Raw genomic sequence first — 91,280 nt, 5'->3', positions numbered from 1 at the left:
CAATGTCCGAATACGAAGACGCAGCTGAGTAAACAGACGACAACCAGATCAGCCCCCGCACTGGCCAGGGGCTGATCCATCCCGGGCCATATGCCTTTGCCTGTGGCCCAGGCTTTTCAGCGGGGGAGACATGAAGCATTGCATCTTCGAAAATGACCAAGCCTATCTGGCTGAGCCAACCTCTGCTGCGTTCGTGCGAACCCACAACATCGATGTGATCGTGCGCGATAGTAGTGCATTTGCCTCGGCCGAGATGATCAGGGAATTTTATCATGCCCTGAGCGACCTGACCGGCGACCACTCCTACGTTGTTAATCTGCGTTTGGCTGGTGCGGGGTCCGTAGGAGGACCGCAGTACTGGACCGGAAGAGCCGCTGTTTTCTGGGGCGATTTTTCGGATTGTTGGACGTTGTCCGACGCCGAAAAAACATGGGTCTCACAAGTTCTGAACCTTTCGCCACGGACCGTTCTTGTCGGTGGTGCCGTGCTTGTGCTGGCCCAGATTAGATTGTCGGAAAAAACAGTCGCGGCCATTCACCCCAACTTCGATGCGGCAGCGCGTGAAGCAGGTTTGACCAACTGTGGTACAGGCACATATCTGGCGGCGCGCGGGCGCACGCATAGCGCGACGACACGTCTGAGTACGCTGCGTTTGTTGGCGGATTTTGTTTCGTTGGACCATGGTGAGAACATGGCTGATAACCTACGCGGGTTTATCGGCCTGTCCGAACCCAAGCGGGACTGCGAAAGCCAGCTTGCCAATCGCTTGATCCATCGTGCGGGCGGGGATCACCTGGTTATGTCAGCCGTTGAGGCAATGCTGAACCATGTCGAAGAGCCACTCAGGATCACGGATCTTTCGAACATGGTCGGCACTTCAACCCGGCAGCTTCAGAGACGGTTTCTGAACAAGACGGGGGCAAAGCTTTTGGCCACATACCGAGAATTGCGTTTGGAACGTGCGCATAGCCTGCTGCGGTTTACGGATTTGCCACAAATCGAGATTGCCACCGCCACAGGGTTTTCGTCTACAACGTCACTGAAACGTGCTTTTCGAGACCAGTACAAGACGATGCCGGAAGATATCCGCAGCCTCCGCTTTTCCGGTGGGATGGCGGATCGGGGGCTGGTGAACTGACAGCTCGTGCAGTGTGCCGATTAGGGCGCACGCATTTGAAATCTAAATCCGCTGTGGTTGGCGAATCGAAAAAAGCCTGATCAGACCGAATGCAGGGCAGACCGACATTCGGGCTCAGTATGATCCTTTAAGTCTTTGAAACGCGGATTTCTGCATCCGGATTCTGATTCTGTTCTGCAACATTCTCGTGATTGCTGCAATTCCGTCCCTTTTCTGCCGGAATCGTCACTGATAAACCCTTGGCCATCGGGCAGTGATTTGTTGAGGGGTACGGGCGGTAAAATGAATACCGGGGTAAACGGTCGTGTTGCCATTTCATGGTCGCAGACAGAGATTGATGGGCTAGAGGCGGCGCCTCTGGCATTTTTAAATGTAGGGTCGGCCTGGTCCTGGCGCGGTCAGGCATCGATGCTGGCAGGCAGCGCTGAAGTTGTCGGGCGTAAAAACGCATTTGCATCAGGTACAATCGGGCGCGTTATTCCTGCCACGACTTTTTCGGATAATGTCGTCGGAACGCTCGAGCTTATGAACGGGGCGCAACGGTTTTCAGCGTTACTGGTCGTTTCCGATGATGATGAAAGCCCGTCGCTGGTGTTTGAAAGCGGCTGTCCTTCACGCGATCAGGAATTCTGGATCAGCGCATATACTCAGATCAAGCATCAGAGTGGTGAAGTTGCAGAGCAGGACGGAACTGTCGTCGCGTTTCATCGCAAGGCCACTCAGTTCCAGTACACTGGTGTCGCGAACCTACGCGCAACTGTAAACGGTGCCACTTTAGCGGACTAAATCCCGTTAGTGGTGCCGTCTTTGAATCGAATTTCAGAAAGTTTCGGTTCCTTCCGTTCGGCATGTTGACTCTGCCAGCGCTGCGGATATAAGCGCGGCTTCATTGGTGTTGGTGGCCCCCGCAAGGGGAGGCCTGTCATGAGGGAAACCTCAAGAGGACAACGCCCTTCATAGTGGCCTATCAGGGCCTCGACCTTAAGAAGGAGATCAGCCGTGACCAAACGCACGTCTGCCAAGTACAAAATCGACCGCCGGATGGGCGAAAACATCTGGGGTCGTCCGAAATCCCCGGTCAACCGTCGTGAATACGGCCCTGGTCAGCACGGTCAGCGCCGGAAAGGCAAACTGTCTGACTTCGGTCTGCAGCTGCGCGCCAAGCAGAAGCTGAAGGGCTACTATGGCGACCTGACCGAAAAGCAGTTCCGCCGCATCTATGCCGAAGCTGTTCGTGTCAACGGCGATACCGGTGAAAACCTGATTGGTCTGCTGGAACGCCGTCTGGACGCCGTTGTCTATCGGGCCAAATTCGTCGCGACCGTGTTCGCCGCGCGTCAGTTCGTGAACCACGGCCACGTCACAGTGAACGGCAAGCGGGTCAACATCCCCAGCTACCGTGTCAAAGAAGGCGACGTCATCGAAGTACGTGACAAGTCCAAGCAACTGGCCGTTGTTCTTGAAGCTGCTGCTCTGGCCGAGCGTGATGTTCCTGATTACATCGACGCCGACCACTCGAAAATGACCGCGACTTTCGTGCGCGCACCGGGTCTGGGCGATGTGCCTTACCCTGTCATGATGGAACCGAACCTGGTTGTCGAATTCTACGCGAAGAACTAATCTTCGCCGAAATCGAAATTCGAAAGGCCGCGCGGTTGCGCGGCCTTTTTCGTTTTAGGGGACTCTGCCCCCAATCACGACCAGCCGCGATGCCCCCCGAGCAATTTTTTTGGCCAAATAAAGAGCGGATCAGATTGGCAAGGGTCGTCCTTCTGCAATTGCCTCCATCGCGAAATATGAGGTTACGCTGTCCAGCTCGACTTTTTCGATGAGGCGTTGATAGACCTTGTCGTACGAAGCCATATCCTGCGTAACAACCTTGAGCTGATAGTCGTAATCGCCGCCAATGCGGTGGAAGTCCACGACCTCTGGTATCGTCAGAACATGCCTGCGAAAGGCCTGTAACCACTCGGCCGAGTGGTGCCGCGTACGCAGCATGACGAAGACCACAAGGCTCAGCCCTAGTTTTTCACGCGCGATTTGCGCCGTCGATCCGATGATGACGCCCTGATCATTCAGGGCCTTCAGCCGACGCCAGCAGGCGTTTTGCGATAGCCCGATGCGGTCGGCCAATTCTCGTTGGGACAGCGTAGCGTCGGTTTGCAATTCACGCAGCAGGCGGTGGTCAATATGATCTAGATTTTTTGACATTCCAAATCATATGACACATGATTTATGAAAACCATCTAAAAATATGCATTATATACACAACACATATCAATCATATTTGTTGGGAAACTTCGGAGTCCATATAATGACACTTTCCCAATTTCGTTCTGACATTGAAGCTGCTGTTCGTAGCGACACGTTGCGCGATGGCTTAATCGGCGAGAATGTTATGATCCCGGGGCTGCGCGGGGACATACCTTTGGTTTACGCGGATTATGTTGCGTCGGGCCGCGCATTGAAGCAGGTCGAGGATTTTGTGGCCGCTCATGTGTTGCCGTTTTATGCCAACAGCCACACCGAGGCGTCTTATTGCGGGGCCTACATGACCCGACTGCGGCGCGAGGCCCGTGTGGAAATCTCCCGGATTGTTGGCGCCGGGGAAAATGATGCGGTGATCTTTACGGGATCGGGCGCTACAGCGGGTCTCAACCGGCTGGTCAACCTGTTGGGGATCGAGGCTGCTGCGCGACCAGTGGTTTTGATCGGCCCATATGAGCACCATTCGAACATCCTGCCGTGGCGGGAAAGCAAAGCGATGGTGATTGAAATCCCCGAAGCACCCGAAGGGGGTGTCGATCTGTCGGCTTTAGAGCGTGCCTTGGTTGAAAACGCGGACTCGGATCTGATTATCGGGTCATTTTCGGCCGCTTCGAATGTGACGGGCATAATCACTGATCCCGACCCGGTTACGCGGCTGCTCAAGGCTAATGGCGCTGTAGCGGTTTGGGATTATGCGGGCGGTGGGCCTTATCTGCCAATGAGAATGGGCCCTGCGGATGCGCGCAAGGATGCGATCGTGGTCTCTCCTCATAAATTTGCCGGTGGACCCGGCGCGTCTGGTGTATTGATCGTCAATCAAAACGTTGTGCAGCGCACATGCCCCAGCTGGCCCGGTGGTGGCACTGTGAGTTTCGTGTCCCCTTGGGGGCATGACTACAGCGCCGATCTTGCAACGCGCGAAGAGGCGGGAACGCCGAATGTCATAGGCGATATCCGTGCCGCGTTGGCTTTCATGGTCAAAGATGCGGTTGGCGCAGACGAAATCGCAAGGCGCGAGGCGCTTTATAACCAGATGGCATTGGAAGGGTGGGGAGATAACCCAGGTCTGACCTTGTTGGGCGCGCACAATCCACATCGGTTGCCGATTTTTTCCTTTCTTGTTCATGACAGTAAAGGTCAGCCGGTGCACCAGCAGTTATTCACCCGGATGCTGAGTGATGTTTATGGCATTCAAGCGCGGGGCGGGTGTGCTTGTGCCGGGCCCTATGCGCATCGGTTGCTGGGTATTGATCGTGCAGCCTCGGAGCAGTTGCATGCGGCGCTTGGTGCTGGTGAAGAGTTGAAAAAACCCGGTTGGGTGCGTCTGAACTTTTCATATCTGATGTCCCAAGAGACTGTCCGCTTCATCATCGACAGCGTCAATGACCTGTCCCGGCGGACCGAAGAATTTACCCCCTTTTACGACGCCGACCCGGCGACAGCCCGCTTCAAGGCGGCTTAAGGGAATTGCCGCTTTTCTCAACGCTTTGAGACGGGTATGAGGGGCTTCTAAATACGGAGCCTCTTATGACCCAGATCACCCCTCAACCCGGCATTATGGACATCGCGCTTTATCAGGGCGGCCAGTCGAAGGTGGCGGGGGTCGACCATGTGATCAAGTTGAGCTCGAACGAAAACCCCTTTGGCCCTAGCCCCAAAGCGATCGAAGCAGTGCGTGACAGTGCGGCCACCCTGAACCGGTATCCCAGTACAGATCACGCCAGTCTGCGTATGGCTATTGGCGAACGCCACGGGCTGGACCCGGCGCGAATTATCTGCGGCGTGGGCAGTGACGAGGTGCTGCAATTCGTGGCACAGGCCTATGCCGGTCCGGGGGATGAGGTTATCTATACCGAACACGGGTTTTCGATGTATCCGATCATTGCGCGGATGGCGGGTGCCACGCCGGTGATGGTGTTCGAAACCGATCGTCGCGTCGATGTGGACAAGATACGTGCCGCTGTAACCGACCAGACCCGGATCGTGTTCGTGACCAACCCGGGCAATCCGACATCGACCATGATCCCCGAGGCTGATCTGATCCGACTGGCCGAGAGCTTGCCACAGACCTGTCTGATGGTGATTGATGGCGCCTATGCCGAGTTTGTCGAAGGGTTCGACGGAGGCCGCGCTCTGGTGGATCGGTTCGAGAATGTGATCATGACGCGGACCTTTTCCAAGATCTATGGGCTGGGCGGGATGCGGGTCGGTTGGGGCTTTGCGGCGCAAGAGATCATTGATGTGCTGAACCGGGTGCGCCAGCCCTTCAACCTGTCGCTGACTGCGTTGGCCGCTGCCGAAGCCGCCATAAAGGACGAAGAGTACCTGACCTTTTGCCACAGCGAAAATGCACGCCTGCGAGTTTGGCTTTCGGCCCAGTTGTCCAAAATCGGCGTATCTTCGGATGCGTCCAACACCAATTTCATCCTCGCCCGCTTTAGGGATCAGGCCGAGGCCGAAGCGTGCGACGATTACCTCAAGACACAGGGTTTGATCGTGCGCCGCGTCGCGGGATATAACCTGCCAAATGCTCTTCGGATCACGGTTGGGGACGAGGAGGCTTGTCGCCGTGTCGTAGCGGCCATAACCGCTTTCAAAGGGGGCGCCGCATGAGCCAGGTATATGACCGCGTTGCGCTGATCGGGTTGGGCCTGATCGCATCGTCGATGTTCTGGGCGATTAAACGTGCTGGATTGGCCGCCGAAGTAACCGGCTATGCCCGGTCCGAAGCCACGCGCGACACCGCGCGCAAGATTGGCCTATGCGACCGGATCTGTGACACCGCGCAAGAGGCCGTTGAGGGTGCAGACCTTGTGGTTCTGTGCGTGCCTGTTGGCGCGATGGGCGCGGTAGCGCAGGAGATTGCGCCTGCCCTGAAGCCGGGCGCGACCGTTTCGGACGTGGGTTCGGTAAAGCGACACGTCATTCAAGATGTCTCACCTCACATCCCGCAGGATGTTCATTTCATTCCCGCGCATCCGCTGGCCGGGACCGAGCATTCCGGCCCTGAATCCGGATTTGCCGAGCTGTTCGACAATCGTTGGTGCCTTTTGGTGCCGGTTGAGGGTTCGAACCCGGAGGCCGTTGCGCGACTACGCTCATTGTGGACGGGTTTGGGTTCGAATGTTGATGAGATGGATGCCGATCACCATGATCTGGTTCTTGCAGTGACATCCCATGCGCCACACCTTATCGCCTATACGATGGTCGGCGTAGCGGATGATCTGCGCCGTGTGACCGATAGCGAGGTCATCAAATACTCGGCCGCGGGCTTTCGGGATTTCACCCGGATCGCGGCCTCGGACCCGACTATGTGGCGCGATGTGTTTCTGACCAACAAGGATGCGACGCTAGAGATATTGGGGCGTTTCACTGAAGAACTGTTTGCGCTGCAGCGGGCCATTCGTATAGGTGACGGCGATCAGCTGTTCGATTATTTCACGCGCACACGTGCGATCCGGCGCGGGATCATTGATGCCGGGCAGGATACGGACGCCCCGGATTTCGGTCGCGGGAAAACCAACCCATGAGGCGCGGCTGGAGCGTTCTGTCGATTGGGTGGTTGGTACTTGGTGCCACAATGGGGAATTCAACGCCATCTGAACACCTGTTGACCCCCGATGACCAACCGGTTCTGGCCTTTGCCGCTCCGGTCGGGATGCAGCCAGAGTTGCAGCCGAATACGCTGGTACAGCAGGTGCTGTTCAAAAAGCGTAAGCTGCGCAAAACATCGGTCTGCGGGAATATCGAAATTCAGGGCAAGCCGGTGGGTAATGTTCCCGGCAAGATCAAAGCCTGCGGGATCAAGGAAGCGGTACAGATCACCTCAGTTTCTGGTGTGGCGCTTAGCCGTCCGTCCACCATGGATTGCGGCACAGCAATTGCGCTGAACCAATGGGTCGAGAAAAGCGTGAAGCCCACCTTCAAAAGGCGCGGTCCCGTTGTCGAACTGCAGGTCGCGGCCCACTACGCATGCCGGACGCGCAACAACCGCAAGGGTGCGCGGATATCGGAACACGGTAAAGGCCGGGCCATAGACATATCAGGTTTCAAGATGGCGAATGGCGAGGTTGTGACCGTTCTGAACGGTTGGCGCAAGAACCCGTCAAAGAAGCAACTGACCAAGATCTGGCGCGCCGCCTGCGGGCCGTTCGGAACGGTACTTGGCCCGAATGCGGACCGGTATCACCGGGATCATTTTCACTTGGACACAGCCCGGTATCGCCGTGGCCCGTACTGCCGTTAACGCAGGATCAACCGCGGGGCCGGACCAAGGGGTAGCGGGCCAAGCGCCACATAGCCCTCACGGAAGTTCAACTGCAGATCCAGCGCGTCGGGATTGCCCCCCAAGCCAGCCATGAATTTCAGGGCACGTGTAACAGGGTCTACCGCCTGATCGGGTAGGGCCCCTGCGGCGTTGGCCATGGCAACCATCTCACGCCAATTTTCAGCCTTGATCGAAATCTCGCCTGTTGGGATGCCCTGATCGTCCACATCCAGCTCTCCGGCTGCAAACAAGCGTAGTGCACCCCATTTCATCTCGGCCAGACGCAGGGCGATCCGGGTGGGCTGAGGCCGGCTTTGCTCCAACGCGGATCGGTCCCAGGGTTTGTCAAAGGTGGCGACCATGTCCAATTCCAGCGCATCGAATGTCTGGGGCAGTGTGGTGGCGGAATGCATCATGGCGCGCAGATCATCGCCGGGGGAAAAGCCGTCGATCCGTGCGCTGATCGCATAGGCTTGAGGATTTTCGGTTTGCTCCATCACCAGACCAAGCGTGGTTCCCGCTGCTAGCAAATCAGCATCATTGGCAACGGACCATGGTCCGGCAGTCAGAGACATTTTCTCTAGCATCAGCGCGACACCAGGTTGCAACTGCAGCTCGGCCTGCAGGTCAGCTGCAACGATGGTCGACGTTTGATCGAAATAGGACAGCAGCTGCGGCGTTTCCGCGAAACGCAGAACTTGCCGACCCGGCCAGATCGCGGGGCTTTGGAATTCGATCCAGTCGGCGCTCCAGGCGGTGCCGTTGACCGGGTCGGCCAGTGCGGGGCTGTTCAGTCGGGTGACGTGGTTGAACGGATAGCCTGCTGTGGCTACGTCCGAAAAATCGGCCAGCCAGCCTCTTTCTTTTTGGTTGTCGAACCATGTTGTGATCGCGTTGCGCAATCCATATCCGGCGACGAACCAATAGGCGCTCCAGATCGCAGTGATGAAAATGACTACTCGTATTAGCCCGCGCATTGCTAATGGCCCTTTTTCCCGCCTTGAAATTGATGTTTATAGGCGCAAACGGGCAAGGACCAGTGCTATGACGATGTGGGTTTTCGGATATGGGTCGCTGCTGTGGAATCCCGGCTTTCCCGTGTCCCGCAGCGAACGCGCAACCCTGAATGGATATGCGCGGTCTTTCTGCATGAGTTCGATTCATCACCGCGGAACCGAAGAGAAACCCGGCCTTGTTCTGGCGTTGGATGAACAGCAAGACACCCTGTGCAAAGGTCTGGCCCTCGCCGTCGAAGCAGGCCACGAAGAGCGTACCTTGCATGAACTGCGCGAGCGCGAGCTGATCTCGTCGGCCTATGTCGAAAAGATGCTGGATGTGCATTTGGAAACGGACGAGGTCGTAACGGCAGTCACCTATGTTATCGACGCAGATCACGTGCAGTATTGCGGGGGCATGCCGTTGGAAGACCAGGCGCAGATCATAGCCCATGCTGTCGGCGGGCGCGGTCCAAATTCCGAATACCTTTATAACACAGCTGAACATCTGACCGAGATTGGTCTGCGTGATCCCGATCTTGAGTGGTTAGCGCAACGGGTGCGAAGCATTACCTCATAAACCCTTGGCGTCACCGGCAGATTTTCGGTAGATTCGCGTCAGAGCAGAAAAGAACCGGGAAAAACGCGCATGGCGCAGGCACAACAGGGCGCGAGACCGCATTTCTCGCAACCCATTCGTCAGATCGTAACGATGCTTGTGGCGATCGGCCTGGCTGGTATGGGCATCTTCATGGCGCTGCCTTACGTTTTGCCGGTTTTCTATGCAAACCCGTATCTGAACGGTTTTATCCTTCTGGTATTTTTCGTCGGCGTAATTGCCTGTTTTTATCAGGTGACACAGTTGATCGGTTCGGTGCGCTGGATCGAGTCCTTCGTTGGTGGCGTTGTTCATGAGGACGCGCGCACGCCTCAGCTTTTGGCACCGCTGGCGTCGCTGCTGCGGGACCGGGGTGCGCGGTCGCAGATCAGTTCCAGTTCGACCCGGTCTATTTTGGATTCGGTGGCCGAACGGGTCGAGGAAGAGCGTGAGATCACGCGTTATATCACCAATGTTCTGATCTATCTTGGGCTTTTGGGAACGTTTTTTGGCTTGGCGACGACGGTCCCCGCTATTGTCGACACGATCCGCAGTCTCAATCCGCAGGATGGCGAAGAAGGGCTGGCGGTGTTCAACCGCCTGATGGTTGGCCTTGAAACGCAACTGCAAGGAATGGGCGTGGCCTTTGGGTCTTCGTTGCTGGGTCTTGCCGGATCGCTGATTGTGGGGTTGCTGGAACTGTTCGCGGGCCACGGGCAGAACCGGTTTTATCGAGAGCTCGAAGAATGGTTGTCCTCGATCACCCGTGTCGGCTTTGCAGCAGGCGATGACGGCAGCAGCACCGAACTGGCGGTTCTGACACCGGTTCTGGATGCAATGTCCGAACAGATGAACGCCCTGCAGGACCTGTTTTCTGCGCAGGAAACCGACCGGGCAGAGTTGTCGGTCAAGTTGGGGAACCTAGTCGGCGCAATCGGAGATATGAACCAGCGTCAGTCTGAGACCGAGAATGTCACCGCTGCGCTGGAACGTGTCGCACTGGGGCAGGACGCTCTGCTGGATCATCTGCGGGAACAGGGGACCAGCGAAGGAATAGACGCAGAAAGCCGCATGCGCCTGCGCTCGATGGATGTTCAGTTGCTGCGTATACTCGAAGAAATTTCTGCAGGCCGCCAAGAAAGCATGAGCGAGCTGCGCAAGGACATCGAACTGTTGGTCAAAGCTCTTACATTGCCCCGAGGCGCCGTTCGAACCGCTCCGGAAGGAGAGTAATCCATGGCTCTGTCCCGTCGCACAGGTCAGCGGTTTCAGGGGTCGGTCTGGCCGGGTTTCGTGGATGCGATGACCGGGCTGTTGATGGTGCTGACCTTTGTGTTGACCATCTTCATGGTGGTGCAATTCGTGCTGCGCGAGACGATTTCGGGGCAAGAGGATGAACTGACCGCCCTGTCCGGCGAAGTGGCGGCCCTTGCCGGTGCTCTTGGGTTGGAAGAAAGGGAAAACAGCCGCCTTCAGGCCCGATTAGGGGCGCTGAATGCGACCCTGACGCAGGCCGAGGAAGATCTGGCGCAGGCGCAAACCAGGATCACGTCATTCGAAGCACAGGTCGCATCTCTGTTGGCCGATCAGGAGCGGTCGCTGGGGGTTATCGCCTCACTGGAATCTGAGCGTTCGGAATTGCTGAATGAACAAGAGGCCCTGAACCTGGCCCTTGCCCAAAGCCGTGCCGAGGTCGATGCCCAGGCCGAGGCCGCCCGGCTTGATGCTGCCCGCCGCGAAGCGCTTGAAGCGTTGGTGGCGGATTTGGAACAAAATGAGGTCGCGCAGGCCGCATTGGTCACCGAGCTTGAAGGCCAGCTTGACGCCGAAGAGGCCGCGCGCCTGGCCGAAGCTGCGGCTGCCGAAAACCTGCGCAATCGTCTGCAGGATGCGGATGCGGAACTGACCGCAATGACGCTGGCGCTGGAAGCGCAACGCAAGCAAGCCGAAGAAACCCTGACTCTGCTGGCCGCTGCGCAAGCCGCCAAGGCCGAGCTTGAGCGCCAATTTGGTGAGCTTGATAGCCAAGAGTTGCAGGCCCAGTTGCAAGCCGCATTGGCCGCCCAGACCGAGGCCCTCTCAGCGGAACAGATACAGCGCACATTGGCCGAAGAACGCGCAGCCTTGCTGGCCGTTGCGCGTGAGGCAATCTCTGCCGAGAAAGCCGTTTCAGCCAAGGCGCAGCGTCAGACTGCCTTGCTGAACCAGCAGATGGCAGCCCTGCGCGAGCAGCTGGGTGGATTGCAGGCCCTGCTGGACGATTACGAAGACCGCAACGCCGCCGCAGATATTCGTATTCAAACATTGGGTCAGGATCTGAACGCCGCACTCGCCCGCGCCGCCTCGGAAGAGCGTCGTCGTCGTCTGTTGGAAGAGGCCGAGCGCGCCCGGCTTGAGGCCGAGGCCGAGGCTCTTTCGGGTCAGAACCAAGAACTTACGGCGCAGGCCGAGGATCTTCAGCGATATCGCTCGGAATTCTTCGGTCGGTTGCGCGATGTGCTGGGTAATCAGGAAGGCGTTCGGATCGAGGGCGATCGGTTTGTGTTCTCGTCCGAAGTACTGTTCGATACAGGATCAGCAGTGCTGTCGTCCAAGGGTCAGCTTGAGATCGCCAAGGTGGCCAATATACTGCGCAGTGTCGCGGCTGAAATTCCCGAAGGCCTGAACTGGGTTATTCGCGTGGACGGCCATACCGACAATGTCCCGCTGGCCGGAACTGGCCGCTATCGGGACAACTGGGAGCTTAGCCAGGGACGCGCCTTGTCGGTTGTCCGTTATATGGTCGATGCGCTGGGTATTCCACCGCAGCGTCTGGCGGCCAATGGCTTTGGTGAATTCCAACCCTTCAACCCCGCAAACACCCCAGAAGCGCGCGCTCAGAATCGCCGGATCGAATTGAAGCTGACCGAGCGCTGATTGCAGCAAGGAAGGCCCATTGTCAGAGTTGGGTGGTTTTCCGGGCGCCCCTGAGATTTTCTTTTGAGACAGGAGACTCAGCTCGGGCAAGAAAAAAGCCCGGCGTAGAAGCCGGGCTTTGATTTGATGCGCTGCTTTTAATCTGCAGTCAGAAGCGGGGGTTTGTCGCCAGGGATGCGCGGTTGATCGGGGCCAAAAATGTCCAGATCCAGCTCTCCCTTCTTGACCGAGACGCGAACGACACCGCCCTTGGCCAGCTTGCCAAACAGCAGCTCCTCGGCCAGAGGTTTCTTGATGTGTTCCTGAATGACGCGTCCCAATGGGCGTGCGCCCATCTTGTCGTCATAGCCTTTGTCGGCCAGCCATTCGGCGGCTTTTGGCGTCAGATCGATGGTCACATTGCGGTCCAGTAGCTGTGCTTCAAGCTGCAGCACGAACTTCTCGACCACCTGCAGGATGACCTCTTTCGGCAGCGGCGCGAAGGAAATGACAGCATCCAGACGGTTGCGGAATTCCGGCGTGAACATACGTTCGATCGCGGCGGTATCCTCACCTTCGCGGCGGTCACGGGCAAAGCCGATGGCCGCCTTTGCCTGTTCTTGCGCCCCTGCATTCGAGGTCATGATCAGCACCACGTTGCGGAAGTTCACCGTGCGACCATTGTGGTCGGTCAACTCTCCGTGGTCCATCACTTGCAGCAGGATGTTGAACACGTCCGGGTGGGCTTTTTCGATCTCATCCAGCAGCAGAACGCAATGCGGATGCTGGTCGACACCATCAGTCAGCAAACCGCCTTGGTCGAACCCGACATAGCCCGGAGGCGCACCGATCAGGCGGCTGACCGCGTGTTTCTCCATGTATTCCGACATATCAAAACGCAGCAGTTCCACTCCCAGCGTATCCGCCAGCTGTTTCGCGACTTCGGTCTTTCCCACACCGGTTGGGCCAGCAAACAGATAGTTGCCGATGGGCTTTTCCGGCTCGCGCAGACCGGCGCGCGCCAGTTTGATGGCGCTGGACAGCGCCTCAATCGCCACGTCTTGTCCGAAGACCACCCGTTTGAGCGACTTTTCAAGGTCTTTCAGAACCTCGGCATCGTCCTTGGTGACGTTCTTGGGTGGAATCCGGGCGATCTTGGCAACAACGGCCTCGATCTCTTTGACACCGATGGTCTTGCGGCGCTTGCTTTCAGCAACCAGATGCTGGGCCGCACCGGCTTCGTCAATCACGTCGATCGCCTTGTCGGGCAGCTTGCGGTCATTGATGTAGCGTGCTGACAACTCGACCGCGGTTTTAATCGCGTCGGCTGTATATTTGATCTCGTGATGCTTTTCGAAATAGGGCTTCAGACCGCGCAGGATTTTTACGCTGTCCTCGACCGAAGGTTCGTTCACGTCAATCTTCTGGAACCGGCGGCTGAGCGCGCGATCCTTTTCGAAATGCTGGCGAAACTCTTTGTAGGTGGTCGAACCCATAGTGCGCAGTTTTCCACCCTGAAGGGCCGGTTTCAGCAGGTTCGAGGCATCCATTGCCCCGCCCGAGGTGGCACCGGCACCGATGACGGTGTGGATTTCATCAATGAACAGAACCGCGTCTGGGTGATCCTCAAGCTCGGTCACGACCGCTTTCAGGCGTTCTTCGAAATCACCGCGATAGCGGGTGCCCGCCAGCAATGCACCCATATCCAGCGAATAGATGGTGGTTTCTGACAGCACATCGGGGGCCTCGCCAGAGATGATCTTAAATGCCAGTCCCTCTGCGATTGCGGTTTTGCCAACGCCCGGATCACCGACCAGAAGCGGGTTGTTCTTGCGCCGGCGGCATAGCACCTGAATGCAGCGCTCAACCTCATCAGCGCGTCCGATCAGCGGGTCGATATCGCCTGCTCGCGATTTCGCGTTCAGGTCGATGCAGTATTTCCCCAGCGCGCTTTCTTTTTGCTCGCCATCGGCAGTGCTGGCCGGAGATTCCTCTTCCGCCTGATCCGCGCCTGATACCGAACGGCTTTCGCCGTAAGCCGGGTCCTTGGCCACACCATGGGCGATGAAATTCACCGCATCATACCGGGTCATATCCTGTTCCTGCAGGAAATAGGCTGCGTTGCTTTCGCGTTCGGCAAAGATTGCGACCAGAACATTCGCCCCGGTCACTTCGGTCCGGCCCGAACTTTGAACATGGATCGCAGCGCGCTGGATCACACGTTGGAAAGCGGCTGTCGGTACAGCCTCGGACCCGTCAATATCGGTGACAAGGTTCGATAGGTCTTCGTCGATGAATTCAACCAAAGTGCCGCGCAATTCGTCAAGATCGACGCTGCAGGCTTTCATCACGCGGATCGCATCGGGCTCTTCCAACAATGCCAGAAGCAGATGCTCCAGCGTTGCGAATTCATGTCGCCGTTCATTCGCAGCCGCCAGGGCCGCGTGGATGGCTTGTTCTAGTGTGCTCGAGAATGAAGGCACGCGGGTGCTCCTCTGTCTTGGGTCAGAAGGGGGCGGGCTGAAGGCCGGATCCCCATCCCAACCATGTCCTCATACTATTAGAGTTTGGTTGATCAGAGCCCGGCTTCAAGGGTTTTCTTGCTCTTGACAGTCACATTTGTTGTGACCGTGGCTGTGAAGTAGGTGAAATAGGTATCAAAACCGATCTTTTCTAGCCCTGATTTCAGCAAAAATTTTGGCTGGTTCGGCGCCTGCCATACCCAGATGCGCCTGAATCGCTGGGTCAGCAGCGCGCAGGAAGGGGTTAGTGGCCTTTTCCAACGCCAGAGTGGAGGGAACCGTAGGCTGTTGGGCGGCTCGGGTGCAGTCAATTTCTGCGACGCGTTTCTGCAGCGCAGAATTTCCTGGATCGACGGTGAGAGCGAATTTGGCGTTGGACTGCGTGTATTCGTGCCCTGAACAAACCAGCGTGTCATCCGGCAAGGCGCTCAGTTTACACAGCGATTCCCACATCTGCGGTGCGGTGCCTTCAAACAGGCGTCCACAACCCATTGCCATCAGGCTGTCGGCGGTAAAGACCACCGCGCTTTGCGGCATGTGAAAGGCGATATGACCAAGAGTATGTCCCGAAACGTCCAGAACAAGGACGGGTTCCCCGCCGATTTCAAAACTGTCGCCGTCATTGACCTGTTGATCCAAGGGTGGCAGGCGATGTGCGTCGGCTGCAGCGCCGATCACCGTCGCCGGGTGCTGTTCCAAAATGGCCGGCAACCCGTCTACGTGGTCGAAATGGTGATGCGTGAGCAACACATGAGACAAGCCCCAGCCACGTCGTTCCAGTTCTGACAGAATCGGATCGCTTTCGGGCGCGTCGATTAATGCGGTGTTGCCGCTAACCGCGTCATGCGCCAGAAATGCGTAGTTATCGCTGAGACATGGGATGGTGACGATCTCAAGAGGCATGGCCTTTTGCCCTTTCGTTGCTAGACTGCGCTCAGCTAATCCGATTGGCCAGGTGTCCGCAATGCATCTTGATGTGCAGGATCTTAGGAATTTCTACTACCGCAGCACTCTTGGTCGTGCAGCGCAGGCGGCCATTCGTGGGCGAATGATTGATCTGTGGCCCGAGGCCAAAGGTCAAACCGTCGTAGGGTTTGGCTTTGCCGTGCCGTTGTTGCGGCCCTACCTGAAAGATGCGCGCCGCGTCATCGGGCTGATGCCCGGGCCGCAGGGGGTGATGCCCTGGCCTGCGGGAATGCCCAACGTATCTGTTTTGACGGAAGAGACCTTGTGGCCGATTGAAACGGGCCATGTGGACAAGCTGGTGGTGATGCATGGACTTGAAACGTCACAACGTCCCGCCGAATTGCTGGCGGAATGCTGGCGTGTGCTTGGTCCCGGTGGACGGGCGCTTTTTATCGTACCGAACCGTGCGGGGCTGTGGTCACGGACCGATCGAACGCCATTTGGATTCGGGCGCCCTTATTCTGCCTCGCAGTTGGAAAGCCAGCTAAGGGCGCATCACTTTATGACGGATAACTATTGTTCCGCCTTGTATTTGCCTCCGTCCTTCCGTCGGTTCTGGTTGAAATCCGGCAGCCTGATAGAGAAAACTGGCCAGCGATTGCCGACGATCATGGCAGGCGGCGTTCTGATGGTTGAGGCGACAAAGCAAATCAGACCGCCCAGCGGAACCGTCACCAAAGCGACAGGGCGCCGTCAGATCAAGGCGCTGGATGGCCTGCTCAAGCCAGCCTAGCGCAACGCCGGTACTAGCTTCCATCATAAGGCCGAAACACGCGAAAATGGCTGCAGGAATCGCAAAACCTTGCGGTTTGGTAACATTTTTCACCCTCATCAGCCGTATAAAAGGGTCGCACCCAAGCTAAGTATCTGAAATAGAACGCTTTGTGGATAAGGTGCCCATGGTGATAATATGTTGCTAGCTGGGTTTACCTCTGCTACATCCCCGTTGATTTTGATCCCCGGCCTTATGGACGGGGTTTCTTCACGCCCCCGGGTAGCTGCCGCAACGCGAATTCGGGGCCCAAAATATCGGAAGGGTGGACGTGTCCGAACCAGCTTCGATTTCCACAGGCATCGCCGAGCGCTATGCCACAGCGATTTTTGAGATCGCTAAAGAGAATAAAGACCTCGCAGGTCTGGAAACCGGAATCAACGATCTGGCAGCAGCATTGGGCGACAGTGCCGATCTGCGCGACCTGATCGCCTCGCCTCTGGTTTCGCGCGCTGAACAAGAAGGCGCGATTACAGCGATTGCCGACAAGATGGGTCTGAACGCCATCCTGCGCAACACGCTGGGTCTGATGGCGCAGAAACGCCGTCTGTTCGTTGTGCCGCAACTGGTGCAGGTTCTGCGCGACATGCTGGCCGAAGAGCGTGGCGAAGTGACCGCCGATGTCGCCTCGGCCAAGGCGCTGACTAAGACACAGATGGATAAACTGTCCAAAACGCTGTCCGAGCGTGTGGGCAAGACAGTGACAATAAATGCGACCGTTGATGAAAGCCTCATCGGCGGTCTTGTCGTTAAAGTGGGCTCGAAGATGATCGACAGCTCGATCCGCTCCAAGCTCAACTCCCTACAGAATGCAATGAAAGAGGTCGGATAAATGGGAATCCAAGCTGCAGAGATTTCTGCAATCCTGAAGGACCAGATCAAGAATTTTGGTCAGGAAGCCGAAGTGGCCGAAATCGGTCGCGTGCTGAGCGTCGGTGACGGGATTGCCCGTGTATACGGCCTGGACAATGTGCAAGCCGGTGAGATGGTCGAATTCCCCGGTGGCATCATGGGCATGGCGCTGAACCTGGAAAGCGACAACGTCGGTGTTGTTATCTTTGGTTCTGACCGTGACATCAAAGAAGGTGACACTGTTAAGCGCACCAACTCGATCGTGGACGTGCCAATCGGCAACGGTCTGCTGGGTCGTGTTGTTGACGGCCTGGGCAACCCGCTGGACGGCAAGGGCCCGATCGAATCCACCGAGCGCGGCGTTGCAGACGTCAAAGCGCCGGGCATCATCCCGCGTAAATCGGTTCACGAGCCGATGGCAACCGGCCTGAAATCGGTCGATGCGATGATCCCGATTGGCCGTGGCCAGCGAGAGTTGATCATTGGTGACCGTCAGACCGGTAAAACTGCCGTTGCTCTGGACGCGATCCTGAACCAGAAAGTGTACAACGAAGCAGCGGGCGACGATGAGTCCAAGAAGCTGTACTGCGTTTATGTGGCCATCGGCCAAAAGCGTTCGACCGTTGCTCAGCTGGTGAAGAAACTGGAAGAATCCGGTGCGATTGAATATTCGATCGTTGTGGCCGCAACGGCGTCCGACCCGGCGCCGATGCAGTTCCTGGCACCCTATGCCGCGACCGCGATGGCTGAATTCTTCCGCGACAACGGCCGCCACGCGCTGATCATCTATGATGACCTGTCGAAACAGGCCGTGTCCTATCGTCAGATGTCGCTGCTGCTGCGCCGTCCGCCCGGACGTGAAGCCTATCCTGGCGACGTTTTCTACCTCCACTCCCGCCTGCTGGAGCGTTCGGCGAAGCTGAACGAAGACTTCGGCGCGGGCTCGTTGACGGCTCTGCCGGTTATCGAAACCCAGGGTGGCGACGTTTCGGCGTTTATTCCGACCAACGTGATCTCGATTACCGACGGCCAGATCTTCCTTGAAACCGAGCTGTTCTATCAGGGTATCCGTCCTGCTGTGAACACCGGTCTGTCGGTTTCGCGTGTAGGCTCCTCGGCTCAAACCAACTCGATGAAGTCGGTTGCCGGCCCGGTTAAGCTGGAGCTGGCTCAGTACCGCGAAATGGCTGCCTTTGCGCAGTTTGGTTCCGACCTTGACGCCGCGACCCAGCAGCTGCTGAACCGTGGTGCGCGTCTGACCGAGCTGATGAAACAGCCGCAGTACTCGCCGCTGACCAACGCTGAAATCGTCTGCGTCATCTTCGCCGGCACCAACGGTTACCTCGACAAGATCGACGTATCCGACGTTGGCCGCTATGAAGCTGGCCTGCTGGCGCACCTGCGTGGCAAGCACGCGGATCTGCTTCAGTGGATCACGGACGAAGATCCCAAGATCAAGGGTGATGCTTCCGACAAGATCAAGGCTGCGCTGGACGAATACGCCGCAACCTTCGCTTAAGGGAGAGGCGGGCACATGCCAAATCTTAAGGAACTAAAAAACAGGATCGAGTCGGTCAAATCGACCCGCAAGATCACCAAGGCCATGCAGATGGTCGCGGCAGCTAAACTGCGCCGCGCCCAGGAATCTGCCGAAGCCTCGCGCCCCTATGCCGCACGGTTCAATGCCGTGATGGCGGGGCTGGCGGCATCGGTCGGGGGCAGCGACAGCGCCCCCAAGCTGCTCCGGGGTACGGGCAGTGATGATGTCCATCTGCTGGTTGTCATGACAGCTGAACGCGGCCTGTGTGGCGGCTTTAATTCGAACATCGCCAAGCTGGCCCGCGCCAAAGCATATGAGCTGAAGGCCAAGGGCAAAACGGTCAAGATACTGACCGTCGGCAAGAAAGGTCGCGACGCAATCAAGCGCGACTATGGCGATCTGTTCGTTGGACATGTCGACCTGAGCGAGGTCAAGCGGCTGGGTTACACCAACGCGCAGGACATTGCGAAGGACGTTCTGTCCCGTTTCGACGCGGGTGAGTTTGACGTTGCCACGATCTTCTACTCGAAGTTCGTCAACGTCGTAAGCCAGATCCCGACGGCACAGCAGATCATCCCTGCCTCTTTCGAGGATGTCGAAGGGGACGACAGCGGCGCGGTCTTTGATTATGAGCCCAGCGAAGAGGCCATCCTGGCCGATCTGCTGCCCAAGGCGGTTGCGACTGCGATCTTCTCGGGACTGCTCGAAAACGGGGCCTCGGAACAGGGTGCACGGATGTCCGCGATGGACAACGCGACACGCAACGCGGGTGAGATGATCGACAAGCTGACGATCCAGTTCAACCGTTCGCGTCAAGCCGTGATCACCAACGAGCTGATTGAAATTATTTCCGGCGCCGAAGCGCTGTAGAGACAAACCGGAGACGAAACATGGCGAATGCAAAAGGCAAAGTCACACAGATCATCGGGGCCGTTGTTGACGTGCACTTCGAAGATGAACTGCCTGAAATTTTGAACGCGCTGGACACCACCAACAACGGCAAGAAGCTGGTTTTGGAAGTGGCTCAGCACCTGGGCGAAAACACAGTCCGCACCATCGCGATGGACGCGACAGAAGGTCTTGTACGTGGTGCCGAAGTCACGGACACCGGCGCACCGATTGCGGTTCCAGTCGGCAACGCGACCCTGGGCCGTATCCTGAACGTTGTGGGCGAGCCCATCGACGAAAAAGGCCCCGTGGAAACCACCGAAACGCGCTCCATCCACCAGGACGCGCCGGATTTCGCGGATCAGGCCACTGAATCCGAAGTTCTGGTGACCGGCATCAAGGTTGTTGACCTGCTGGCCCCTTACGCCAAAGGCGGTAAGATCGGCCTGTTCGGCGGCGCCGGTGTTGGCAAAACCGTTCTGATCATGGAATTGATCAACAACATCGCCAAAGTGCACTCAGGCGTGTCCGTGTTCGCCGGTGTTGGTGAGCGGACCCGTGAAGGCAACGACCTGTATCACGAGATGATTGAATCCGGCGTTATCGTTCCCGACAAGCTGGAAGACTCGAAAATCGCGCTGGTTTACGGCCAGATGAACGAGCCTCCGGGTGCCCGTATGCGGATCGCTCTGTCGGGTCTGACCCTGGCGGAACAGTTCCGTGATGCAACCGGTGCCGACGTTCTGTTCTTTGTCGACAACATCTTCCGCTTTACGCAGGCGGGTTCCGAGGTTTCGGCTCTGCTGGGTCGTATTCCTTCGGCGGTGGGCTATCAGCCGACACTGGCGACCGACATGGGCGCGATGCAGGAACGCATCACCTCGACCAAGTCCGGCTCGATCACGTCGGTTCAGGCCGTCTATGTTCCTGCGGATGACTTGACCGACCCTGCGCCGGCCACATCGTTTGCACACCTGGACGCGACAACCGTTCTGAACCGTGCGATCTCGGAAAAGGGTATCTACCCTGCCGTTGACCCGCTCGACTCGACCTCGCGTCTTCTCGACCCGGCCATCGTCGGTGAAGAGCATTATACCGTTGCGACTGACGTTCAGCAGATCCTCCAGCGCTATAAGTCGCTGCAGGACATCATCGCGATCCTCGGCATGGACGAACTGTCGGAAGAAGACAAACTGACCGTGGCCCGTGCCCGTAAGATTGAACGCTTCCTGTCGCAGCCGTTTGACGTGGCCGAAGTCTTCACTGGCTCGCCTGGTGTTCAGGTTCCTCTGGATGTCACCATCGCGTCGTTCAAGGCCGTTGTGGCCGGCGAATACGATCACCTGCCCGAGGCAGCCTTCCTGATGGTTGGCGGCATCGATGAAGTGATCGCCAAAGCGGAAAAGATGGCCGCAGAAGCCGCCTAAGGAGCACACCTGATGGCAAACACGATGCACTTTGACCTCGTCAGCCCCGAGCGGAGCCTTGCTTCGCTCGCGGTGACTGCGGTCCAGCTTCCCGGCGCGGACGGGGACATGACGGCGATGCCCGATCATGCCCCCACCATCACCACGTTGCGCCCCGGCCTGCTAAAGGTCGAGGCACCCGAAGGGTCCAGCGAATACCTGGTCACCGGCGGGTTTGCCCAGATCAATGGCGACAGCATGTCGGTTCTGGCCGAAAAGGCCATTCCGGTCTCTGAAGTGACCCGCGCGCATCTGGACGATCTGATCGCCGAGGCACGTGCGTCGCATGACGCGGCCAAAGGCGGCGACGATCAATCAGTCGTCGACGATGCGGCCAAGCTGCTGGCCGATATGGAAGCTCTTGGGACACATATGAGCCTGTAAGTTTCAGGACATGTAGATTTAGAAACGGCCCTGCCTGTGCGGGGCCGTTTTTTTTTGTGGTGATTTTGGATGAAGGGCGGTCTAAGGTTCCGTAATTCTTTATAAAAGACGACAAAATGCAGACTTTTAGTACCCATCCGATTGGTATCGACCAAGGCGAAGTTGTGCTGTTCTCCGACTTCGCAGATGGCGGTGATATGTGGACAGGCGAGGGGCCGCGCGAACGACGCTCGGACATTGAATTCAGCCAGCCATACCGTTCCGCGCCTGTTGTACAGATCAGCGTGTCACTGTGGGATGTTGATACATCTTCGGCATTGCGTGCCGAGGTCAAGGCCGAGGACATCACGCCCGTGGGATTTTCTGCGGTGTTCCGTACCTGGTCGGATACCCGCATCGCGCGCATCCGAATATCTTGGACAGCGTTCGGCGAGGTGCCGCATGAGGATGACTGGGATATTCTGTGAAGCCAGCCTTGGGTTTAGGACTCGTCCGATGCCTCTATCATGGCGACCCGGTGTGCATGCCGTCCGCCTTCGAATTCGGCTGACAGGAACGCATCCACTATATCCAGCGCCTGACCCTCACCCACGACTCGGGCGCCGACAGACAGCATGTTGGCGTCGTTATGCTGGCGGATCATGCGTGCGGAAAAGGCATCCGAGCAGACACCGCAGCGAATGCCGGGGACCTTGTTGGCCGCCATCATGATACCTTGACCCGTTCCACACAGAACGATGCCAAGCTGACAATCCCCGGAAGCCACTGCTTGGGCGGCGGCTTTGCCATGAACAGGGTAATGGGTGCTCTCAGGTGTCTTGGGGCCGATATCGACGACGTCCCATCCCTGGGCCGCAATATGAGAGGCAACCGCCTGGCGTAATTCGATAGCTGCGTGGTCGCTGGATAGAACAATGCGTTTTGAGGCTGTCACGGTAAACTCCGACCTGTATTGCAGAAAGAAAAGAGGCGGCCCTTGGGCCGCCGCGTTCGATCAATCCCTATGATACATCGACTCGTAGATCGGCGTCAGGGTCTTATCCTCGAACAGTGACGATACACTGGTGCCGTTCCAGATATTCAGGATCGCCTGCGTAAAGATCGGGGCTGTGGGCACGATGCGGATGTTCTTGGCCTTGGTAATTTCTTCTGTCGGCTGGATCGTGTCGGTCAGCACCAGAGATTTCATCACCGAATTGGTCACGCGTTCGACCGCAGGGCCGCTCATGACGCCGTGTGTGATGTAGGAATGAACTTCTTTCGCACCGTTATCCAGCAGCACCTGCGCCGCTTTGCACAGGGTGCCGGCGGTGTCGCACATGTCGTCCACGATCAGGCAGATCTTGTCTCTGACATCGCCGATCACGGTCATCTCGGCGACTTCGCCAGCCTTTTCGCGGCGCTTGTCCACGATCGACAGCGGGGCGTTGATCCGTTTGGCCAGCTCGCGCGCGCGGGCCACGCCGCCCACATCGGGGGATACGACCATGATCTCATCAAGGCTGTCCTTGAACTGGTGCTTCACATCCAGCGCAAAGATTGGCGAGGCGTAGAGGTTGTCGACGGGCATGTCGAAGAACCCCTGAATCTGCGCTGCATGCAGATCCATGGTCAGGATACGCTCGATCCCGGCGCCGGTCAGCATGTTCGCCACCAGCTTGGCACTGATCGGAGTGCGGGCCTTGGTGCGGCGGTCCTGACGGGCATAGCCGAAATAGGGGATCACTGCGGTAATCCGTTGCGCGGATGAGCGGCGCAGCGCGTCAGCGATGATCAGCAGCTCCATCAGATTGTCATTCGCCGGGTTCGAAGTTGGCTGAACGATGAACATATCCTCGCCGCGCACGTTCTCGAACACTTCGACAAAGATTTCACCGTCGTTGAACCGTTCGACCCGGGCATCGACCAGACCCTGATCGACGCCGCGATACAGGCTCATTCGGCGTGCAATGGATTCGGCAAGCGGAAGATTAGCGTTCCCAGCGATTAACTTGGGTTCGTGAAGTGTCGGCATCGGCTGAGGTCCCCGGGCAGCAATGGCAAATGTGACAGATTCGTGATGTTGACACCGCTTAGCATGGCCTTACCGTCCAGCAAAGATAACGCTGCGGAGAAAGTGAACATGGCCCAAATTGACTACTATTTTGCGACACTCTCGCCATACACCTACCTGGCCGGACTGCGTCTGGAAGAGATCGCGGCCAAACATGACGCCAGGATCAACTACAAACCGCTGGATATCATCGCCCTGTTCGGACGCACGGGAGGTGTTCCGCCCAAGGACCGCCATATCTCGCGCATCGAATACCGGACGCAAGAAATGCAGCGACAGTCAAAAAAGCTGGGTATGGCGTTCAACCTGCAACCGGCCCATTGGCCCACCAATGCGGCGCCGTCTTCCTATGCCATTATCGCGGCCATTCAGGACGGGTCGGGGAATGTGGGGCAGCTGGTGCATTCCTTTGTGCGCGCCTGCTGGGCCGAGGAAAAGGACATCGCGCAGGACGACGTGATCCGCGCTTGCCTGGCTGACGCTGGGTTTTCCCCGGATCTGGCCGTTAGCGGCTTGCTGCTCGGGGCTGAGACCTATACCGCCAATCTGGAAGAGGCCGTGGAACGCGGAGTATTTGGCGCCCCGTTCTACATTACAGAAGACGATCAGCGGTTCTGGGGGCAGGACAGGTTGGACGACCTGGACAGGCATCTGGCCGATCTGAGGGGATAGGACACTATAATGGCTGTTGCGCAGAACCTGCATGTCACGCGGCTGGGGCAGGGCAATCGCCCTGTGCTGGCCCTGCATTGTACCATTGCTCATTCCGGGGTCTGGGCTGGTCTTGTGGCAGCGATGCAAGGGCAGGCAAGTTTTGTCGCTCCGGACATGCTCTCCCATGGGCGCAGCCCGGATTGGGATGGTCAGGGGGACCTGTATGATCGGCTGACCGAAGCCACGCTTGAACATCTGACCGAGCCGATGGACGTGATCGGGCATTCCTTTGGCGCGGCCTTAGCCTTGCGGCTGGCGGTCGAGCACCCAACATTGGTTCGCAGTGTCGTCCTGATAGAACCGGTGTATTTTGCCGTGGCACAGCAGGAGGCCCCGGACCTTGTGGCGGAATATGCGCATGTTGCCCAACCCTGTATGGACGCGCTTGCATCAGGCGACGAACCTCTGGCGGCAAGGCTGTTCAACCGGTTGTGGGCCGGAGATAGGGGACCGCGTTGGTCAGACATGCCCGAAACTGCACGGGCGGGGATGGTGCGTGGAATTCATCTGGTATCCGAGGTCGAAAACGAACTGATAATGGATTCCAAAGGTTTGCTACGGCCCGAGCGGATCGCACACGCCAATATGCCGGTATTGCTGCTGCATGGGGCGCTCACCCACCCAGTGATGGTCGCGATAAACTCTGGATTGAAATCCCGTCTTCCAATGGCCGAAAGCGCCGTGATCGAAGGGGCAGGGCATATGGCTCCGATCTCCCACCCGACAGAGACCGGCACTCTGATCGAGGCTTTTTGGAACAGACTGCCTGCCACTGCCAGAAGCTTCGGGCGCGTCGTTACAAGAGCGCGATGAACCGATCAATTTGCGCAGGCTCGATGGACCAGTCACAAACCAGCCGACAGGCTAGAATTTCGCTGTCATCTGCCCCGTCCAGTTCTGCCCCCCACAGGTGGTAAACAGCACCTGCGGCATGCAGTTGCTTGTGTTGGGCGCGTGAAAACTGGGCAAAAATCATATTCGCCTGCGGCGCGTGCAGGAAAGAGGCACCTTTGGACTGCAATCCCTCGGTCAGACGGGCGCAGTTGTTATTGGCCTGACGGGCCAGTGTCAGCCACAGATCATCCTGCAGATACGCCGCCATTTGGGCGGACAGATAGCGGTGCTTGGAGAACAGGTGCGCCCCGCGCTTGCGGCGCAATTCGAATTCCCAGGCTTTGCTTTCATCAAAGAAGACAACGGCTTCGACGCCCATCAGCCCGTTTTTGGTCCCGCCAAAACTGACCGCATCCACGCCTGCTTTCCACGTCATCTCGGCGGGTGAGCAGTTCAACGCAACAAGGGCGTTGGAAAAACGCGCACCGTCCAAATGGACTGGCAGCCCATACTCTTTGGCCACAGCGCAGAGCGCCTGCAATTCTGACAGGGTGTAAACAGACCCTCGTTCGGTCACCTGCGTAATGGATACAGGTCCGCGCTGCGGTCCATGCACGCCGCGTGTTTCTTCGGCCAGAATCGAGCCGCGCAGCGCGTCCGGCGCCATCTTGTCCGCGCCCGGAACCAGCGTCAGCTTGGCGCCGCTGTAAAACTCGGGCGCGTTGCACTCATCCTCGTGGATATGGGCCACAGGTGAGCAGAACACCGTCTCCCACGGCTGCGCCAGCGTCGCCAGCGCCAGCGAATTCGCGGCCGTCCCGGTGGCCACCAGATACACGGCGGCGCCAGGTGCCTCGAACACCCCGCGAATGCGATCCCGGACCTCATTCATCAGGGTGTCGGTTCCATAGGCCATCTGATAGCCCTGATTGGCAGCATTCAGCGCTTCCATGACCGCCGGGTGAACCGGCCCCGAATTGTCAGAGGCAAAGTACATTAGCTGGGCTCCTCGATGATATGATCTTCCCACTCCTCCAGCGGAGTTTCGAATTCCGATACCGTGCGCCCCTGAACCGAGACTCCGGCGGCATGAACGCTGTCCGGTGTGCCAGAAATCAAGGGGTGCCAGTCGTGTAGGGGTTTGCCCTCCCACAACAGGCGATAGGCACAGGTCTGTGGCAGCCAATAGGCGTGATCGTTGATGTTGCCCGGCGTCATCACGATACATTCCGGCACAAATTGGTGGCGGATATCGTATTGGGTGCAGCGGCAACTTTCGTCATCCAGCAGACGGCAGGCGACGCAGGTCAGGGCAACCTCGCCGGTGTCTTCATCTTCCAGTTTGTTCAGACAACATTTGCCGCAGCCATCGCACAAAGCTTCCCATTCGGCTTGGTTCATGCGGGTTAGCGGTTTTCGTTCCCAGAACCTGGGGGGCAGGCCGGTGCGGTCGATCGGATCCGTTGTCATCGGTCCGCCAGCAGGCCGCGGGCCTTGTCGCAATCGGCATCCATCTGCGCGATCAGGCCGTCCAGACCGTCAAAGGTCATCTCGGGGCGCAGGTATTCTACCAGACCCACCGACAGGGTCGCGCCATAAAGGTCACCCGAGAAGTCGAACAGGAAGGTTTCGATATTGGGGACCTCACCATTGAACATCGGTCGCGTCCCAACCGAGGCTGCGCCCTGATAGCTGCCCAGATTAGGTCCATCCAGAACATCGACCAGAACGGCATAGACGCCGAATCTTGGCGGATGCAGCCCCTCAATGGACATGTTTGCGGTGGGAAATCCCAGTTCACGGCCCCGTTGTTCTCCTCCGATCACCTCGCCTTCGATCCGGTGCCAGTGACCCAGCATGGTAGCGGCATCCTGCGGGCGGCCCTCGGTCAGTGCAGTACGGATCGCAGTGGATGAAACGACATTTTCGGACCGCTCCATCAACGGAGCGATGGTGACACCGAACCCCATCTCTTGCCCAAAGAGCACCAAGTCATCAGCGGTGCCGCTGCGGCCTTTGCCGAAACAGAAATCGGCACCGACGACGACATGCGACAGGCCGAGCCCGTCGCAGATCACGTTGCGGGCGAATTCCCTGGGCGTCAGGCCAGCCAATGCGGCGTTGAACGGCAGCTCATACAGCTTTTCGACCCCCAGTTTTGCTAACCGGTGCGCGCGGGCATTGCCGCGCATCAGGCGAAAGGGCGGGGTGTCCGGGGCGAAATATTCTCTGGGATGCGGCTCGAATGTCAGTACGCCCAAAGGTGCACTCGGCGCGGCGCTGAGGGCCAGTTCAATCACAGATTGGTGGCCGATATGAACGCCGTCGAAATTCCCGATCGCCACGCTGGCGCCGCGATCTTGGGGTTCGATGAATTGGAGGTCACGAATGATGCGCATAGCGACTGCCTAGCGGGACAGGCGCGCTTGTTCAAGGGTCTGAGACCCCCGGAAACGCTCAGTCGAATTTGCGCGACGGGGCCAGCACCATGGCTTCGCCGACCAGCACCTTCTTGCCATCCACTGCGCAGTGACAATCGAGCTTGACCCGACGCTTGGCAAAATCAATGTCGATCACCTTGACCTCGGCATAGACCATGTCACCCGGGCGAACAGGAGCGAGAAACTTCAGCGATTGCCCCATGTAAACTGTGCCGTGGCCCGGCAACTGCTCGCCGATCACGGCCGAGATCAGACCCGCGGTCAGCATCCCATGCGCGATGCGCCCCTCGAAGATCGTGTCGCGGGCGTAATCGTCGTCCAGATGTACGGGGTTTCTGTCGGTCGACACCTGAGCAAACATTTCGATATCCTCGTCCGTCACCACTTTGCGAAGGTGACGGGACATGCCCATCTCGATGTCTTCAATACAGATCGTGCCGCGTGGAAGATTATCCAACATGTTGCCCTCACTCGAATTCATCGGGCAACAAAAAAATCAAAGTTACCCCCGTTGGGAAACTTTATTACTTTGCAACTGCAGAAAATCAAGCCTTTTTTGACTACCTAAGGCGGCCGATCGTATAGGTCGGATTTATCTTTTCCTTTTGAATATAATCAGTTAGGGATTCATGATGCGGATGTGCCTCGGTTTTTGTCTCGGCCGCGGCTAGCCCGCCCGAGATGAAAAGAGAATCAATGCCTTCCCCCATTCCCCCCAGAATGTCGGTGTGCGGACCGTCTCCGATGACAAGAATGTCCCCATCGGGGAAGTCGTGGCCAAGTTCCTGCAACCTGCGGCGGGCAAGATCATAGATCGGCGGATGAGGCTTTCCGAAATATAGGCTTTCGCCACCCATTTCCGTATAAAGCCTGGCTAATGCACCAGCGCACCACTCCCGAACCTCGCCGCGGTCCACCACAATATCGGGATTGGCACAAAGCAGCTTCAGCCCCTTTTGTTTGGCGTACAGGAAATCAGCGCGGTTCACAGACGGATCGGCCATAGGATCGAAGGGGCCGCAACAAGCAATGCCCTCTGCCTCGGCCAGCGGCACGCGCTCGATATGAATCGGGTGGTCCAACAACTTCAGCGGTTCAAAGAATCCCGCGTCCCGCTGCCATTCGCCCATGAAATAGACCTTTTCGCCCACTGCGCCACGGAACATGGCCGACCGGGCCGAATCTCCGCTGGTTGCAATCGTGTCATAGGCGTCGTCTGGGACATTGAATTGCGCCAGCTGGGTAGCGACGCCAGCACGCGGCTTGGGTGAGTTTGTCACCAGGACAACAATGCCGCCTTGCGCGCGATAGGCCTGCAGGGCCGCAACCGCTTCGGGGTAAGCGGTGATGCCATTGTGAACACAGCCCCAAAGATCGACGAATAGGGCTTTATACCGGCTGGAAACCTCGGGCAATGCGTGGATGATCTGCGTCATGATGGGCCCCCATTGATCTGGAAAGAGTGTCGTTTGAGCCTAAGACAGTGCGTGTGGTGTTTGGCCGGTAAGGGCAATGCCTAGCAAAAAAGGCGCCCGATCAAGGCGCCTTTGGTGATTTTGGGATCAGACCTTGAGGTTCGGAATGATCTGTTTCTTACGGCTCATGATCCCGGGCAGAACGACCGCGTCGCCATCAACCGAAGCGCCAAAGCTTTTCTCGGCCACGGCTTTGACCAGATCGTTGGGAACCAGCAGGGTGGCTTCTTCGTTCAGAATATCGACCACGAACAGCAATACCTGATCGACACCGTCCTCTTTTGCTACGTCGGCCATCGACGCCGCAAGGCTGTCTTTGCGGTCCAGCACGACACCCGGTGCTGTGGTTTCCAGAACCGAAACGCGGAATTTGGTGCCGTCGACTTCGTATTCCTTGCTGTCCATCCGGATCAGATCGGCGTCCGAGAATGAGGACACATCTGATTTGGCCGCGAACATTTCTGCAGCATAGGCCGAGACGTCCAGACCCAGATCCGCGGCCAGTTTTTCGGCCACAGCGCGGTCATGCGCGGTTGTGGTGGGCGAGCGGAATTCCAACGTGTCCGACAGGATGCAGGTCAGCGCCGCGCCTTTGATGGCATCGGGCATTTTGGCGGCATCGACGCCGATCATGTCGACCATGATAGTGGCGGTGCAGGCCAGCGGCCGCACGGTGATGTCGATCGGGCCTTTGGTTTCCAGACCGCCGACCAGTTTGTGGTGGTCGATAATGGCGCGGATATCGGCGCCGTTGATACTGGCGGGCAGCTCGGCGGGGTTGTTCGTGTCGACAATAACAACCGGCGCGTCAGCCTCTACGTCTGTGATGATGCGCGGCTTGGGCAGGTCCCAGTGCTGCAGCATAAAGGCTGCTTCAGTGTTGGGTTCACCCAGCAGGACAGGCTCGGCCTGTTCGCCTTTGATTTCGTTCATGTACCACGACCACAGGATCGGCGAACCGGTGGAATCAGTGTCGGGGGATTTATGTCCAAATACGAGGGTTGTCATTTCAGCGTCCTGAGGAGAGTAGATTTGGGCGCCTTATAGGGTGGTCTGGCACACTTGTCACCCGCCCCTGCGTAAACTGCGACGAAGGGTAAGGCCGGGCCTAGAAAGCGGCACGTTTCAGCGTGTATCCAGCCTGTTCCAACTGGTTCAACAGACCATGGTCATCGCCCAAATGTCCGGCGCCCACAGCAATGACCACCGTTTGGTCCTGAATGGCCAAAATGTGCTGCATCCAGTTGTTGTTGCGCCCGACTAGAAGTTGCTGTTCGAAACTGGACCACTCTTCGTCGAAGACCTCTTGTGACAGACCGGATGTTTCAAGCCCTTGTAGTCTGGCAAATTGGATGATCTCTGCGTGCTTTTCTTCTAGATAGGCATTGACCATAGTCGCCAGCTGATCCTCGCTGCTTTCAAAGGCACTGGCCATGCGGATCAGTGATTGCACCTGCTTTTCGATCGGGTGCTGGTCAAACATCGCCATCAGATCGTCAATCTGCTCTAACGAGTACTGGGGGATGTCATGGGCTTCGGCCATGTCGGTCAGGCGCGCGTCCATTCCATAGCTGGCTTCCGGATTCTCGGTCATGCATGGGGGGACACCCAGCATCATGCTCAGAAACCAGGGGCGCATTTTTGCAGCCATCCAACTGGGGATGCCACGCTCTGCCAGGCCGCTGGACAGGGCGGCCCAGTCCTCTTCCGGCATCAGCTCAATCAGGGTGGGACCTGAGGTGATCAGAACAGGGCTGAGGTCTTTGGCCAGTTCCTGTTCAAATGCAGTCATTTCGTCCTGGGTCACTTCGAAATAGAACGCATCCGCCTGGCTGAGTGTCGGTTCCAGCCTTTCTGTGACGGCGTCCATACGCAGGTCGTTTGTGTGCAGCGTTCCTATCAGATGCAGAACTGTATCGCCTTTTGTCGCGATCCAGTGATTGCCTTCCGGGTACGGGAAGTCGGCCAAAGCCTGCTGCAAATCAGCTTGCGCCTCTGGACTTAGGTCAGACCTCAGGTCGCGCCCCTCGCAGGCCGCTTGGGCCGAGAAAGGTACCAGCAGACAAGCCAAAAAGATCAAAAAACGCATCGTACCATCCTGGTTGGATCAATCCCTATATGGGGTGCGACCTTGCCGGGGCCAAGGCCGGTGTTCAACCTGCCTGGATGGACACTGACCTGATCTGTGTCTGGCATTCCACAGTAATTCGAATAGCATGAGCCACATGGACCGCGAGCAGGATCTCTACCCCCCAATCAAGGCGCTGTTAGAGCGTCAGGGCTATACCGTCAAAGGCGAGGTCGGTGCGGTCGATGTCATGGCTGTTCGTGAGGGTGAAGAGCCTGTGATTGTAGAGTTGAAGTTGCGTTTCTCATTGGCGCTGTTTCACCAGGCAATCACCCGACTGAAGGTTACTGAAAATGTCTATATCTGTGTTCTCAAGCCCCGCGGACGCACGGCCAGGCGGGCGTTGAAGGACAACACGGCGCTATGTCGAAGGTTGGGCCTTGGCCTGATAACTGTTCGGGCGGATGGCGTTGTCGAGGTGCATTGTGATCCTGGGCCCTACGCCCCGCGAAAAGACAAGGCCAAAACAGCGCGGCTGCTGCGCGAGTTTGACAGGCTTGAAGGTGATCCGAACGCAGGCGGCGCCACACGCCACGGCCTCGTCACCGCCTATCGTCAGGATGCTTTGCGCTGTGCGGCGCATCTTGCAGAATGTGGTGCCACAAAAGGGGCAGATGTTGCTAAGGCAACCGGTGTTTCGATTGCGACCCGGCTGATGCGCGAAAACCATTATGGCTGGTTCGACAAAATTGAAAAAGGCGTCTACGCCTTGTCGGAATCCGGACAAGAGGGTCTGAAGCACTGGGCCTATAGCTGGGATCAGCCTGACTGAGTCCCAAGGATAAAAAATTCTTCACGCTTGTTGACTCAGGGATTTCGACCCCCTAGCTATACGCCGTTATCACTCGCAAGGGTCGAGTGCTAACGCCTCGCCGCAAGGTGAGGGGAGGATAAATAAACTTTGAGCCCAAGGAGCTGCAAAGATGGCATTGAAACCGCTTCATGACCGCGTGTTGGTTCGCCGTACCGAAAGCGATGAGAAAACCGCTGGTGGTCTGATCATTCCCGACAGCGCGAAAGAAAAGCCCAGCGAAGGCGAAGTTGTTGCGACCGGCGAAGGCGCACGCAAGGACAGCGGCGAGCTGATCGCAATGGCTGTAAAAGCTGGCGACAAGATCCTGTTCGGCAAATGGTCGGGCACCGAGGTCCAAGTCAACGGCGAAGAGCTGCTGATGATGAAAGAAAGCGACATCATGGGGATCATCGAGTAAGCCCACGCGCTTCCTCTGATCTTCATCCCAATACATTTTCTCAAGGAGAAACGACATGGCTGCTAAGGACGTCAAGTTCGACACCGATGCCCGTAACCGCATGCTGGCAGGTGTGAACATCCTGGCCGACGCTGTCAAAGTGACCCTGGGCCCCAAAGGCCGCAACGTGGTTCTGGACAAATCTTTCGGCGCGCCGCGCATCACCAAAGACGGTGTTTCGGTTGCCAAGGAAATCGAACTGGAAGACAAGTTCGAAAACATGGGCGCGCAGATGGTGAAAGAAGTCGCCAGCCGCACCAATGACGAAGCCGGCGACGGCACCACCACCGCAACCGTTCTGGCTCAGTCCATCGTCAAAGAAGGTCTGAAGCAGGTTGCAGCGGGCCTGAACCCGATGGACCTGAAGCGCGGCATCGATCTGGCAACTGCCAAGGTTGTTGAAGGCATCAAGAACGCCTCGCGTGAAGTCAAGGACTCGGCTGAAGTTGCTCAGGTTGGCACCATTTCTTCCAACGGTGAAACCGAGATCGGCCAGCAAATCGCAGACGCGATGCAGAAGGTCGGCAACGAAGGTGTTATCACCGTCGAAGAAAACAAAGGCTTGGAAACCCAGACCGATGTTGTCGAAGGCATGCAGTTCGACCGCGGCTACCTGTCGCCTTATTTTGTCACCAACGCTGACAAGATGGTTGCAGACCTCGAAGACTGCATGATCCTGTTGCACGAAAAGAAACTGTCCTCGCTTCAGCCGATGGTTCCGCTGCTCGAGCAGGTGATCCAGTCGCAAAAGCCGCTGCTGATCATTGCAGAAGACGTTGAAGGCGAAGCGCTGGCAACTCTGGTTGTTAACAAACTGCGCGGCGGCCTGAAAATTGCTGCTGTCAAAGCACCGGGCTTCGGCGATCGCCGTAAGGCCATGCTGCAGGACATCGCAATCCTGACCGGCGGTCAGGTCATCAGCGAAGATCTGGGCATGAAGCTTGAGTCCGTGACCATGGACATGCTGGGCACTGCCAAGAAAATCGAAATCACCAAAGACGAAACCACCATCGTCGACGGTGCTGGCGAAAAAGCCGAGATCGAAGCACGTGTTGCTCAGATCCGCACCCAGATCGAAGAAACCTCGTCGGACTACGACCGTGAAAAGCTGCAAGAACGCGTTGCCAAACTGGCAGGCGGTGTTGCTGTTATCCGCGTCGGCGGCATGACCGAAGTTGAAGTGAAAGAGCGTAAGGACCGTGTGGACGATGCTCTGAACGCGACCCGCGCTGCTGTTCAAGAAGGCGTTGTTGTGGGCGGTGGTGTTGCTCTGGTTCAGGCCGGTAAAGCACTGGACACCCTGCAAGGCGCAAACGCCGATCAGGACGCGGGCATCAACATTGTTCGTAAAGCCATCGAATCTCCGCTGCGTCAGATTGCTGAAAACGCAGGCGTTGACGGTGCGGTTGTTGCTGGCAAAGTTCGCGAAAGCGATGATGTGGCATTTGGCTTCAACGCGCAGACTGAAGAATATGGTGACATGTTCGCATTCGGCGTGATTGACCCGGCCAAAGTTGTCCGTACCGCATTGGAAGATGCAGCGTCGGTTGCTGGCTTGCTGATCACTACCGAAGCAATGGTTGCTGACAAGCCGCAGAAAGATGCACCTGCTGGCGGCGGCATGCCCGACATGGGCGGCATGGGCGGCATGATGTAAAACGTCGAATTCGCTTTGGCGAATTCTGACGGCCCCACAGGCGCTTGGCAGCATAGCCAAACCGCCCAGAGGGGAGCTGCAGAGCTAAGGAACGGGGTCGCCTTCGGGCGGCCCCGTTTCGTTTTGACACGCCGTTTTTGACTGAAACTGTGGCTCAAACTGTTCCGAGGTCGACGGTCTAACCGGTCCCTTCAGGAAAGTGAGTACCCAAACCGGTGTGAAACCGATATCGGGTTGATATGCGACTGTTCCTTCTGACCGCCCTCACCATGTGCGCCTTTGCAGCGAACTCTATTCTGAACCGGATGGCCGTTGAAGGCGGCGATAGCGACCCGGCCGGGTTTGCGGTTATGCGCGTTCTGGCAGGGGCGCTGATGCTGGCGGTGCTGGTTTTGATACGTGGCGGCAGCCTGCCGTTGCGCAGCTCTCGCCGGTTCATTGGCGCTGGCGCCTTGTCGCTTTACATGATCGGGTTCTCGATCGCCTATCTTACACTGGATGCTGGGCTGGGCGCCTTGATCCTTTTCGGGGTGGTGCAAATCACGATGTTCGTGGCCACTGCCGTGACTGGAAATTCATCGACACGACAGCAACTTCTGGGAGCGGCGATTGCATTGGGTGGCCTCGCCTATGTGCTTTGGCCGTCGGGCACGGTTCGCGTGGACCCGGTCGGAGCCGCCCTGATGTGCGCTGCCGGGATTGGCTGGGCAGCATATTCTCTGGCGGGACGGTCCGAGCCAAATGCGCTTGCCGGTACGGCGGCGAATTTCGTCATTGCCCTTCCGGTGACGGCCGGAGCTTTGCTGCTGCTCGGCGGAGGTTGGCAGATGACGGGCACCGGTTTGCTACTGTCGGCAATATCTGGGGCGGTCACTTCGGGGCTGGGATATGCGTTGTGGTACCGTGTTTTGCCCCAACTGGCACCGACCGTTGCAGCTGTGGTGCAGTTGAGCGTGCCCGTGATTGCTATTCTGGGCGGTGTCCTCTTGCTGAGCGAAACAGCAGAGGCCCGGCTTTTGATTGGCGCAGCGCTGGTGTTGGGCGGCATTGCGCTGGCGGTGCTGCGACGTCAGCGGGGGTAGGGCTTTCATCAGCGGCGCTAAGGCATTATCTGGCGCTTATGAAAATTCTGATCGCCCTGCTTATCTTTCTGCTCCCCGCCGCGGCCAGCGCGAAATGCGTGGTCTTGTTGCATGGTCTTGCGCGGACCGAGGCCTCTTTCACCGTGATGGAGCAGCTGTTCAAGTCACATGACTATTCGGTTGTGCGCCCGGGCTATCCCTCGACCGAGATCGGTATTCCCGAACTGGCCGAACAAACCATTCCTGATGCCTTTGCGTCTTGTGGCGATGACACTGTCAATGTGGTGGCACATTCGATGGGCGGCATTTTGTTGCGCTATTGGCTCAAGGATCATAGCCCGGAAAACCTGGGTCGTGTCGTCATGCTGGGGCCGCCCAATCAGGGCAGCCAACTGGTCGATGAACTTAGCGCGTGGGAGGTGTTCGGCTATCTCAACGGACCTGCGGGCCTTCAACTGGGCACAGGCGCCGAAGGGATCCCGGGTCGTCTACCGCCGGTGGATTTTGAACTAGGTGTTATCGCAGGCGAAAACTCCTTAAACCCAGTATTTTCTTCACTGATTGATGGGCCTGATGACGGTAAGGTTTCGGTTGAAAGCACCAAGGTCGAAGGAATGACTGATCACCTGGTTCTGCCGGTGACCCACACGTTCATGATGAACAATCCGCGGGTCATGGCTCAGGCCCTGCACTTCATTGAATTCGGCCAGTTTGACCCGCAGATCACCTGGCTTGACGGGGTGATGGAAGCTATTGACGAGATCTGCATCGGACAGGATTGCTCGGAACCTGACTCGGAGTCCACGCAATGACCGCATTAAGCCTGACTCTGACCGGTGCAGAGGTTCTTCTGCCCGGCGAGGGGCTGACGGATGTCGATCTGACCATTGCCGATGGCGTGGTTCAGACAGGCCCTGCCGGGCGGCAGATCGACCTGTCAGGATATCTGGTTCTGCCCGGTATTATCGACTTGCATGGCGATGGGTTTGAACGGCACATCGCGCCCCGTCGCGGTGCCATGAAGCAGATGAACGAAGGGATCCTCTCGGTCGAGGCTGAACTGGCGGCCAATGGCATCACCACAGCCGTTCTGGCCCAGTTTTACAGTTGGGAAGGCGGGGTGCGCGGGCCTGAGTTCGCAGGGCAGGTGTGTAATGCCATTGCGGCAGTCAAGGACCACACCGTCACCGATCTGATGCCCCAGCTTCGGTTCGAAACGCATATGCTGGACGATTACGCCGGACTGGCAGAAAAGATTGCGGCTTGGCAGGTGCCCTATGTCGTGTTCAACGACCACCTGCCGCATGACCGTCTGGCTGAGGGGCGTAAGCCCCCGCGTCTGACCGGACAGGCGCTCAAGGCCGGTCGCAATCCCGAGGCGCATTTCGAAATGCTGCTGTCGATGCATGCTCGCCGGGATGAGGTGTCTACCGCACTGGATGTACTCTGTACTGCTTTGACAAAGCAGGGCGTCCGGATGGGCAGCCACGATGACGCCACAGCCCAAACTCGCGCCGATTGGCGCGCGCGGGGCGCGCGGATTTCAGAGTTCCCCGAAACGCTGGAAGCCGCCGAGGCCGCCCGCACCGCCGGGGATCACATCATCCTGGGGTCGCCCAATGTGGTGCGCGGCGGGTCGCATAAAGGGAATGTTAGCGCGCTGGACCTGATTGCGATGGGGCTGTGCGATGCGCTGGCCTCGGATTATCACTATCCCAGCCCGCGCCGGGCAGCCTTGATGCTGGCCAAATCCGGCCTTCTGGACATGGCGGGCGCATGGGCGCTGGTGTCATCAGGGCCAGCCCGCGTACTTGGGTTGCAAGATCGCGGCACGCTCACCCCCGGGCAACGTGCCGATCTGGTCATTCTGGAGGCAGATACAAACCGTGTCGCGGCAACGCTGGCTGCCGGGCGCGTCAGCTATATGGCCGGGGATATCGCCGCGCGGTTTGTCGGCTGATTTACCGCGTGATGCGGTTAAAATGACCCATCTTGCGGCCTGCCTTCACCTCGGCCTTGCCATAAAGATGCAGCGCAACATCACGTTCGGTCGCGAGTTCAGGTACGCGGTCCATATCGTCGCCGATCAGGTTCTCCATCACCACGTCTGAATGACGCTGCCCGTCGCCCAGAGGCCAGCCTGCCACGGCACGGATATGTTGCTCGAATTGATCCACCGCGCAGCCATTCTGTGTCCAATGGCCCGAGTTATGCACGCGCGGTGCGATCTCGTTCACGATCAGACCCTGCGGGGTCACGAACAACTCGACCCCCATGACGCCGACATAGTCCAAGGCGTTCAGGATATTTGCCGCCAACAGGATCGCATCTGTGCGCTTTGCTGCGGGCAGGCGGGCAGGGACGGAGGTGGTGTGCAAAATGCCATCGCGATGCACGTTCTCACCGGGGTCGAAACAGGCGACCTGACCATCCAATCCGCGCGCGGCGATGATTGATACCTCATGGCTGAAATCGACAAAGCCTTCCAGGATCGCAGGCGCGCCCGCCATATCAGCCAGAGCAGTTTCAGCGTCATCGGGGCTGCGTAGCCGGGCCTGTCCCTTACCGTCATAGCCAAATCGGCGGGTCTTCAGGATGGCAGGGGTGCCGATCTGGTCAATCGCAGCCTTCAAGCTGTCCAGATCCGTGATATCGGCGAAGGGCGCTGTATTTAGGCCCAGCCCTTGCAAGAAAGCCTTTTCGTTCAGTCGATCCTGACTGACCCGCAGCGCCTCGCGCCCCGGGCGGATGGGGCGGTGGGCTTCCAGAATGTCCAGTGCTTCGGTGGGGATGTTCTCGAACTCATAGGTGATGACATCGACTGCTTCGGCAAAGGCCTTGAGGGCCTCGGCATCTTCATAAGAGGCGGTGGTCACCCGATCCGCCACATGACCCGCAGGAGGGGTCGCACCGGGTTCATAAATATGCGACACAAAACCCAGCCGGGCTGCAGCAACGGACAGCATACGGCCCAGTTGACCGCCGCCCAAAATCCCGATTGTCGCGCCGGGGGCGAGCATTTCCACCATTCTCAACTCTCCAAACGTTTGCCAATAGCGCCAAGTGCTGCATGCAATACCTTGTGCGCGCCCTGATCTTGCAGGGTCTGTGTCATTTGCAGGCTCAGCGTGCCGTCAGTGGCCAGCGCATCGCGTTCGGCCTCTAGGCGGCCTGCGGCCTTCTTATCCATCGCGTGCAGAAAGCCCGATACCAACTGGGTGGTGTAGAATTCGGCCCCGGCTGCGTCTCCGGTTGTGTCTCCCAGCCAAGTTGCTCCGGTCGCCATCAGGTCCAGAAGGCCGGGGACCATGGCGCAAATGGCGAAATGGGCGTTCAGTGCCGCCTCATCTGCGACCTTGATCACCGGGTTTTCCGGTGCGAACAAATCGGCCAGCAGTTGATCGTTGCCGAAAGCGACCAGCGGGCAGCCACCGGCTTCCAAAAATCCCAGCGGAATGGTTTGCACGATTGCCGGCGCCGGAGAGCAGAGCTCGGTTAGTTCATCTTTCGAAACTGCTGCCATGACCGAGACGATCTGATGGTCGGATCGAAACGTTAAGGCGGCCAGAACGTCCGCAGCGATATGTGGGCGCAGGCACAGGAACACGATCTCGGATGCATCAATCACGGCCTGTGGCGTCGTGACAGACACACCCAGTTCAGCCTTTAGCGCGGTTGAAACCTGGTCATTGCGTTCTGTCACGGAGATCTCGTGCCCTTTACGGGCCAAAAAACGCACCATCGGGGCCGCAATATGGCCCGTACCGATGAATCCGATCCGGCTCATCCCTCGGGTTCTTCGGGGATTGAGGCCGATAGCGCGTCGCGCCAGGCATCCAGCCGGCCGGCCAGAGCGTTATCCTGCAGCGCCAGAATGCCAGCGGCCATCAGCCCCGCATTGGCGCCACCTGCCGACCCGATCGCCATAGTCGCAACCGGGAACCCTTTGGGCATTTGAACAATGGAATAGAGCGAATCGACGCCAGACAGTGCCCGCGTCTGCACCGGAACGCCGATCACAGGAACGCGTGTTTTCGAGGCCATCATGCCCGGTAAATGCGCAGCCCCGCCGGCCCCTGCAATGATCACCTGCAATCCGCGCGAGACAGCAGTCTTGCCATAGTCCCACAAGCGATCTGGGGTGCGGTGCGCTGAAACGATGCGTTTTTCATAGGCCACGCCCAGCTCATCCAGAATGTCTGCGGCCTCTTTCATCGTGGACCAGTCTGACTGGCTTCCCATGATGATCCCCACTTTAACGTCGCTCATCCGCTTGCGTCCCTGCCTTCCGAAAGAGCGCGAACTATAGCCAAATCCACCTTTGTGGCAATGCGGTTCAGATGTCTCAGGCGATGATATCCGGGGTCAGGCGGTCTTCGATCAGGCGAATGATGTCTTTCAGGCGCAGTTTCTGCTTTTTCAACCGTTTGATCGTCAGTTGATCCGAGGTGCCAGTGGCCTGAAGCGCCTCGATTGCTTCGTCAAGATCACGGTGTTGACGGCGGAAAACTTCCAGCTCTACCCGCAGAACCTCATCAGTTTTCATCGAAAGATCGGTGGGCGCGTTCATTGGCGACTCAGAGTTGTTGTGGTGCTTGTCACACAAGATAGTGTGTCAGGCTTGATCCGGCCAGACCTTGTGGACATCGCTGTATATTCCCATATTCTATTATACGCGGTTGCCAGAATGGGGCCGCACAACACGTCGCTTTGGCAATAAAGGACGAAAATACGTGTCTAAACTTACTCTGGGCTCATACCCGCATCTTTTGGGGTTCGAGCAGTTGGAACGCCTTCTGGAGCGGTCTGCAAAGGCCGGAAATGAGGGGTATCCGCCCTATAATATTGAACAGACCTCGAATTTTTCCTACCGCATTACCTTGGCCGTGGCCGGGTTTGCAGAAGAGGACCTGTCGATTACCATCGAAGATCGACAGTTGGTGATCCGGGGACGTCAGCGCGACGACAGCGAAGGACGTATCTTTCTACACCGTGGGATCGCGGCACGTCAGTTTCAGCGCATGTTCGTGTTGGCCGATGGGGTCGAGGTTGGCGAGGCGATCATTGAAAATGGTCTGCTGCATGTGGATCTGACCCGCGCCGTGCCCGAAACCGTGGTGCAAACGATCAACATAAGGAAGGGGTAAGAGCAATGAATACACCGTTTGAAATCAACGCCGAAGGCGATCGGATCGTCTATGTCAAAACAGTTGAAGTCGCCGATCTACCTCGGGAAGTTCGCGAACAGGCCGGAGATCTGAGCCTGCTATATGCGGTACACGATGCCGACGGCCAGCAACTGGCACTGGTTGCTGATCGCAAGCTGGCGTTTAACCTGGCGCGCGAGCATGATTTTTCACCGGTGGCCGTGCACTAAAGCGGCCTCCGTACGTTTTCCTCGTGACATCCATGGCCTGTCGGGCGAGACAGTCGAACCTATGATGGTTCGAATATCGGAGTGCACGACACATGAATTGGTTCGACTTTGACTGGGTAGACGCCTTCAGCGATCGCGCCTTTGGTGGCAATGGGTGCGCTGTTGTTCATGGTGGGGCAGCTCTGTCCGAAGACGTCTGCATGGCCTATGTGCGCGAGACGTCCTTGGTTGAATGCACCTTTACTGGCCCGTCCGATGTGGCCGATTTCCGGGTTCGTTATTTTCTGGCCAGTCGCGAAATCCCCTTTGCCGGGCATCCCACGATCGCAACCGTAGCTGCAATGCAGTCCAGAGGAATGCTGCAAGGCAATACCCTGACGCTTGAAACCGGCGCGGGGATCGTTTCGATCTGCATCAGCGGTGATGAAATCGAGATGACGCAGATTGCACCACAATTCGGCGCCTATGTTCCCGCCGAGCTGGTCGCCTCTGCCATCAGCCTGCCCAAAGAGGCGATCATCTCGCCGCCGCAATTTGTTTCTACCGGGCTGCCCTTCTGTGTCACTGTTCTTCGTGATCACGACGCCCTGCGCGCGGCAAAACTGGTCGAAAGGCCTTTGCGCGAGATTGCCGAAAAGGCGGGCTTTTCCGGCTCCGATATGGCCGAACCTTTTCTTGTAACGCTCAAAGGCGCGACCAAAGCAGGCGATACATTCTCGAGATTGCTGTTGGCCCCGCCCAGCCCGCCCGAGGATCCGTTTACCGGATCTGCCACAGGTGCGATGGCGGCGTATCTCTGGAAACATGGGCTGATGCCAAAGGATGTTTTTATTGCCGAGCAAGGCCATGATATGGGGCGCCCCGGTCAGGCGACTGTTACCCGAGCTGGCCCATCGGATGCGATGACAGGCATCAAGGTCGCCGGTCGCGGGCATATTCTGATGCGGGGTCAGGTTAATTTGCCAGATGCCGGATGATGACAGAACCTGCAATCGCCATATTGCCCTATGGGCATCGGTTAGGGCCGAAACTGGCCACGGTTCCTTTGTCGGAACTGACCTGGCCCGAAGGTTGCCCGGATCGTCTGATCGGAAAAACAGTGGGCGATCTTGCGCACACGGACCATCTGATCATGTACCCCAATTCCACCGTACATCTGCGTCTTCGTCGGGGAACACGTGCGCGAATATCTTTGATGATGGGAGAGCCTTCGGCCATCCATGCCAAACATGATCGCATGTTGCGCTATACGTGGCGGCGGTTCTTCCGGGTGCTGACCTTTCATGATGTTTTGTTGCATGGTATCCCAAACGCCGTGTTTCTGCCCTATGGCGTGACGATGGTGCCTGATTGGCGAGAACTTTTAGTCGAGAAATCTAAATCCTGTTCTTTGATCGCCTCGGCCAAACGTGATCTCGAAGGACATCAGCTGCGCCATTCCGTGATCGACTGGGTTCGTGAATCCGGGGCAGATGTCGATATTATGGGGCGTGGCTATACTCCGTTTGACCGAAAGTCTGACGGGCTGGCCCCATATCGCTATTCGGTGGTGATCGAGAATGTGCGGGAGCGGAATTACTTTTCGGAAAAGCTGACAGACGCGATCTTGTGCTCGACAGTGCCGATCTATTGGGGCTGTCCCAATATTGGTGATTTCTTCGACACATCCGGGATGATCCTGTGCGATTCCGAGGCCGACATTCGGAGTGCGATTCAAGCCGCTTCGGTCGATGACTATGCCGCGCGTCTAGATGCCCTGCGGGCCAGCCAGTCCAAAGCGGCCGAGTTTGGTGATTTCGAAGGACGCGCCGTCGCCGCCATTCGGGCAGAACTATAATCCAATAGAAAAAGGCCCCCGGAAACCGAGGGCCTTTTGCTTGATTCTTTGCGCAGGTTACGATCCGGCGATCAAACCCATGCTTTCCAGCTTGAGCAGAACCTGGTGGGCACAGTTGTCTACGTCCACATTCTCGGTCTCGACGCTCAACTCAGGATTGGCAGGTACGTCGTAGGGATCGGAAATTCCGGTGAATTCCTTGATCTTGCCTTCACGCGCCAGCTTGTACAGGCCCTTGCGATCGCGGCGTTCGCATTCTTCGATGCTGGTGGCCACGTGAACCTCGCAGAAAGCGCCGAACGCTTCGACATCTTCGCGGACGGCGCGGCGGGTCGTGGCGTAGGGTGCGATCGGGGCGCAGATAGCGATGCCGCCGTTCTTGGTGATCTCGCTGGCCACATAGCCGATGCGGCGGATGTTCAGGTCGCGATGCTCTTTCGAAAAGCCCAGTTCCGATGACAGGTTCTTACGAACAATGTCTCCATCCAGCAGGGTCACCGGACGACCGCCCATCTCCATCAGCTTTACCATAAGAGCGTTGGCGATGGTCGATTTGCCCGAGCCGGAGAAACCGGTGAAGAATACGGTAAAACCCTGCTGACTGCGCGGCGGTTTGGTCTTGCGCAGCTCGGTCACAACCTCAGGGAAGCTGAACCATTCGGGGATTTCCAGGCCTTCGGCCAGACGGCGGCGCAGTTCTGTGCCCGAGATGTTCAGGATCGTGACGTTGTGTTTGTCGGCGATCTCGTCATTCGGTTCGTATTGAGCGCGTTCCTGCACAAAGACCATGTGTTTGAAATCGACCATTTCAACGCCGATTTCATCCTGGAACTGGCGGAACAGATCTTGCGCATCATAGGGACCGTAGAAATCCTCGCCGGCCGAGTTCTTGCCGGGGCCTGCGTGGTCACGGCCGACAATGAAATGCGTGCAGCCGTGGTTGGCGCGGATCAACCCGTGCCACACCGCCTCGCGCGGGCCTGCCATACGCATCGCCAGGTTCAGCAGTGACATCGAAGTTGTCGAGGCCGGGTACTTGTCCAGAACAGCCTCATAGCAACGCACGCGGGTAAAGTGGTCCACGTCGCCCGGCTTGGTCATACCAACAACCGGATGGATCAGTAGGTTGGCCTGCGCCTCTTTGGCGGCGCGGAAGGTCAGTTCCTGATGCGCGCGGTGCAGCGGGTTGCGAGTTTGGAACGCAACAATACGGCGCCAACCCAACTTGCGGAAATAGGCGCGCAGCTCGTTCGGTGTATCGCGGCGGGCACGGAAGTCATAGTGAACGGGCTGTTGGATACCAACAACAGGGCCGCCCAAGTAAACCTTGCCGGCAGTGTTGTGCAGGTAGTTGACCGCCGGGTGGGCATCGTCATCTGCACCAAAGACCTTTTCCGCCTCGCGTGCCTTGTTCGGCGTCCAGCGGTCGGTCACAGTCATGGTGCCCAAAATGACACCTTCCTGGTCGCGCAGTGCAATGTCCTGACCCAGTTTGATGCCCTCAGCGAAGTCTTCGCTGACATCCAACGTGATTGGCATCGGCCAAAGGGTGCCGTCGGCCAGGCGCATGTTCTCGACGACATTGTCGTAATCGGCCTCGCTTAGGAACCCTTTCAGCGGGTTGAACCCGCCATTCATCAGCAGTTCCAGATCACAGATCTGACGAGGGCTCAGGTCCCAGCTTGTCAGGTCGGCAGCTTCTACTTTCAGTTTCTGTGCGGACTCGTACGAAACATAAAGTTCAGAGATCGGCGCCAGATTGCTTAACATCGTCATGGGAATTCTCTTGTCGAAGGATGGATTGGCCAGTGATTCAGGGGCGTTTGCCGGGCATGTGCCCCGGCGGTCGGGTGAAGTCCAGATGGATTTATGAAACAAAGGACGATATGCGCGGTTTTTCTCCGGATTGGAAGGATTTTCCACATTTTGACGCGAAACCCGACGACAATCCCTTGGATCAAGGTCAAATAGACCGGTTTGAATGAGTGTGTTCTCAGGCGGCAATCTTGGGGGTGAGGTCGGACGCACGTTCGACCGGCAGGGCAGAAATTGGCCTTGTTACCCCACGCAACTGGAAGGGGCGCAGATCGTTCTGCCAACCGTCATGCCCCGCTGCCTTCAGCAGATCGCCCGAAACCAAAAGCTCGACACCCAACCCCTTGGTCTCGGCCTCCAATCGGCTGGCGACATTCACGGCGTCGCCGATAATCGTGCGGCTTGCAGTGCCTACGGCGCCGATTTCGCCCAGAACCAGATCGCCCAGATGTAACCCCATTCCAATGCGAATAAGCGGGCTGCCCTCGGTTTCGAGTTGCTCGTTGAACCGTTGCAATGCGCGGCTGACATTGGCTGCGGCTTTCATCCCGGCCCGTGCTGAACTTGCAGCATCGGCGGTTTCAAACACTGCCAGCAGCCCGTCACCCATATACTTGTCGACCACACCCCCATCCGAGGTGATGGCTGGCACGATGGCGTCAAAGAACCGGTTGAGCAGGAAAACAATGTCATAGGGCAACTGCCCGGTGGTCAGTGCCGTGAACCCGCGCATGTCCAGAAACAGCACCGCCAGTTTACGTTCCTGCCCCTGACTGGCATGGGCGCGATTGCGACCGCTACCGGGATTGTACATCCGAAAGGCCGTGATTGGCTCGGTCGGGCGGATCTGACAGGCCAGGCGTGCGCCTTCGGGTGCTTTTACGGCAGCCAAGCTGCGGGCCTCGATCTCACTGGGGACGGGGAGCTGATCTGCACCATTTTCGACAATAACGCGACAGGTGGTGCAGCGCCCCTTGCCACCACATAGCGCAGTGTGGGGAATGCCGTTGGCCTGAGAAATCTCAAGCAGGGTCATGCCTTTTTCGGCCACAATTTCGGGGCCTTCCACATATTTGATGCGCACCGAATGCCGGCGTCGCAAAATTTTGCGCACCAGAAACACAAGCAATGTAGCGCCAACCGCCAGCCCGAATGCAAGCAGTGTATCTTGCCTCACACCCATCAGAACCTGAAAAGCCTCGGGCGATGGCCAGTTGTAATGTTCGATATACTGATCGCGCAGAAACGGGTCGGCGAAATCAGCCCAAATGCGTCGGCCCTCTGTCAAAAGACCTGCTAGAGCGAAAGACGGAATGAACACGGCGAGCCCGATCAGATAAGGCAGCGCCCTTTGCCACCAGGATGTCAGGCGCAGCCACATGTGAAGACCGATGCAACTGTGGACCCAGACCACCAGCAAAAGCAGGCTTTGTGTCCAGATTGCATAGCTGGGCCACATTAGCGCGATGATATAACCCATCTCATCATTAACCCCGAAAACTGCATGCGCGTATCGGGTGTGAACAAGGTGCGAGATCAGTTGCAGTGGAATCACAAATCCAAGCACCACTTGCAGCCCCAGACTGAAAGGCATTCGCATGGTTCTGCGCTGAGCTAACGAATACAGCGCCAGCCCAAAATGCACGAGCAAGGCCAGATATAGAATCGCGCTGCCGATGTTGTTGCGCGTAATGACATGGCGACCTTTCTGCATTTCGTGGAGATAATCAGTATGAAACAGTCCCAGACCGATATTGATGAAGTGAAAGAAGGCAAAGATGAACAGGATCAGGCCGCTCATGATCCTCAGCCGGGTAGCCCACCCGCCTTGCCATAGTACGCTTTTCACTCGGTTCACCTGTGTTCGTTTTGCTCGCATCTCAGAGTCTGTAACGGCGCAGAGCGGGGGTCAAGCGAAGCCTCGATGCCCCGGCAACCAGGGATGCGGATCCCCATCCAGGCACACTACCTCTGGCGAGGTGCTAAACAAAACCGCATGACTGAGGTCCGGCCGGGATCGCGAGCTGTATAGCAAGCCGTCGGCGCCTTTGGCGCGGGCGTCATCCGAAAATAGCCAGGTGGGTGAGGCGCCTTCTTTTTCGTGGGTATCCTGCCACACGACCGAGGCTTCGCTGCGCCCCCGCAGATCTACCAGCCGAGCGCCGGTGATCCGGCATTTTTGAAGAATGCGTGGTGGATCGGATGGGCAGACATAGCGTTTGATGGCTACTTCGGCACCCTCAGCGCTCAGCGAAGAATAAAGCGCGAATTGGCCCGTATAATGAAAACGCCCCTCTGGCGCCCGTGCTGGGGCCAAAGGGGCGTCTATCTGTGAGAGGAACAGAATTCTCCAGATCGAGCCGGAGAATTCGATCACCTGATTAATCCTGCTCGGCCAGGAACCGTTCAGCATCCAGCGCGGCCATACAGCCCATCCCGGCGCTGGTAACGGCTTGACGGTAGATGTGATCTGTCAAGTCTCCGGCAGCAAAGACACCTGGAATGGAGGTTTCTGTGGAGCCCGGTTTGGTGATCACATAGCCGCCCATATGGGTTTCCAGCGAGTCCTTGACCAGCTCATTCGCGGGTGCGTGGCCGATGGCGATGAAAACACCTTTACAGGGGATTTCGCGAATCTCACCGGTTTTCACATTCTTGACGCGCACGCCTTCGACACCCAAAGGCGCATCGGTTCCGATGACCTCGTCCAGTTCGTGGAACCACAGGGGCTCGATCTTGTCGTTCTTCATCAGCCGATCCTGCAGGATCTTTTCGGCGCGCAATTCATCGCGGCGATGGATCAAGGTGACCTTGCTGGCAAAGTTGGTCAGAAACAGCGCCTCTTCCACGGCGGTATTGCCGCCGCCGATTACAACGATCTCCTGCCCGCGATAGAAGAACCCGTCGCATGTGGCGCAGGCGGAAACGCCAAAGCCTTTGAACTTCTCTTCCGAGGGCAATCCCAGCCATTTCGCCCGCGCGCCAGTGGCCAGAATGACCGCATCGGCAGTGTAGATGGTGCCGCTGTCGCCCTTGGCGGTGAACGGGCGTTTCGAGACATCCAGATCGCTGATAATGTCGCCGATGATTTCGCACCCCATCGCGGCGGCGTGCTCCTGCATCTTGATCATCAGATCAGGACCCTGAACCTCGGTAAAGCCGGGATAGTTCTCGACCTCGGTGGTGGTCGTCAGCTGCCCGCCCGGTTCGATGCCCTGAACCAGTATCGGTTCCAGCATCGCACGGCTGGCATATACGCCCGCAGTATAACCGGCAGGTCCTGATCCGATTATCAGAACCCTGGTGTGTTTTGTTTCGGCCATGATACCCCCGACTCGATCTGCCTGATACGGGCCTGCGGCCCCTTGGCGAATGGATATAGCGACCCCCTTGAGGCGCTTAAAGCCCCTTCGTGCCGTATCGGAGAATCCGTTTCACAACTCGCGCTAGAAAAATACCTGGAAAACCAAAGAATATTGCGCAAACGCGAAACATTATTGCGCATCCCTTGGGTGCTGATATAACAACCGAAAATTCAGGAGCTTTTTATGGTCGCGACACGGCTGGACGAGATTGACCGCAAGATTCTGGCAGAATTGCAGGCAGACGGTCGCATGACCAATGTAGAGCTCGCGAAACGTGTGGGAATTTCCGCGCCTCCGTGCCTGCGGCGCGTGCGCACATTGGAGGACTCGGGCCTTATCCGCGGATACCACGCGGAAGTGAATGCGCGTGAGCTGGGTTTTGAGGTTCAGGTCTTTGCAAGCGTCGGATTGGAAAGCCAAGCCGAAGCCGAACTCAGCGCATTCGAGGAACGCTGCCGCGAGTGGCCACTTGTCCGTGAATGCCACATGCTGAACGGCGAAGTGGATTTTATTCTGAAATGCGTCGCTCCTGATCTCAGCAGCTTTCAGCAGTTTTTGACAGGCGAGTTGCTGACCACGCCAAACGTGGCCAGCGTTAAAACCTCACTTGTGATACGCGGCGCTAAGGACGAGCCCGGTGTACCGTTTGACGTCCTGGAAGAACGAATGAACCGGACGGCGTAAAGCGCATCCTTTTGTGACGGCTGGTGCACGGCGGCAAAATCGCCGTGACAACCAGAAACAACACCCAACTAATTAAAATCTGCATAAAGCCCCCACTTTGCAGTACTGGTTAAAACTCAGGCAGTGATTGCGTCCACCTCTCCATCTCCGGCACGCGGTAACTGCAGCGGGCCAAAGTCATTCAGCGATTCGACATGCTCGAACAAGTTCAAATAGATTGAGCGAAGCGAATGGCTGATCATCCGAACCGCATTTACGCCTGGATGATATGATTCAAACTGTAATCCGTCTACCTTGATAACCGAATGGCGTTTCAGACAGATGTGAAACAATTCGATTGGGGTAGGCGGTAGCATCTCGATGACACCCATCCCGTCTTGGAACTCGTGCGCGGGCGTCAAAACAGGAGATCCGCCATACAAGTGCCGCAGATGTGCTGGGGTGCCCAACAGGCGCGCAGCCGGACCGACAGTCACGCCTGACATCGGTTTTTGCATTCCGAAGGTATCCGCCATGATGCGTGTCAGCGGGCGCGTGCGACCACGCGAGTCTTCGCGCCCGGGGATCAAAGTCACCGAGCCCTTCCAGACCACGGTTTCCGAAGTTCCATTCTGGGTCAAAACCGTATCGCCAGGCAAAAGATCTTCGATCGCTATCGGCCCGTTTTCGGTTTCGACAAGCGAACCCCGCGTAAAAGCACAAAACGCATCCTCGAACATGGGCAGCGCTGGCGCGATGTGGCGGGTTTGGGATACCTCGCCATTGCTCAACAATGAACTGACCTCATAGCGCCGCAGCTGCGCTTTTTGTTTTGTTGTATTTCTTGGAATCTCGCGCAGCATTGTCGACGTATCGACGGCGTTTCTGGCGGCGCGGGCCAAAGAATGTGGAATAGTCATACTAATTCCGTCCCCTCAAACATCCGCTCAGGAAGGCTGAACCCCCGTACAGGCCCGCCTGATCGGTTTTCTTTGTCTTGAATGCTATGGCGACTTCGAGACGTCGGCTGTAACGGCCGCGCAGTGCGATGGAATTTCGCAAACTCTTGGTCAACACATTGACCCCCCAGACAAACTCACAACTCGCAGACGAAAATTGTCTACGCACACAAACTCCTAAACACATTCACAGAAAGCGTCTGTGAAGCGCCACACACCGGATCGGAGCACCCCCGCTGTGTGTCTTGACCCTCAAAGCCGGCAGAATGGCTTTGGTAGGCCTGTCTAGTCAGCGTCGCGAAGCCAAACGGCGCGCCACACTGGCAGAACGGCTGGAAACCCGCTTCCACGGCATCTCCAGTTTTTGCTCTCTGGACGCTTTTAGAACAGCGCTGAGAAAGCGGGATCTTTGTTTCATCCTGTTGTCCTACTCGTTCAAGGCTTAATGCCTAACGACCCAATCTGAGACTAACGTGTCGCCATATTGAGGCGGCCATAAGGCTGACGCGGGTTGAATCTGGGACAAAAGAAAGTTGGTTGTTTCCTTTTCTTAATCTAGCCGCGCTCACATTCAGAAATATGCAGATAACCATCTGAGAGAGGGCAATAAAACCTAATTTTGGCGACTCATATAGACACAACAAATGTGGCGAAAAAGCGGCGATTTCGCCACAATCAGGGCACGCGTCACAGTTTGATGGCGGAAATCAGGCGGCCGTAGTCGGCTTCTTTTGTATGAACCGATCGGCGGTACGAATAGAATCTGTTCGGGTCCGAATAGGTGCAATGACGAATCCACTCTGCATGCCCGACACCAGCCTGACGTAACCGGTGCAGCCCATAGGACGGGAGGTCAAATTGCATCCGATCACCCGTTCCATTTGCGAAGAATCGCAGGTTTTCTGATGATTCAGCGGCAAAGTCTTCTAGGAACTCGGGCCCGACCTCATACGCAGTTTGAGAGATTGTGGGCCCTATGACGGCCACTGTATTCTCGCGCCGTGCTCCCAGCGCCTCCATGGAGTCCAACGTGGCCTCAAGCACACCGTCCAGCGCGCCGCGCCAACCCGCATGTGCAGCTCCTATCACTTTTGCGTGGGTGTCGGCAAAAAGAACAGGTTGGCAATCCGCCGTGAGGATGGTCAGCGCCAGCCCGGGATAGGCCGTAACCAACGCGTCTGCTTTAGGCTTTTCCCCGTCGATTGGACCATCAACAGTTATGACCGTCGGTGAATGCACCTGATGCACCCCGATAAGGGATCCGGGATCGACCTCCATCGCATCCGCTACGCGGTTACGGTTTATCGCGACAGCCTCGGTCTGGTCAGATGATCCATGACCGCAGTTGAGCCCTGCAAAGATCCCGGATGAGGCCCCGCCACGGCGGCAGAAAAAACCATGGCGTACGGATGACAAGAGATCCGAAGTCAGAATTTCCAGCGTCATGATTCCAGTCCCGGTGGCAATGCGGCATAAGATGGGTACAGGCCCAGTACTTTGAACAGGTTTCCCATTTCCTCTGGGTGCGTCAACCGGCGATGTGCGGCTATCAACGCCTCAAGCTTGGACCCGCTGAGTGGTTTCGCCAATGCTTGCGCCCGCGCAGTGATGCCCAGCCGTTCCAGAAAAACGCCTTGGGGTGTCAGGCGCGAATGGGCGCAGCCCGCAGCTCGCGCTGCGCTCGCCAGAGGTTCGAAGTCCACATGGGCGGTCAGATCAGCTTGTCCGGGGCTGGAAAGCGGGTCTATCGGCTTGTGGGCATGCAGCGCTTGAAACGTATCCCCAAGCGAATGCCAGTCGCCATAATCCAGGATCAGTCCGGCCCCGCCATGGGTCGCGATCCGTCCGGCGATCACAGTGATGATCGGTATGGCCGAAGGGCAAAGCTCGACCAGATCCCCATCCTGCGTGTCCTCAAGCCGGTTCTTCAAAGCGATCTGTGGCGACCGCGGCCCCTGGCCAAAAGCCAGTGATTCGTCCTTCATCCCGATCAAACGTTCCCGCCAATCGCTGCCATCACGGATGAATTGGCGAATGGGCAGAGCGTCAAAGAACTCGTTTGCCACCAGCAAAAGCGGGGAATCGGGTAGATCGGTGACCGATTTAATCCAGCGTGGAGCATAGGCATCCAGCGTCTTTGCCTGAATGGTGCGCAGGGTTGGTGAGGCCTCAAGCAGTACAATATCTGCCGCCGCGTGAAAGCCATCCACGCCCTGTGTTGCACGCAGCATGTCAGCCATCAGCGTTCCGCGCCCGGGACCCAGCTCCGCTAGCGTGAAACGGTCCGGACGCCCCTGGTCAATCCAGCATTGCGCAAGGCTGAGCCCGATTAGTTCGCCAAACATCTGGCTAATTTCCGGGGCGGTGATGAAATCGCCCTGCGGGCCAAGGGGGTCGCGGGTGGTGTAATATCCCAGTGTCGGGTGCAGCAGGCATTCGGTCATATAGTCGGCTACACTCATCGGGCCGTCTTGTGCGATACGAGCCTGTAAGAGGTTGGCGAGGGACATCACTTGGCCTTAGCGCGTGATGCCAGCCAAAGGCCAAAGGCAATCATTGGCAAAGACAGTAACTGGCCCATGGTCAGGCCGTAGCCGCCCATTTGCCAGGCAAGTCCAAGCGGATTTCCGGCCGAAACAAACTGTGCATCGGGTTGCCGGAAAAACTCGACAATGAAACGCGATGCGCCATAGCCCGCCATAAACACGCCTGTGACCAGACCGGGCCGTAGGAAAGCGTGGCGCCGATAGGCCAGCCACAAGAGCAAGGCACCCAGCAGCAACCCCTCAAGCGCGGCTTCGTAAAGCTGAGAGGGGTGGCGGGCGCAAAGACCAATAACCTCCGGGCAGTTTTGGGCGGCGGCACCGGGGAATACAAAGGCCCAGGGCAGGTCGCTGGGCCTTCCCCACAGTTCGGCGTTGATGAAATTCGCGACACGACCCAATAACAGCCCAGGCGGCACGGTATGCGCGATCAGATCAGCAAGCGGCAAAATCGAAATTTGGTGACGTCTTGCATAGATATATGAGGCCACGACGACGCCTAGCAATCCACCGTGGAAGGCCATGCCGCCCTGCCAGACCATCAGAATTTCGATCGGGTTCGAAAGGTAATAAGCTGGTTGATAAAACAGCACGAACCCAAGTCGCCCGCCCAGAATCACGCCCAGGATGATCCAGGTGATCAGATCCTCAAGCTGGGCGGGTTGCATAGGTGGCGCCTTGTCGGGCCACAGGGCGGGGCGCTTTAGGGCGATCACCCCCAGGCGCCATGCAATCACAATCCCGGCGATATAGGCGAGGGCGTACCATCTAAGTGCGAACTCCATCCCGAACAGCGAGATCGAGAAAAGTTCGGGCGACAGATCGGGGAAATTCAGAACAGCCTGCATGTGCGTCTCATTGCCCGGGCTTTGAGGGTTAAGTCAACCTTGAGCCTGCGCCAATCATTCCCCATATAGAGACCAACCGCCAAATCGGAGGATAACCATGCAAACCCGCAACAAGATTCTGGATGATGTTTCCCAACTCATGACCAACGCCATGGGTGTTGCCCAAGGCGCAAAGGACGAGGCGGAGAACGCCATGAAGTCGATGATCGACCGTTGGCTGGCCGATCGCGATTTCGTCACACGCGAAGAATTCGACGCTGTCCGTGCCATGGCTCAGAAAGCGCGCGAGGAAAACACAGCGCTCGAGGCGCGCATTGCAGCGTTGGAAGCCAAGCTGGGCGAATAATCCCCCGCGAAATTTTTGAAAAAAGACAAACGCCGCGCAATCCGGTTCTGGGTTGTGCGGTGTTGTGCATCATGCCGTCTTGCGGGAATTAATCAAGACAAAGCTGCATCTGATGCCAATATTTTGATCGCCGTTGCCAGCTATCCACAACTTATTGCTGTTATCCCCAAAAATGGGGGTTGTCAGGCCACCACCCACAGCGCACCATATTTAGTACAGGCCTATGGGGGAAGCCCGGCTTGTAGAGCAGGCAACTAGCGCTGGGGCGCTGCCAGCCCCGAAATGCTAGAAATTAGTGAGGTGGCATTATGGCCCTTTCCGAGCAGTTTCTTGACGAAGACCTTCATCCAATCGACATTGTTGAACATCTTGCCGAACATCACGATTGGGACTTTGATCGGATCGGGGATGATCAGATCGCAATGGCTGTCGAAGGACAGTGGCGCACCTACTCGATTACGCTGGCCTGGTCGAATTATGACGAAACGCTGCGTATGGTGTGCTCGTTCGAGATGGAGCCACCTGAGGCGCGCGAGACCGAGCTTTATGAACTTCTGAACAAGATGAACGATCAGTGCTGGGCCGGGGCCTTCACATACTGGGCCAATCAGAAGCTGATGGTTTACCGGTACGGTCTGGTTCTTGCGGGTGGTCAGATGGCCAGCCCGGAACAGATTGATACGATGATCACTGCAGCGGTCCTGAGCGCCGAGCGTTATTATCCCGCGATCCAACTGGTCACATGGGGCAACCGCACCCCGGAAGACGCGATGCAAGTCGCCATTGCAGAGGCCTACGGCCGCGCGTAAAGCTTTGCCCCGAGCCAAATAAGCGGAGGGGCAATCATGGACATGTCACGCGTCGCCGAACAGGGGCTGGTGCTTTTGGGATGCGGCAAGATGGGATCGGCCATGCTTGCCGGGTGGTTAGAGCATGGCCTTCTTGCCTCGTCAGTCTGGGTGATTGACCCTTTCCCGTCGGATTGGCTGAAATCGTCGGGCGTCAACATCAATACCCCGCTACCCGAGGGGCCTGCAGTTGTGCTGGTCGCGGTAAAGCCGCAGATGATGGGCGATGCGCTGCCCGCAATTACAGCCTTGGGCGGCGGGCGCAGCCTGTTCGTGTCGGTCGCGGCGGGCACCTCAATCTCCACATTCGAAGAGGTGTTGGGCCAGAAAACACCAATCGTGCGTGCCATGCCGAACACCCCGGCGGCGATCCGACAGGGAATCACGGCGTTGATTGGAAATTCTGCTGTTTCGGATGCGGATCTGGCCCTAGCCGAAAACCTGCTATCTGCGGTCGGTGAGACGGTCAGATTGCAGGATGAGGCGCAGATTGATGCCGTTACCGGGCTGAGCGGGTCCGGCCCTGCCTATGTATTCCACCTTATAGAAACGCTCGCTGCCGCGGGTCAGGCTCAGGGCCTGCCACATGATTTGGCGATGAGGCTGGCCAAGTCCACGGTCGCCGGGGCAGGGGCCTTGGCCATGGCGTCTGACGAGGACCCATCGCAACTGCGCGTCAATGTCACTTCGCCTAATGGAACCACGCAGGCCGCGCTTGAGGTCCTGATGCACGACGAATTCGGTTTTCCCGACCTGCTGCACCGCGCTGTTAAAGCCGCAACCGATCGGTCCAAGGAGCTGTCTCGTGGGTGAAATTACATTCGACGATTTTCTTAAGGTCGACATTCGCGTCGGCGAGGTTATCCGCGCCGAACCCTTCCCCGAAGCGCGCAAGCCAGCGATCAAGATGTGGATCGATTTTGGACGAGACATCGGCGAGCGGAAAACCTCGGCCCAGATCACTGCGCATTATGATCCCGCCTCATTGGTGGGCAAGCAGGTGATGGCGGTGGTAAATTTCCCTCCGCGCCAGATCGGCAAGTTCATGTCCGAAGTGCTTGTTTTGGGATTGCCCGATGAGACTGGTGAGATCGTCCTGATCGGGCCGGATGGCAAGGTTCCAACCGGTGGGCGGATGCACTGATGCGTGTGTTCATTGCCCGACCGATGACCGCCTCTGTCGCAGCACGTGCACGCGCAGAGTTCGACGCAGAGATGCGCAGTGAAACCTTGCCGATGTCACCCAAGGAAATGGGGCATGCGCTGTCCGAATTCGATGTGGTGGTGCCGACCTTGGGAGACCTGTTCTCGGCCCAGATATTTGCTGAGGTGCTGGAACCGCGGTGCAAACTGCTGGCAAACTTTGGGGTTGGGTATAATCACGTAGATGTGGAGGCGGCCCGTCAGGCCGGAATCGCGGTGACCAATACGCCTGGCGCTGTCACTGACGCTACGGCCGATATTGCCATGACATTGCTGCTGTCCACGGCCCGCCGCGCCGGAGAAGGCGAACGGCTGGTACGTTCAAACCTTTGGCAGGGCTGGCACCCGACACAGATGTTGGGCCATCACGTGACCGGCAAACGGGTCGGCATTGTGGGCATGGGGCGCATTGGGCAAGCCATCGCGCGACGTTGCCACTATGGGTTTGGTATGCACGTCGCCTATCAATCGCGTAGCCCAAAGGAGCTAGAGTTTCCGGCGGATTATGTCCCAGACCTCAAAGCTTTGGCTGCCGGTGTAGATTTCCTGATCCTGGCTGTGCCGGGCGGTGCCGAAACCCGGCATCTGATCAATGCGCAGGTGCTGCAGGCGATGAACGCTGCTGCCATCCTGATCAATATTTCTCGGGGAGAGGTAGTGGATGAATCGGCCCTGATTTCGGCGTTGCAAGAAAAGCAAATCGCGGGTGCGGGTCTGGATGTCTACGAATTCGAACCCGCAGTGCCGCAAGCTCTGATAGATTTGCAGAACGTGACCCTGTTGCCCCACCTGGGTACCGCGACTGAGGAGGTCCGCAGCGCTATGGGGCACATGGCGCTAGATAATGTTGCGGCCTTTGTTCAGGGGCGCCCGCTGCCAAATCCGGTTTAGGTGCCCACGGCCTCGCGCCAATGCCTGCGGCACAGCGAGACATAGGTTTCGTTGCCACCAATTTGGACCTGAGCACCTTGGGTGATGGGATTTCCATTCTCGTCCTGACGAATCACCATTGTTGCCTTGCGGCCGCATTCGCAGATCGTGCGAACCTCACGCATCTCATCCGCCAGCGCCAGCAAGGCGGCCGACCCGGGAAACAGCCGGCCCTGAAAATCGACCCGCAACCCATAGGCCAGCACCGGCACGTTCAGGTCATCTACGGCGCGGGCCAGTTGCCAGACCTGATCTTCGGTCAGGAACTGGGCTTCGTCGATAAAGACACATGCAATTTTGCCTTGCGCCAGACGGGCTTCGATCATGGCGAAAACATCATCATCGGTGTCAAAAGTATCAGCCTCGGATGATATCCCAATCCGCGAGGCAATTTTCCCAGCACCGGCGCGCCCATCCAATGCAGCCGTCATCAGGTAAGTATCCATGCCGCGCTCGCGATAGTTATGCGAGGCTTGCAGCAACACGGTCGATTTGCCCGCGTTCATAGTCGAGTAGTTGAAGTAAAGTTTTGCCATGGCTCGGGTCTAATTCGCCAGCCCCGCCTGGGCAAGCCATCTCATGTGGCGAAATGAGCGACGCCGCCGTTGTCCAGTTAGGGGATGAGCTCACGCTCTTTGGGGATGGAGCCCCTGCACTCACAACAGCGACGCCTTCGGCCTTTAAGCGGCCTAAACGAAGCGGGGCTAATATGTGCCCCGCTATCACTCGCTACCGGCATTATTGCCGCCACTCACTCACAAAACCCTCGCATATCTGAGGGATAGCCAACATATCGCATTTCAATTATGACTCAGGTATGGGAAATTTCATTTCCCTTTCCCCCGCAATGGCAGATGTAGTGGGGAAGGCAGGTAGCAAAGGTAAAAACATGGCAGATATCGGGGCCTATCTCAAAAAGCACACCGAAGCGTTGGTCAAGGACGTTGGAATTGAGTCCGCGTGCGAGATCACGGGTAAATCCAAAGCCACGCTTGGCCGATATTATTCAGATAATGCAGAGCATGCTGATCGGTTCATGCCGGTTGATGCAGTTGCACGCCTTGAAGCGGTGGCCAACTTTCCGCATGTGACGTCGGCTTTGGCCGACCTCAAGAACATTACGCTGTCATATGATGGCCGCAACACGGACGCTCCTCGCACCGGAGGTGTGAATTCGGATGTCATCGCGTTGAGCCAACGCTTTGCCATGCTTATGACCGAATACCAGTCTGCTATCGAAGACGGTATTATCACGGTGAACGAGGCCAAACGCCTGTTGAAGGAAACCAGCCTGCTGCAGCATGTTCTGATCGAGATGAAGCTGCACCTGGAAGAAGAAAGCGTGAGCTGAGGCAAGGGAAGCTGCGTGTCTTGATCCAGTTTGGTGTGCGTACCGATACTCATGACATGCTAGGTCAAACTTGACCCGATCTGAACGCTCGCATGCTGGGGCTTTTGCCGCTTGCCGCCGGACGGGGTGATGCCAGTGCTGAAACAAGGATCAAACAACCAAGCCGGGTCGAATGAGCCCGGTTTTCTTGTACGAATTTGTAGTTGCGCGGAGTGTTGTCTTAACCGTGCCGTTTCACGATTACCGAACCCACGGAATACCCCGCTCCGAAGGAACAGATAAGGCCGATCTCGCCATCGGTGAAATCGTCCGAGTATTTCGAAAATGCGATGATCGACCCTGCCGAGGACGTGTTCGCATAGTCTTGCAGGATGTTTGGCTGCTCTCCGGGGGCGGGCTCGCGGCCCATGACTTTTTTACCGATGAAATCATTCATCGTTTTGTTCGCCTGATGCAGCCAAAGACGTTTGAGATCGGCGTTGCTGATCCCTTCGGCGTCCATGTGATCGGCAATGTGCTTGCTGACCATTGGAAGAACCTCTTTGAACACTTTACGGCCGTTTTGCATGAACTGCATATCGCGGCGGTCGGTCAATCCCTCTGGCCGAGTGCGACGCAGGAAGCCATTATTGTTTCGGATGTTGTTAGAAAAATCCGTGGCGCAGCTGGTCGACAAAATCTCGAAATGCGGTCCGGTCGCATCCTCGATCCGTTCAATCAAGGTGGCCGTTGCCACGTCACCAAAAATAAAGTGGCAATCACGGTCACGCCATTCCAGGTGGCCCGTGCAAATCTCGGGGTTTACCACAAGCGCACATTTGACCGAACCGGACCTGACCATATCCGCCGCCGCCTGAATGCCGAACGTGGCCGAAGAACAGGCAACGTTCATATCGAACCCGAACCCTTTGCATCCCAGCGCCTGCTGGATCTCGATCGCGATTGCAGGATAAGCCCGTTCATGGTTCGAAGCCGCGCAGATTACCAGATCAACATCGTCCCCGTTGCGCCCGGCCTGTGCCAGCGCTTTCTTGCAGGCGTCAACGGCCATTTCGGTCATGATGCCAGGTTCATCGTCAGAGCGCTGACGAAACAGCGGGTGCATCACGTCGGGATCCAGAACGCCCGCTTTGTCCATCACATAGCGGTTCTCGATTCCGGAGGCCTTCAGAATGAACTCTTCAGACGAATGCTGCATCGGCTCAACGTCACCAGCGGCAATCGCCTCTGCGTTCTGGGTGTTCATCCTGTCGGCATATGCATTGAAGGCCGAAACGAGCTCGGCATTCGTAATGACATTATCTGGCGTGAAAACACCCGAGCCGGTGATTGCTGGCGTATACATGTTGGGTCCTGGATTTCTGGATTCACCCAAAATGCCGTTATGATTGGTATTGTTCAAGAGAGATTGACCCGAGGGAATGTTAAGCTTGGTTGGAAATTGAGCTTCAGTTCTTGAATAGTTCGTTTTTCGAAGTATATACGCGTCAAATTCTGCAAGGAATCATCCCATGGCCCATGATCATAACACTCTGTTGCATCGCTTAAGCCCCGAGATGCAGGCGATGATGGGTGTGTATGCGCTCTATTGGAAGCTCGAGGAGAGCTTCGATGCCATCGAAATAGAGCTGAGCCATCAGGAATGCCATATGGTGATCAAATTGGATCAGCCCAGGCGCATGGGCGTTTTAGCGGCTGACATGCTGTCAGTTCCTTCGACAATCACGTCGACCGCCGATGCCTTGGAAAAAGCGGGCTATCTGAGACGCGAACGCGATCCAGAGGATCGCCGTGCATGGCTTTTGGTTTTGACCGAAAAAGGCACAGAAACACGCCAGATGCTTGTAGCCCAAGCGGGCGCCCTGTTTCAGCGCGCGTCCGGACTGAACAAAGATGAAACCGCAGAATTCGCAAGACTGGCCCGGAAGATCCGGGAAAACATACTGAAAACTGGAATTCCCGAGGGACTGAAGAAATGAAACTGATCTCTGCTTTGGGCGTGGCCCTGATCTTTCTCTCCAGCTCAATCATGGCTGAAGAAGCTGCCAAGCCGGTAAAGCTGATGGTGGTAAAGGAAACCACACCTGGGTTCACACGTCAGTTCTTTGGTCGCGTCGCTGCGCGGCAAACGGTTGATCTGGCCTTTCAGGTGGCTGGACAGATTGTTGAAATGCCAGTGGCTGAAGGATTTGTCATCCCCAAGGGTGAGCTGATCGCCGAGCTGGATCGTGAGCCGTTCCAGCGCCGCTATGATCGTGCCGTTCTGCAGAAAGATCAGGCGGATCGGACCCTGGCCCGCCTGTCTCGGCTGCGGGGAACTGCGGCCAGCCAAGTGGCTGTAGACGACTCTGAGACTGCGGCGCAACTGGCTGATATCGCTGTGCGTGACGCGCTTTACGACCTGGAACAGGCGACATTGACGGCACCATTTAACGCGCTGGTGTCCAGCCGGGCGGTCGAGGCCTTTACCACTGTTTCCGCAGGTACCCCGATCGTGCGCATCCATGATATGTCCGAACTTCGGATTGAGGTCGACGTACCCGAAATTTTGTTTCAACGGTCGGGCCAGCAGGATGACATCACCATCACCGCGAAATTTCCGGTGAGCGACGAAGTCTTCCCGCTTCAGATCCGCGAATTCGATGCTGAATCTTCAAGCGTCGGTCAAACCTTCCGCATCCAATTTGGCCTGACACCGCCTGAAGGGCTGCAAATTCTGCCTGGTTCGTCGGCTACTGTGACCGTTCGGGTCAAGGACCAGAAACGGGGAATCTTTGTTCCGCCTACAGCCATTGTGGCCGATGTCGAAGGGGCGCTGGGCGTAATGGTGTTTTCTCCGACTGGGGCTGACCAAGGGACACTGCGCCGCGTTCCCGTTACCATCGAGCCCACGGAAACCGGTGATGTCAACGTACTGGACGGCCTAAGTGACGGGGAAGAAATCGTTGTCGCCGGCGGCGACGTTTTGATTGACGGTCAGGTGGTGCGCCGCTTTACCGGTCTTGCCAACTAAGGGGCGGATTGATGAACATCGCACGCGCATCCATTGATCGCCCTATCTATACATGGCTGGTCATCCTGATCGCCTTGTTCGGCGGTATCTGGGGATTTCTGTCGCTTGGCCGTCTGGAAGATCCAGCCTTCACAATCAAAAACGCCGTCATCGCAACCCAGTATCCGGGGGCAACGGCTGAACAAGTGGCGCTGGAGGTTTCAGAGCCACTGGAATCCGCCATCCAGCAGATGGGCGAGGTCAAGACAATCACATCAGTGAACCAGCCCGGTTTTTCGCTGATCGAGGTCGAGATTAACTCAGCCTATGATGGGACCGAGCTACCGGAGATCTGGACCAAATTGCGCGCCAAGGTCCGTGACGCCTCACGGGAGCTGCCATCGGGGGTGGGTGAACCGCTGGTCAATGACGGGTTTGGCGATGTGTTTGGTTTGTTTTATGCGGTCACGGCCGAGGGCTTCTCGGACGCTGAAAAACATGAGCTTTCCACATTTCTTCGGCGCGAACTACTGACGGTTGACGGTGTCGCGGATGTCGAGGTGATGGGCCTGCCGCAAGAGGCGATCTTTATCGAACCCGACCTGTCTATTTCGGTGAACCAGAACGTGCCTCTGCAGGCGCTTACCGACGCGATTACAAATGCGGACTCGGTAAACTCGTCGGGGTCATTGCGATCAGAAGATGGCCGGACCGCAATATTAACCGCCGAAGGGTCCGATACGGTTTCCGCCATTGCTGGCCTTTCTGTTGGATCGCAGGGCCAGGTTATCAACCTGTTCGATATGTCGAATGTACATCGTGGTCGCCTAACCGATCCTAATGTCATCATCCGGTTCAACGGGACCGAAGCTTTCACTCTGGGTATCGCTGGGCTTTCGACTGATAATATCGTTGAGGTCGGCAAGCGTGCTGACGCGAAATTTGCCGAGTTGGATTCTCAGATCCCCTATGGTGTCGAAATCCTGCCGATTTACCAGCAGCACGTCGTTGTTGAGCAGGCATCGAACGACTTTCTGGTGAACCTCGCGCTGTCGGTCTCTATTGTTGTTGCGGTTTTGGCCTTGTTCATGGGTTGGCGCGCGGCTTTGGTTGTGGGAACAACTCTGTTGCTGACCGTGGTTGGCACGTTGTTGTTCATGGCATTGTTCTCGATCGAGATGGAACGAATTTCGTTGGGCGCTTTGATCATTGCGATGGGTATGTTGGTGGACAACGCCATTGTGGTGGCCGAAGGAATGCAGATTGCAATGCTGCGCGGCAAGAATTCGCGTGATGCGGCGGATGAGGCTGCGGCCAAAACGCAAATCCCGCTGTTGGGAGCAACGGTGATTGGCATCATGGCTTTTGCCGGGATTGGTCTTAGCCCTGATGCGACGGGCGAGTTCTTGTTTTCGCTATTTGCTGTAATCGGGATATCGCTGCTGCTGAGCTGGACCCTGGCGCTGACGGTGACTCCGATGCTTGGGCACTATTTCTTCAAGCAGGGCAAAGAAGGTGAAATTGATGCCTATGGCGGGATCATGTTCCGTGTTTATGGCGCGATCCTAAACTGGGCGCTGCGGTTCCGTTGGATGGTGATTGCAATGCTGGTGGGCATTACCGTGGTCTGTTTCGCAGGATTTGGTTTGGTCAAACAACAGTTCTTTCCAGACTCGAATACACCGCTGTTTTTCGTGCATTACAACCTGCCGCAGGGCACACCCATTGCGCGCACCGCCGAGGATATGGCTGTTTTCGAAAACTGGCTGGCGGATCGGGACGATGTGGTATCTGTCACGACATTTGTTGGGCAAGGAGCAACTCGTTTTTTGTTGACCTATTCTTCGGAAAAGCCGAACCCCAGCTACGGTCACATGATCATCCGGACGGAAACATTGGATGACATTCCGGCTTTACGGGCGGATCTCGAGGCGTTTGGCTCGGCGCAGTTCCCCGAAGGCAAGTTCCGCACCAAGCGGCTGGTCTTTGGTCCTGGGGGCGGTGATCCAATTCAAGCCCGTTTCTCGGGAAGCGATCCGGCGGTGCTTCGGCAACTTGCGAATGAGGCTGTGCAGACGATGCGCGCGGCTTCGCCCAATGCGCTGAACGTCTATCACGACTGGCGCGAACAAGGGCTGGCTGTCCAGCCAATTTATGCGACCGAACGGGCGCAGACCGCAGGGGTGTCGCGCGAAGATATAGCGGCGACTCTGCAATTCTCGACCGATGGGATCACCGGTGGTGTGTTCCGCGAGCGCGACCGCCTGATTCCGATCATCTTGCGCCGCCCTGTGGACGGGGATTATTCGATCGTGGATCAGGTTGTATTCTCGGACCAGTCGCAGAAATTCGTGCCGATCGAGCAGATGGTCGACAGGTTCGAATATAAGGCACTCAATACGCTGGTTCACCGCCGGGATCGTGTGCTGACCATTACGGTAGGGGCCGACATCCCGCCGGATTTGACAGCTGCGCAGGTTCATTCCGAAGTCCGCACAGCCATCGAAAGCATGGAGCTGCCAGCGGGCTATCGACTGGAATGGGGTGGAGAGTTCGAGAATGCTGGCGATGCAAATAAAAGCCTGGGTCGTCAGTTGCCGTTGAGCCTGTTGATTATGGTTCTGATTTCGGTGCTGATATTCAACGCCATTCGTCAGCCGATCATTATCTGGCTGTTGGTACCGATGTCGGTAAACGGAGTGGTGATCGGTCTGCTGGGAACGGGTCTGCCGTTCACATTTACGGCGCTGCTGGGACTGCTTAGCCTATCGGGGATGCTGATCAAGAATGGCATCGTTTTGGTCGAAGAGATCGACTTGGTACGTGCAACCGGTCAGGGGCTGCGTGAATCGATCATAGAGGCTTCGGTCTCGCGTTTGCGCCCCGTGATGCTGGCCGCGATCACGACGATCCTGGGCATGGCGCCGTTGCTGACGGATGCGTTCTTCAGGTCGATGGCGGTGACCATCATGGGAGGTCTGGCCTTTGCCACGGTCCTTACCATGGTGGCGGCCCCCGTGTTCTACATGGTGTTCTTCCTGCCGGAGGAACGGCGCAAGAAACCACCGCAGCCGGTTGTCTAAATGAAAAACCCCCGGTCATGGACCGGGGTTTTTCGTAATCTATCGCTGAGAATCTACCGAAACCTAATTCGATGGATCCAGCACGGTCATCATTGCTTCCCTCTGCTTTTCTTCCCAGTCACGTAAGCTTTTCTTCTTTTTGCGGGCATCTAGACACCGATCCAATAGCTTTTGGCAAAGGTCCATTAACTGGATTGGGTGTTCCTCTGGGACGGCAGCGAGGTTATCTAGTTTCACATGTAACAAGTAATTTAGCCTTCGCTGCAGTTCCCAAATCTCGTCATCGGCAGACATTGCTGTGTTTTGCGGCAATGGCGATGCTGTGTTTCTGGGGTAGTCCGAGGCAACATCTGAATTCGAAGTACTGTCGGCAGAAGTGTCACTTTCCGACGAAGACTTAATCGCAGACAAAACTTTGACTGCTGTACTCCGTTTTACGAACAGGCCTTTCTCCATATTGGTAAGAGTCGCTCGTGAAACGCCCGACACTCTGCAGAGCTCAGCGATTGTCATCCCGGCGCTTGATCTTTTGGAAGATAGTTCGTCAATCGCAACTTTGTCATTTTGCTTTGGCATAAACGGCTCCAAGTAATTTTGGATAAAAAAGCATTTTTATGCATTTTTGTCAACCAGATACTGCTACGAAACATCTTGTGATTATAAAGTTGCGTATTTATCCACGGTTGGGTTTCAAAATTATGCATTTTTGTGTAGTATGGGTCTGTCCGTTACTTGGCGGTGCGAGACAGACCCAATCCGAGGGATTGTCCTCAGAGTAAGTAATTTTTGCACAAAAGTGCATAATATTCAATGCTCCGGGGCGTTCTCTCCAATAAGGAGAATGAAAATGTTGCATCAAATCCGTGCAGCACTCGGAATAGACTTGATGTTGCTAGCAGCTGAGTACTCCCACTTGTTTCCGATGTTACCGGTGCCATTGGGCGGGAGTCACATAATTCAGATCGCAATTGTGCTTTGTGGCGCTATCGGCGCATATGAACTCAGCGCGTGTCTCGCAGAGTTCAGAAAAAAGCATCTCTCGAAGCGCAGTCGGAAAAAGTAGCAGGGCTTAGCCCTGCAACGATCTCACCTCGACATCACCTTCGGCCTGCGCCTTTATCGCCAACACGGCAGCGTGGCTGGCGGCGGCGGTCGTGAAATATGGGATCTTGTCATAAAGCGCGATGGACCGGATGGCTTTGCTGTCCTCGACCGCCTGTGCGCCTTCGGTGGTATTCATCACCAGTTGCACCTGGCCGTCCTTCAGCATGTCAGCCACGTCAGGACGGCCCTCATAGACCTTGTTGACCAGATCGCAGGCAATACCGTGCTCGGCCAGCCAGCTTTGCGTGCCGCGGGTGGCGACAAGGGCAAAGCCTTGCGCAGCCAGAACCTGTGCGGCCTCAAGCATGGCCGGGGTCTTGTCGGCATCCTTGATTGAGATAAATGCACGGCCCGAGGATGGCAGCACCATGCCCGCGCCCATCTGCGCCTTGAGGAAGGCGCGGGGGAAATCACGGTCCCAGCCCATGACCTCACCGGTCGAGCGCATTTCCGGGCCCAGGATTGTGTCAACGCCAGGGAAACGGGCGAAAGGCAGAACCGCCTCTTTCACCGAGAACCACGGCATATCCGGATCGGCCAGCGTCATCTGGTCGGCGATCTTGGTATCGTCCACGGTTTTGTATGCAGGGCGCAGCGGGAAGTCCGCCAGCTTTTCGCCCGCCATCACGCGCGCGGCGATCGAGGCGATGGCGCTGTCCGTCGCTTTGGCCACGAAGGGCACGGTACGCGAGGCGCGCGGGTTGACCTCGATCAGGTAGATATCATCATCCTTGATCGCGAATTGAATGTTCATCAGGCCGACAACGTTCAGCGCCTTGGCCAGCTTGAAGGTCTGCTCTTTGACCCGGCCAATCACTTCTTTCGACAGCGAGTAAGGTGGCAGCGAACAGGCGCTATCGCCCGAATGCACGCCGGCCTCTTCGATATGCTGCATGATGCCTGCGACATGAACATCCGTGCCGTCGCACAGCGCGTCGACATCCAGTTCAACCGCGCCCGCCAGATAGCTGTCTAGCAGCACAGGGCTGTCGCCCGAGACCACCACGGCCTCGTTGATATAGCGCCGCAGCTGGTCCATATCGCGCACGATTTCCATCGCGCGGCCACCCAGAACATAGGAGGGACGGATCACCAGCGGAAAGCCGATATCCTCGGCGATTTTCAGCGCTTGCTCGTCGGTCGATGCGATGCCGTTATTGGGCTGTTTCAGGCCCAGATCATTGACAAGCGCCTGGAACCGCTCGCGGTCTTCGGCCAGGTCGATGGCGTCGGGCGTGGTGCCGAGGATCGGAATGCCTTCTTCTTCCAGCGCATTGGCCAGTTTCAACGGTGTCTGCCCGCCGAACTGAACGATCACACCGTGCAGCGTGCCGTTTTCCTGTTCTTTCGTCAGGATTTCCATCACGTGTTCAAAAGTTAGCGGTTCGAAATACAACCGGTCTGAAGTGTCATAGTCGGTCGAAACCGTTTCGGGGTTACAGTTGATCATGATGGTCTCATAGCCCGCATCGGTCAGTGCGAAGCAGGCGTGACAACAGCAATAGTCGAATTCGATCCCCTGACCGATCCGGTTGGGTCCGCCGCCCAGGATAACAACCTTCTTGCGGTCACTCGGGCGCGCCTCGCACTCAACATCACCCATCATAGGGGCTTCGTAGGTCGAGTACATATAGGGCGTCTGCGCCTCAAACTCGGCAGCGCAAGTGTCGATGCGTTTGAACACTGCGTTAACACCCAGATTGCGGCGGGCGCGGCGTACATTGCCTTCGTCACGGCCTGTCAGGTTGCCCAAGCGCGCATCGGTAAAGCCAAGCATTTTCAGCCTGCGGATGCCTTCTTCGGTCACCGGCAGGCCGTCTTTGCGCAACTGACGCTCGGCTTCGATGATCTCGCGGATGCGGGCCAGGAACCAAGGGTCAAATTTGGTGACCCCAAAAATCTCATCATCGGTCAAACCATGACGCATGGCCTGCGCGATGGTGCGCAGACGGTCGGGGGTTTGCTTGCTGATCGCTTTGATCACCGCGACTTTGTCACTGACCTCGTCCCAGACACCAACGTTCAGGCCGGGGATTTCTACTTCATCAAAGCCAGTCAGGCCGGATTCCATCGAGGCCAGCGCCTTTTGCATCGATTCGTGGATCGTGCGGCCAATGGACATGGCCTCACCCACCGATTTCATCGCCGTGGTCAGGTAAGGTTCAGAGCCGGGGAACTTTTCGAACGCAAATTTCGGAATTTTTGTCACGACATAGTCGATGGTTGGCTCGAAGGAGGCGGGCGTGACCTTGGTGATGTCATTGTCCAGCTCGTCCAGCGTATAGCCAACAGCCAGTTTGGCCGCGATCTTCGCAATCGGGAACCCGGTCGCCTTGGACGCCAGCGCGGACGAACGCGACACGCGGGGGTTCATCTCGATCACGACCATTCGGCCGTCTTCGGGGTTGATCGCCCATTGTACGTTCGAACCGCCAGTCTCGACCCCAATCTCGCGCAGAACGGCGATGGAGCCGTTGCGCATGATCTGGTATTCTTTGTCGGTCAGTGTCAGGGCAGGGGCCACGGTGATCGAGTCGCCGGTATGCACACCCATCGGATCGATATTCTCAATGGAACAGACGATGATGGCGTTGTCGGCCGTGTCGCGTACAACCTCCATCTCATACTCTTTCCAACCCAGCAGGCTCTCATCGACGAGGATTTGGTTTACCGGCGAGGCATCCATGCCCGAGCGGCAGAAGTGAATATAATCCTCGCGGTTATAAGCCACACCGCCGCCGGTGCCGCCCATGGTAAAGGCGGGGCGAATGATGGCAGGCAGGCCGATGTCTTCCAGATCGCCTAAGGCAATCTGGACGCCAGCATCAAGATCGGTGGAGCCGTCGTCGCGCTTGGGGGCGGTAACGATGGTGGCCTTGGGGTTTTCAATGCCCAGCCGATCCATCGCTTCGCGGAATAGTTTGCGGTCTTCGGCCATTTCGATGGCGTCGCGGGTCGCACCGATCATCTCGACACCGAACTCGTCCAGTACGCCCATCTCTTCCAGTGCAAGTGAGGTGTTCAGTCCGGTCTGCCCACCCATTGTGGGCAACAAGGCGTCGGGGCGTTCTTTCTCGATGATCTTGGCGACAACTTCGGGCGTGATCGGCTCGATATAAGTGGCATCGGCCAGACCGGGATCGGTCATGATTGTCGCCGGGTTTGAGTTTACCAGAATGACCCGGTATCCTTCTTCGCGCAGGGCTTTACAGGCCTGTGCGCCTGAATAGTCGAATTCGCAGGCCTGACCGATGACAATGGGGCCCGCCCCGATGATCATGATCGACTGGATGTCGGTTCTTCTCGGCATAGCCTGTTTCCTTCGGTTAACTGCGAGTCAGGGCACCGCCCGCGTGCCCAAATTGTTCTGCGTTATAGGGACCGCGCCAAAAGGTTCAAGAGGTATCGGAAACAGGGGCGAAATTGCCGCTTTCCCCTCTTTCCCTTACCGCCGTATTGTCTATACCGCGCAGCACGACAAATGAGGATGCACGTGCGTATTCGTTTTGATCAGGGGCCGGCCGGATCGGGAACTTATTTCGAACGGCCAGACCGGGTGATCCGCGCAGACAAAGCGGAAGACGTGCCACAGGCTTTGGCGGCGCTGGATGAGGCACGCGCGGATGGGGCCTGGCTGGCCGGTTATGCAAGCTATGAGCTTGGATATGCGTTGGAACCCCGCCTGTTGGACCGGATGCCTGCTGACCGCCGCCTGCCACTGCTGTGTTTCGGTGCCTATGATGCGCCAGGCCAGTGCGATCTGCCCGCACCCCTGGGCGGTGTTGCCGAATTCACACCGCGCTGGGACGAGGCAAGATATGCACGCGCCTTTCAGCTGGTCCACGATGCGATCGGGGCCGGGGACATCTATCAGGCCAACCTGACGTTCCCCATTGACCTGACATTGCAAGGGGATAGCGCCGCGCTTTATGCGGCGTTGGCTGTGGGCCAGCCGGTCGGTCACGGAGCGCTGGTTCAGCAGGATGGTTTACCCGATTTGCTCAGCCGCTCGCCCGAGTTGTTCTTTCGCACCGGTGCAGACCGGACGATCGAAACCCGCCCGATGAAGGGCACACAACCCCGCAGCGAAGACATGGCCGAGGACGCGCGCCGCCGCGATTTCTTGTCGAGAGACGAGAAGAACCGCGCTGAAAACCTAATGATCGTTGACCTTCTGCGCAATGACATCAGCCGGGTTGCGCTGCCGGGGTCCGTGAAGGTACCCGAGCTTTTCAAGGTCGAAACATATGCAACCGTGCATCAGATGATCTCGCTGGTGCAGGCACAGCTGCATCTTGGGGCAGAACTTTCCGATATCCTAAACGCGTTGTTTCCCTGCGGCTCGATCACAGGCGCGCCCAAAATTCGCGCGATGGAGATTTTGACCGATCTCGAACCCTGGCCACGCGATATCTATTGTGGTGCTATCGGCTGGGCCGCGCCAGACGGGCGATCCGAGTTCAACGTGGCTATTCGCACGCTGATGGTCGAGGGCAACAAGGCCACGCTGAATGTGGGTGGGGGCGTCGTTTGGGACAGCACTGCCGCATCCGAATATGAGGAAGCGCTATGGAAGGCACGTTTTGCCCACCAGCTGACCCTGACTTCCGTCTGATCGAAACGCTGGCATTCCGGCCAGAGAGCGGGTTTGTGCGTGTTGGAAAACACTTGGCCCGGATGGAGCGTTCGGCACGGGCATTGGGGCTTCCTTTCGATGCAGGGCGCGCGATTGCAACGCTTGACCAAGTTGCGGGTTCAACCTCGTTGCGCTGTCGATTGACGATGGACATCAGTGGCGGGTTTGGCGTGACAACTGGTGCACTGGCGGATAACCCGTCCGTCTGGCGGGTCGCAGTTTCCAATACGAGGCTTGCCGCCTCTGATATCTGGTTGCAGCACAAGACGACGCAGCGCGGTGTTTATGACCGGGCCCGGGCGGCACTGCCCGAGGGCGTAGATGAGTGGCTGTTTCTGAATGAGCGTGACGAAGTGTGCGAGGGCACCATCACTAACATCTTTCTGGACATGCCCGATGGTCGTTGCCTGACGCCGCCCTTGTCCTCTGGCTTGCTTCCCGGGATCTTGCGCGAAGACTTGCTGGAAAATTCTAAAGTCAGCGAGGCGGTGCTGACCATGACCGACCTGCAAAGCGCGGAAAGGTTCTGGATGGGCAATTCCTTGCGAGGCCTGATCTGGGCGGAATTGGCGGTACTGTGAACAGGCAAACCGATTGGGCTGAAGCCGCAGCACCTTCCCGTTGGTTGCGACTGGAATTCGGTTTGTTCTTCATCGCCATACCTGTGCTGATCGCCGTACTTTTCCCGCCTAACTGGATGTTTCCATCGCTGTTTACCTTTACGGCCATCGGGATCGTGTTGTTGCATTTCACGCACGGATTTGCTTGGACTGAATTGCGATATAACTGGCGCAACTGGTCCTGGCCCGAAGTCGCCGGCTTTGCTGTGGGAATGACCCTGTTTTGTGTTGCGCTAGTACGAGTGGCCCGTCCCGAAGCTGCCTTTTTCCTGTTGCACAACCAACCCGAGCTGCTGGCGATGATTTGGGTGTTTTACCCATTCGTTTCCGCCCTGCCGCAAGAGCTGCTGTTCCGGTCGCTTTTCTTTCGTCGCTACCACGCAATCCTGCCCAATGGACGCACAGCTTATCTGCTGAATGCATCGCTCTTCTCGCTTGCGCATCTGATGTATTGGAACTGGATCGTAGCTCTGATGACATTTGTCGGAGGGTTGCTGTTCACCTGGGCCTATCGCAAACGCGGGTCGTTTTTCTATGCGGTTCTGCTGCATGCCATCGCGGGGAACATCATCTTTGCGGTGGGTCTGGGCATCTATTTCTACTCAGGCAACGTGCAAAGGCCGTTTTGACGGTGCGACTTGCCTTGACTTTCCCAGTCTGACGCGGTGTATCGGCCCGACCAATTCTGCGCCCGAAGGGATATGATCCATGCACGCCTATCGCAGCCACACCTGCGCCGCTCTGACCGCCGCCAATGTCGGTGAAACCGTTCGCCTGTCTGGCTGGGTGCATCGGGTCCGAGATCACGGCGGCGTTCTATTCATCGACCTTCGCGATCATTTCGGCGTCACACAGGTTTTGTGCGACGGCGACAGCGCGGCATTCGCCGAACTGGAAAAAGTCCGCTCGGAATGGTGTATCCGTATCGATGGCACAGTCAAAGCGCGCGCCGCTGATCTGGTGAACGCGAAATTGCCCACGGGCGAGATCGAAGTTTACGTGCGCGAGTTGGAAGTACTGGGCGCCGCTGACGAGCTACCGCTGATGGTGTTCGGCGATCAGGAATACCCTGAGGAAACGCGCCTGCGCTATCGCTATCTGGACCTGCGCCGCGAAGTGATGCAGCAGAATATGACCTTGCGCTCGGACGTTGTTGCCTCGATGCGCCGCCGGATGTGGGATCAGGGCTTCCGCGAGTATCAGACGCCAATCATCACGGCGTCCTCGCCTGAAGGCGCGCGCGATTTCCTCGTTCCGTCACGTCTTCACCCGGGCAAGTTCTACGCGCTGCCGCAGGCCCCACAGCAGTTCAAACAGCTGATCATGGTGTCGGGCTTTGACAAGTATTTCCAGATCGCGCCCTGCTTCCGGGACGAAGACCCGCGCGCCGACCGCTCACCCACCGATTTCTACCAGCTTGACCTTGAGATGTCGTTTGTCGAGCAGCAGGACGTATTCGACACGATTCAGCCCGTTCTGACCGGCGTGTTCGAAGAGTTCGGCGGCGGCCGTAAAGTCGATCAGGACTGGCCGCAGATTTCCTACAAGGACGCGGCACTGTGGTATGGCAGCGATAAGCCCGACCTGCGGAATCCTATTAAAATGCAAGTGGTCTCCGACCACTTCCGCGGGTCTGGGTTCGCGATTTTCGCGAAGCTGTTGGAGCAGGACGGCACCGAAATCCGCGCTATCCCTGCGCCGACGGGTGGCAGCCGCAAGTTCTGCGACCGCATGAACGCCTTTGCCCAGAAAGAGGGTCTGCCCGGTATGGGCTATATCTTCTGGCGTGATCAGGGCGAAGGGATGGAGGCCGCCGGTCCACTGGCCAAAAACATTGGCCCTGAACGGACCGAGGCGATCCGCCAGCAGTTGGGTTTGGGCGTCGGAGACGCTGCGTTCTTCCTGGGCGGCAAACCGAAAGCCTTTGAAAAGGTGGCTGGCAGGGCGCGCGATGTGATCGGTGATGAACTGAATCTGACCGAGAAAGACCGCTTTGCCTTTGCCTGGATCGTCGATTTCCCGATCTATGAGCAAGACGAAGAAACCGGTGCGATCGACTTTGAACACAACCCCTTCTCGATGCCGCAGGGCGGGATGGAGGCGCTGAACGGCAATCCTCTGGATGTGCGCGGCTATCAATATGACCTCGCCTGCAACGGATACGAGCTGGTCTCGGGCGCGATCCGGAACCACAAGCCCGAGATCATGCTGAAGGCTTTTGAGCTGGCTGGCTATGGCGCGGATGAGGTGAAATCCCGCTTTGGCGCGCTGTTCAACGCCTTCCACTATGGTGCCCCGCCGCACGGTGGCTGTGCAGCTGGTATCGACCGGATCGTGATGCTTTTGGCCGATGAAGCCAATATCCGCGAAGTCATGATGTTCCCGATGAACCAGCGTGCCGAGGATCTGATGATGCAGGCACCGTCCGACCCGGCCTCGGACCAGCTGATGGAGTTGGGCCTGCGGATTATCCCTCAGGACTGATAGAAAACCCGCCACAGTCGCCTGTGGCGGTTTTTTCTGTTTTCAACCCATTCCCAATTCGCTGTTAGCGGGTTTACAGGAAATGGTCCTTTTTCCTCTCGCGGCTGTTCCGAATGTCACGCGCGCTGACGCGTGTCTGTCTGTATGCCCACAGACAAAGGAGCGATGCGGTAATTAGATATGCGGTTGTCACTTCAGATAGCCTCGCGCTGTTCCAGACGGGCCTGCACTATTCCCGCAACTTGGGCTGTCAGAGCGGTGATGGGCATACCTGCGGCGCGTGAGGCTGCCAACTGCTGGGCGGCTTCGGCCAGAACCGTATCTTCAGCATCACGGGCAACGCCGCGCAGGAATTGGGCCGCATAGTCCAGTGACCGATGGTCATTCGGTCCGGCCAGAACATCTGCGATATGTGCCATGTCGTCCTGATAGGCCATAGGATCGGGGCATATCACCTCATCCCGAACGGCGTGGAGCGTGCAGGGGCGGCGGTCTTCAGGTAGGCATTTCAGAATAGACGACTGGAAATAGGACAGTGAGTTAAGCGGTTTGGCAAGAAACCCGTCCGCACCAACCTCTGTCGCAAGGGTTTCTGAATTGTCGTCGCCTGACATGCCCAGAATCGCTCCGATCCGGGGCGTAGTCATGGCCAGTTCGGCAATCAGATCAGCGCCAGAGCCATCTGGCAGCCCCATATCCACCAAGATCACCGAAGGCCGATAGATTTGAAGGTGGCGTCGGGCGGACTTCAGGCAATCGGCCCGCCTGATCCGCGCGCCTGAATGCAAACACATCAGGCGGATGGCATCGCAGGCATAGCGGCTGTCCTCAACAACCAAAATGGTTTGTCCCAGCAGCGGCCGCGTGGCCGTTGGCTGTGCGGGTGCGGTGAAGGGGCTCGAATCGTCCATGGCAGAACTCCTATTCAGCAGATGCTTCACGCTAGGAACTTCTGGCTAACACGGGGTTAACGGCAATTTGGCGCACTTGTCCTTTGCCTGATCTGTCCCCATAACCGCTGCAACGCAGAAGGTAGGAGAGTTCCATGATTGGCCGCTTAAACCACGTTGCCATTGCCGTCCCTGATCTTGTGGCGGCGTCTGAACAGTACCGCAGCGCTTTAGGTGCCAAGGTTGGCGCGCCGCAGGATGAACCTGATCACGGCGTTACTGTGGTGTTCATTGAATTGCCCAACACCAAGATCGAGTTGCTTTATCCTCTGGGCGATGACAGCCCGATCAACGGTTTTCTAGAGAAGAACCCCGCCGGCGGAATCCATCATGTCTGCTATGAGGTAGAGGATATCATTGCCGCGCGTGATCACCTGAAAGAAACCGGCGCCCGGGTGCTGGGTAGCGGTGAACCCAAGATCGGCGCGCACGGGAAACCGGTTCTTTTCCTGCATCCCAAAGATTTCAACGGCTGTCTGGTCGAGTTGGAACAAGTATAAACACCGGAGGTGTACACATGACGATCACTGCAGGACTGGTTCTGTTTGCCGTCATCTGGTTCATGACGCTTTTGGTGATTCTGCCGATCCGCATCAAGACCCAGGGTGATTTGGGCGAGGTCGTTCCCGGCACCCATTCAGGGGCCCCGGAAGTGCATCACATGAAGAAAAAGCTATGGATCACCACCGGGGTGTCGGTCGTGCTCTGGGCTATCATTGCAGGGATCATTATTTCGGGCGTGATTTCGGTACGGGATTTCGATTGGCTAAATCAAATGGAACCGCGAAACTAAGCTTCAGGGCGTTGGCCCTGACAGCTTATGAAAGATATGCGTGAATGTAGCAGCTCCGATAATCGGGATCACAAGATTCACCAGCGGAATAGACAGTGGGATGGCCATCAACGTGCCCGCAAGCCAAATTGTTGACGAATGTTGTGCCCGCAGTTTTCGCGCGCCCTCACGCCCGATACGGCGCATGGCTGCCAGCGTAAAATACTCACGCCCCAGCAGAAATCCGTTCATCGCCCAAAAGATAAACGGGGCCAGTGGCGTGAAGATCGCATAAAGGATCAGCGCCAGAAGGTTGGCCACAATCAGCACACCCATAAAACCAAGCGCGTCAGTGATCGCATCGCCTATCGGGATGCGTGGAACCGCGGGCAGGCTCGGATAATGCCTGTCCTCTACAGCTTGCGCGACATCGTCCAGAAACACAGACGTGATGGCTGAGGCGACGGGAATCATCAGAAACACTGGCAGGATCAGCACCAGGAAAATGCCGGAATAGCTGAGGACGTCATTCAGCCAGGGAACTGCACCAATGAATGGCAGCGATATCTCGTCCCCTGACAGCCGGTTGATCAGCCAAATTGCACCGGCGCAGGCTGCGATCAGCATAAGAATGGTCAGACCAATGCCCCGAAGCAGGACCCCGCGGAATTTCGGGTCTCCGATCTGACCAAGCGCTGAAAAAAAGGCGTTGAGGATGATCATTCTGTGACCCATTCGGTCAGGGCATCAACATCCGGGCGAGGGCGGTCGGGCGGGGTCGAGCCCTCGGTCGCGATATGGATCAAACCGGCAACACTCTCGTTATCCCGCAATCCAAACGCTTTGCGACAGAATTCTGGATCGTGGGTTTGCCAGCCAGACAACCAATTCGCGCCCCATCCTGCGGTCAAAGCAGCGTTCAGCAAAGCAAGGCAAACAGCCCCAGCTGAATAGGTCTGCTCGATGGCTGGAATCTTTTCCGAAGGCTTCTGAACCTCGATCACAGCGACGGCGAGATGGCCTAAATCAAACTGTCCGCGCGCTTTTTCAATGTCTTGAGGGGATTTGCCAAGCGCCTCACCGCATTCCTGCGTCAGCCCCGACAGGCGCCCCATTGCGCCTTTTTCAAGCACGATGAACCGCCAGGGTTCTAGTTTTCCGTGATCCGGGCTGCGGGCTGCTGCGGTCAGCAGGGGCATCAGCTGCTCACGGTCGGGGGCCGGTTCAATCAACGTTTTGGCTGGGCGCGACCGACGGGTCTGCAGAAACTCTAAAGCGGCCGGATTCTTCAAGGACATATGTTAACTTCCTTTACATAGGCTGTCTGTATCTGGTTGAACATCTGGCGAGTTTCAAGTGCAATCGGCTGGACCACTTGGATCAATTTCATTCCCCGCCCAACCGTGCAAGGGTCTTTGTTAACAGAAGGTGCCAATGGGAAAACCGAAACTAAGAAATCTTCCAGACCTGAGCGACCGTGTTGCACCGAATGCTGAGATTGCGGTCAGGGTTACCCCGAAAGCCGCAGCAGACAGGATTTTGGTTCAGGACGGAACGATCAGAATATATATCACTGCACCGCCCGAAAACGGCAGGGCAAATGAAGCCACACGTGAGCTTCTGGCGGTGGCGCTGAGGGTTGCTCCGTCCGCATTGATCCTGAAGCGCGGCCAGACATCGCGCGAGAAAGTCTTTGTGTGTCAGGCCTGATCGGGGGTTTCGCGAATTTGGTAAACACCTTCGGGCAGATCCAGTGCCGCAGCCAGATCACGAACCTGTTCGGGCGAAAGCGTAATCTTCTGAACCTGGTCAGTGCGCGGATCCAGTTGTTCCAGCGTTACGCATTCTGCAAAATTGTTAATAACCACATCCTCGTTCAAAGGCTTTTCGCCTTCGTCCACCAGGGTTATGACCGTCGAGTCGAATTCATGCTCAATCGAAAACATGTTTCCAGCTTGCCGGGCGGAACATTGCAATGCAACCCGTTCGTGGGAAATCGTCCGGTGGCGAACCGCCTAGTGTCGGGCTATGTTCGAAGAAAAGGCATGACCGGACCAAAGGAAATAGTATGCGTCGCCTGATCTTGATGATATTTGGTCTGGTTCTGTCGGCCTGTGACACCGGTTCGCTACGCGTTCAGCCGGTAGAGGAATGGCAACAACCTTCAACTGATTTTCAGGTCGATGTGCTGACCTTTCGCGAAATCAGTCAAAGGGTCGGGGATGTGGCGCGCGCAGAGTGCAAGCGGCGCAGTAATGTCAGCAACTGCGATTTTTCGATCGTGGTTGATCTGAACCCTCGCGCACCAGCAAATGCTTTTCAAACCTTGGATGACGACAATCAACCAGTCATAATCTTCACCCGCGCGATGATTCAATCGGTGGAAAACGCCGATGAACTGGCCTTTGTGATGGGGCATGAATCTGCTCATCACATCCTGCGCCATATTCCCCGCCAGTCCGAAAACTCACGAGAAAGTGCCGCGATTTTTGGCGAGCTTGCACGCATAGCGGGGGCAAATGACGCAGATCTTGAACAGGCGCAGAAGCTGGGCGCGCAGGTGGGTGCCCAGATATATGTCAAGGACTTTGAACTGGAAGCGGACCGGTTGGGAACGATCATCACGCACCGGGCAGGTTATAATCCCTTGTTAGGAGCCCGCTATTTTGCCCGAATTCCTGACCCGGGCGATCGTTTTCTAGGCACCCATCCACCGAATGCTCAGCGCGTCGAAATTGTTTTGGAAACCTCGCGGCAGCTTGGGCTGACACAATGACGGGACTGAAACGGTTGGGGGTTGTCTTGACGGACCGCGGATCGAAATATGCCGTGTCCGGCGCTTTGGTCAGTTCCCGTGACGAGGTGGCTGCTGTCCTGCAGGATCTGCAATCTGACAAAAGCTATGCCAAGGCCACGCACAATACCTGGGCCGCAATCCTGCCCACTGGTGCGCTCAAGGCGGATGACGGGGAAAGCGGTGCCGGAATGGTGATTCTGCGCATGCTGGAAAGGGCCGAACTGAGCGGTCATATCGTCATTGTCACTCGATGGTATGGCGGAAAAAAGCTGGGCGGTGATCGATTCCGACGGGTGCAGGATGCAACACGGGCTTATCTGGACGAACTGGAATTGGGACTTTGACCTGCGTCAAGGCTTGGGCTGTTTCGTATTGCTAGTCTGATCGGACAAAGCGAAACGGAAAGGAATGCCAATGCCCGATCGCGAAACGCTTAGGCATCATGCTGGTCTTGTTGACCGTATGGCTGGCAAGCTGGGGGTGGATCTGCAGGAATCTGCAATCGCTGGACATATATCGGTGGATCAGATTACCGATGCGGTTCTGCGATGCACCGATTGCCCGAACCCGGGCCATTGCCAATCTTTTTTGAATCAACCGGTTCTGGCAACGCAGACACCCGAATATTGCCGGAACCAGGATTTGTTAAGCAAGTTGATCCCTTAGGGGGGCCGCAATGCCGCGCCTTGGACACCTCATGACTCATTTGCGCCTTGTGTTGAGGATGGGGCAAACTACGGGTACGGATATTGTGCGGGCCCACAATAAAGGTCGGCTAAGTCAGGAAGACTGGGCTGAAATGATCCGCCTGTGTCAGGGATGTGGCTGGGCGGCTGCCTGTCCGGATTGGATGGAAAGACATCCAGATGTTGCAGGAGCACCACAAACCTGCCCGAACAAACATCAATTCGCCGCGTTGAAAGTAATACAAATGCAGGAATTGGGATGAAACACGCTGTACTGGGCGACGTGGAAAAGCACTTTTGGCTGACTCGATCTGTTGCCCGATGCCTTAAGATCTCGTTGACCGAAGCCATGTCCGACGGGCGGTTGAGTCCGGATGAATACGCCGAGATGGTAACGCGTTGCCGGGCCTCGGACTGTCACGAGAAATGCACGATATGGCTGGCCGCACAGCAATCTGATCCTCGTTCAGCGCCCGGGTTCTGCGTAAATAGCCAGGTTTTCAACCGGCTGAAGTGATCAGATCTTGGAATGTGTCCCGTCGCAAAACGGTGGGTTAGCGCAGTTTTTACAGCCGCAGAAGAACAGTTTCTTGCTGGTATCAGCCGTGAACTTGACCGGTTCAAAGCCGGTTCCTTTGTGAGATCCATCACAAAATGGCTGCCGATTGGACCGGCCGCACGAGCACCAGAAATAGCTTTTTCCTTCGGTTACTTCGATTGGATAGGGCGCTTTTTGCGCAATGACAGGACCTTCGGGCATCTGATTTCTCCGTTCGCTGACTTTCCCCAGTCTATCGCCTGAACAGATGTGCCGAAAGCAGTAGCTGCCACGCGGCACCCATTCCATGGGCAATCCCCCCGGCATGGTTTTGCCTGCTTTCGCAAACGCGCTGTTGATTTTATTGCAAAATTACCAACCACACCGTATTGTGAAGTCGGCCCCATGTTCAGGGCAATAACAGAAATTAATTAGAGGAATGACGGACATGAAACTCAAATTTGCTGCCGTTAGTGCGTTTGCCCTGGTTCTGGCTGCTTGCTCGCAACAGGAAGAGCCGACACCGGTATACATTACCCCAGATTATGACAAATACGGCACGCCGAGCTGCCCGGCAGGGACAGATCTGGCGACGACCGAAGCAGGTCAGACCGTATGTAATCCGACTGCTCAATAAGATTTTCGCGGGCGGATTCCGACATAGCCGCCCGCACAATCGAACAAAAAAGCCGCCCTATGGGTGGCTTTTTTATTGCCTGTCATACGGTGTTCGGGTTTCTGTTTGACCTATTGAATTACCGAGGTCGCATGAGAAAACTTGTCATCCATCTAAAGGACCGCATCCGCTGGAGCTGGCAGGGATTGGCTGCCACTTGGCACGGTGAATACTCGTTCCGCGCTTGGGTCTGCGCTAATCTTGTTTCTGCGGGTCTGGCCCTGTGGCTGCCCCTGAGCGATGGCGTTCAGGCTCTGATACTGGTGATCGGTCTGTTGGTTCTGGTGGCCGAACTGTTCAACACGGCGATCGAACGGGCGGTGGATCATACTTCGACTGAACACAATTTATTGGCCGGGCAAGCCAAAGACGCCGCCAGCGCTGCGGTGGCACTGACTGCTTTGGCTGGCGGATTGGCCTGGGTTATCGGGCTGTTGAGCCTTTTTTGACTGCCGCTGGGTCGGTCAATTCAGTTGGGCGTGGTTAGCGAAGCTTGCCCCATAGATCATATTCCCCGGCCTCGTCCACCTCGACCGAGACAATGTCGCCCGGCTTCAGGGCCTCAAACCCCTCGTCGATGAACAGATTGCCGTCGATCTCGGGCGCATCTGCGGTGGTGCGACAGGTCGCGGCCTCATCGTCGATATCATCCACGATGACTTGCAGGGTATGGCCGACCTTGGCGGCCAGTTTGGCCTCGGAAATCGCCTGAGCCTTTTCCATGAACCTTTCCCATCGGTCTTGTTTGACATCGGCGGGCAGATGGTCAGGAAGGTCGTTGGATCGGGCTCCTTCGACGTTCTCGTACTGAAAGCAGCCGACGCGATCCAGTTGCGCCTCGTCCATCCAGTCCAGAAGGGTTTGGAACTCAGCCTCGGTCTCGCCGGGATAGCCCACGATAAAGGTGGATCGCAGAGTGATGTTAGGACAGGTCGCGCGCCAGGCAGCGATCTCGTCCAATGTTCTGGCAGCTGCAGCGGGGCGGGCCATTCGTTTCAAAACATCCGGATGTGCGTGTTGAAAAGGGATATCCAGATAGGGCAGCACGTTGCTGCCCGCATCCGCCATCAGCGGGATCAGTTCACGTACATGCGGGTAGGGATAGACATAGTGCAGACGAATCCAGGCATCCAACTGACCCAATTCACGCGCCAGATCGGTGATATGGCTGCGGACCTCACGGTCTTTCCAGGGATTCACATCGTATTTCCGGTCCAACCCATAGGCCGAGGTGTCCTGAGAGATCACCAGCAATTCGCGCACACCGTTATCGACCAGCTTTTCCGCCTCGCGCAGAACAGCATGCGCCGGACGGCTGGCCAGTTTGCCGCGCATGTCGGGGATGATGCAGAACTTGCACTTGTGGTTACAGCCCTCTGATATCTTGAGATAGCTGTAGTGGCGCGGCGTCAGTTGAACGTTGGCCGCAGGCAGCAGATCCACGAAGGGGTCGGGATCAGGCGGCACGGCCTTGTGTACCGCGTCCAGCACCTGTTCGTATTGATGTGGTCCGGTGACGGCCATGATACGCGGGTGATGCTCGCGGATGTAATCGGGTTCGGCCCCCAGGCATCCGGTTACGATAACCTTGCCGTTTTCTACCAAAGCCTCGCCGATGGCATCCAGAGACTCCGCCTTGGCGCTGTCCAGAAATCCGCAGGTATTCACAATCACGGCATCTGCGCCTGAATAGTCCGGCGAGATGCCGTATCCTTCGGCCCTCAGGCGCGTCAGAATCCGCTCGCTGTCGACCAAAGCCTTGGGGCAACCCAGCGATACCATGCCGATGGTCGGCTGGTTCGGACGTGGTGTATCAGTGATCCGGGCAGCAGGTGCCAGGTCGGGGCGGAGGTTTGGCGGGTTTGTGGTCATGGCGCGGCATATAGTGGGGAAAGCTTCCCCTTGCAAATGCGCTGCCGTCTTTGAATGATCTTTTTATAGCGTGCCAAATAAGTCGGAGAGCAGAAAATGAAATGGCTAATGCGCATCCTGTTCCTTTTGGTGGCTGTGGTCGGTCTTGTCATCGGCGCGTTGCTGCTGATGCCGGGCGACAAGTTGGCGACCATTCTGGCCGAGCAGGTCAAGGCACAAACCGGGCGTGATCTGAAACTGTCGGGGGGCGTTAAGCTGTCCTTCTGGCCTGTGCTGGGCATGGAAACCGGGGCGGTTTCCTTCGGAAATGCCTCGTGGGCGGGGTCTGAGCCGATGCTGAGCGCCGAAAGCCTGGCGGTTGGGGTCGATACCTTGGCCATTTTGTCCGGCGATGTGCTGATCAAACGGATTATTGCCGAGAATCCGACCCTCAGACTTGAACTGTCAGACGGGCGCGGAAACTGGGAGTTTGACACGGCCGTCGCCCCGACAGCCAGCGGCTCGGGTGGATCAAAACCGGCCGATGCATCGCGTGCGGTGACACTGGAGCATCTGAAACTGACTCAGGCGCGTCTGATCTTTGTTGAAAATGGATCGGCCCGATTTGATGTCGCAGATGTGGATTTGTCTGCTAGTTGGCCAGCAGTCTCGGCCCCCATGGTTCTGGATGCACAAATGCCGGTTCCGGGCGGTGAGGCCCGCGTGGATATCAAGATACCCGACCTGCCGGCCTATGCCTCGGGCGCGGCATCCGAGATTGAGCTGGCGCTTGCCGCCCCTGGTGGTGACATCGGATTTGACGGGCGCGTCAACCTTGCCGGAGAGATGGACGGCAAGCTGCACTTGGAAACCAAAGACACGGAAAAAATGCTGGCTGCGTTTGGTCAGGAGGGCGTTGGAGTGCCGCACGGGTTGGGCCGCGCTGCGAATGTGTCGGGGCAGATGACTTATACCAGAGATGGCCGCATATCTGTGCGCGATCTGGTGGCTTCACTCGACAGTAACCGTTTTACAGGCGAAGTTGATATTGTCATTTCCAACCCGCCACAGATCACTGCTCGGTTGGATGCCAGTGATCTTGATCTTTCTCGCTATAATCAAAGTGGTCAGACGGTCTCGTCCAGTTCCGGCGGTTCCGGCTCGGGTGCTGCCTCGGAGGGGTGGTCAAGGGAACCGATCGACGCCTCGGCGCTGGCTTTGGCCAATGGTGAAATTCGACTGACAGCCAAATCTATCGCGCTGCCCGAGCTGACGCTTGGCCCCAGCGACCTGACAATGCGGCTGGACCGGTCTCGGGCTGCATTGGAGATGAACCCGGCAACCTTGTTTTCCGGAACGCTGAACGGGCAGGTGGTGGCCAATAATCGGAATGGGTTGTCCGTTGGCGGCAAGATAAAGGCCAAGGGCATTGACCTCAAACTAGCTCTGACAGCCTTGGTCGGGGTCGAGCGGCTGTCCGGGACCGGGTCGGGATCATTCGAGTTTCTGGGCGTTGGCCAGAACGAGAATCAGATCATGCGCTCGCTCAGCGGTAAGGGCCGCTTGGATGTAGGAAAGGGGCTGATATCGGGTTTTGACCTTGATCGTCTGATGGGACGAGGCAAAGGTTCGGGTGGCACCACCGTGTTCAACAGCCTGACGGCTAGCTTCACCATTGATAAGGGCGTTTTGCAGAACAACGATCTGTTGATGTCGCTGGACAATTTCCGCGCGGATGGCAAAGGAAAAGTCGGGATCGGAGCGCGCAATATCGACTATCTGTTCACGCCAGTCGCTCTGCGTGCGAATTCGGGAGAGGGCCTGTCGGTTCCGGTGCGTATAGTTGGACCATGGAGCAATCCGTCGATCAAGCCGGACCTGACCAAGGTGATCGAAGCGGCTGCCGGAGGAAAAGTCAAAGAGCTTGAGGATGATGTCAAAAAGAAAGTCATCGACAAGATAGGCGGCGATACCGGTACGGCCGGGACTGACGGTGACAGCGTCGAGGACGCGCTGAAGAACAAGCTTGAGGACGAGGCCAAGAAAGGACTGCTTAAGCTGTTTGGCGGAAATTGAAGTGTCGGGGCCAGAGCCCCGACACCAACGCTCAGATGGTCTGGTCGTAATCTCCGACACCAGGTTCGGTTCGGATGACCGCGTCGATATCCGCAAAAATGGCACGCATCTCTTCTTCGCTTTCGCTGCTTTCGCAGACGACCACCAGATTGGGCGTATTCGACGAGGCGCGCACCAACCCCCAGCTGCCATTGTCCAGAATGACTCGGGCACCGTTGACAGTGACCACTTCCTTGATCGGGCGACCTGCAAGCGTCTCTCCGGCTTCGGATTTGGCGACCAGCTTTGCGACCAAACGGTCGAGTATGTCGTATTTCTCGGTATCCGCTGCATAGGGGGACATGGTCGGTGTCGACCATGTTTTCGGTAGTGCCTTTCGCAGGTCGGACATGCTTTGGTCCGGGTTGCGGTCCATCAGTTTACAGATCTCAACCGCGACGCGCATGCCGCAATCATAGCCACGGCCAATCGGTTCGGCCAAAAAGTAATGCCCCGACTTTTCGAACCCAGCCAGCGCGTTGATCTCTTTGACTCGCCGCTTCATGTGGCTGTGGCCGGTTTTCCAATAATCTGCCTTGACCCCGCGGGCCTTCAACTCGGGGTCGCTGGCAAAAAGGCCGGTTGATTTCACGTCGGCGACAAAGGTGGCATTGGGGTAAATCTTGGCCAGATCGCGGGCCATGATCACGCCGACCTTATCAGCAAAAATCTCCTCCCCCTCGTCATCCACAACGCCACAGCGGTCACCGTCACCATCGAACCCCAGCGCCATGTCGGCACCGCTGGCTTTCACGGTATCGGACATGTCGTGCAGCATTTCCATCGCTTCTGGGTTCGGGTTGTAATGCGGGAAAGTATAGTCCAGCTGGTTGTGGCTGGGCACGACTTCGACCCCCATGCGTTCAAAGATTTCCGGGGCAAAGGCGGATGCGGTGCCGTTCCCTGTGGCACAGACCACTTTGAGAGGCCGGGATATTCTGAAATCGCCGACCAGATCGTCGATATAGGCCTCTTTCACGCCATCAACGAATTCGTAGGACCCGCCAGGGTGGGTCTGCCCTTCGCCATTCAGAACAATGTCTCGCAGCTCTGACATCTCGTCCGGGCCATGGGTCAGGGGACGTTCGAACCCCATCTTGACCCCGGTCCAGCCATTTGGATTGTGGCTGGCCGTGACCATGGCCACGGCTGGAACGTCCAGATGGAACTGAGCGAAATAGGCCATCGGGCTAAGCGCCGGACCGATATCCTTTACCTGAATTCCCGCCTGCATCAGGCCCAGGATCAAGGCATTTTTGATGGCCAGAGAATAATCACGATAATCATTGGCTACAGCAATCACGGGTTCAATCCCACGCTTGCGCATCTGTGTGCCCAGACCCAACCCCAGTGCGGTCATGCCCGGCAGGTTGATCTCTTCTGGATATTTCCAGCGGGCATCATATTCGCGAAAGCCGGTTGGCTTGATCATTGCGTCGCGCAGAAAGCTCCAGGTGTTCGGAGTCACCTCGGGGTTGGGTTTGGTCATGGGAATACTCTTGTTCAGATCTGGATAGGGTTGGCCTTGGCCAACGCATCAAAACGCATCAATGTATCGATCAATCGGGGCATCTGATCCAGATAGATCATGTTTGGTCCGTCGCATGGCGCATTGTCCGGATCCTGATGCGTTTCCATAAAGACTGCCCCAGTACCGACGGCGACGGCAGCTCGCGCCATAACCGGTGCGAATTCACGTTGTCCTCCAGATGAGCCACCACGCCCTCCTGGCTGCTGAACGGAATGGGTGGCGTCCATCACAACCGGATAGCCCGTTTGCGCCATTTGGGGCAGTGAACGCATGTCTGCGACCAAGGTGTTATAGCCAAAAGACGTGCCACGCTCGGTCAGCAGGATGTTTGTGTTCCCGGTGCTTTCGATCTTGGCCACGATGTTGGTCATTTCCCAAGGGGCGAGAAATTGGCCCTTTTTGACATTGATCACAGCGCCAGTGTTGCCAGCGGCCATCAACATATCGGTCTGACGGCACAAGAACGCGGGAATCTGCAGCACGTCCACAGCCTCGGCGGCGATGGCGCATTGGGCCTCGGTATGTACGTCTGTCAGGACCGGAATGCCCATGGTTCTGCGGATGTCATCCAGGACCTTAAGTCCTGTGTCTATCCCCATGCCGCGTTCACCCGACAGAGAAGTCCGGTTCGCCTTGTCGTACGAGGCTTTAAAGACGTACTGCGCCCCGGCGGCGTCGCAGGCCTCTTTCATTTTTCCTGCGATCATTTGGGCATGATCGGCAGTTTCCAGTTGGCAGGGACCGGCGATGATCGTCAGGGGAAGATCATTGCCGACCGTGAGATCGGAGATTTTTACATGTTTCATGTGTCTTACGAGGATACCTGTTCACGAAGGACCGACGCGGTAAGCGAGATCATCAGGTAGATACCAGCAAACAACAGGAAAGCCAAAATCGTATTTTCGAACTTGCGCGGATAGCTGGGTTCCTGACTGGGAACAGGATTGACGGAAACCGTCAGATACCGAACCTGACGATTGGCTTCGGTCCTGGTTGTCTCCATATGCTGCATAGCTGATTGCAGGATCATATCCCGAGCGGCCAGATCGGCCTGTGCCATCTGAATCCGAACACTCAGCCTGGCCAGCGAATTCTCGCCGGCAGAGACATCCAGCATTTCGGCGTTCAATTCCTCCAGCACAACCGTAAGCCGTGCGATATCGGCCTGTGCGCCATCCACCTTGGCTTTGTTTGGGCGGCGATTGTCCAACAAGGCTGCAAGCTGCAGTTCTTTGTCCTGAATAAGCGTCTCGATTTCGTTTATGCGGCCCCGCAACCCGGCAATGACGCTTTCAGGGTCAAGGATTGCGCCTTGCAGCTGAAGCTCGATCAGGTCTTCCTGAGCTTTCTTGCGTTCTTCCTGAGCGCTTACAAACCCTTCCCGGGCATCTTTCATCTGGTCTTCGCGTTTCTTTTCGGTCAGCGCGTTTACCCGTTGCTCGGCATAGGAAATCAGTTCTCGTGAAAACGCGGCCGAAGTCTGGGGGTCAGGTGTCGCCACCTCCATCCGGATCAGGCCATCGGTCGGGTCATATCCGACCGTGATCATGCGTTTGTACAGCTTGTAAGCCTCTTCGAGACTGGCGTCCGGGGACAATCGCTGAATGGGGTCGATCCAGTCCTGTTTGAACACATCAGCGAAACCGGCCTCTGTGTCCAAAAGTTCAAGCGCATCTTTCGATTCCAGAAACTCCTGGGTGGCAACCGAATCCTGCGTGGTCGCAAATTGGGTCCCTGCCAGAAGCCCTCCGATAGAGCCTGCGCCCCCGTCCGCCTGAAGGATCAGAAAGGCAGAGTTGCTGGCGTACATTGGGGTCGCAATCCGATAGAAATAGAGACCCACGACAAAGGTAGGTAGCAGGACAAAGGCCGCAAGCCGCGCAAACAGAGCGAACAGTTTGCGACGGCGGCGGCGGGCGATGTCCCTCTGAATCTGTCCGATTTCACGTTCACGCCGCTCGGCCGGGCTCATCTCGGGTCCGGGCAGATTCTCTGGTGCATCTTTCACGGTCTGGGGCAGGTGGATCGTGATGCGATCATTCGTCTGCTCGTCCGAAGTTTTCTTTTCCGAGGCAAGGTTCAGCAGACTGGAGCGTTCAAACGGATCAATTCCCTTTTTGCGCAACAACCGAACTGCATCATAGTCCGAAGTCGCCGCAAGACCGTTTTTCTGGGCAAGACGACGTGCCACCCGCAGTTGGCGGCCGGTCAGTCCTTCGCGTTTGATAGCGTCGATCTCGGTCCCTACTGGCGGTTCATTTTCTGCGCCGGGCGCCTGTGTGGCCTGGCGAATACGCGAGATCGCGTCTTCGCGCGTTTCGGCATTTCCCGCAGACCGCCGTTTGCGGCGCCAGTTGTATTTATCAGCCCTGGGTTTGGTAGTCATATAACTGCTTTGCCTCTTCCAAGGTTTCGAACAAGTGAAGCTGACCATCCACTAATACCGCCGCCTGACGCGCGAATTTTTCAAGCAGGGCCGGGTTGTGAGAGACGATGACCAGTGTTGTTGTGCGCAGCCGTTCCTGCAGAATGTCGCCTGCCTTTTTGTTGAATTCAACATCCGTTGTGGCCGGCATCCCTTCGTCGATGAGGTACATGTCGAAATCCAGAGCCAGCATCAACGCGAATGTGAACCGCGACCGCATACCGGATGAATAGGTCGCCAGCGGTTGATTGAAATATTCACCCAGGCCACACAGCCAACTGCAATATGCCTCGACATAGTCCGGGTCCATACCATAGATCTTGGCGATATAGCGCGAGTTCTCCAGAGCCGACAGCTTGTTTGAAACTCCGCCGGTAAATCCCATCGGAAAAGAGACGCGGCAGGATTTGCGAATGACCCCTTCGTCGGGTTTCTCTAGTCCGGCCATCATGTTGATCAGGGTGGTTTTCCCGGTACCGTTCGGGGCCAGAATACCGATGGATGTGCCAAGTTCGACGCGAAAAGACACCCTGTCCAGAATCACCTTTCGGCGCGTCCCGGTCCAAAAGGACTTGCTGACATTTTCAAACTCAAGCATCCAAAGCCTGCGGGTTTATCTTGTTGTTGCGCCGTTCGGACCGGCGAAAGAACGGTACCTCTACGGCGCCATATAGGCCACATTATGTCGAATTATGAAACAAATGATCAATGCGTTCCGGGGGTCGTTTTTGGTAATGTGACTTTTGCATCTGTTGGTGTCTGGAAGTGTGTTACTTATCTTGCTTTACGAACACCAACCATCTGATGCGGCACTGATTGCGATCTCATGAACCCACTCGAAAAAGAAATAGAGGCCTGCCGTATTTGTGCCGACCGATTTGCGGCAACCGAAACCGCGCATGAACCAAGACCCATTGTCTGGTTCCGCAAAGACACGCCCATTTTGGTCTGTGGTCAGGCTCCGGGGGCACGCGTGCATGCGTCGGGTCGCCCTTTTACCGACCCTTCCGGTGATCGGCTTCGGGCGTGGTTGGGTGTTGATGAGGAGCTGTTTTATGACCGTTCACGTGTCTCGATCGTTCCAATGGCGTTTTGCTTTCCCGGCTATGATGCGCGCAAGGCAGATTTGCCTCCTCCGCCAGTATGCGGTCAGACTTGGCATGATCGGGTCATGGCGGATCTTGGGCCTGTGCCGTTGACCATTCTTGTCGGGGGGCACGCCCATAGATATCACCTGAAGTCACGTGGGTCAGTCACCGAAACCGTCCGCAACTGGCGGGACTATGCGCCGCGGGTCTTTGCCTTGCCTCATCCGTCCTGGCGGAATACGGCATGGATGAAGAAAAACCCGTGGTTCGAAGCCGATCTGTTGCCGGTTTTGCGCGCACGGGTGCAAGAGGTTCTGAATGACTGAGATTTCGGCTCTGGACGCCGCCCATGCCGCGGCTGAGGCTGCTCCGCAGGATGATGCGGCCCGTCTGCGTTTCTTTGAACGGCTGGCTGACAGTGAGCTGTTCCTGATGCTGACGGAAGAGGCAAAGAACGAGAATATTTCGCCCGAATTGTTCGATGTGGCAGATGGGCGTTTTGTGCTGGCTTTCGATCGCGAAGACCGGCTGGCCCGCTTCGCAGACCGCCCGGTGCCCTATGTTGCGCTGTCGGGGCGGGTTTTATCGTCTATGTTGTCGGGGCAGGGGATCGGGCTCGGGTTGAACCTTGAGGTTGCCCCATCCTCGATGTTGATCCCGCCCGAGGCATTGGGCTGGTTGGCGGAAACATTGCAGCATGGTCCCGAAGAGGTGCAACAGCACCTGTCCGAGTTCCTGGCTCCATCGGGGTTGCCCGACGAACTGCTGACAGCTTTGGACGCCAAGCTGGCTACGGCCATTGGGTTGGCGCAAGCCGCCTATCTGGTCAGCACCAAAACGGCTGAAGGTGGGTTCGGGCATTTGCTGGGTTTTGTCGATGCCGACGAAGGGGCAGAGGCAGCTCTGGCTAAGGCCGCGTCCGAAGCGCTTACCTTTTCCGGGGTCGAAGCTGGGGCAATGGACGTAGGTTTTTTCAAATCAAGTGACACGGCCGCAGCGTCTTTGGCGCGGGTGGGTTTGCGGTACGATCTGCCGCAGCCTGAGGCGCGTGTGAATGCGCATATCGCTCCTGGGCGCGATCCGGATAAACCGCCTTTGCTCAAGTAATGGCAGAATGGGGCTTCGCAGATTGATCCGCGAAGCCCGGTTTGTTTACTCGGCTGCTGGCTCCAGCTTGTCCTGTGTACGCGTTTCAAAGTCGCCAGCCTCGTGGCGTTCGTGAAGCTGTGTATGCTTTTCGCCAAAGGCACGATTGACCATGCGACCACGTTTCACGGCGGGACGGGCGTCAATCTCCTTGGCCCAGCGCATGACGTTCTTGTAGGATTCGACGTCCAGGAACTCGGCTGCGCTGTACAGGCGCCCAAGAACCAGTTGTCCGTACCAGGGCCAGATCGCGATATCGGCGATAGAGTAATCCTCGCCTGCGATATAGGTTTTCTCGGACAACTCCCGATCCAGAACATCCAGCTGCCGCTTGGTTTCCATGGCAAAGCGGTTGATGGGATATTCCCATTTCTCGGGCGCATAGGCGTAGAAATGGCCAAACCCGCCACCCAGATATGGTGCACTGCCCATTTGCCAGAAAACCCAGTTCATCACCTCTGTCCGTTCTGGCCCGGATTCGGGTAGAAATGCGTTGAACCTTTCAGCCAGGTGAAACAGAATCGAGGCACTTTCGAACACGCGCACTGGTTCTTCACCGGACCGATCCCACAGGGCAGGGATCTTAGAGTTCGGGTTGGCCTCTACAAAGCCCGAACTAAACTGATCTCCTTCGCCGATGTTGATCAGCCAGGCGTTATACTCGGCCTCTTCATGGCCTAGCGCCAGAAGCTCTTCCAGCATGACGGTTACTTTTACCCCGTTCGGAGTGGCAAGCGAATAGAGCTGCAGAGGATGGTGCCCAGCAGGCAAATCCTTGTCATGAGTTGCCCCCGCAATCGGGCGGTTGATATTAGCGAATTGTCCGCCGTTTTGGCTGTCCCATGTCCAGACCATCGGGGGTGAATAGGTCGATTGCTCGCTCATTTCTTGCCTTTCTCAGCAAAGTTCGGGTGAATTATCCGTTCGCTGCAACAGCTAATATTGCAAAGGGCAAAGTCCAACCCTGCCCGTTGGGAAGATTTTGTAACATTCAGTGCAAAAGACTTCACGTTTTCTCATTCGATGTCACAGCGACGCGAGCGGGACTGCGTTCGATAGAGGAATCACCTATTCTCTGCACAGCCCCGTATTCCGGGCCGATCACCCATCCAATAAAAAAGGACCGCCCTTATGAAACGACTTGCCTGGACCTTAGCTGCGACCTTGGCATTTGCCATGCCTGCCCTTGCAGGTGATCAGTATGTGGACGGCACCGGCTATGCGGTGTCGGGATATGATGTGGTTGCCTATCGCAGTCTGGATCAGGTTGCTGTCGGTCAATCACAGCCCGAAGCCGTCCGCGGAAGGTCAGATATTACGGCCGAATACAACGGCGTTACCTGGGCATTCTCGACCGAAGAGAACCGGGACAAGTTCATGGAAAACCCTGCTTATTATGCGCCGCAATATGACGGTCACTGCGCCTATGGCGTGTCACGCGGCGGCAAGGTGCCTGCGAACCCGAACCTGTGGCGGATTGTTGATGACAAGCTGTATCTGAACATTACTGATGTGGTTGTCGGGTTCTTTGAAGAAGATATTCCCGGCAATATCAATCTGGCTGAAGGAAACTGGCCGGGCATCGAGGCCGACGGGGCCTCCAGCAGCGTGATCCCGAAGTTTACCTCCGAAGGCCCTGTCGCAAACTGAGATTTTTGCAACGGATGCAAAGCCCGGCATTGATTTGCCGGGCTTTTTGTTTGTCATCCGGCCAACCAGTACTCATCCTGCGTTTGCTGGTCGGCGTTGAATCTGATCCGTACGCTGCGGGCGCCCGGAAATTTCTTGGTCGCAAGCGCAACGGGTACGACAACTTCGCCAGTGCCCGCATCTTTGGACTGAAAGCTCAGAATCTCGGTCTTGACGCGCTTGGAGCTAGCAAGAACACTCGTCGGCAATGCGACGCGGTTAGCACCTTCGCAGACAGGTGCGGAAATGAAATAAGTCAGGTTGCGGCCATGCAAGCCGACAGCGTCCGGAATGTGGTCAGCATCTTGCAGGCGATCCGCATCTTGACTGTCCACTGGGGTGTCCGGGGAGTCCTGCAAGTGGGGCAGCGCCGTATTCAACATTGCACGACAGGCATCAATATCTTGGGTTTCCAGCTGAATAACGCGTTTGCGCAACCGGGGGCGGCGTGGTTTCCCCGCCGCCGAGCCCGCCAGACCTTTCCCGGCCAGCCCCTCGCTGCGCAGCAAATCATAGGCCGCCTTGGCGTTGGCCAAGGCCGCACCGTCTCCGCCATTCTTATCGGGGTGGGCTTCGAATGCGATGTTGCGCCAGGCTTCTCGAATGTCATCTGAACTGGCGCTTTGAGCCAGACCAAGTGTGCCGAATGCATTGGCGCGGGCACTAACCTTGTCAAAAGGTTCCATACTAAATTCACTCATAAACAAACTATACGGCCCCACAATGAATGGGCGGTTGCTAAAGTCAAATTTGTAACAGAATTGAACGGTTTATCGCGACAATGATTAAGGCTTCAGTTGGATTGTTCAAGTGGCCCCTGTTAGGCA

98 protein-coding genes are annotated in these 91,280 nt (G+C 57.0%); 57 read left to right on the top strand and 41 right to left on the bottom strand.

The genetic code is table 11. The annotated features are described in order from the left end of the window. The first annotated feature begins 130 nt into the window (after positions 1-130). The 3 genes from AC2FIP_RS07480 (at position 131) to rpsD (ending at position 2,758) form a co-directional block, all read left to right on the top strand. Positions 131-1,138 (top strand): helix-turn-helix domain-containing protein, encoded by a 1,008-nt coding sequence (locus tag AC2FIP_RS07480; RefSeq protein WP_496694686.1) that lies wholly within the window; start codon positions 131-133, stop codon positions 1,136-1,138. Between the two features lie 282 nt (positions 1,139-1,420). Further along, positions 1,421-1,924 carry a hypothetical protein gene (locus tag AC2FIP_RS07475; RefSeq protein WP_496785772.1) on the top strand — a complete coding sequence of 168 codons (504 nt, stop codon included), beginning with the start codon at positions 1,421-1,423 and terminating at the stop codon, positions 1,922-1,924. A gap of 213 nt (positions 1,925-2,137) precedes the next feature. Beyond that, on the top strand, positions 2,138-2,758 hold the full coding sequence (gene rpsD / locus AC2FIP_RS07470) for a 30S ribosomal protein S4 (protein ID WP_058279997.1): 621 nt from the start codon (positions 2,138-2,140) through the stop codon (positions 2,756-2,758). A gap of 129 nt (positions 2,759-2,887) precedes the next feature. Here rpsD and AC2FIP_RS07465 read toward each other — a convergent pair whose 3' ends face one another. Beyond that, positions 2,888-3,349: an Lrp/AsnC family transcriptional regulator gene (locus AC2FIP_RS07465; RefSeq protein ID WP_142636466.1), complete on the bottom strand. Its 462-nt coding sequence runs from the start codon at positions 3,347-3,349 to the stop codon at positions 2,888-2,890. A 103-nt stretch (positions 3,350-3,452) separates the two neighbouring features. Here AC2FIP_RS07465 and AC2FIP_RS07460 point away from each other — a divergent pair, with 103 nt between their 5' ends. The 4 genes from AC2FIP_RS07460 (at position 3,453) to AC2FIP_RS07445 (ending at position 7,652) form a co-directional block, all read left to right on the top strand. Beyond that, positions 3,453-4,868, top strand: coding sequence for an aminotransferase class V-fold PLP-dependent enzyme (locus AC2FIP_RS07460; protein WP_496785770.1), 1,416 nt, complete (start codon positions 3,453-3,455; stop codon positions 4,866-4,868). A 65-nt stretch (positions 4,869-4,933) separates the two neighbouring features. Beyond that, entirely contained in the window at positions 4,934-6,019 is a 1,086-nt protein-coding gene (gene hisC / locus AC2FIP_RS07455) for a histidinol-phosphate transaminase (protein ID WP_496785768.1), read from the top strand. Then, positions 6,016-6,936, top strand: a complete 921-nt coding sequence (locus AC2FIP_RS07450) for a prephenate/arogenate dehydrogenase family protein (protein ID WP_496785766.1) — start codon at positions 6,016-6,018, stop codon at positions 6,934-6,936. The genes hisC and AC2FIP_RS07450 overlap by 4 nt, the downstream gene beginning before the upstream one ends. Then, complete coding sequence (locus tag AC2FIP_RS07445) at positions 6,933-7,652, top strand: extensin-like domain-containing protein (RefSeq protein ID WP_496785764.1); 720 nt, start codon at positions 6,933-6,935, stop codon at positions 7,650-7,652. Before AC2FIP_RS07450 ends, AC2FIP_RS07445 begins: the two co-directional genes overlap by 4 nt. On the opposite strand, the gene AC2FIP_RS07440 is transcribed toward AC2FIP_RS07445, so the two are convergent. Further along, on the bottom strand, positions 7,649-8,650 hold the full coding sequence (locus tag AC2FIP_RS07440; protein ID WP_496785760.1) for a DUF2125 domain-containing protein: 1,002 nt from the start codon (positions 8,648-8,650) through the stop codon (positions 7,649-7,651). The genes AC2FIP_RS07445 and AC2FIP_RS07440 overlap by 4 nt on opposite strands. Before the next feature lie 67 nt (positions 8,651-8,717). Between AC2FIP_RS07440 and AC2FIP_RS07435 the strand changes: the two genes are divergently transcribed. The 3 genes from AC2FIP_RS07435 to AC2FIP_RS07425 all read left to right on the top strand — a co-directional run bounded on the left by AC2FIP_RS07435 (position 8,718) and on the right by AC2FIP_RS07425 (position 12,182). Next, entirely contained in the window at positions 8,718-9,248 is a 531-nt protein-coding gene (locus AC2FIP_RS07435) for a gamma-glutamylcyclotransferase (protein ID WP_496785758.1), read from the top strand. Between the two features lie 69 nt (positions 9,249-9,317). Further along, positions 9,318-10,499 carry a biopolymer transporter ExbB gene (locus tag AC2FIP_RS07430; RefSeq protein WP_496785756.1) on the top strand — a complete coding sequence of 394 codons (1,182 nt, stop codon included), beginning with the start codon at positions 9,318-9,320 and terminating at the stop codon, positions 10,497-10,499. Between the two features lie 3 nt (positions 10,500-10,502). After that, complete coding sequence (locus tag AC2FIP_RS07425) at positions 10,503-12,182, top strand: peptidoglycan -binding protein (protein ID WP_496785754.1); 1,680 nt, start codon at positions 10,503-10,505, stop codon at positions 12,180-12,182. Between the two features lie 137 nt (positions 12,183-12,319). Here the strand turns inward: AC2FIP_RS07425 and clpA are convergent, their stop codons facing one another. Together clpA and gloB are read right to left on the bottom strand one after the other, a co-directional pair. Further along, positions 12,320-14,644 (bottom strand): ATP-dependent Clp protease ATP-binding subunit ClpA, encoded by a 2,325-nt coding sequence (gene clpA / locus AC2FIP_RS07420; protein WP_496785752.1) that lies wholly within the window; start codon positions 14,642-14,644, stop codon positions 12,320-12,322. A gap of 174 nt (positions 14,645-14,818) precedes the next feature. Then, entirely contained in the window at positions 14,819-15,586 is a 768-nt protein-coding gene (gene gloB, locus AC2FIP_RS07415) for a hydroxyacylglutathione hydrolase (RefSeq protein ID WP_496785750.1), read from the bottom strand. A 61-nt stretch (positions 15,587-15,647) separates the two neighbouring features. Between gloB and AC2FIP_RS07410 the strand changes: the two genes are divergently transcribed. The 7 genes from AC2FIP_RS07410 to AC2FIP_RS07380 all read left to right on the top strand — a co-directional run bounded on the left by AC2FIP_RS07410 (position 15,648) and on the right by AC2FIP_RS07380 (position 22,018). Continuing rightward, entirely contained in the window at positions 15,648-16,382 is a 735-nt protein-coding gene (locus AC2FIP_RS07410) for a class I SAM-dependent methyltransferase (protein WP_142636487.1), read from the top strand. 310 nt (positions 16,383-16,692) lie between these two features. Beyond that, positions 16,693-17,253, top strand: a complete 561-nt coding sequence (locus AC2FIP_RS07405; RefSeq protein ID WP_142636489.1) for a F0F1 ATP synthase subunit delta — start codon at positions 16,693-16,695, stop codon at positions 17,251-17,253. Further along, positions 17,254-18,792 (top strand): F0F1 ATP synthase subunit alpha, encoded by a 1,539-nt coding sequence (gene atpA, locus AC2FIP_RS07400; protein ID WP_496785748.1) that lies wholly within the window; start codon positions 17,254-17,256, stop codon positions 18,790-18,792. A gap of 15 nt (positions 18,793-18,807) precedes the next feature. Further along, entirely contained in the window at positions 18,808-19,683 is an 876-nt protein-coding gene (locus AC2FIP_RS07395; protein ID WP_496785746.1) for a F0F1 ATP synthase subunit gamma, read from the top strand. Positions 19,684-19,703: 20 nt separating this feature from the next. Next, the gene (gene atpD, locus AC2FIP_RS07390) at positions 19,704-21,128 is read left to right on the top strand and encodes a F0F1 ATP synthase subunit beta (RefSeq protein ID WP_282021532.1); all 1,425 of its coding nucleotides are present in this window, start codon (positions 19,704-19,706) and stop codon (positions 21,126-21,128) included. A 12-nt stretch (positions 21,129-21,140) separates the two neighbouring features. After that, positions 21,141-21,551 carry a F0F1 ATP synthase subunit epsilon gene (locus AC2FIP_RS07385; RefSeq protein ID WP_142636498.1) on the top strand — a complete coding sequence of 137 codons (411 nt, stop codon included), beginning with the start codon at positions 21,141-21,143 and terminating at the stop codon, positions 21,549-21,551. Between the two features lie 116 nt (positions 21,552-21,667). Further along, a complete protein-coding gene (locus AC2FIP_RS07380; protein WP_281994982.1) occupies positions 21,668-22,018 on the top strand; it encodes an H-type lectin domain-containing protein in 351 nt (116 codons plus the stop codon). Between the two features lie 14 nt (positions 22,019-22,032). Here AC2FIP_RS07380 and rpiB read toward each other — a convergent pair whose 3' ends face one another. Together rpiB and AC2FIP_RS07370 are read right to left on the bottom strand one after the other, a co-directional pair. Further along, positions 22,033-22,485, bottom strand: coding sequence for a ribose 5-phosphate isomerase B (gene rpiB, locus AC2FIP_RS07375; protein WP_142636502.1), 453 nt, complete (start codon positions 22,483-22,485; stop codon positions 22,033-22,035). A 60-nt stretch (positions 22,486-22,545) separates the two neighbouring features. Then, positions 22,546-23,565: a ribose-phosphate pyrophosphokinase gene (locus AC2FIP_RS07370; RefSeq protein WP_142636504.1), complete on the bottom strand. Its 1,020-nt coding sequence runs from the start codon at positions 23,563-23,565 to the stop codon at positions 22,546-22,548. Between the two features lie 108 nt (positions 23,566-23,673). Between AC2FIP_RS07370 and AC2FIP_RS07365 the strand changes: the two genes are divergently transcribed. Then, positions 23,674-24,276 carry a 2-hydroxychromene-2-carboxylate isomerase gene (locus AC2FIP_RS07365; protein WP_496785744.1) on the top strand — a complete coding sequence of 201 codons (603 nt, stop codon included), beginning with the start codon at positions 23,674-23,676 and terminating at the stop codon, positions 24,274-24,276. Positions 24,277-24,285: 9 nt separating this feature from the next. Beyond that, on the top strand, positions 24,286-25,131 hold the full coding sequence (locus tag AC2FIP_RS07360; RefSeq protein WP_496785742.1) for an alpha/beta fold hydrolase: 846 nt from the start codon (positions 24,286-24,288) through the stop codon (positions 25,129-25,131). Here AC2FIP_RS07360 and AC2FIP_RS07355 read toward each other — a convergent pair. From AC2FIP_RS07355 to AC2FIP_RS07325, 7 genes are all read right to left on the bottom strand, one after another. Beyond that, complete coding sequence (locus AC2FIP_RS07355; protein WP_496750302.1) at positions 25,115-26,149, bottom strand: threonine aldolase family protein; 1,035 nt, start codon at positions 26,147-26,149, stop codon at positions 25,115-25,117. The two genes, AC2FIP_RS07360 and AC2FIP_RS07355, sit on opposite strands and share 17 nt — an antisense overlap. Further along, positions 26,149-26,622 carry a YcgN family cysteine cluster protein gene (locus AC2FIP_RS07350; protein WP_496785740.1) on the bottom strand — a complete coding sequence of 158 codons (474 nt, stop codon included), beginning with the start codon at positions 26,620-26,622 and terminating at the stop codon, positions 26,149-26,151. Before AC2FIP_RS07350 ends, AC2FIP_RS07355 begins: the two co-directional genes overlap by 1 nt. After that, positions 26,619-27,551: a bifunctional riboflavin kinase/FAD synthetase gene (locus tag AC2FIP_RS07345; protein ID WP_496785738.1), complete on the bottom strand. Its 933-nt coding sequence runs from the start codon at positions 27,549-27,551 to the stop codon at positions 26,619-26,621. The genes AC2FIP_RS07350 and AC2FIP_RS07345 overlap by 4 nt, the downstream gene beginning before the upstream one ends. 58 nt (positions 27,552-27,609) lie before the next feature. Further along, the gene (locus AC2FIP_RS07340; RefSeq protein ID WP_074736482.1) at positions 27,610-28,053 is read right to left on the bottom strand and encodes a MaoC family dehydratase; all 444 of its coding nucleotides are present in this window, start codon (positions 28,051-28,053) and stop codon (positions 27,610-27,612) included. 100 nt (positions 28,054-28,153) lie between these two features. Then, the gene (locus AC2FIP_RS07335) at positions 28,154-29,029 is read right to left on the bottom strand and encodes an HAD family hydrolase (RefSeq protein ID WP_496785736.1); all 876 of its coding nucleotides are present in this window, start codon (positions 29,027-29,029) and stop codon (positions 28,154-28,156) included. A 126-nt stretch (positions 29,030-29,155) separates the two neighbouring features. Further along, entirely contained in the window at positions 29,156-30,076 is a 921-nt protein-coding gene (locus tag AC2FIP_RS07330; protein WP_496701896.1) for a manganese-dependent inorganic pyrophosphatase, read from the bottom strand. A 100-nt stretch (positions 30,077-30,176) separates the two neighbouring features. After that, positions 30,177-31,157, bottom strand: a complete 981-nt coding sequence (locus AC2FIP_RS07325; RefSeq protein WP_496691018.1) for a TraB/GumN family protein — start codon at positions 31,155-31,157, stop codon at positions 30,177-30,179. A 136-nt stretch (positions 31,158-31,293) separates the two neighbouring features. Here AC2FIP_RS07325 and AC2FIP_RS07320 point away from each other — a divergent pair, with 136 nt between their 5' ends. The 6 genes from AC2FIP_RS07320 (at position 31,294) to AC2FIP_RS07295 (ending at position 37,145) form a co-directional block, all read left to right on the top strand. Continuing rightward, the gene (locus tag AC2FIP_RS07320; RefSeq protein ID WP_282021525.1) at positions 31,294-31,968 is read left to right on the top strand and encodes a DUF2161 domain-containing phosphodiesterase; all 675 of its coding nucleotides are present in this window, start codon (positions 31,294-31,296) and stop codon (positions 31,966-31,968) included. A 151-nt stretch (positions 31,969-32,119) separates the two neighbouring features. Further along, positions 32,120-32,407 (top strand): co-chaperone GroES, encoded by a 288-nt coding sequence (locus AC2FIP_RS07315; protein ID WP_120632017.1) that lies wholly within the window; start codon positions 32,120-32,122, stop codon positions 32,405-32,407. Positions 32,408-32,462: 55 nt separating this feature from the next. Beyond that, positions 32,463-34,103 carry a chaperonin GroEL gene (gene groL, locus AC2FIP_RS07310; RefSeq protein ID WP_496693887.1) on the top strand — a complete coding sequence of 547 codons (1,641 nt, stop codon included), beginning with the start codon at positions 32,463-32,465 and terminating at the stop codon, positions 34,101-34,103. Positions 34,104-34,342: 239 nt separating this feature from the next. Continuing rightward, positions 34,343-35,185, top strand: coding sequence for a DMT family transporter (locus AC2FIP_RS07305; protein ID WP_496785734.1), 843 nt, complete (start codon positions 34,343-34,345; stop codon positions 35,183-35,185). A 38-nt stretch (positions 35,186-35,223) separates the two neighbouring features. After that, complete coding sequence (locus AC2FIP_RS07300) at positions 35,224-35,997, top strand: alpha/beta fold hydrolase (RefSeq protein WP_142636531.1); 774 nt, start codon at positions 35,224-35,226, stop codon at positions 35,995-35,997. After that, positions 35,994-37,145, top strand: a complete 1,152-nt coding sequence (locus tag AC2FIP_RS07295) for an alpha-D-ribose 1-methylphosphonate 5-triphosphate diphosphatase (RefSeq protein ID WP_496785732.1) — start codon at positions 35,994-35,996, stop codon at positions 37,143-37,145. Before AC2FIP_RS07300 ends, AC2FIP_RS07295 begins: the two co-directional genes overlap by 4 nt. A gap of 1 nt (position 37,146) precedes the next feature. Here the strand turns inward: AC2FIP_RS07295 and AC2FIP_RS07290 are convergent, their stop codons facing one another. The 4 genes from AC2FIP_RS07290 to AC2FIP_RS07275 all read right to left on the bottom strand — a co-directional run bounded on the left by AC2FIP_RS07290 (position 37,147) and on the right by AC2FIP_RS07275 (position 39,755). Then, a complete protein-coding gene (locus AC2FIP_RS07290) occupies positions 37,147-38,214 on the bottom strand; it encodes a 5-(carboxyamino)imidazole ribonucleotide synthase (RefSeq protein WP_496785730.1) in 1,068 nt (355 codons plus the stop codon). A 2-nt stretch (positions 38,215-38,216) separates the two neighbouring features. Beyond that, complete coding sequence (locus AC2FIP_RS07285; RefSeq protein WP_496677633.1) at positions 38,217-38,972, bottom strand: NAD(P)-binding domain-containing protein; 756 nt, start codon at positions 38,970-38,972, stop codon at positions 38,217-38,219. Then, a complete protein-coding gene (gene purE, locus AC2FIP_RS07280; protein ID WP_142636539.1) occupies positions 38,969-39,454 on the bottom strand; it encodes a 5-(carboxyamino)imidazole ribonucleotide mutase in 486 nt (161 codons plus the stop codon). Before purE ends, AC2FIP_RS07285 begins: the two co-directional genes overlap by 4 nt. A gap of 76 nt (positions 39,455-39,530) precedes the next feature. Then, complete coding sequence (locus tag AC2FIP_RS07275; RefSeq protein WP_037308505.1) at positions 39,531-39,755, bottom strand: YdcH family protein; 225 nt, start codon at positions 39,753-39,755, stop codon at positions 39,531-39,533. Positions 39,756-39,918: 163 nt separating this feature from the next. Between AC2FIP_RS07275 and AC2FIP_RS07270 the strand changes: the two genes are divergently transcribed. The 4 genes from AC2FIP_RS07270 (at position 39,919) to AC2FIP_RS07255 (ending at position 42,399) form a co-directional block, all read left to right on the top strand. Next, a complete protein-coding gene (locus AC2FIP_RS07270) occupies positions 39,919-40,332 on the top strand; it encodes an Hsp20 family protein (RefSeq protein WP_142636541.1) in 414 nt (137 codons plus the stop codon). A gap of 5 nt (positions 40,333-40,337) precedes the next feature. Next, complete coding sequence (locus AC2FIP_RS07265; RefSeq protein WP_142636543.1) at positions 40,338-40,562, top strand: DUF1150 family protein; 225 nt, start codon at positions 40,338-40,340, stop codon at positions 40,560-40,562. Positions 40,563-40,654: 92 nt separating this feature from the next. Next, positions 40,655-41,539, top strand: a complete 885-nt coding sequence (locus AC2FIP_RS07260; RefSeq protein ID WP_142636545.1) for a PhzF family phenazine biosynthesis protein — start codon at positions 40,655-40,657, stop codon at positions 41,537-41,539. Continuing rightward, positions 41,539-42,399, top strand: coding sequence for a hypothetical protein (locus AC2FIP_RS07255; protein ID WP_496785726.1), 861 nt, complete (start codon positions 41,539-41,541; stop codon positions 42,397-42,399). Before AC2FIP_RS07260 ends, AC2FIP_RS07255 begins: the two co-directional genes overlap by 1 nt. A 57-nt stretch (positions 42,400-42,456) precedes the next feature. On the opposite strand, the gene AC2FIP_RS07250 is transcribed toward AC2FIP_RS07255, so the two are convergent. The 4 genes from AC2FIP_RS07250 to trxB all read right to left on the bottom strand — a co-directional run bounded on the left by AC2FIP_RS07250 (position 42,457) and on the right by trxB (position 47,537). Next, positions 42,457-44,175 (bottom strand): bifunctional sulfate adenylyltransferase/adenylylsulfate kinase, encoded by a 1,719-nt coding sequence (locus AC2FIP_RS07250; RefSeq protein ID WP_496785724.1) that lies wholly within the window; start codon positions 44,173-44,175, stop codon positions 42,457-42,459. Positions 44,176-44,392: 217 nt separating this feature from the next. Continuing rightward, entirely contained in the window at positions 44,393-46,063 is a 1,671-nt protein-coding gene (locus AC2FIP_RS07245; protein ID WP_496785722.1) for an adenylate/guanylate cyclase domain-containing protein, read from the bottom strand. Between the two features lie 60 nt (positions 46,064-46,123). Continuing rightward, a complete protein-coding gene (locus AC2FIP_RS07240; protein WP_496785720.1) occupies positions 46,124-46,591 on the bottom strand; it encodes an RES family NAD+ phosphorylase in 468 nt (155 codons plus the stop codon). Positions 46,592-46,595: 4 nt separating this feature from the next. Then, positions 46,596-47,537, bottom strand: coding sequence for a thioredoxin-disulfide reductase (gene trxB, locus AC2FIP_RS07235; RefSeq protein ID WP_281972663.1), 942 nt, complete (start codon positions 47,535-47,537; stop codon positions 46,596-46,598). 225 nt (positions 47,538-47,762) lie between these two features. On the opposite strand from trxB, the gene AC2FIP_RS07230 reads away from it, so the two are divergent. Further along, positions 47,763-48,263 (top strand): Lrp/AsnC family transcriptional regulator, encoded by a 501-nt coding sequence (locus AC2FIP_RS07230; protein WP_142636556.1) that lies wholly within the window; start codon positions 47,763-47,765, stop codon positions 48,261-48,263. 116 nt (positions 48,264-48,379) lie between these two features. Here the strand turns inward: AC2FIP_RS07230 and AC2FIP_RS07225 are convergent, their stop codons facing one another. From AC2FIP_RS07225 to lgt, 4 genes are all read right to left on the bottom strand, one after another. Further along, positions 48,380-49,162, bottom strand: coding sequence for a Hint domain-containing protein (locus tag AC2FIP_RS07225; protein WP_271949219.1), 783 nt, complete (start codon positions 49,160-49,162; stop codon positions 48,380-48,382). Positions 49,163-49,888: 726 nt separating this feature from the next. Beyond that, on the bottom strand, positions 49,889-50,647 hold the full coding sequence (gene pgeF / locus AC2FIP_RS07220; protein WP_496785718.1) for a peptidoglycan editing factor PgeF: 759 nt from the start codon (positions 50,645-50,647) through the stop codon (positions 49,889-49,891). Beyond that, positions 50,644-51,711: a class I SAM-dependent methyltransferase gene (locus AC2FIP_RS07215; protein ID WP_496785716.1), complete on the bottom strand. Its 1,068-nt coding sequence runs from the start codon at positions 51,709-51,711 to the stop codon at positions 50,644-50,646. The genes pgeF and AC2FIP_RS07215 overlap by 4 nt, the downstream gene beginning before the upstream one ends. Beyond that, entirely contained in the window at positions 51,711-52,592 is an 882-nt protein-coding gene (gene lgt / locus AC2FIP_RS07210) for a prolipoprotein diacylglyceryl transferase (RefSeq protein ID WP_281972665.1), read from the bottom strand. The genes AC2FIP_RS07215 and lgt overlap by 1 nt, the downstream gene beginning before the upstream one ends. A 97-nt stretch (positions 52,593-52,689) precedes the next feature. Here lgt and AC2FIP_RS07205 point away from each other — a divergent pair, with 97 nt between their 5' ends. The 5 genes from AC2FIP_RS07205 to AC2FIP_RS07185 all read left to right on the top strand — a co-directional run bounded on the left by AC2FIP_RS07205 (position 52,690) and on the right by AC2FIP_RS07185 (position 55,880). Then, positions 52,690-52,938 (top strand): accessory factor UbiK family protein, encoded by a 249-nt coding sequence (locus AC2FIP_RS07205; RefSeq protein WP_142636566.1) that lies wholly within the window; start codon positions 52,690-52,692, stop codon positions 52,936-52,938. A 308-nt stretch (positions 52,939-53,246) separates the two neighbouring features. Then, on the top strand, positions 53,247-53,747 hold the full coding sequence (locus AC2FIP_RS07200; protein ID WP_496691006.1) for a type III secretion system chaperone family protein: 501 nt from the start codon (positions 53,247-53,249) through the stop codon (positions 53,745-53,747). Positions 53,748-53,783: 36 nt separating this feature from the next. Beyond that, on the top strand, positions 53,784-54,599 hold the full coding sequence (proC, locus tag AC2FIP_RS07195) for a pyrroline-5-carboxylate reductase (protein ID WP_496691005.1): 816 nt from the start codon (positions 53,784-53,786) through the stop codon (positions 54,597-54,599). Then, positions 54,592-54,930 (top strand): tRNA-binding protein, encoded by a 339-nt coding sequence (locus tag AC2FIP_RS07190; RefSeq protein WP_282021513.1) that lies wholly within the window; start codon positions 54,592-54,594, stop codon positions 54,928-54,930. Before proC ends, AC2FIP_RS07190 begins: the two co-directional genes overlap by 8 nt. Further along, entirely contained in the window at positions 54,930-55,880 is a 951-nt protein-coding gene (locus AC2FIP_RS07185) for a 2-hydroxyacid dehydrogenase (RefSeq protein WP_496701512.1), read from the top strand. The genes AC2FIP_RS07190 and AC2FIP_RS07185 overlap by 1 nt, the downstream gene beginning before the upstream one ends. On the opposite strand, the gene AC2FIP_RS07180 is transcribed toward AC2FIP_RS07185, so the two are convergent. Next, positions 55,877-56,455, bottom strand: coding sequence for a thymidine kinase (locus tag AC2FIP_RS07180; protein ID WP_142636576.1), 579 nt, complete (start codon positions 56,453-56,455; stop codon positions 55,877-55,879). The genes AC2FIP_RS07185 and AC2FIP_RS07180 overlap by 4 nt on opposite strands. Before the next feature lie 353 nt (positions 56,456-56,808). On the opposite strand from AC2FIP_RS07180, the gene AC2FIP_RS07175 reads away from it, so the two are divergent. After that, the gene (locus AC2FIP_RS07175; RefSeq protein WP_142636888.1) at positions 56,809-57,270 is read left to right on the top strand and encodes a hypothetical protein; all 462 of its coding nucleotides are present in this window, start codon (positions 56,809-56,811) and stop codon (positions 57,268-57,270) included. Positions 57,271-57,490: 220 nt separating this feature from the next. On the opposite strand, the gene AC2FIP_RS07170 is transcribed toward AC2FIP_RS07175, so the two are convergent. After that, positions 57,491-58,615, bottom strand: coding sequence for a beta-ketoacyl-ACP synthase III (locus AC2FIP_RS07170; RefSeq protein WP_496701514.1), 1,125 nt, complete (start codon positions 58,613-58,615; stop codon positions 57,491-57,493). A gap of 166 nt (positions 58,616-58,781) precedes the next feature. On the opposite strand from AC2FIP_RS07170, the gene AC2FIP_RS07165 reads away from it, so the two are divergent. From AC2FIP_RS07165 to AC2FIP_RS07155, 3 genes are read left to right on the top strand one after another with little or no spacing between them, the layout of a single operon-like run. Then, positions 58,782-59,249 (top strand): MarR family winged helix-turn-helix transcriptional regulator, encoded by a 468-nt coding sequence (locus tag AC2FIP_RS07165; protein ID WP_185956678.1) that lies wholly within the window; start codon positions 58,782-58,784, stop codon positions 59,247-59,249. Continuing rightward, positions 59,246-60,283 (top strand): efflux RND transporter periplasmic adaptor subunit, encoded by a 1,038-nt coding sequence (locus AC2FIP_RS07160; protein WP_271949243.1) that lies wholly within the window; start codon positions 59,246-59,248, stop codon positions 60,281-60,283. The genes AC2FIP_RS07165 and AC2FIP_RS07160 overlap by 4 nt, the downstream gene beginning before the upstream one ends. A gap of 11 nt (positions 60,284-60,294) precedes the next feature. Next, the gene (locus AC2FIP_RS07155; RefSeq protein WP_496785714.1) at positions 60,295-63,345 is read left to right on the top strand and encodes an efflux RND transporter permease subunit; all 3,051 of its coding nucleotides are present in this window, start codon (positions 60,295-60,297) and stop codon (positions 63,343-63,345) included. Between the two features lie 63 nt (positions 63,346-63,408). Here AC2FIP_RS07155 and AC2FIP_RS07150 read toward each other — a convergent pair whose 3' ends face one another. Together AC2FIP_RS07150 and carB are read right to left on the bottom strand one after the other, a co-directional pair. Then, positions 63,409-63,921, bottom strand: coding sequence for a helix-turn-helix domain-containing protein (locus tag AC2FIP_RS07150; protein ID WP_496785712.1), 513 nt, complete (start codon positions 63,919-63,921; stop codon positions 63,409-63,411). A gap of 493 nt (positions 63,922-64,414) precedes the next feature. Further along, positions 64,415-67,759, bottom strand: a complete 3,345-nt coding sequence (gene carB / locus AC2FIP_RS07145; RefSeq protein ID WP_496785710.1) for a carbamoyl-phosphate synthase large subunit — start codon at positions 67,757-67,759, stop codon at positions 64,415-64,417. Between the two features lie 177 nt (positions 67,760-67,936). Here carB and AC2FIP_RS07140 point away from each other — a divergent pair, with 177 nt between their 5' ends. The 4 genes from AC2FIP_RS07140 to aspS all read left to right on the top strand — a co-directional run bounded on the left by AC2FIP_RS07140 (position 67,937) and on the right by aspS (position 72,189). Next, positions 67,937-69,064 carry an aminodeoxychorismate synthase component I gene (locus AC2FIP_RS07140; protein ID WP_496785812.1) on the top strand — a complete coding sequence of 376 codons (1,128 nt, stop codon included), beginning with the start codon at positions 67,937-67,939 and terminating at the stop codon, positions 69,062-69,064. Next, complete coding sequence (locus tag AC2FIP_RS07135; RefSeq protein WP_496785707.1) at positions 69,019-69,666, top strand: aminotransferase class IV family protein; 648 nt, start codon at positions 69,019-69,021, stop codon at positions 69,664-69,666. The genes AC2FIP_RS07140 and AC2FIP_RS07135 overlap by 46 nt, the downstream gene beginning before the upstream one ends. Then, a complete protein-coding gene (locus AC2FIP_RS07130) occupies positions 69,663-70,334 on the top strand; it encodes a CPBP family intramembrane glutamic endopeptidase (protein ID WP_496785705.1) in 672 nt (223 codons plus the stop codon). Before AC2FIP_RS07135 ends, AC2FIP_RS07130 begins: the two co-directional genes overlap by 4 nt. Positions 70,335-70,413: 79 nt before the next feature. After that, on the top strand, positions 70,414-72,189 hold the full coding sequence (aspS, locus tag AC2FIP_RS07125) for an aspartate--tRNA ligase (protein ID WP_142636592.1): 1,776 nt from the start codon (positions 70,414-70,416) through the stop codon (positions 72,187-72,189). 194 nt (positions 72,190-72,383) lie between these two features. On the opposite strand, the gene AC2FIP_RS07120 is transcribed toward aspS, so the two are convergent. Further along, positions 72,384-73,100 (bottom strand): response regulator, encoded by a 717-nt coding sequence (locus AC2FIP_RS07120; RefSeq protein ID WP_496693874.1) that lies wholly within the window; start codon positions 73,098-73,100, stop codon positions 72,384-72,386. A 134-nt stretch (positions 73,101-73,234) separates the two neighbouring features. Here AC2FIP_RS07120 and mce point away from each other — a divergent pair, with 134 nt between their 5' ends. Both mce and AC2FIP_RS07110 read left to right on the top strand, forming a co-directional pair. Further along, positions 73,235-73,639 carry a methylmalonyl-CoA epimerase gene (gene mce / locus AC2FIP_RS07115; RefSeq protein WP_271949260.1) on the top strand — a complete coding sequence of 135 codons (405 nt, stop codon included), beginning with the start codon at positions 73,235-73,237 and terminating at the stop codon, positions 73,637-73,639. A gap of 17 nt (positions 73,640-73,656) precedes the next feature. Next, positions 73,657-73,932 (top strand): DUF1467 family protein, encoded by a 276-nt coding sequence (locus AC2FIP_RS07110; protein WP_142636598.1) that lies wholly within the window; start codon positions 73,657-73,659, stop codon positions 73,930-73,932. Positions 73,933-73,935: 3 nt separating this feature from the next. Here the strand turns inward: AC2FIP_RS07110 and AC2FIP_RS07105 are convergent, their stop codons facing one another. Both AC2FIP_RS07105 and AC2FIP_RS07100 read right to left on the bottom strand, forming a co-directional pair. Beyond that, complete coding sequence (locus AC2FIP_RS07105; RefSeq protein ID WP_185956679.1) at positions 73,936-74,634, bottom strand: EI24 domain-containing protein; 699 nt, start codon at positions 74,632-74,634, stop codon at positions 73,936-73,938. Beyond that, a complete protein-coding gene (locus tag AC2FIP_RS07100) occupies positions 74,631-75,209 on the bottom strand; it encodes a nitroreductase family protein (protein ID WP_496785703.1) in 579 nt (192 codons plus the stop codon). The genes AC2FIP_RS07105 and AC2FIP_RS07100 overlap by 4 nt, the downstream gene beginning before the upstream one ends. Before the next feature lie 136 nt (positions 75,210-75,345). On the opposite strand from AC2FIP_RS07100, the gene AC2FIP_RS07095 reads away from it, so the two are divergent. Then, on the top strand, positions 75,346-75,621 hold the full coding sequence (locus AC2FIP_RS07095; RefSeq protein ID WP_496785702.1) for a DUF167 domain-containing protein: 276 nt from the start codon (positions 75,346-75,348) through the stop codon (positions 75,619-75,621). On the opposite strand, the gene AC2FIP_RS07090 is transcribed toward AC2FIP_RS07095, so the two are convergent. Beyond that, a complete protein-coding gene (locus tag AC2FIP_RS07090) occupies positions 75,612-75,857 on the bottom strand; it encodes a DUF8831 family protein (protein WP_271949269.1) in 246 nt (81 codons plus the stop codon). The two genes, AC2FIP_RS07095 and AC2FIP_RS07090, sit on opposite strands and share 10 nt — an antisense overlap. Before the next feature lie 122 nt (positions 75,858-75,979). Between AC2FIP_RS07090 and AC2FIP_RS07085 the strand changes: the two genes are divergently transcribed. The 5 genes from AC2FIP_RS07085 to AC2FIP_RS07065 all read left to right on the top strand — a co-directional run bounded on the left by AC2FIP_RS07085 (position 75,980) and on the right by AC2FIP_RS07065 (position 77,911). After that, positions 75,980-76,687 carry a M48 family metallopeptidase gene (locus tag AC2FIP_RS07085; RefSeq protein WP_271949271.1) on the top strand — a complete coding sequence of 236 codons (708 nt, stop codon included), beginning with the start codon at positions 75,980-75,982 and terminating at the stop codon, positions 76,685-76,687. Next, positions 76,684-77,052: a YigZ family protein gene (locus AC2FIP_RS07080; RefSeq protein ID WP_496785700.1), complete on the top strand. Its 369-nt coding sequence runs from the start codon at positions 76,684-76,686 to the stop codon at positions 77,050-77,052. The genes AC2FIP_RS07085 and AC2FIP_RS07080 overlap by 4 nt, the downstream gene beginning before the upstream one ends. 70 nt (positions 77,053-77,122) lie before the next feature. After that, a complete protein-coding gene (locus AC2FIP_RS07075) occupies positions 77,123-77,374 on the top strand; it encodes a DUF6455 family protein (protein ID WP_142636610.1) in 252 nt (83 codons plus the stop codon). 10 nt (positions 77,375-77,384) lie between these two features. After that, a complete protein-coding gene (locus AC2FIP_RS07070) occupies positions 77,385-77,657 on the top strand; it encodes a DUF6455 family protein (protein WP_496701528.1) in 273 nt (90 codons plus the stop codon). Further along, entirely contained in the window at positions 77,654-77,911 is a 258-nt protein-coding gene (locus tag AC2FIP_RS07065; protein ID WP_271949278.1) for a DUF6455 family protein, read from the top strand. The genes AC2FIP_RS07070 and AC2FIP_RS07065 overlap by 4 nt, the downstream gene beginning before the upstream one ends. Here AC2FIP_RS07065 and AC2FIP_RS07060 read toward each other — a convergent pair whose 3' ends face one another. Next, on the bottom strand, positions 77,912-78,154 hold the full coding sequence (locus AC2FIP_RS07060; RefSeq protein WP_142636614.1) for a CDGSH iron-sulfur domain-containing protein: 243 nt from the start codon (positions 78,152-78,154) through the stop codon (positions 77,912-77,914). A gap of 226 nt (positions 78,155-78,380) precedes the next feature. On the opposite strand from AC2FIP_RS07060, the gene AC2FIP_RS07055 reads away from it, so the two are divergent. Then, positions 78,381-78,569 (top strand): hypothetical protein, encoded by a 189-nt coding sequence (locus tag AC2FIP_RS07055; RefSeq protein WP_142636616.1) that lies wholly within the window; start codon positions 78,381-78,383, stop codon positions 78,567-78,569. Between the two features lie 131 nt (positions 78,570-78,700). Beyond that, positions 78,701-79,057, top strand: a complete 357-nt coding sequence (locus tag AC2FIP_RS07050; RefSeq protein WP_496785698.1) for a diacylglycerol kinase — start codon at positions 78,701-78,703, stop codon at positions 79,055-79,057. 34 nt (positions 79,058-79,091) lie between these two features. On the opposite strand, the gene rimO is transcribed toward AC2FIP_RS07050, so the two are convergent. Then, on the bottom strand, positions 79,092-80,480 hold the full coding sequence (rimO, locus tag AC2FIP_RS07045) for a 30S ribosomal protein S12 methylthiotransferase RimO (RefSeq protein ID WP_496785696.1): 1,389 nt from the start codon (positions 80,478-80,480) through the stop codon (positions 79,092-79,094). A 96-nt stretch (positions 80,481-80,576) separates the two neighbouring features. Here rimO and AC2FIP_RS07040 point away from each other — a divergent pair, with 96 nt between their 5' ends. Continuing rightward, on the top strand, positions 80,577-82,535 hold the full coding sequence (locus tag AC2FIP_RS07040; protein ID WP_496785694.1) for an AsmA family protein: 1,959 nt from the start codon (positions 80,577-80,579) through the stop codon (positions 82,533-82,535). Positions 82,536-82,566: 31 nt separating this feature from the next. Here the strand turns inward: AC2FIP_RS07040 and AC2FIP_RS07035 are convergent, their stop codons facing one another. The 4 genes from AC2FIP_RS07035 to AC2FIP_RS07020 are packed head-to-tail and all read right to left on the bottom strand — an operon-like array spanning position 82,567 to position 87,128. Beyond that, entirely contained in the window at positions 82,567-84,063 is a 1,497-nt protein-coding gene (locus AC2FIP_RS07035) for a phosphomannomutase/phosphoglucomutase (RefSeq protein WP_281994962.1), read from the bottom strand. A gap of 14 nt (positions 84,064-84,077) precedes the next feature. Next, positions 84,078-84,911, bottom strand: a complete 834-nt coding sequence (gene kdsA / locus AC2FIP_RS07030; RefSeq protein ID WP_496785691.1) for a 3-deoxy-8-phosphooctulonate synthase — start codon at positions 84,909-84,911, stop codon at positions 84,078-84,080. 5 nt (positions 84,912-84,916) lie between these two features. Continuing rightward, positions 84,917-86,491, bottom strand: a complete 1,575-nt coding sequence (locus AC2FIP_RS07025) for a KpsE/RkpR family capsule polysaccharide export protein (protein ID WP_282027572.1) — start codon at positions 86,489-86,491, stop codon at positions 84,917-84,919. After that, positions 86,469-87,128, bottom strand: coding sequence for an ABC transporter ATP-binding protein (locus AC2FIP_RS07020; protein WP_142636630.1), 660 nt, complete (start codon positions 87,126-87,128; stop codon positions 86,469-86,471). Before AC2FIP_RS07020 ends, AC2FIP_RS07025 begins: the two co-directional genes overlap by 23 nt. A 228-nt stretch (positions 87,129-87,356) precedes the next feature. On the opposite strand from AC2FIP_RS07020, the gene AC2FIP_RS07015 reads away from it, so the two are divergent. After that, positions 87,357-87,944: a uracil-DNA glycosylase family protein gene (locus tag AC2FIP_RS07015; protein WP_282027571.1), complete on the top strand. Its 588-nt coding sequence runs from the start codon at positions 87,357-87,359 to the stop codon at positions 87,942-87,944. Continuing rightward, positions 87,937-88,725, top strand: coding sequence for an SseB family protein (locus tag AC2FIP_RS07010; protein WP_496785689.1), 789 nt, complete (start codon positions 87,937-87,939; stop codon positions 88,723-88,725). The genes AC2FIP_RS07015 and AC2FIP_RS07010 overlap by 8 nt, the downstream gene beginning before the upstream one ends. A gap of 45 nt (positions 88,726-88,770) precedes the next feature. Here AC2FIP_RS07010 and yghU read toward each other — a convergent pair whose 3' ends face one another. Beyond that, positions 88,771-89,649 (bottom strand): glutathione-dependent disulfide-bond oxidoreductase, encoded by an 879-nt coding sequence (gene yghU / locus AC2FIP_RS07005; RefSeq protein WP_496785687.1) that lies wholly within the window; start codon positions 89,647-89,649, stop codon positions 88,771-88,773. Between the two features lie 246 nt (positions 89,650-89,895). Here yghU and AC2FIP_RS07000 point away from each other — a divergent pair, with 246 nt between their 5' ends. Then, complete coding sequence (locus AC2FIP_RS07000; protein WP_496785685.1) at positions 89,896-90,414, top strand: YHS domain-containing (seleno)protein; 519 nt, start codon at positions 89,896-89,898, stop codon at positions 90,412-90,414. 53 nt (positions 90,415-90,467) lie between these two features. Here the strand turns inward: AC2FIP_RS07000 and AC2FIP_RS06995 are convergent, their stop codons facing one another. Beyond that, on the bottom strand, positions 90,468-91,139 hold the full coding sequence (locus AC2FIP_RS06995; protein WP_496785683.1) for a J domain-containing protein: 672 nt from the start codon (positions 91,137-91,139) through the stop codon (positions 90,468-90,470). Between the last annotated feature and the right edge of the window lie 141 nt (positions 91,140-91,280).

Source organism: Ruegeria sp. CDSB114, assembly GCF_059611025.1.
This window is presented reverse-complemented; position numbering and strand designations above follow the sequence as displayed.

Excerpts from the sequence above, each read along its gene's own strand:
- AC2FIP_RS07480 (WP_496694686.1), top strand. The coding sequence starts at position 131 with ATGAAGCATTGCATCTTCGAAAATGACCAAGCCTATCTGGCTGAGCCA.
- AC2FIP_RS07475 (WP_496785772.1), top strand. The coding sequence starts at position 1,421 with ATGAATACCGGGGTAAACGGTCGTGTTGCCATTTCATGGTCGCAGACA.
- AC2FIP_RS07465 (WP_142636466.1), bottom strand. The coding sequence starts at position 3,349 with ATGTCAAAAAATCTAGATCATATTGACCACCGCCTGCTGCGTGAATTG.
- AC2FIP_RS07460 (WP_496785770.1), top strand. The coding sequence starts at position 3,453 with ATGACACTTTCCCAATTTCGTTCTGACATTGAAGCTGCTGTTCGTAGC.
- hisC (WP_496785768.1), top strand. The coding sequence starts at position 4,934 with ATGACCCAGATCACCCCTCAACCCGGCATTATGGACATCGCGCTTTAT.
- AC2FIP_RS07450 (WP_496785766.1), top strand. The coding sequence starts at position 6,016 with ATGAGCCAGGTATATGACCGCGTTGCGCTGATCGGGTTGGGCCTGATC.
- AC2FIP_RS07445 (WP_496785764.1), top strand. The coding sequence starts at position 6,933 with ATGAGGCGCGGCTGGAGCGTTCTGTCGATTGGGTGGTTGGTACTTGGT.
- AC2FIP_RS07440 (WP_496785760.1), bottom strand. The coding sequence starts at position 8,650 with ATGCGCGGGCTAATACGAGTAGTCATTTTCATCACTGCGATCTGGAGC.
- AC2FIP_RS07435 (WP_496785758.1), top strand. The coding sequence starts at position 8,718 with ATGACGATGTGGGTTTTCGGATATGGGTCGCTGCTGTGGAATCCCGGC.
- AC2FIP_RS07430 (WP_496785756.1), top strand. The coding sequence starts at position 9,318 with ATGGCGCAGGCACAACAGGGCGCGAGACCGCATTTCTCGCAACCCATT.
- AC2FIP_RS07425 (WP_496785754.1), top strand. The coding sequence starts at position 10,503 with ATGGCTCTGTCCCGTCGCACAGGTCAGCGGTTTCAGGGGTCGGTCTGG.
- gloB (WP_496785750.1), bottom strand. The coding sequence starts at position 15,586 with ATGCCTCTTGAGATCGTCACCATCCCATGTCTCAGCGATAACTACGCA.
- AC2FIP_RS07410 (WP_142636487.1), top strand. The coding sequence starts at position 15,648 with ATGCATCTTGATGTGCAGGATCTTAGGAATTTCTACTACCGCAGCACT.
- atpA (WP_496785748.1), top strand. The coding sequence starts at position 17,254 with ATGGGAATCCAAGCTGCAGAGATTTCTGCAATCCTGAAGGACCAGATC.
- AC2FIP_RS07395 (WP_496785746.1), top strand. The coding sequence starts at position 18,808 with ATGCCAAATCTTAAGGAACTAAAAAACAGGATCGAGTCGGTCAAATCG.
- atpD (WP_282021532.1), top strand. The coding sequence starts at position 19,704 with ATGGCGAATGCAAAAGGCAAAGTCACACAGATCATCGGGGCCGTTGTT.
- AC2FIP_RS07385 (WP_142636498.1), top strand. The coding sequence starts at position 21,141 with ATGGCAAACACGATGCACTTTGACCTCGTCAGCCCCGAGCGGAGCCTT.
- AC2FIP_RS07380 (WP_281994982.1), top strand. The coding sequence starts at position 21,668 with ATGCAGACTTTTAGTACCCATCCGATTGGTATCGACCAAGGCGAAGTT.
- AC2FIP_RS07370 (WP_142636504.1), bottom strand. The coding sequence starts at position 23,565 with ATGCCGACACTTCACGAACCCAAGTTAATCGCTGGGAACGCTAATCTT.
- AC2FIP_RS07365 (WP_496785744.1), top strand. The coding sequence starts at position 23,674 with ATGGCCCAAATTGACTACTATTTTGCGACACTCTCGCCATACACCTAC.
- AC2FIP_RS07360 (WP_496785742.1), top strand. The coding sequence starts at position 24,286 with ATGGCTGTTGCGCAGAACCTGCATGTCACGCGGCTGGGGCAGGGCAAT.
- AC2FIP_RS07355 (WP_496750302.1), bottom strand. The coding sequence starts at position 26,149 with ATGTACTTTGCCTCTGACAATTCGGGGCCGGTTCACCCGGCGGTCATG.
- AC2FIP_RS07350 (WP_496785740.1), bottom strand. The coding sequence starts at position 26,622 with ATGACAACGGATCCGATCGACCGCACCGGCCTGCCCCCCAGGTTCTGG.
- AC2FIP_RS07345 (WP_496785738.1), bottom strand. The coding sequence starts at position 27,551 with ATGCGCATCATTCGTGACCTCCAATTCATCGAACCCCAAGATCGCGGC.
- AC2FIP_RS07340 (WP_074736482.1), bottom strand. The coding sequence starts at position 28,053 with ATGTTGGATAATCTTCCACGCGGCACGATCTGTATTGAAGACATCGAG.
- AC2FIP_RS07335 (WP_496785736.1), bottom strand. The coding sequence starts at position 29,029 with ATGACGCAGATCATCCACGCATTGCCCGAGGTTTCCAGCCGGTATAAA.
- AC2FIP_RS07330 (WP_496701896.1), bottom strand. The coding sequence starts at position 30,076 with ATGACAACCCTCGTATTTGGACATAAATCCCCCGACACTGATTCCACC.
- AC2FIP_RS07325 (WP_496691018.1), bottom strand. The coding sequence starts at position 31,157 with ATGCGTTTTTTGATCTTTTTGGCTTGTCTGCTGGTACCTTTCTCGGCC.
- AC2FIP_RS07320 (WP_282021525.1), top strand. The coding sequence starts at position 31,294 with ATGGACCGCGAGCAGGATCTCTACCCCCCAATCAAGGCGCTGTTAGAG.
- AC2FIP_RS07315 (WP_120632017.1), top strand. The coding sequence starts at position 32,120 with ATGGCATTGAAACCGCTTCATGACCGCGTGTTGGTTCGCCGTACCGAA.
- groL (WP_496693887.1), top strand. The coding sequence starts at position 32,463 with ATGGCTGCTAAGGACGTCAAGTTCGACACCGATGCCCGTAACCGCATG.
- AC2FIP_RS07305 (WP_496785734.1), top strand. The coding sequence starts at position 34,343 with ATGCGACTGTTCCTTCTGACCGCCCTCACCATGTGCGCCTTTGCAGCG.
- AC2FIP_RS07300 (WP_142636531.1), top strand. The coding sequence starts at position 35,224 with ATGAAAATTCTGATCGCCCTGCTTATCTTTCTGCTCCCCGCCGCGGCC.
- AC2FIP_RS07295 (WP_496785732.1), top strand. The coding sequence starts at position 35,994 with ATGACCGCATTAAGCCTGACTCTGACCGGTGCAGAGGTTCTTCTGCCC.
- AC2FIP_RS07290 (WP_496785730.1), bottom strand. The coding sequence starts at position 38,214 with ATGGTGGAAATGCTCGCCCCCGGCGCGACAATCGGGATTTTGGGCGGC.
- AC2FIP_RS07285 (WP_496677633.1), bottom strand. The coding sequence starts at position 38,972 with ATGAGCCGGATCGGATTCATCGGTACGGGCCATATTGCGGCCCCGATG.
- purE (WP_142636539.1), bottom strand. The coding sequence starts at position 39,454 with ATGAGCGACGTTAAAGTGGGGATCATCATGGGAAGCCAGTCAGACTGG.
- AC2FIP_RS07275 (WP_037308505.1), bottom strand. The coding sequence starts at position 39,755 with ATGAACGCGCCCACCGATCTTTCGATGAAAACTGATGAGGTTCTGCGG.
- AC2FIP_RS07265 (WP_142636543.1), top strand. The coding sequence starts at position 40,338 with ATGAATACACCGTTTGAAATCAACGCCGAAGGCGATCGGATCGTCTAT.
- AC2FIP_RS07260 (WP_142636545.1), top strand. The coding sequence starts at position 40,655 with ATGAATTGGTTCGACTTTGACTGGGTAGACGCCTTCAGCGATCGCGCC.
- AC2FIP_RS07255 (WP_496785726.1), top strand. The coding sequence starts at position 41,539 with ATGACAGAACCTGCAATCGCCATATTGCCCTATGGGCATCGGTTAGGG.
- AC2FIP_RS07250 (WP_496785724.1), bottom strand. The coding sequence starts at position 44,175 with ATGACGATGTTAAGCAATCTGGCGCCGATCTCTGAACTTTATGTTTCG.
- trxB (WP_281972663.1), bottom strand. The coding sequence starts at position 47,537 with ATGGCCGAAACAAAACACACCAGGGTTCTGATAATCGGATCAGGACCT.
- AC2FIP_RS07230 (WP_142636556.1), top strand. The coding sequence starts at position 47,763 with ATGGTCGCGACACGGCTGGACGAGATTGACCGCAAGATTCTGGCAGAA.
- AC2FIP_RS07225 (WP_271949219.1), bottom strand. The coding sequence starts at position 49,162 with ATGACTATTCCACATTCTTTGGCCCGCGCCGCCAGAAACGCCGTCGAT.
- pgeF (WP_496785718.1), bottom strand. The coding sequence starts at position 50,647 with ATGACGCTGGAAATTCTGACTTCGGATCTCTTGTCATCCGTACGCCAT.
- AC2FIP_RS07215 (WP_496785716.1), bottom strand. The coding sequence starts at position 51,711 with ATGTCCCTCGCCAACCTCTTACAGGCTCGTATCGCACAAGACGGCCCG.
- lgt (WP_281972665.1), bottom strand. The coding sequence starts at position 52,592 with ATGCAGGCTGTTCTGAATTTCCCCGATCTGTCGCCCGAACTTTTCTCG.
- AC2FIP_RS07205 (WP_142636566.1), top strand. The coding sequence starts at position 52,690 with ATGCAAACCCGCAACAAGATTCTGGATGATGTTTCCCAACTCATGACC.
- AC2FIP_RS07200 (WP_496691006.1), top strand. The coding sequence starts at position 53,247 with ATGGCCCTTTCCGAGCAGTTTCTTGACGAAGACCTTCATCCAATCGAC.
- proC (WP_496691005.1), top strand. The coding sequence starts at position 53,784 with ATGGACATGTCACGCGTCGCCGAACAGGGGCTGGTGCTTTTGGGATGC.
- AC2FIP_RS07185 (WP_496701512.1), top strand. The coding sequence starts at position 54,930 with ATGCGTGTGTTCATTGCCCGACCGATGACCGCCTCTGTCGCAGCACGT.
- AC2FIP_RS07180 (WP_142636576.1), bottom strand. The coding sequence starts at position 56,455 with ATGGCAAAACTTTACTTCAACTACTCGACTATGAACGCGGGCAAATCG.
- AC2FIP_RS07175 (WP_142636888.1), top strand. The coding sequence starts at position 56,809 with ATGGCAGATATCGGGGCCTATCTCAAAAAGCACACCGAAGCGTTGGTC.
- AC2FIP_RS07170 (WP_496701514.1), bottom strand. The coding sequence starts at position 58,615 with ATGTATACGCCAGCAATCACCGGCTCGGGTGTTTTCACGCCAGATAAT.
- AC2FIP_RS07165 (WP_185956678.1), top strand. The coding sequence starts at position 58,782 with ATGGCCCATGATCATAACACTCTGTTGCATCGCTTAAGCCCCGAGATG.
- AC2FIP_RS07160 (WP_271949243.1), top strand. The coding sequence starts at position 59,246 with ATGAAACTGATCTCTGCTTTGGGCGTGGCCCTGATCTTTCTCTCCAGC.
- AC2FIP_RS07155 (WP_496785714.1), top strand. The coding sequence starts at position 60,295 with ATGAACATCGCACGCGCATCCATTGATCGCCCTATCTATACATGGCTG.
- AC2FIP_RS07150 (WP_496785712.1), bottom strand. The coding sequence starts at position 63,921 with ATGCCAAAGCAAAATGACAAAGTTGCGATTGACGAACTATCTTCCAAA.
- carB (WP_496785710.1), bottom strand. The coding sequence starts at position 67,759 with ATGCCGAGAAGAACCGACATCCAGTCGATCATGATCATCGGGGCGGGC.
- AC2FIP_RS07140 (WP_496785812.1), top strand. The coding sequence starts at position 67,937 with ATGCACGTGCGTATTCGTTTTGATCAGGGGCCGGCCGGATCGGGAACT.
- AC2FIP_RS07135 (WP_496785707.1), top strand. The coding sequence starts at position 69,019 with ATGGAAGGCACGTTTTGCCCACCAGCTGACCCTGACTTCCGTCTGATC.
- aspS (WP_142636592.1), top strand. The coding sequence starts at position 70,414 with ATGCACGCCTATCGCAGCCACACCTGCGCCGCTCTGACCGCCGCCAAT.
- AC2FIP_RS07120 (WP_496693874.1), bottom strand. The coding sequence starts at position 73,100 with ATGGACGATTCGAGCCCCTTCACCGCACCCGCACAGCCAACGGCCACG.
- mce (WP_271949260.1), top strand. The coding sequence starts at position 73,235 with ATGATTGGCCGCTTAAACCACGTTGCCATTGCCGTCCCTGATCTTGTG.
- AC2FIP_RS07110 (WP_142636598.1), top strand. The coding sequence starts at position 73,657 with ATGACGATCACTGCAGGACTGGTTCTGTTTGCCGTCATCTGGTTCATG.
- AC2FIP_RS07105 (WP_185956679.1), bottom strand. The coding sequence starts at position 74,634 with ATGATCATCCTCAACGCCTTTTTTTCAGCGCTTGGTCAGATCGGAGAC.
- AC2FIP_RS07100 (WP_496785703.1), bottom strand. The coding sequence starts at position 75,209 with ATGTCCTTGAAGAATCCGGCCGCTTTAGAGTTTCTGCAGACCCGTCGG.
- AC2FIP_RS07095 (WP_496785702.1), top strand. The coding sequence starts at position 75,346 with ATGGGAAAACCGAAACTAAGAAATCTTCCAGACCTGAGCGACCGTGTT.
- AC2FIP_RS07090 (WP_271949269.1), bottom strand. The coding sequence starts at position 75,857 with ATGTTTTCGATTGAGCATGAATTCGACTCGACGGTCATAACCCTGGTG.
- AC2FIP_RS07085 (WP_271949271.1), top strand. The coding sequence starts at position 75,980 with ATGCGTCGCCTGATCTTGATGATATTTGGTCTGGTTCTGTCGGCCTGT.
- AC2FIP_RS07080 (WP_496785700.1), top strand. The coding sequence starts at position 76,684 with ATGACGGGACTGAAACGGTTGGGGGTTGTCTTGACGGACCGCGGATCG.
- AC2FIP_RS07075 (WP_142636610.1), top strand. The coding sequence starts at position 77,123 with ATGCCCGATCGCGAAACGCTTAGGCATCATGCTGGTCTTGTTGACCGT.
- AC2FIP_RS07070 (WP_496701528.1), top strand. The coding sequence starts at position 77,385 with ATGCCGCGCCTTGGACACCTCATGACTCATTTGCGCCTTGTGTTGAGG.
- AC2FIP_RS07065 (WP_271949278.1), top strand. The coding sequence starts at position 77,654 with ATGAAACACGCTGTACTGGGCGACGTGGAAAAGCACTTTTGGCTGACT.
- AC2FIP_RS07060 (WP_142636614.1), bottom strand. The coding sequence starts at position 78,154 with ATGCCCGAAGGTCCTGTCATTGCGCAAAAAGCGCCCTATCCAATCGAA.
- AC2FIP_RS07055 (WP_142636616.1), top strand. The coding sequence starts at position 78,381 with ATGAAACTCAAATTTGCTGCCGTTAGTGCGTTTGCCCTGGTTCTGGCT.
- AC2FIP_RS07050 (WP_496785698.1), top strand. The coding sequence starts at position 78,701 with ATGAGAAAACTTGTCATCCATCTAAAGGACCGCATCCGCTGGAGCTGG.
- rimO (WP_496785696.1), bottom strand. The coding sequence starts at position 80,480 with ATGACCACAAACCCGCCAAACCTCCGCCCCGACCTGGCACCTGCTGCC.
- AC2FIP_RS07040 (WP_496785694.1), top strand. The coding sequence starts at position 80,577 with ATGAAATGGCTAATGCGCATCCTGTTCCTTTTGGTGGCTGTGGTCGGT.
- AC2FIP_RS07035 (WP_281994962.1), bottom strand. The coding sequence starts at position 84,063 with ATGACCAAACCCAACCCCGAGGTGACTCCGAACACCTGGAGCTTTCTG.
- kdsA (WP_496785691.1), bottom strand. The coding sequence starts at position 84,911 with ATGAAACATGTAAAAATCTCCGATCTCACGGTCGGCAATGATCTTCCC.
- AC2FIP_RS07025 (WP_282027572.1), bottom strand. The coding sequence starts at position 86,491 with ATGACTACCAAACCCAGGGCTGATAAATACAACTGGCGCCGCAAACGG.
- AC2FIP_RS07020 (WP_142636630.1), bottom strand. The coding sequence starts at position 87,128 with ATGCTTGAGTTTGAAAATGTCAGCAAGTCCTTTTGGACCGGGACGCGC.
- AC2FIP_RS07015 (WP_282027571.1), top strand. The coding sequence starts at position 87,357 with ATGAACCCACTCGAAAAAGAAATAGAGGCCTGCCGTATTTGTGCCGAC.
- AC2FIP_RS07010 (WP_496785689.1), top strand. The coding sequence starts at position 87,937 with ATGACTGAGATTTCGGCTCTGGACGCCGCCCATGCCGCGGCTGAGGCT.
- yghU (WP_496785687.1), bottom strand. The coding sequence starts at position 89,649 with ATGAGCGAGCAATCGACCTATTCACCCCCGATGGTCTGGACATGGGAC.
- AC2FIP_RS07000 (WP_496785685.1), top strand. The coding sequence starts at position 89,896 with ATGAAACGACTTGCCTGGACCTTAGCTGCGACCTTGGCATTTGCCATG.
- AC2FIP_RS06995 (WP_496785683.1), bottom strand. The coding sequence starts at position 91,139 with ATGGAACCTTTTGACAAGGTTAGTGCCCGCGCCAATGCATTCGGCACA.